Below are 91,727 nucleotides of genomic sequence, written 5' to 3'. Positions count from 1 at the left end.
TATGTGAGTCAGCCGATAACACAGTAGAAAACCCAATCAAGCGCTGCCGAACGGTTCTTTTGAGCGCACTTTTCTCATTGTTGCCTACACGGATATAGGTAACGGGCGTGAGCAGGACGCGGAAGCTTTGCTCGATATTCGCTTAGATTGCTAGGCCACACATCGAGCGCCGCGATAAAAGCACGCTAAAAGAGAACAAAAATAGAGCAGCAAAGGTGGGCAGACCCTAGTCAAACGGCACTACAAGGGTAAAGCTTCAAGCGCGCTTTCATCTTTTTGAAGGTGCTAAATACGTTAGATTTTGCGACAGAATTCCCTAACCAATGTGGAATTTTTCCTGCGGGATCTGCAATCGCTTGATACTCAACAGAGATCGTATCAGCGCCTCGCTGATTAATTACCCAACTGGCAGCGACATGCTCAATGCGAATAACCCCTTCACGCTTTGCGTATTCGTTGTTAGCTGCTTGAATGCCTATTTGCATTTGTGTATTTGACGTTCTAAAAATACGTGAGTAAGTCACCATATCACGATTTTTAATCGGCCATGGCGCATTAAATTGAGTATAAACGATATGCTCGTTTTGTGATGGTGACTTTAGCACTTCGACACTATCTACATTGCTTAACCACTTGTCAGCATTGTCTGTATCAAGTAAAAGTGCTTCAAACGCTGCTAAGCACCCACTAGTCACGGTGTAGGCTTTTAACTTTAAAAGTCCATCGGGCAATTTTTGCTGGTAAACTTCAATTCCTTGTTTAATTTTTACTTGCTGCCACTCCAATGCACTCAGCGGAGTACAAAAAAGTAGCAGCAACAGCATAGTGCGCATATTATTGCCAGTAAGGCTCCAATTTTTGACTTGCAAGACGGCTATGTTCCATTGCTGCGAGCAAACCATCATTTTTTTGTTTTAACCAACCCAAAATACTGGTGAATTGCTCGGGTTCTTGCTGCGTTTCACACAACTGTTTTAAATAGTCGTATGTTGCCAATTCATCCATACCATGAATAATATCAAGCCAAGGGCCTCTAAATTCATCACGTAGCGGTCCTTCAAAAAGCTGCCCAAGGCAACAACCGCTGAGTAAATTACGATGTAATTTTTGACGTTTTGCAATGTAGCTTTCAGCGCTCACCACATCATGTGGTAATAAATGCTGCATTTCTTGCCAATCGTTTTCAAAAAGACGTGCTGCAATATCTTTTACAGGCGTGCCAGCAGCAACAATGTGTTCTTGTCCCCAGTCATCACGCCAACGCTTTTCAATTAAAAAGCGCGTTAAATCTAGAATAAGCTGATTGTAGCGTGGGCTGTGGAAAATTGCCTTTAACGCCTTACGCGACGGTTGCTCCGCCTTTAAGTTATCAATCACTTGCTCAAGCTCAGGCGCAGCCGAAATGCGTTTATAAAACGCATGTTTCTTTGACGTAAACGTTCGTAATTGAATCGCAGTTTCAACCCAAGAAAAGGTTTCTAATAGCCATTTAAGCTCTTTACGCAACGATTTAGTAATTTGTTTGTCAGCAACTTGTTCAAACAACCAAAAGCTATGACGAATAAGGCTAACCCCATCAACAATGCGTTTTAGTGTTTTTAATTTTGGCGAATCGATATAGCATTGCTCGTGTTTTTGCACAAACTCAATGCCGTATTGAAGGCACTTTTCAAGCGCGTCTTCTTGTGTCGCGTTTTCATCTAACTGTACATAGCCTAAGAATGTATCAGCCATTAATGGCGCATCGTCCGCTAAACGGTAGCCTCGTGCGGCTTTACTGTATAGCCCTAAACGTACTTCACTACAGTTAATTAACTTATTTGCTAATTCAAATAACTCTTTGCGATCACCACTTACCAATTCCATTTCCACTTCGCAAATCGGCACACTCTGGCCTGAAGCAGAAATATCACCTTTATCCAATACCAATTCAATTTCAGTACCTGAGTCGGTTTCTAATAACCAAGTACGACGAATAAAGTTAGTGTTAAAAATAGAGAAAAGGTTTTCACTAATAGTGCCTGGCTCCATGCCAGCAGGCCAAATTGAGGTATCAAATAACTCAATGTTTGGGCGCGAATTATTAATTGGCACATTGTATTCTGGACGTTGATGAAAGCCACCAACCACTTTACCTGCCAACTTAATTGTTTGCTCACATTCGCCGTCAACACAACGCGTGCGTAAGCCGATATCTAGCGCTCTTAATTCTCTGCTTGGAGTATCAAAGTATGCGTTTTGTAAGTTGCGAGAAGCTTTATTACTGACTTTTTTTGAAAACTGGGTAATCAGTGCTGGCAGTTGAGAAATAACTTGTTCTGAAACTAAAAATTTCAGCTCAATTTCAGTATCCATTAGCTGGAGGGTTGACCTATTTTATTAGCAAAGCCTAAGTAAAACCAAATATCGGGCTAAATGCAACCTTTTGTGCATCGACTTACAAACAACTACTAAATTATGAACTATTGCGTGATTGCGCTGCGCGACTTGCTATTGCGCGGTGAAATCCATACTATGAAGCCTCAAATACCAATTCACTTAAATAGCTAGTCATTTTAGCGGGCTAAATATCATGCTAACTGCGTTGGAATTGATCGATGTAAAATAACTACATCAGACAAATCCCGCCTTGTTAGTACCTCATTTATCCAGCGCTATAAGTTAGTTACATATTTAAACGACTTGGTAAATTTATCGGACAACAACAATAAAACAGGATCCTCTCAATGTTTAAACCGATTGCTGCATTTCTTTTATTAGCGAGTTTAAGCACAGCTATCCACGCAGAAACGCAAACTAACGACGAATCAGCAACTGAAGTACTGGAAGTACAAACAACTGGAAGCGCATCTTCTTCAACTGCTTATATTACCGACAACCTATTTGTTTATATGCACTCAGGTCCAGGTAAAAATTATCGCATTCTTGGTTCTGTGCAAGCTGGTACCGAATTGCAGTTGCTCGATGAAAATAAAGAAACGGGCTATAGCCAAGTAAAAGATAGCCGCGGTCGTACAGGTTGGATTGATAAACGTAATATCAGCAAGCGTCCAGGTTTAGCACAACAAAACCTTAAGCTAAAAAATCAATTAGCTGATTTACAAGCAGAGCTAAATTCAAGCCAGCGTGATATGCCGGTACTACGTCAAACTGCCAATGACTTAGAAGTTAAAAACCGTGAACTCAATGCTGAAATTGAAAAGCTAAATGCCCAAATTTCAAGCTCACGTAATCAAAAGCAACAAGCCAGTGAAAAACAGCAAAAGCAGCTATTGATTTATGGCGGCGGTATTGCATTTATTGGTATTTTACTGGGGATTATCATCACAATCGTGTTATCGCGACGCAAACGTTACGACGGTTGGGCGTAATAACTAGGCAATACAAAAAAAGCGCTTAACTAGCGCTTTTTTTGTATCTGGTATCCCGCACTCAATAAGCGTGTGAGTAAACCTTATACCTATTGCATAAATTTGTGAGTCATTTGCTACGAAAGCAAAACCACTCAGAAATAAAACAGGTAATTTTTAATAAATCCGGGATTACTCTTCCACCTGCACGGTTAACCCTACATCTTGCTTAACATGCTCAATCACCATGTAAGTACGGTTGGTGCCAACACCTGGCGTATCTACAATTTTACCAAGCACTTCACGGTATTCAATCATATCGCCTACGCGTATTTTTAGTAGGTAATCGTATCCACCCGCAACCATATCACACGACACCACTTGACCAATGCGCATAATATGCTGTTTGAAAATATCAAATGCGGCTTCGGTTGATTCTTTTAAAGTGACTTCAACGTGGGCAACCACATTTTGTTTCAGCTTGGTAGCATTTAAACGTGCACCATAACCTTCAATATAACCGTCGTCTTCAAGCTTTTTAACCCTTTCAAGGCACGGGCTTGGGCTTAAGTTAACTTGTTTCGCTAAATTTACGTTAGAAATTCGGCCATTTTTTTGTAAAACATCTAAAATTGCTAAATCGATTCGATCGAGCACACGTGTTCTGATAGAGGTAGTCATACAGAATATTATTTGGCATCTTTTGAACAATTCCCTGTAAATTACCGGATATAGCCAAAATACGCCAGCACATTCTGCTGAAAAGAAATTACACTACGCCCCTATTTTATAAATTTAACCTATTTTATTTTGAGGGTTTCTTTATGCTTTACAATGGTGATTTAACTACCAAATGTCCGATCCGCCAGCAGATCCGTGACTTTTACCGTATTGATGAAGACCAAGTTATTGACCATATTCTGCCACTTGCAGAAGTTGGTGTTAGCGCGCGCAGCCGTGCATGGGAACGTGCACGCCAAATGGTATTAAATATTCGTAACGATCAGGAAGGTCAAGGTGGTGTTGATGCACTACTTAACGAATACTCACTGTCTTCTGAAGAAGGCGTGGTATTAATGTGCCTTGCTGAAGCATTGCTACGTGTACCAGATAAAGAAACTCAAGATAGCCTTATTCGCGATAAGCTAGCAAACGGCGACTGGAGCTCTCACTTAGGTAACAGCGACTCTCTGTTTGTAAATGCATCAAGCTGGGGCCTGTTATTAACAGGTAAAATGGTTAACTATGCAGACAAAAACAAAGAAGAGCAGTTCGGCTTATTAAAGCGCACTATGGGTCGTATTGGTGAGCCTGCTATTCGTAAATCAGTGCAATATGCCATGAAGATCATGGGTAAGCAGTTTGTTATGGGTACTACCATTGAAGAAGCTGTAGAGCGCGCTAAAGATAAAGAAGCAAAAGGATACGCATACTCTTACGATATGCTCGGTGAAGGCGCCCGCACTATGGCGGATGCTGAGCGTTATTTTAATAGCTATAAAATGGCAATTCACGCTATCGGTAAAGCAGCTAATGGTCGCGGCCCTATAAAAAGCCCAGGTATTTCTGTAAAACTATCAGCTATTCACCCTCGTTATGAGTTCACACACCGTGAACGCGTAATGGAAGAACTTGTGCCTAAGCTTAAAGAGCTAGCACTAACAGCAAAACAGTATGACATTAACTTTACAGTTGATGCCGAAGAAGCTGACCGTTTAGATATCTCTTTAGATGTTATTGAAGCGGTATTCTCTGACGATGCTCTTGGCAATTGGGCTGGTTTTGGTTTAGCGGTTCAGGCTTACCAAAAGCGTGCTATTTTTGTAATCGACTGGTTAGAAGCACTTTGTCGCCGTGTAAATCGTAAAATGATGGTTCGCCTTGTAAAAGGTGCTTACTGGGATACTGAAGTAAAGCTTACACAAGCAGATGGCCTTGAAGATTACCCAGTATTTACACGTAAAGCGACAACTGACGTGTCTTACAAAGCGTGTGCAATTAAGCTAATGAAAGCACGTGATATGATTTTCCCGCAGTTTGCAACGCACAATGCGTACTCAGCAGCCACTATTTTAGAACTTGCTGATGGCAACTATTCAAACTTTGAATTCCAGCGTTTGCACGGTATGGGCGAATCATTATTCGACCAAGTTGTAACGCAAGATCGTGTTCAATGTCGTGTATACGCACCAGTAGGTCAACACGAAGACTTACTTGCATACTTAGTACGTCGTCTATTGGAAAACGGCGCTAACTCATCATTTGTAAATGCCATTGTTGATGAATCTCAGCCAGTAGAATCACTGCTTGAAGATCCTGTTGAAAAAATTCAACGTGTTCGCAATAAGCGCAACCCGCAAATCGTTTTACCAAAAGACTTATTTGGTGAAGAGCGTCAAAACTCTAAAGGTTTAGATTTAACCAACATTAACCATATTACGCCATTCAAAGCGAGTATTGACAAATGGGTTGCTGAAAATCTGATGACTCATGCCGATGTGCCTGAAGGTCACGAAGCGGTAATTAACCCAGCAAACCACGCTGAGGTGCTTGGTTCTATTCGTCACCAAGACGAAGCTGAAATGAAAGCCCTTGTTGATACAGCTGAATCAGCTTTCCAATCTTGGTCTCAAACGCCAGTTGCTGATCGCGCTGAAATCTTACGTCGCACAGGTGACATTTTAGAGCGTCACCGCGATGAACTGATTGCACTGTGTATCAAAGAAGCAGGTAAAGTGGCACAAGATGGCATTGACGAGGTACGTGAAGCTGTTGATTTTTGTCGTTACTATGCAGCAAAGGCTGAAGAGCTTGCGGCTGACCCACGCTTTTCACCACGTGGTGTAATTTTATGTATCAGCCCATGGAACTTCCCACTTGCGATTTTCTTAGGCCAAGTAGCAGCTGCAATCGCAACAGGTAACTCTGTAATTGCAAAACCAGCAGAGCAAACATCACTTGTTGCACTTCGTGCAATTGAGTTAATGCGTGACGTTGGCTTACCAAAAGACGTAGTACAGCCTGTTATTGCTCGTGGTAGCAAAGTAGGTCAGGTAATTATTCCTGACGAGCGCGTACAAGCAGTCATGTTTACAGGTTCAACTGAAACAGGTACACGCATTGCGCAAACCTTAGCAGAACGCGGTGGCGACCAAGTACCTCTGATTGCTGAAACGGGTGGTCAAAACTGTATGATCGTTGATTCTACCGCGCTACCAGAGCAAGTAGTTGACGATATTATATCTTCTGGCTTCCAGTCAGCAGGTCAGCGCTGTTCTGCACTACGCGTATTATTCGTACAAGATGAAATCGCAGACAAAGTAATCAACATGATTAAAGGCGCGATGAAAGAGCTACACGTTGGCGACCCTGCTTACCTATCAACAGATGTGGGCCCGGTTATCGACCAAAAAGCACTAGATGCACTAAATGAACACGTTGAATACTTAAAAGATAAAGCGACACTGCATTTTGAATGCCCTATTCCGGCTGAAGATGAAAATGGTCACTTCTTCTTTGCACCACGTTTATACGAAATCAGTGATTTATCGGTATTAACCAAAGAAGTATTTGGTCCATGTGTACACGTAATTCGTTTCAAAGGCACTGAAATTGATAACGTAATCAACCAAGTAAACAGCACTGGTTTTGGCTTAACTATGGGTATTCACACCCGTATCGAAGAGCGTGCTGAATACTTAGCTAAACAATCACGTGCAGGTAACATTTACGTAAACCGCAATATGATTGGTGCCGTTGTTGGTGTGCAACCATTTGGTGGTCGCGGCCTATCAGGTACTGGCCCTAAAGCAGGTGGTCCAACTTATCTAACACGTTTAGTAAAAGAAAATGCTGCACCTGAAAACGTTCAAGCTACTAATATCAACCTTGATGGCGAAGCAATTGTCGATGACAGTCACGCAGTTGAACGCGTTAATCAAATGATGGTTAACTCAATTCGCGATGAAAAAACTTGGCGCGCAACCAGCTTAAACGACCGTATTTCTGTATGTCGTCAGATGCTGGCTAAAATCGCACAAGTTGAAATCATGGATAAGCTTGCTGACGATTTAACGCAAACAATTGCCGATGCACGTAGTCAGCTTGACCGTATTGAAAAACGTTTAGCCAAAGGCACGGTATTACCAGGTCCAACAGGTGAATCAAACACAATTTACCTAGAGCCGCGCGGCTGTGTTGTTTGCTACGCAGATAAAGATACCTCATTTAACTTCTGGGTATTATCAATCGTAACGGCGATTGCAGCGGGTAATACTGTAATTACCGTGGTGTCTGACCTATTCCACGAAGAAGCATTAGCTTTCCGTGCTAAGTTATTAGCATGCGGTGTTGCTGAGGGCGTTTTACAAGTGGCTAAACTGTCTGAGTTTAATGCAACACTTGCTCATCCGCACGTTGCAGGTGCTGTAATCGGCAGTGGTTGTGAGCGTAAAGCACATGTAAACGAAAAACTGGCTGCACGCTCTGGCGCTATTTTACCAGTGATCAGTGCACAGTATTACGACACACTAATCAATCGCTTAGTTACTGAGAAAACCATCAGTATTGATACCACAGCATCCGGTGGTAACACATCACTAATGACGCTAACTGACGAAGATTAATCTAAAGCTCGGGAAACCGGCTTGTTAAGCAAAATAAAAGGGCTAAGTGTAAACTTCAGCCCTTTTCTTTTATCTTCCGCTTAATTTTCAGCATAATGTTTGCTAATTTTAAAGGTAATCTAAATTCAAAGATGTACTGCCAATGTTAAAAACCATTTTAATATCTGAACTTAAACCCGGTATGTATGTGCAAGGGGTTGTAAAGCAACAAGGTAGTGTAAAAGTTAAGTCAGAAGGCTGGGTAAGGACACAAGCCGCCATCTATAAATTAGCGAAATCAGGTATTTTAGAAGTGTCTGTCGATCCGGATAAATTTATTGATTTAAATGCAGAAAAAAACAACAATTCCAGCGAGAACGTAATCGAAACGCCTAAATTTGACCCAACCAAAGCAACGGCGAGTTTCTCAAGCGAAGCAAATAAAGCAAAAAAACTTTATACCGAAGCGAAACAACTACAGTCAAAAGCATTTGACGATATTCGCGCAGGACGCAAAATTGACGTTGCACCATTTAAACAAGTTGCTAACGGCTTTATTGATTCGGTTTTTCGCAATCAAGATGCCCTCGCCTGTATGACCCGCATTCGTGAAAAAGATGCTTATTTGCTAGAGCACTCAATTAATGTATCGGTATTAATGAGTATTTTTGCCAAGCACATGGGGTTTGAGCGTGAGGTTATTCATGAACTAGCAACGGGTGCACTGTTACATGACATTGGCAAAATTAAAGTTCCTGACGCGATTTTAAATAAACCAGGCAAACTAACCAATGCTGAATTTGATGAGATTAAACGTCACGCGCTTTACAGCAAAGAGATTTTAGAAGAGTCAGAACTCAGTGATATCGCCATTCAAGTTGCAGGTTTTCACCATGAGCGCTTAGATGGTAAAGGCTACCCATTTGGCTTAAAAGGTGATGAGATAAATCAGTATGTGCGTATGATATCAATCGTCGACGTATATGACGCACTAACTGCAAAACGAGTATATAAAGACGGGATGAACCCGATCCAAGCGTTTAAAATTATACGAAGTGACTGCCCAAATAGTTTTGATAGCGAATTAGTCGCACGCTTTATTCAATGCATTGGCATTCACCCTGTGGGCACGTTAGTAAAATTAAAAAGCCAAAAACTAGGCATTGTATCGCAAAGTAACTTTGAACAGCCGTTAAAACCTACAGTAAAAGTATTCTACAGTGCAAAACATCAACATTACACTGAAGTACAAGACCTCAATTTAGCCAGCAACCGCATTGACGACGAGCTTGAGTCATCTATCAAATCAGAAGACTTTGGCATTGATTTAATTAAATTCTTCCGCAATGCTTTTTTTGATTAAGATACATGAGCATCACACCAGACGGTAAAGTAAAATTGCCCATTACTAAATTAGAGGTGGGCGATTTTGTTGAAGAAGTAACTAAACAATTAGGCGCTGTCAAAGTAGTGCAAACAGGCTTAGTAAGAAATTACTTTGCACTGCAAGCGCTAAAGAAAAAAGGCGTAATAGAAGTACTTGTCGACCCAAGTCGTTCTAAAAAAAGCATACAACAACAAACAACAACGTTTACTAAAAAAAACAAAATTGAGAGTCAAATAGAAGCGGCACTTGATTGGCAAGATCGAGCGCATGCGATCATTGATGATACATTAGAGCGCGCAAAATCCCATACTCCAATTGATATTTCGGGGTTACAAAGTTTAGCGCAGCAAGTATTAACACTGACACGACAACATAAAGAAGCAGTGGCCTTAGTGGTACGCTGTAAAATGTCTAACGCTTTGCTCAACAGTCATTTACTACGGGTGGCGGTAAGCTTGGCACAGTTTTGTATTCATCAAAACTACCAGCCGTTAGCAAGCGAGCACATGGTGCTTGCAGGGCTGCTTTCACGCGTTGGATACCAAATGCTGCCTGACAATTTACGCCTTCCTGACGACAAACTTGCACCAATGTTGAGAGTTAAAAAGCAACAACATATTGCACAATTACAAAAACTATTGCGCGTCAGTGGTCAGCCCGATGAACATGTTTTACGCTTAATTTCAGAGCAAAATGAGCTACTTGATGGCAGTGGTTATCCGAACCAATTAGATTTTGATAAACTCAATTCAGCGCAGCGCATTTTTAGCATCGCCATTATGTACGACAGTTTAGTTTATGGCTTTGACCATGCTAAAGCCGTTGGCAGCGCTGCTGCATATCGTGAATTAATGGAGCATTCACCGAACCACTACGACCCAGATTTACTGCAAACCTTTATTCAAGCTATTGGGGTTTATCCAGCGGGGACATTAGTTAAATTATGCTCAGGTCGCATTGCGCTCGTTGTTGAAAATCAACAGCAACTAACAAAACCTCGGGTGAAAGTATTTTACAACGCCGAATTTAATCATCACTTGGCAGTGCGCATAATTGATTTAGCGGAATCTGATGACAGCATTGAAGGCACGGCAAGTGCCCAGCGTTATGATTTAGATATAGCTGATTTGATCTCAGAAGACGGGATTTAATGGCCGTTTTAAAACTGCCAATCTTCCATCGCAGCCAAACTAAACTCCACACCGTCGTACTGCATTAAGGTTTGTTCTGCGGCAATATCAATAATGTAAACGCCATTAATATTGTCGCCCACTTTGAGTTCTCGGTCGTTAACCTTTATCCAACTGCGACTAGGTTCTGAAGCAAATACATGCGCTTGATAACGCATTTCGGGAATACGCGATCTAAATGCCTCAGGTAATAATTGAATAGGCGACACTTGTGCCGAAGCCGATGAACCTGAAATCACTTGTTGTTCTAATGGTTCATTTTGCGCCTGCTCAAATGCTTCGCTAAACGCATCAATTAAGGCGTTGGTTTGCTCTCTTTGTTCTTTTGCTTGCTGATAGCCAACCACTTTATATTCAGATAAATCGGCTTCATCTTGCGTATTTTCATCTGCTTTACGTTGTGATTTTTCACCTGGTGTCGGTTCGACAACAGGTTGCGCATTTGCAGCCACTGGCTGAGTGTAAACTGGCACAGGAACCAGTTGGTATTGAATTTGTTGCTGGGTGCCTGACGTTGCTGGCACTTGCGGCTGAAGAGGCATTATAACTTGGTTACTTGGCGTTGCCTTGTTTTGTACAACTTCCGTTTCAATCGCAGGTTTCGTTTGCTGAGTCTGTAATCCTTTACCGATAAAAAAACCCAATGTAAGAGTCAGTAAAAAACCTAAAAATAACGCCAAATTACGGTAAAAACGTAATTTTTTACTTAACAGGTATTCCTGTTGATAATCACCTTGCATTGGCGCAGCACCTCGGCTCGAAGTTTCATTTTGCTTTAACGCATCAAGAATATAAGACATACATACTTCTTTTAAAAAATAAACGACAAACCAATGCCCGTTAATACAGCGACTATAGCAAAGCAGGCATACATCCACACCTGATAATTTGCACCTGATGAGGCCGCTACTGACGCCTCAAGCGGTAATATTTCAGTTGCCGCTGTTGCTATCATGGTTTTGTTAACCTGTTTACGACTATTAGCAAACGCCCCCATTAAGGCTCGTTCGCACAATAAATTGATAAGCCGCGGGATCCCACCAGTTAATTGGTGAATACGTTTAATTGCTGAGTTTTCAAATAACATGGTATCGCAGCCTGCGATATGTAAACGATGTTTGATATATGCAAATACTTCAGACTCATTAAGTGGCATTAAATGGTAGCGAGCGGTAATACGCTGAGCTAATTGCCTTAACTCGTTACGTTTTAACAAAGTTTGCAGCTCTGGCTGACCAACTAAAATAATTTGCAGTAATTTACGCTGATTAGTTTCTAAATTAGTAAGTAAGCGCAACTGTTCAAGCACTGCACCACTTAAATGCTGAGCTTCATCAATGATGAGCATCGTGCGTTTGTCTTGGCTATGGTTTTTTAACAGTCGATTTTTGATTTTATCGGTCAAATTTTTAAGCGTCGCCTCTGACTTTTTATAACGAATACGCAATTCATCACAAATGCTCGCAAGTAACTCTAACTCAGACAACGATGGATTTAACACAAACGCCACCTGAGTTTCATCACCTATGCTTTCGAGCATGCAGCGCGTTACCGTTGTTTTGCCAGTTCCGACCTCGCCCGTAAGCAGCACAAAACCGCCGGCATCACCTAAACCATAAGTTAAATGAGACAACGCTTCTTTATGACGTTCACTTAAAAAGAGGTAGTCAGGATTCGGTGCGATGGAAAATGGCTGATCCGTTAAGCCAAAATAATCTAAATACACTTACTTCAATACGCTTAATAAAAACTCAGCCTATCATACCAATTCACCAACGAATTCCAAATTATGATAGGATTTCAATCATTATCGTTATTTATTATGTGTGAACCTAACACAATGAAAATATACCTAGTTGGCGGCGCAGTAAGAGACAAACTATTAAATCGCCCAATTAAAGAGTCAGATTATGTGGTAGTTGGTAGTACACCAGATGAATTATTAGCGCTTAGCTACCAGCAAGTTGGCAGTGACTTTCCTGTATTTTTACACCCAGAAACAAAAGACGAATACGCACTGGCAAGAACCGAACGAAAATCAGGGCAAGGCTACACTGGTTTTATTTGCGACTTTACGCCAGATGTCACACTGGAAGAAGATTTAATTCGCCGCGACCTAACCGTAAATGCTATGGCTGAAGATGAAAACGGCAATATTATCGACCCTTTCAATGGACAAGCCGATTTAGAACAAAAGCGTCTTCGTCATGTAAGCGATGCATTTTGTGAAGATCCTCTGCGCATTTTGCGTGTTGCACGCTTTGCGGCTCGCTATCATTATTTAGGCTTTACTATCGCGCCAGAGACAGTATTACTAATGCAAGAAATGGTCGCCAAAGGTGAAATTAACACCCTAACCAAAGAGCGAATTTGGCTGGAAATTGAAAAATCCCTTGATGATGGTGCGATTAATGTGTTCACCGATGTGCTTGCAGAGATTAACGCGCTACCAATTATTTTGCCGCCACTGGCAAACCACTGGTCATCTGATTACAGCCAAAAACTTGCAACTTTGTTAACGAAAGTAGCTAGCGAAAACCAACTTGTTATCGCCTTTTGTTTATGGCTCAAAGAGATTCAGCCAACTGAGGTAAAAATACTTTCAGATAGTTTACGTTTACCCAATGCCTATGTTGATGCACTGAGCTTATTTACCACCTTTGCGCCTATTTTTAAGCACACCCAAGCATCTGTAGAACAAGTACTGGCACTCTTTAATCAGGCAGATGTTTGGCGACGCCCTGAGCGTTTAAACTTATTTATTGAAACCTTTGCCTTGCTAGGAGAAGAACACGCAGTTTTAGCTCGTAAACTACAAAGTGCAGCAATAAAAGCCACCGCTATCGATGTACAAGCTATTATTAAACAAGGTTTTAAAGGCGCCGAAATAAAACAACAGCTAGCGCGTGCAAGAGAACAGGCTATAGCTGGTATATTTGAATAAAGCTTATATTAAGCGGTACTTATTCTGAATAGGTCAAACTATCTAAAAATAAAAAGGCTAAGCATCTCGCTTAGCCTTTTTATTTTTTTAATCCTACAAACTTACATTAAGCGCTAATATAACCAAGCCCTATTAGTGCGAACAAAGCGAACCCTAAAATTAATCGGTAAATAACAAATGGCAACATGCCCATGCGCTCAATGAACTTTAAGAATAGAAAAATACAGGTATAAGCTGAAACAAACGACAGCGCCGTACCTAAAATCAGTGCATACCAATCAACAGCTGTATTGTCTAAAATCAGCTTGATAATCATCACTAGCCCTAAACCACCAATAACGGGAATAGACATTAAGAACGCAAAACGCGCTGCGCTTTTTTTATCAAGCCCTAACAATAAACCCGCGGTAATAGTAATACCTGAACGTGAAGTACCCGGAATTAAGGCAACCGCCTGCGCAAGGCCAATCAGTAAGGCTGCTTTCCATTTAATATCGAAAATGTTCTTGTGTTCTTTTGCTTTAATATCGGCATACCAAAGCGCTAAACCAAAAACGATGGTTGTCGTTGCAATCACCGCAGCACCACGCGTGTTAGCTTCTATAAAGTCTTTTGCGAGACCTGCAACTAAACCGGCTGGAATAGTTGCCAGAATAATATACCAGCCAAGTTTACTTTCTGCTGTGTGGCCCTTTCCGGCACAAGACTTAAACCATGCAGAGAGTATTTGAACTACGTCTTTACGAAAATAAATAAGTACTGCGAATAATGTTCCAACGTGTACTGCGATATCGAACGCCTGACCTTGATCTTGCCAGCCAAGTAATTGACTCGGTAAAATAAGGTGGCCTGAACTTGAAATAGGCAAAAATTCAGTAAATCCTTGAATAAGTGCCAGCACGACAATTTCAATCAGTCCCATTTATTTTAAATCTCCACTTTCCACAATTTTTGCTTATTTTTATTATAATTTTGCCACAATTCACCAATGCTCAGGTTCACCGTAGGGTGGATAAAGTCACTGGCTATTTCGGCAAGAGGCCAGAGTACAAACGCATTTTTGGTAATTTCATCACGCGGCAATTGCGCTGGCGCGTCACAAATCACATCGTCAAAAAACAATAAATCCAGATCGAGTGTACGCGGGCTAAATTTTTTATCGGCGGGGGTGCGACCATTGTCTCGTTCAATTTGTTTCAGGCGAGCACATACTTCTTCAAGCGGTAAATTGGTTGTCGCAGCTGCCACAAGGTTATAAAAATTATTCCCTTCAAAGCCAACCGATTCACTTTCAAAAACACTTGAGTAAATAACATTATCAAAATGCTGAGGTAAAATAGCTAAAGCAGCTTTGATGTAATGCTCTTTATTGATATTAGAGCCAATACTGATAAAAATCTGTGCCATTAGCTTTGCTTTTTACGCGTGATTTCAATACCCACAGTTTGCGCTTCAAGTACTGCTTGGGGTTTTGAGATTCGCAATGTCACTTGCGACACAGCAAACTCATTTAAGATGATAGTAGTTAGTTGCTCGGCTAACGTCTCTAGTAATTCAACTTGCGTCGATTCACAGTGAGCAATAATGCGTGCTGACACTTTGGCATAATCAACTACATCATCAACATTGTCAGACTTCGCAGCTTGGGCAAAATTTGTCAGCATTTCAACATCAAAAAACAAAGGTTGTTTCGCTTGTTTTTCAAAATCAAACACGCCAATAATGGTATTAACCTGTAATTGACTAATAAAAACCTTATCTTGCACCCGTATTCACCCCGATTATACTGTGGTCGGATACCAATTAGAGAAAAAAATAGGTACTCTTATGGGTAAATCCGCTAAAAAGAATCAGCGGCAGATAATAGCCTATATTTGCTAAAGAAAAAATAAGGAACGCTGTGTTAGCAAGCTTAATGATTGTCTTTGCCTATCTGTTTGGCTCAATTTCTTCAGCAGTGCTCATCTGTAAGCTGTTTCGCTTACCTGATCCCAGAACAACCGGTTCTAATAACCCAGGCGCAACCAATGTTTATCGTATTGGCGGCAAACTACCTGCAAGCTTAGTACTGATATTTGATGTGCTGAAAGGCACAATCCCAGTATATGGTGCTTACTTTCTTAAGATAGAGCCTCTTTATTTAGGTTTTATTGCAATTGCTGCATGTCTTGGTCACATTTACCCGATTTTCTTTGGCTTTAAAGGCGGTAAGGCTGTGGCAACCGCGTTTGGTAGCTTGCTACCCATAGGTTTTACTTTGGCCGGCTTATTAATTTTAACCTGGCTTGGTTTAATTTGGTTAACCGGATACTCTTCTCTAGCCGCCATTATTACCGTAAGTTTAGCGCCTTTATTTACTTGGTTTATAAAACCGCTTTATGTTTTGCCTGTAACCATGCTGGCAGCGCTGATTGTATTTCGCCATCGTGCTAACGTTATACGCTTGCTTAAAGGCACTGAGCCAAAAGTAAAATCAAAAAAAGCCGAGTAATCTCGGCTTTTTATTTGATAAACGTTAACTTCAACAGCGGCTAATTCGAAAAATTAAACTGATTCCAATTCATCAAGCGGCCAGCGAGGCTTTGCGCGCATATCAAGTGGCGCATACTGCTTTGCTTTCAAGCGTTGCATGCCTGCGTAAGCAATCATTGCACCATTGTCTGTACAAAACTCAGTGCGCGGGTAATAAACACGGCCTTGCATACCTGTCATCACTTTCTCTAACGTTTCACGTAAATAAACGTTTGCACTTACGCCGCCAGCAATCACTAGACGCTTAATACCGTATTCTTTCAGAGCACGTTTACATTTAATTACTAAGGTATCAATTACTGCCGTTTGAAACGCATGGGCGATATTGGCCTTCACTTGCTCAGAAATATTGCCATCTTCGTCTTTTTCTTTATTAATGGTATTTGCAGCGAAGGTTTTTAACCCGCTAAAACTCATATCAAGGCCAGGTCTATCGGTCATTGGACGCGGGAAACGATAAACTTCAGGTTCGCCTTGTTCTGCAAGCTTGGCAAGCAATGGGCCGCCAGGATAATCTAACCCTAATAATTTAGCTGTTTTATCAAACGCTTCACCCGCAGCATCATCAATTGACTCACCAAGAATCGTGTATTGACCGATACCGTCAACTTTTACAATCATGCTGTGGCCACCGGATACAAGTAGCGCAATAAATGGAAACTCTGGTACATCTTCATCAAGCATAGGCGCCAATAAATGGCCCTCCATATGATGCACTGCTACAGCGGGCACATCCCAACCATAAGCAAGCGAACGACCAATAGATGAACCTACTAATAACGCACCTACCAAACCTGGTCCTGCAGTATACGCAACACCATCTAAATCTTCTGGTCCACAACCAGCTTGTTTAAATGCAGCCTCAATTAAAGGAATAGTCTTACGTACGTGATCACGCGATGCCAGTTCTGGTACAACACCACCATAATCTGCATGCACTTTCACTTGAGAATACAACTGATGAGCCAGCAAACCTTTTTCATCGTCATAAATCGCGATTCCCGTCTCATCACAAGACGACTCAATACCCAAAATACGCAAGTTTCTCTCCTAAAATAACAATTAAATACCCAATCAAAGCACGCTCAATTAAGTTAAGGCGGCGATTTTACAAGCTTTAAGATTTTTTGTCAGCTTTTTACCATCTTTGGTATAATTATTCTTTACATTGCGTGGTGCTTCAGATTACAATGCCGCACCATTTTTGAACTAGTCGGTTAAATCTTAACCGAGATGAGTGGCACTAGCTAAAGTTTTAGCTAATAAAACTCATTTAAGTAGAAACATATTACTAAGTAGGTGATTTTTTAATGCCAGTTATTAAAGTTAGAGAAAACGAGCCGTTTGACGTTGCTCTTCGCCGTTTTAAGCGTTCATGTGAAAAAGCAGGTATCCTTTCAGAAGTTCGTCGTCGCGAGCACTATGAAAAGCCAACAGCTGAGCGTAAGCGCAAAAAAGCAGCTGCGGTAAAGCGTCACATGAAGAAGCTTTCTCGCGAAAACGCTCGTCGCGTAAAACTTTACTAATCTAGATTAGGTCTTGTAAATGAGCCTTTTAGCACAACTTAAAGATGCACAAAAAGATGCAATGCGCGCTAAAGACAAAATTCGTCTTGGTGCAATTCGCATGGTTTTAGCAGCTATTAAGCAAAAAGAAATCGATGAGCAAGTTACGCTAGGTGACGCTGAAATCACGTCTATTCTAGTGAAGCTTGTAAAGCAGCGTAAAGATTCTGAATCTCAGTATCGCGACGCCGGCCGCGAGGACTTAGCTGAAGTTGAAGCTAATGAGATTAAAGTACTTGAAGCGTTTTTACCAAAACCGCTTACTGATGAAGAAATTCTTACTTTAATTGATGAATGTATCGCGTCAAGCGGTGCTTCTGGCATGCAAGATATGGGTAAAGTAATGGGCTTGCTTAAAGCCAAAGCTGAAGGTCGCGCAGATATGGGCAAACTTTCAGGTTTAATTAAGCAAAAGCTTAGCGCTTAATCCAGAGTTTTAAAGGCTGACTTTCTCAAGTCAATAACTGCTGGCCTTAACAGCTTTAGAAACCGAGCTTTTGCTCGGTTTCTTCATTTCTGAAAGATGATAACGTCTAGCGTCATTTTTCATTTTTGGGTATGCTAGCCCCCTACACTCAATCAACATACGCGAATAACGATATACCATGGCCGGAAAAATTCCTCGTAGCTTTATTGATGACCTATTAGCCAGAACCGACATTGTCGATCTTATTGATGGCAAAGTAGGCCTTAAAAAAGCAGGTAAGGATTATCAGGCATGTTGTCCGTTTCATAATGAAAAATCGCCGTCGTTTACGGTATCTCAAGATAAGCAGTTTTATCACTGCTTTGGTTGTGGCGCCCACGGCAATGCCATTTCATTTATGATGGAATATGAAAAACTCGAGTTTGTTGATGCCATAGAAGAGCTCGCGGGTTTACTCAATTTAGATGTGCCTCGTGAGAATGCCACAAATCAAGGGCCGCAAGTCAGTACTGAGCAAAAACGCTCTGATTACGAATTAATGATGCATGTTGCAAAGTTTTATCAACACCAATTAAAGCATCATGACAACTCCACTCAAGTAATCGAATATCTTAAAGGACGTGGGCTCAGTGGTGAAACTGCCAAACAATTTATGATTGGTTACGCCCCCAGTGAATGGGATAGCGTGTGTAAAACATTTGCAAAGAATCAAGATAGTAAAAAACAGTTACTCGAACTAAAACTTGCCAGTGAAAAAACGGCAGGTCGCCAATTTGATTTCTTCCGTGACCGCTTGATGTTTCCAATTCGCGATAAACGTGGACGCGTTATCGCCTTTGGTGGACGCATCATGAATAGCGACGACAATGGTCCGAAATATTTAAATTCACCAGAAACCCGAATTTTTCATAAAGGCTTTGAGCTTTACGGCTTGTATGAAGCCAAGCACGCTAACAAAAAGCTCGAACAAATACTGGTAGTTGAAGGGTATATGGACGTGGTTGCACTTGCTGAAAAAGGCATTAACTATGCTGTAGCGGCACTTGGTACAGCAACCACACCTGAACATATTCACACCCTATTTAGAACCACCGACCGCATAATTTGTTGTTACGATGGTGACCGTGCAGGACGCGATGCTGCGTGGCGAGCACTGGAAAATGCTCTGCCATATTTAAATCATGGTAAATCACTCGAGTTTGTATTTTTACCTGATGGTGAAGACCCAGACTCTTTAGTACAAAAAGAAGGTCGTGAAGCATTTGAGTTACGTTACGACGATGCCACTGATTTCTCGGTATACTTGTTTGATAGACTTGCACAGGAAATTAATCTGACTACAGACGCAGGCAAATCAAAACTTTTACAACAGGCGTTGCCACTGATTGAAAAGGTCCCAAGCGACTACTATCAGGATAATTTACTCGATAAATTAGCGCGTCTGATTGGCCGCACCCGCGCTCAGCTACAAAAGAAAATAAACACACCAAAGCAGCAACAGGGACTTGCTAAGAAATTTAAAATAACACCAATGCGACGCGCAATTGGTTTGCTATTACAGCATCCAGAACTTGCCAGTGAAGTACCATTCCAGCCAGAATTAGCGCAGATGGATGTACCGGGTATCAAGCTCTTTATTCAATTGCAAAAATTCGCCCTAGATAAAACCAATACCACAGCGCAACTGCTTGAGCAATATAGAGAAAGCCCCGAGTATGCGCCATTGGCGAAACTCGCCGCGTGGCAGCATCAAGTAAATCAAGATTCGTTAACCAGTGAATTTCAAAGTACTTTCAATTTTATTGAAGATCAGTGTTTAAATTTGCGCCTAGAGTCCCTATTAATAAAAGAGAAAACGCAAGGTTTGAGTAAAGCTGAAAAGCAAGAATATTCAATGCTCACACTTGCATTAAAAGGCAGATAACAGCTAGCCAAATTCAACCTTTCGTGTTATACTGCCCTATTCACTGCGTCTTGTATCAAGTTGTTTGAGACGCCCGTTGTATCAACTTATCAGAGTGGAAGAGAATACCTCTATGGAGCAAACTCCTCAGTCACAGCTAAAACTCCTCATTCAAAAAGGTAAAGAGCAAGGTTACCTTACATTTGCCGAAGTTAACGACCACCTTCCACAAGACATCATAGATTCGGAACAAGTTGAAGACATCATCGGCATGATCAACGACATGGGTATCCAGGTAGTAGAAAATGCACCTGATGCCGATGAACTTATGATGCAAGAAACAACTACCGATGAAGATGCTGCAGAAGCGGCAGCGGCTGCCCTAGCTACGGTAGAAAAAGAAATCGGTCGTACAACAGATCCGGTACGCATGTATATGCGTGAAATGGGTACTGTAGAACTTCTAACACGTGAAGGCGAAATCGACATCGCTAAACGTATCGAAGACGGTATCAACCAAGTACAGGTTTCTGTTGCAGAATACCCAGAAGCAATTAATTACTTACTTGAGCAATGGGATAACTACCTTGCTGAAGACGTGCGCTTAAGCGACATTATCAGCGGTTTCTACGATCCTGATGCAGACGAAACAATGATCTCTGCAACTCACATTGGTTCAGAACTTTCAGAAGAAGAATTGGATGATGAAGATTCAGATCTGAAAAATGACGACGATGATGAGGATGAAGAAGAAGCAGATACAGGCCCATGCCCTGAAGAAGCTGCAGAAAACTTTGAAAAACTACGTAACCTTTATAATCAAGCGCGTGGTATTTTTGAAGAAAAAGGCCGCTCTCACCCAGATGCAGTAGCTATTATCGCTGAAATCGGTGAGCACTTCCGTACCTTTAAGCTAATGCCTAAGCAGTTTGATCGCATGGTTAAAAACATGCGTGACATGATGGACCGTATTCGCGTTCAAGAACGCATCATCATGAAACAAGTTGTTCAAATTGCTAAAATGCCAAAGAAAACCTTCGTTAAAAACTTCGCAAATAACGAAACGGATTCGGCATGGTTAGACCGTGAAATTGCATCAGGCGAACTATACTCAAACAAACTTGCAGAAGTGAAGTTTGAGGTTGAGCGTTGTATTAACAAACTACGCCAAATGGAAGAAAGCACAGGTCTAAACCTAGAGCGTATCAAAGACATCAACCGTCGTATGTCAATCGGTGAAGCAAAAGCACGCCGCGCGAAGAAAGAGATGGTTGAAGCGAACTTACGTCTTGTAATTTCAATTGCGAAAAAATACACCAACCGTGGCTTACAATTCCTTGATTTAATCCAGGAAGGTAACATCGGTCTAATGAAAGCAGTTGATAAGTTTGAATACCGCCGTGGTTATAAGTTCTCAACTTATGCAACATGGTGGATCCGTCAGGCAATTACACGTTCAATTGCTGACCAAGCGCGTACTATCCGTATTCCAGTACATATGATTGAAACGATTAACAAACTAAATCGTATTTCACGTCAAATGTTACAGGAAATGGGTCGCGAGCCGTCGCCAGAAGAGCTTGCTGAACGCATGATCATGCCGGAAGACAAGATCCGTAAAGTACTGAAAATTGCAAAAGAGCCAATCTCAATGGAAACACCAATTGGTGATGATGAAGATTCGCACTTAGGTGATTTTATTGAGGATAGCACCATTGAATCACCGGTTGATTCAGCAACAATGGAAAGCCTCAAAAATGCAACACATGATGTATTAGCTGGCTTAACAGCGCGTGAAGCAAAAGTACTACGTATGCGTTTCGGTATCGATATGAATACTGACCATACATTAGAAGAAGTGGGTAAGCAGTTTGACGTAACCCGTGAGCGTATTCGTCAAATCGAAGCGAAAGCACTGCGTAAGCTTCGCCACCCTTCTCGTTCAGACTTACTGAAAAGCTTCTTAGACTTTAAAGGCTAAGTAACCAGTTAAACTAAAAGGCCGCACATTGCGGCCTTTTTTCTTACAGGATAAAAATTATGGCGTGGGTACAAATCCGCATTAATAGCACCAAAGAAAATGCCGAAATCATCAGTGATGAGCTAATGGAACTAGGCTGTCCTTCGGTGACCTTTGTCGACGCAAAAGACACTCCTATTTATGAGCCAAAACTTGGCGAAGTTACGCTTTGGGCTGACACAACAGTAATTGGCTTATTCGATGCCAGTGTTGATATGCAAGCAATCACCGAACACCTTGCGCAAATGCCAATATTACAAGAAAACTTTGTTTGTAAAGTAGAGCAACTTGAAGACAAAGACTGGGAACGTGAATGGATGGATAATTTCCACCCAATTCAATTTGGCGAACGCCTTTGGATCTGTCCAAGCTGGCGCGATATTCCTGATCCAAGTGCAGTGAATGTGTTACTTGACCCTGGCCTTGCTTTTGGTACCGGCACACATAACACTACAGCACTGTGTTTACGCTGGCTAGACAGTTTAGATTTAAGCGGTAAAACGGTTGTCGACTTTGGCTGTGGTTCAGGTATTTTAGGTATTGCAGCACTTAAGCTTGGTGCAAAACGCGTTATTGGTATTGATATTGATCCGCAAGCATTAGAAGCCAGTCGTGATAACGCCGAGCGTAATGGCGTGGCCGACCAACTAGAAGTTTACCTTCCTGAAGATCAGCCTGAGTTTGAAGCCGATATTTTAGTTGCCAATATTCTTGCGCAACCTCTACGTGAATTACATCAAGTGATCTTAGGCTTACTTAAATCAGGAGGCCAGTTTGCGCTATCAGGTATTCTTGAAGAACAAGTTACGTCTGTTGAAGATATTTATCGTCAATATGCCGAACTTGAAACAAGCCAGCAAGATGGCGAGTGGATGCGTGTAGCAGGTAAAAAGCGCTAACCACTGTCACGCTACGCCCCTTTAAAATCCTTAGCTCAACACAGTTTGAGTTAAGGATTTGTTACTTTTGCTAACAAAAATCTTCCTTTTTTTTCGCTCGATAGCCAGTTACAAAAAGTCAATATCAAAAGTTTAAAAAAAAACACTTTTGTATAAATAATAGGCTTTGATTTTTGCAAAAAAAACCGTAAACTTAGCGCCCCTTGATTGGAGACCCAGATTTATTGTGCAGATAGGCCCTTATCAGTTAGAAAATAACCTAATGGTTGCTCCTATGGCAGGAGTAACAGATAGACCGTTTAGACAGCTTTGTCGTCGACTCGGAGCTGGCCTTGCTGTATCTGAAATGTTGTCATCCAATCCTAAGGTTTGGAAAACCGAAAAATCAATGTCTCGCATGGATCATTCCGGTGAGTCTGGTATTCGCAGTGTGCAAATTGCCGGCGCTGACCCACAACTGATGGCAGAAGCTGCTCAGTTTAATGTCAAAAACGGCGCACAGATTGTGGATATCAATATGGGTTGTCCAGCAAAAAAAGTGAATAAAAAGCTCGCAGGCTCTGCCCTTTTGCAGTACCCCGAACTGGTCACAGATATCGTTAAAGCTGTAGTTAATGCAGTAGATGTACCTGTTACCTTAAAAATCCGAACAGGATGGGATACTGACAATCGAAATGGTGTAGAGATTGCGCGCATAGCTGAACAAAATGGTATTCAGTCATTGGCGGTTCATGGCCGCACACGCTCTTGTATGTACAAAGGTGAAGCTGAATATCAAACAATTAAGGACATTAAAAGTTCAGTCTCCATTCCGGTGGTTGCTAACGGTGATATTACATCGCCACAAAAAGCGAAACAGGTTTTGGAATATACGGGCGCAGATGCTTTGATGATAGGCCGTGCAGCACAAGGTCGCCCTTGGATTTTTAGGGAGATAAACCATTATCTCACCACTGGAGAATTACTACCGGAGCCAGCAATGGACGAGGTACAAAGTATTCTTATGGAACACTTAGTAAATCTTCACGCATTTTATGGTGATGTAATGGGTGTGCGAATTGCGCGTAAGCATGTCTCATGGTATTTGCAGGCTCATGACCGTGAAGGTCAATTTAGGCGAGTATTTAATGCTATCGACTCTCAACAAGAGCAAATCGATACGTTAGAAAAGTACTTTGAAACACTAGCAGATAATTAACAAAGAGTAAGAAAGACGATGTTCGAACAAAACGTGACTTCTCCATTTATTACTAACGCACATGTTCAGTCTCAAGAGAAACCACAACCATTACGCGACGCTTGTAAAAAAGCAGTGCACAACTACTTAAAGCAACTTAATGGTCAAGATGTACAAGATGTTTACGAGCTAGTTCTTTCAGAACTTGAAGCGCCGTTACTTGAAGAAGTAATGACATATACTCGCGGTAACCAAACTCGCGCAGCAATCTTACTAGGTATCAACCGTGGTACTCTTCGTAAGAAGCTTAAAAAGTACGGTATGAACTAATTAGCACCTAACGGTGCAATAAAAAGCACCCTTGGGAATCCTCGGGTGCTTTTTTGTTTTTCTAACCCCGAAAAACACACTAAATTAAATTCACGTTCAAATTTAATTTAGGTAAAGACCAGCGCTACAGGTCTTGTTTATAAAAGCGACAAATGGTCGTCGAGTTATAAGCAAAAGTAAGTTAAAATATTCGTTTAAATTAAGTGTTTTCTCGCACTATCAATCAAATTTTGAGGTAATCAAAACTACCATGGATACATTACGTCCAATTCGTCGCGCTTTATTAAGCGTTTCAGACAAAACCGGTATTGTAGAATTTGCTCGCGCGCTTTCTGAGAAAGGCGTTGAACTTCTTTCAACTGGCGGCACATGTAAGCTACTTGCAGACAACGGCATCGCAGTAACAGAAGTTTCAGACCACACAGGTCACCCTGAGATCATGGATGGTCGTGTTAAAACATTACACCCAAAAATTCACGGCGGCATTTTAGCGCGTCGCGGTACTGACGAAGGTGTAATGGAAGCAAATAATATTTCTGCAATCGACATGGTAGTTGTTAACCTTTACCCATTCGCACAAACCGTTGCAAAAGAAGGCTGTTCACTTGAAGACGCTATCGAAAACATCGATATCGGCGGCCCAACAATGGTACGCGCTGCGGCTAAAAACAATAAAGACGTAACCATTATTGTAAATGCCGGCGATTACGACCGCGTTATCGCTGAAATGAATGCAAACAACGGTGCAACAACGTATGAAACACGTTTTCACCTAGCGATTGCTGCATTTGAGCATACTGCACAGTACGATGGCATGATCGCGAACTACTTTGGTACGCAAGTACCAGATTACAGCGAAAATGCTGCGGAAACTGAAGAGTCTAAGTTCCCACGCACGATCAACTTCCAATTCACTAAAAAGCAAGATATGCGTTACGGTGAAAACTCGCACCAAGATGCTGCATTTTATGTTGAAAACGACATTGAAGAAGCATCAGTTGCCACAGCAAAACAGTTACAAGGCAAAGCCCTTTCGTACAATAACATTGCAGACACAGACGCAGCACTTGAATGTGTTAAAGAATTTGACGCGCCAGCATGTGTAATCGTTAAACACGCTAACCCGTGTGGTGTGTCAATTGGCGACAACCTACTTGACGCATACGACCGCGCTTTCAAAACTGATCCAACCTCAGCGTTTGGTGGCATCATTGCATTTAACCGTGAACTTGATGCAGACACGGCAGAAGCAATCGTGTCACGCCAGTTTGTTGAAGTTATTATCGCACCAAGCGTATCAGATGCTGCGGCACAAATTGTGTCAGCAAAGCAAAACGTTCGTTTACTTGAGTGTGGCCAGTGGTCGAACAAAACAACGGGCGTTGATATCAAACGTGTTAACGGCGGTATCTTAGTACAAGACCGTGACCAAGGCATGGTTGATATGGGAGACCTCCGTGTAGTATCTAAAAAACAGCCTACTGAGCAAGAATTGAAAGACTTAATGTTCTGCTGGAAAGTAGCTAAGTTTGTTAAATCAAATGCGATTGTATATGCAAAAGACGGCATGACAATTGGTGTAGGCGCTGGCCAAATGAGCCGCGTTTACTCAGCCAAAATTGCAGGTATTAAAGCTGCCGATGAAAACCTAGAAGTAGCAGGTTCTGTAATGGCATCTGATGCTTTCTTCCCATTCCGTGACGGTATCGACGCGGCTGCTGAAGCGGGCATTACTGCGGTAATTCAGCCTGGTGGTTCAATGCGCGATGAAGAAGTTATCGCTGCTGCAGATGAGCACGGCATGGCAATGGTATTTACTGGCATGCGTCATTTCCGTCATTAATATTTACTTGCAAACTTATTAGTGCAAGCGCTTTGCTCGCTTGCACTAAGCTGTTAATTTTACTTAATGTTGCTTAATAAAAATAAAAACTAGGAAGAAAATGAAATTCACAGTAAAAGCCTTAGTAACTGCCCTGTCGCTTACTTTAGCTGGATGTGCATCGACCGATATCGATACATTGCTTACCAAAACTGCGACTGCTGAAAATCGTTCAAACGATAATAAAGCGCGCGATCAATACCGTCACCCAAAAGAAACATTGGAATTTTTTGGCCTACAGCCAGAGATGACCGTTGTTGAAGTATGGCCTGGCGGCGGTTGGTATACTGAAATACTGGCACCAGTATTACAGCAAAATGGTCAGTATTTCGCAGCTCATTTTCCTTCCGATTCAGAAGTAAAATACTATCAACGCTCACTTAATCAATTCCAAGATAAATTAGCAAGCGATGATGTATACGAAAACGTTACACTTTCTGAGTTTTATCCTGGCACCCACCATAACATTGCGCCTGCAGAAAGCGCTGATATGGTATTAACCTTTCGCAATTTACATAACTGGTATATGCAAAAAGACATTGAAGGCATTAACGAAGCCTTTAAGGCATTTTACAGCGCATTAAAGCCAGGCGGAATTCTTGGCGTTGTTGATCATCGCCTACCAGAAAACCGCGATAGCGCAAAAGCGAAACGTTCTGGTTATGTAAAACAAAGCTGGGTTATTGAGTATGCCGAAAAAGCAGGGTTTGTTTTAGAAGCCGTAAGCGAAGTTAACGCCAATCCATTAGATACAGCCGATCACGAAAAAGGTGTTTGGACCTTACCACCACGCTTAGCCTTGGGCGAAAAAGATATCGCCAAGTACCAAGCTATTGGTGAAAGTGATCGTATGACATTAAAGTTTAGAAAACCTCAATAGGTAGGATAGTCCAATGAACGTATTAGTAATTGGTAGTGGTGGTCGCGAACACGCTCTTGCGTTTAAAGCGGCTCAGTCAGCGAAAGTAAACACGGTATTTGTAGCACCAGGTAACGCAGGTACTGCGCTTGAGCCTAAGCTTGAGAACATCGCTATTGGCGTAGAAGACATTGATGCACTTGTGGCATTTGCTAAAGAGAACAATGTTGAACTGACCATTGTTGGTCCGGAAGCACCGCTTGTAATTGGTGTAGTTGATAAGTTCCGTGAAGAAGGTCTTGCGATCTTCGGCCCAACAGCCGCAGCTGCGCAGCTTGAAGGTTCTAAATCTTTCACTAAAGATTTCTTAGCACGCCATAAAATCCCAACAGCGGATTATCAAACGTTTGAACAAATCGAGCCAGCACTTGTTTACCTAAAAGAAAAAGGCGCGCCAATTGTTGTTAAAGCGGACGGCTTAGCAGCTGGTAAAGGTGTAATCGTTGCCATGACTGAGCAAGAAGCAGAAGATGCAATTCGCGATATGCTTGCAGGCAATGCGTTTGGCGATGCAGGTAGCCGCGTAGTAATTGAAGAATTCTTAGAAGGTGAAGAAGCATCATTTATCGTAATGGTAGATGGCGAAAACGTACTTCCGTTTGCTACCTCTCAAGATCATAAACGCGCATATAACGAAGATAAAGGCCCAAATACTGGCGGCATGGGTGCATATTCACCAGCACCAGTTGTTACCGCTGACATCCACCAGCGTATTATGGACGAAGTAATCTACCCTACTGTTAAAGGTATGAGTGATGAAGGCCACCCTTACACAGGTTTCTTATACGCAGGTTTAATGATTACTGCGGATGGCACGCCTAAAGTAATTGAATATAACTGTCGTTTTGGCGATCCTGAAACACAGCCTATTATGCTTCGTTTACAATCAGACCTAGTTGAATTAATTGAAGCGGCTAACCGTGTTGAACTTGATAAAACTGACATTCAGTTTGATTCTCGTGCAGCTGTGGGTGTCGTACTTGCAGCAGCAGGTTACCCAGGTTCTTACCCGAAAGGTGACGCTATCTCTGGTTTACGTGTTGATTATGCAGAAGGCACAAAAGTATTCCACGCAGGCACTAAGCAAGATGGCGACAATGTCGTTACAGCAGGTGGTCGCGTATTATGTGCAACAGCACTTGGCAACACAGTAACTGAAGCGCAGCAAAACGCTTATAAACTGGTTGATGAAATTAACTGGCAAGGTGTTGAGTTCCGTACCGATATCGCTTACCGCGCTATTGCTCGCGAAAATAACAGCTAATAGCCGCTATTAACCAGTTTAAAAAATCAACCTACACTGAGTAGGTTGATTTTTTTTGTCTTAAAAGCACACAACAGTCACGCTAAATTGGTATTATTCGCTACCTATTTAATTAAAATTCATCTAACCTTTAAAAAGCCTTAAATATCAAGGAAGCCCATGAATCAGTTAAAGCCTATTTTTTTGTTTATAGCATGTCTGCTATTTATGGCTTTATCCTTAGTAATAGGCTCATTGCTTTTTAATATTGGCGATCCAACAACCAACTCAATTGAACGCACCCATGCGATTTATTTAAACTCATCGTATTGGATTGATGAGCAAAGCAACGCCACATTTGATGATGCCTTAAAACAAAAATTTCAAAATTCAGAAATTGCCGATATTCCGTGGCAATTTGGCACGCAGAGTTACTGGGTAAAAGTAGCAGTAACCAATCGTACCGATGCAACAGAGATCCTCACAGCACATTTTGACAACCCAATGCTTGACCAACTTGAGGTTTGGCAACTTGATGAAAAAAACCGGGTCATAAATCATAAGCAACTAGGTGATACAGTTGCCAATTTAAATATTCACCAGCAAGCATTCCCACACCTTGAATTTTCCCTTGCTGCGAAAGGCAATACCAGCGTTTTGGCGCGTATTAAAACCAGCGGAATTAGCAAAACCCCCATTTACATCTATCAAGTAGATAATTTTCAAAGCGTACGAAAGTTTAGCTATTTGATCTGGGGGCTATTTATCGGCGTAGCCGTAATGATTGCGCTGTATAACCTAATTTTGTTTATCAGTATTCGCGATAGTGTTTATCTCGCGTATATTGGCTATATCATTTCTACCTTGATGATGATGGGCTCGGTGTTAGGCTTTGGCTATTATATTTGGCCGACTTCTATGCAATACCTATTGCAAAAATACGTGGTAACCAGCAACTTTAGTGTGGCTATCTGCGCGTTGATTTTCGGCTCGTTGTTTTTACGCTATGCCACCATTAAAACAAAACTCAATACACTGATCCGTGGCACCTTAGTTATTTTATGTCTTGGCGCACTTGCCAGTTTAGTATTACCTGAATACCAAGCCGCACCGGTATTTTTTGTATGCATGGTACCGCTTTATATCACTATTGTGCTTATCGTATTTAACCGCTTGCTTACCGACTTTGTGTGGGCGAAGTACTACTTCTTTTCTTGGTTACCACTCATTATTAGCGGTGCAATGCAACCTCTTGTTTTAGTAGGCGTGCTCGAACACACCTTCTTAACACGTCATGCATTCTTAATTGGCGTGCTACTTGAAGTACTGTTAATGGCAATGGCGTTAGCTGATAAGTTTTCACACCAACAGCGTGAAAGTTACTTTAAAGCCACTCACGATTCGAGCTCGCAGCTACCAAATGAAACCCTATACAAATACAAAATCACCCAACTGATTGAACAACAACACAACTTTATTACCTGCTTTATTGAGTTGAAAAACTTTGGCCAGTTTATTCCTTATATGGCCCCGAAAGCGAAGAAAGATTTAGTTAATCAGGTGTGTTCTTCGCTGCAACCTATTTTAAAAAATCATTCCAGTGTTTTAACCATTGAAGAGCAAGGCCTAAACACCGTGAAGCTCGCTTACTTACGTGACGGTGTATTCGCGCTACTGCTCAACCATGGCACTAATCGAGAAGCGCTAAATAAACACTTACAGACTATTCAAGCTCATATCCCGTCATCGCTTATGATTGATGGTATTTTGCTTAATTTATCGAGCCATATTGCGACGTGTTCGAGTATTTATAGCAACCAACGTAGCGGTTTATTGCTACGTAAAACATGGCAAACGCTGTTTCAGGCGAAGCAGCAAGGCGTTGCACTATTACACTATAAAAAAGAAAGCGGCACGGATATTGGGCAACAATTCAATCTTGCCTCAGAGTTACACAGCGCCATCGAACAAAAACAGCTAACATTAAGTTTCACCCCGGTCTATCACGTAAAAAATAAAAAACTAGTGTCAGTCAGTTGCCAGTTTGCTTGGCCGCATGAAGAATTTGGCGAAATTAGCCAACAAGAAATTATAAAACTCGCGATTGATACAGGTTTAAATGTACACCTTAATCGCTGGTTATTTTCAGAACTGTTTGATGCAATATCAACATTAAAAGACAGCCATCTAAACTGTCAGTTGTCGCTTACCTTGTCACTCAGTCAACTAAACCATAGCGGCTTTGTGGGTTGGTTATCTGAAAAGGTAACGCATATTGATACTGAAAATATCATGATCTACACCCAACAACCGATCAATAGTGAAATGAGCCAGTTAAAAGAGACACTGCAAAAGCTCACTGATTTAGGCTTCAAATTCGGTTTAGACAATTTCCACGGTGACCTTGATCGCTTATTCGAAGCACCAGAATCAGGCTTTAGTGACGTCAGAATTGGCCACTTATTTACCAAAGGTAATATGCAAGGCCATAAGCTTACCTTATTACTTAGCGCAATGGTTGAAGTTGCCAAAGGGCTAGATTTAACCGTAACCGCCATCGATGTTGATAACCAAGAATTTGCCGATATTGTCAATCAGTGTCAATGTGACTTTATGCAAGGTGAGTTGCTTGCACCAACCATGAACTTTAGAGTTTTAAACTCATTTCTGCTGACGCAACAATCTCGCATTGGTAATCTCAGCGAGCTTTGATACGATAGCCTTTTTTGCTTGATTAGGGGCTATAAATGCAAGCAACACCAATAACCGGCACTTTGCGTAAAATGCAAAGCAGTCTTACTTCGCCAATCAGCTACCAATTACCGGTGGGCGATCAAACCGTTGACTTAAACGCCTTAATTGGCAAATCCATCACCCTGACCTACAGCGGTAATATCTTTTGTAGCAACTGCGGCAAAAAAACTAAAAAGAGTTATTCACAAGGCCATTGCTTTGTTTGTATGCGCAAACTCGCTAGTTGCGATATGTGTATTATGAAGCCAGAAACCTGCCACTTCGACCAAGGCACCTGTCGCGAACCAGAGTGGGGCGAAGAAAACTGCATGATCCCTCACTACGTGTATCTTGCAAATACGACCGCGATTAAAGTAGGTATTACGCGCCATACGCAAATCCCAACGCGTTGGATTGATCAAGGTGCAACTCAAGCTTTGCCTATTTTTAAAGTGGCAACACGTCATCAATCAGGTTTATTAGAAGTTGCTTTAGCAGAGTTTATCGCCGACAAAACCAATTGGCGCAATATGCTAAAAGGCAATGGCGAAGTAATCGACTTAAAAAGTCAGGGCGCTGCGCTTATCGAGCAAATTAGGCCAAAGCTAACAGAACTAAGTGAACTCTTTGGTGCTACGGCCATCACTGAACTAGACGAAGAGGTAGTTGAACTGGATTTCCCTATCTCAGAGTTCCCAAGCAAAATCAGCTCGTTTAATTTCGACAAGAACCCTGAAGTAACAGGTGTATTAAAAGGCATTAAAGGCCAATACCTGATTTTCGATACTGGCGTAATTAATATTCGAAAGTTTACCTCGTACGAAGTTACTGTGAGTTATTAGAACTCAAATCCATTTGCTGTTTTGCTGGGCGATGCGCCTCGCAAAACAGCTCAAATTGCTGTGCCGTAAGCGGTTTACTAAAGAAATACCCCTGAATTGCATGGCAATCTAGTTCTTGTAAAAAAGCGAGCTGATGGGCTTGTTCCACACCTTCTGCGACAAGGTTTAATTCTAAACTATGCGCCATTGCCACAATCGCTTTCACTATTTGGCTATTACCGTATTCGTCTGGTACTTTGGCAATGAAGCTGGCATCTATTTTTAACGTATCAATCGGTAAACGAGCTAAATAGCTTAGCGCCGAGTAACCTGTACCAAAGTCATCCAGCGATAAGCTCACACCAAGTTTTTTAAGTGCTTTAAGCACTTTTTTCGCGTCTTCTAACGAACGAATAAAGCTGCTTTCGGTTATTTCAATTTCAAGAAAACGCCCGTCTACTTGCCAGATACTAAGTGCATTTTTCACTGTTTGTGCCAAATCACCTTGCGTAAAGTGAAGCGCCGATACGTTGACGGAAATACGTTTATCAAAAAAGCCATTTTTTTGCCAAATTTGAATTTGTTTACACGCAGCATTAATTACCCAAATATCAATATCCACAATTAAACCTAGCTCTTCCGCTAAAGGGATAAAGTTTGCAGGCGAGATAAACCCTAACTCGTTATCATGCCAACGCAGTAAGGCTTCTGCGCCTACCACGTGATGAGTAAAACTGTCTATTTTAGGTTGGTAATACAAACTGAATTCATTATTGATTAGAGCATGCTTTAGTTTGCTCTCAATTGCCATGCGCTCTAATGAGCGCGCATTCATTGCAGGTTTATACAGTTGAAATGAGTTGCGACCAATTTCTTTTGAACGATACATGGCAATATCAGCGTGCTTTAATAGCGTTTCTGCGTCTTCACCATCGTCGGGATACACCGCCCCACCAATAGAGGTAGTGATGACAATTTCCGTATTACCCACTTGAATTGGCGCTTTTAATGCTTCTATTAAGTTGGCGGCACAGCGATGGATGTTTTTCACCTCATCAATTTCAGTAAGTAATAAAGTGAACTCATCACCACCTAAGCGAGCCAGCGTATCGCCTTCATGCATGCAACTTTGTAAACGTTTTGCCACTTGTTTAAGTAATAAGTCACCAGCGCTGTGGCCTAATGTGTCATTAACTTGCTTAAAATGATCAAGGTCGAGAAACATCACCGCTATTTTTGTGTCATCGCGATGTGCCGTTGCCAACGCCATCTCTAAGCGGTCATTAAACAAGCGGCGGTTGGGTAAGTGAGTTAACTCATCAAAATAAGCGAGCGTTTTAATGCGTTTTTCATTGCGCTTTCGCTCGGTAATATCACTAAAAATTGCCGCGTATAGCGCCTCTTCTTCATCGCTTTCGCGAATGCAGATAATTGTTAGCCATTCTAAATAAGTTTCGCCATTGCGCTTGCGATTGTAAATTTCACCTTGCCACACCCCTTTTTGTCTTAACTGCGCCCACATTTTGTCGTAAAAGTTTTTGTCATGACGGCCTGAGCTCAACATTGACGGTTTTTGGCCAAGCACTTCCTGCTCGCTGTAACCTGTAAGTTGGGTGAAAGCTGGATTGACTTGCAAAATGGTGTTGCGCGAATCCGTAATCATAATGCCATCAGGCGATGCATTGATGATTTGCTCTGCTAAATACAAGTTCTTTTGTGACTTTTGTAATGCTCTGTCGCGTTGATGCAATACCGTTTCTAGCTCCTGCATATACGCTGATTCAATTTCGCTGAGAATATTACGAAGCGCTAAAACGCCCAGTATTTTGCCATTATCATCTTCTACAATTAGATGACGTATTTGCTTTAACTTAAGAATTTGATAAGCCTTATAAAGACTTGTTTGATAATGCACCGTTAAAAGAGGCCAGCTCGCGTAATGCCAAGCTTGCTGGTCAACTTGTTGACGGCTCAGCATAGTAAGTAAATCACGCTCAGTAATAATGCCGGTTTGGCCTACCGCAGGGTTATCCAGTAAAACAAAGTTAGAATGGCGCTGACGCATAATTTCGCTAATTTGAGCAATTGGTAAATCACTTTTCGCAATAGGTACTTCCGATACGTAGCTGCTTTCTATGGTTTTAAAGTGAAGATAATGCTCAAGACCCTGACTACGCACAACATCACTTAAACTAATAACACCTACAGGCTCGCCTCCCCCGTCTTTCATCACTAATAAATGACGAAAGCCATAACTATGGAACAGAACTGTTACTTCAGATAACTGAGTTAGATGATCAACCGTTTTAACTGGCGATGTCATATGCGCTCTAACTGGCTGATGAAAAATACTTGAGTCCGAGAAATCGACTTTAGCGCAATCCCCTTCGGTCCACACCCCAATAATTTTGCCATCTTGTTTAACAAAAATAGAGCTTACATTATCGTTTCGCATGCGGCATGCACAATCGGCGAGGCTTTGATCGGGGTCGCATACCAAGAGCTCAGTTGACATAACATCTTCAACACGCAGCTTTTTGCTTGATTGGGGCATAGTAGAAACCAATTAAACTTTGTCAGGTAATGGGATTCTACGTGGATTTACTGAGATTAATTTTGATACAGAACAAGTAACGCCAATTTTATAAATTATACAGCGATTGAGTAATAGAAGTGTGTACCTAACTAGGGTCTACACATTGAGAGATTAGAGTTCAGCCAACGCTTTAATATGCGTGGCAACAGAACGTCCAAGTGCTGAATTATTGTAGCCGCCTTCCAACATCGAAATAATCCCTTTGCAGTTTACTTGCTTACATAAGGATACCACTTGTTCGGTAAACCAAGCGTAGTCACTTTCAACAAGCTGCAAACCACCCATATCATCTTCGTAATGGGCATCAAACCCTGCGCTGATAAAAATAAGCTCAGGTTCAAACTGTTTTAACTTTGGAAACCACGTATCCAAAAGTGCACGTTCAAAATCGTCTCCCGCCATACCGGCAGTCATGGGTGTATTAATCACATGCTCATTACTGTCAATTGCGGTATTAGGGTAAAATGGATGCTGGAAAATAGAACAAAACAACACATCCATATCGTCGATAAAAATATCTTGTGTGCCGTTGCCGTGGTGTACATCAATATCTAGTATCGCAATACGTTTGATGCCCTGTTGTTGAGCATAACGTACCGCAACCGCAACATTATTAAAGATACAGAAGCCAGACGAAGTTGTTTTTGTCGCATGATGGCCTGGCGGTCTTACTGCACAAAATGCCGCATCTAACTCACCTGCTAAAATCTTATCAACTGCTAACAGACCAGATCCCGCTGCTCGTTTTGCCGCAAGTAAACTGTCAGGGCAGAGCCAAGTATCACCATCAAGGTCAACTAACCCTTGCTCTGGAATTTTATCTTCTACAGATTTAATCAGACTTTCGCTGTGTGCCATCAATAATTGTTGGCGCTCAACCTGCGGTGCATCTAAGTGCGTTAAAGCGATATCTATACCAGCAGCTAAAATACGATCATTGATTGCATCAAGCCGTGAAGCACACTCTGGGTGGTCTTCAATCATCTTATGCTTTCGACAGTCTGTATGTGAAATTATCGCGGTGCGCATGCTGGTCTCCAAACCTTATGTCGCGGCTCAGTTTAGCAAAGTCAGGTTATCCCGACTTTGCTACTTTGGTCGGTTAAAACTTATCGCTTTTGACTGGCGTAAGGTACAGATTATGAAAATCAAAACTGAAGTCAGTTACGCTTGGTGCTACAGCGCGCATTTTTGCGCTACGCACTTGATTTGTTGGGCTCATTTCAAACTCAATAAATGCATCAGCTTCAAGTAGTTTTTCCTGCCAACGTACAATAAAGGTATTACCGTTAAAGTGTTCTAGCGTACCTTTTAAACGTGCTGAATGGGTAAAGTCGATTGTCAGCTTGCCATTTTGCTCTGCAATCACAATATCGCCATACCAATTATCGTTGTACCTCGTGGCATACGCTGACAATGGTAATGCTTTTTGAATTTGCTTTGGCTGTTCTACTTCGGCTTTTTCATAGGCTTTCTTTTTACGTTCAAAATGCTTTTTAGCGAGATCTTCAACCCAGTCTTTATTTGGTAAATCAAGCGCATCTTCTAGTACTTCGTGAGTAATTGCACTTAAGGCACTAAACGCTTGTTGGTTCGACAACACAACGATACCTAATTGCTCCTCTGGTACTAACGTAACTTGTGACACCATACCTAAAATACCGCCGCCATGGCCGACTTTTTTATAGCCTTGATAATCTTCAATTGACCAACCCAAGCCGTAACCGCGAAATTGTTGACGATAGTCATTAAACGCATTTTTTGATGCCATGCTTGTAATATGCGGATGCCACATTTGTGCTTGCTGTTTTTCAGTAAACAGCACCTTACCAGATGGCATTTCACCACCCGCTAATTGTGTTTTTAGCCAATTAGCCATTTCATCAACATTTGATGCAATCGCCCCAGCCCCTCTAAAATCTTCAAGGTAATTAACAAAAAATGGGTGTAGTTTTCCGTCCATCGGAATATGACCGGTTGCCCAATTTCTATTAGATTTTGGAATACGTGAAAAGCCCGCTTTTGAAAGCGGCATACCAAGCGGGGTTAGCATTTCTTGCTCAATAAATTCTTGCCACGATTTTCCTGATACACGTGCAACAACTTCACCCGCAGTTACAAACATTAAGTTGTTATAGGTATACTTACTGCGAAAGCTTGAAACTGGCTTTAAATAGCGAATGCCATGAATTACGTCTTCAACAGGTTTGTCGGTATCTGGCCAAATGGTTAAATCACCCGCTCCTAAGCCTAGTCCGGCACGGTGACTTAATAAATCGCGAATGGTCGCTTCACGTGTTGCATATGGGTCGTACATGCGAAATTCAGGTAGGTGGTCAATTACTTTGTCATCCCAGTTTAATTTGCCTTGGTCAACAAGCATTGCAAGTGCTGCAGCGGTAAATGCTTTGGTATTTGACGCTATACCAAACAACGTATGCTTATTTACTTTTTCACCTGACGCTAGGTGTCTAACACCAAACCCTTTAGAAAATACCACTTCACCATTTTCTACAACAGCAACTGCCATGCCTGGTACATCAAAGCGCGTCATTGACTGTGTAATGGTCTGTTCTAGTTGCTTACTATCAATTGCTGCATACACCTGACTCGACGCGATCACGCTAAGAGCTAGGGTTAATTTACTCACTAATTTTTTCATAATGTTCTTATTTATATATTGAAAATTCACGTTCTGCGCGCGCTGAATCGGTATCTGTTTGTGTTGCTTGCGCGCGAATATTGTCGATGTATTGCTGCGGTAGTTTTGCTTCTAAGGCTCCGGTTAATACATGTTTTAAATACCAGTCATACGGTAAATGTTGCTGGCACAGCGTATTGGCAACATAGCAGTATGCATTAAATTGCTTACCACATTCATTGGTTACAACGATTTGCTGGTTGTCGTAACGCGGCCCTTCTATTTCATCAAGAATCGCTTTTTCATGATTGTTAATTTGATACAGCACACCGTATAACACATCATCGTGATTATCGGTTTTCAGCGCATTACATTTACCTGAGCCGTCAAACCCTTGCTTATCAAATGTTAAGGTAAACCCTGTTACAGTAGATACACCAATACGGGTAGCATTAGGCAGCCTTGCTAATAGTCGATTCAGCGACATATTTGAACCATACGCTAGGTTGTAATAAATCATACCCACACCACTCTAATTGCCAAACCAATTAACACCACACCGATGCCGCGATCAAACCAATGTCCGGCACGCAAGAAAAACGCACGTACCTTTGAACGACTCAAAACAACAGATAAAAAGCTAAACCACACTAAAGTTGCAACAGCCATATATAATCCATAGCCCACTTGTACTGTAATCGGTGTTTCTACACTAATAACCAAGGTAAATAAGCTTAAGAAAAACAAGGTTGCTTTAGGGTTGAGCGCATTAACTAAAAAGCCACGACTAAACGCTTTAACCATGGATTCAGACTTTGTATTGGTTTGCACTTGCTGCGCTTGCTGGTCCGTAGGTTTAGCTCGCAGCGCCATGACACCAATATACGCTAAATATGCCGCCGCCAAATATTTAAGTGCTGCAAACACGGTAGGTGATTGCGAGATCACAATCGCCACACCGAGCACACAATAACTTACATGCACTAAAATTCCTGTTGCGATACCCGCACTTGTTACAAGCGCATTGTTTCGTCCCTTTTGAATGCTCTGCTTGAGCACTAACGCAAAATCAGGGCCTGGACTTGCGACTGCAAAAAAGTGGCTAATTGCAATTAATAAAAATTCGTCGAGATAGTTCACTTAACCTCCGTTAATGCGATCAGCATTGGGTTTGCTGATTGCTTTATAGTGTTCTCTAATTGTTTATTTGCACGCTTTAACATGGCACGTAGATGCGGCTTCAAGTGCGCTGAAATATGCGATAACGGTAGATTTTTGGCCTTTAACAATAAAGCCAAAATGTAAATTAGCTCAGATTCATTCAACGTCGCACTGCGATTTGCGTACGGGTTGTAACACGAACCACAGCCACCACGAAATTGATACGCCGTATTTGCCATCATCACGCCAAAGCCCATAAAGCACGACAACAAATCAACTGCTTGTGGCACAAACTCCTGACCGCCTGGTGGCAAGCTTCGATTTTGCAACACATTGATATGCGCTAACGATTGTGAAAAAGACGCAATTAAATCTTGCGGTTGATTTATTTGATTGGGATTAAAAGATATATTCAAAGAACCGCTCGCAGCGATCAACTCTGCGCTTTCACCGCGTTTAACATTGGCAAATTCTAAACGTGGAAAACTCTGTTCTGATATTTGATGTGGCGCCACCAGCTGAATGGGCCAAGTCTGCATACCGGCATACTGTTTTACCTGAGTAAAAACATAGCTGGCCATTTGCTCAATACTACTGACCTGCTCGGGGAAAAACTCAGCATTTGGTAAAACAAAACGCATATCGTTTAACAGCACATCACCATCAAATTCTTGATATACCCATAAAAATGTATCCAAGATCCATGCTTCGCTGTGCTGATCCACCACAGGTTGGGTTTTAATAATATTGAGTAGTGTATTTTTGAATCCTGAAATCATAGCGTACAACGTTTAAAAACCTAGTTATTCATATTAATCCAGCCTCACCGCGAAAATAAACCTTTTACGACAAACAGGCTGAAATTTTATTCAAAAGCGTATACTCTTCATTACGTTGAGTATTTTTAGGAATAGGAAATCAGATGCGCGCTAAGCTTTCACTCGCAACTATTTTGCTCGCTTTGAGTTTTTCGAGCACCGCCGACATTGCCATAGCGGGTTACTATGGACAATCATTAAACCAAGAATTAGAAACCGAAAACGGCACAAAAATAGACATTAAAGACGATGATAACTTTGGCTTTAGCCTTGATAAACATGATGGTATTTCTAAATACGGTTTGTATTACTCGCGCATGTCGAGTAGTCAGCGAAATGCAGCTAACTATGAGCTAGACCTAAATTATTTATTATTTCAAAGCGCAGTTGTTTTACCTGTTAATAAACAGCTTTCAAGCTATCTTGGTGCGCAAGTAGGTGTTAATCATATTTCATCCAACTTTTCCGATTCAGATAGTTTTTTTGCCACCGGTTTATACGGTGGCTTAGAGTATAAAATTACCGACAACATCATCGCATTAGGGGAAGCCCGTTGGTTAGCCACTATTTTAAAAAATGATTCAACCACCGTATGTCAAATCGACCCTAACGGCACGCAATGTGATTGGTATTTTGATGGTGAGGTACTAAACCAATTCCAGTTTAATTTAGGCGTGATGTATCGCTTCTAAAAACATATAGAAAAAGGGGCTTAAGCCCCTTTTCTTTTACTCATAGTCTTTGCGCATTCGTTTAATATCGACTTGCGGCGATTCATAGCCCGTAAACAACAACCACTGTTTGCTTGGCACAAAACTCATACCGCGCGAGCGCGAGAACGCACGTTCAGGCACACGCAATACGTCTTTATCTTGATTATTAGCAAAATCATAATAACTTAAACGATAGTCATGGCCACGTACTTTAAAGTAATAAATTCCTTGTTCAGTAACATGCCAACCTGTGCTATTTGCCAACTTTAAATTCTTAATCAATGGCTGTTCGTCAATTAACTCGCCATCAATTGATACCTGCCATAGCCCTTTACCTTCTTTATAAACAATCAATTGATTTTCTTTTACTTCTATTGCATGCGCCCCGCGAGTAATTCGTGTCGCAATACCAGACTCGATTTCAATGCGATAGATGTCTCCAACCGATGCCGAATACAGCGCACTACCATCTTGCGACCAACGTGCTTTACCATAGTAATTAAGCTCTGTTTTGATTTGCTTTAGCTGACTGGTTAGCGCATCAAGTACATACAACCGGCTTTCTTGACCATTGTTTGCGGTAAATGCGATTTTCTTACCATCAGGTGACCAAATAGGGTTACGAGCATGAAATTTTAACTGAGTTAACTGCTTGCGCTGGGTACCATCAAGACTTGATGTCCACACTTCATCAAAACCCGACTCATTAGAAATAAATGTTAACTTGTCTGCAGCCTGAGAGTAATCGGGATAACGAAAATTAAAGTCAGATTGAATTAGCGGAAATGGAGAGGCTGCCACATCACTATCAAGCTCCAAGCGCATAATTGAGGTGTCTATTTTCCAATCGTGATAATAAAGGTTACCTGCTCTATCAAATGCAGGATAGCTAAACCCTTCAACATTTAAATTGGTTTTGTGGTTGCTAGTTAAGTCCAACTCAAAGCCATGGCGGTTGCCATGCTTTATGGCTGAAAATACAATTTTTTCAGCATCAGGTTGCCATGCTAAACCACGAATATCAGGTAGCCCAGTTACTACTCGCTGCTCTGTTTTGCTCTGTATATCGTAGATAAAAATATCTTCGTTACCATTTGCCAAATTACGTGAAATAGCTAATCGCGTGCTATCGGGACTAAAATCAATTGCTTCACTTTCCCCTGGTTCACAGTTGTTACATCGAATACGTCTTGCTGGCTCATTTAAATCAAGCTGTTTAATATACACGCCACGCGTGGTGTTTTCAGGGTCAACACCCACATAAGCGAGCAATTTACCATCTGGTGATACCGCCACATCATTCGATGAATTTGAACATTCACCATGTTTTTCAATGGCAAAGTCATTCATATTGACACTTAGCACTTCGCAACGTGAGCTAAGTCTCCGGTAATAATAGAGTTTTGAATCATCATGAGCCCATACGGAGCGAGATTCACTGCCGGGAGAGTGTGTTATTTTTGTGTGCTTAAGATCTGGCTGTTGCAGGTCTTTACGATAAAGATCTATTTTTCGGTCCATTTGTCGCCAAGAATAAACCAAGTAACGGCCATCATTTGATACGCTAGGAAATAACTCTCGCCCGGGATACTGAGTTATCAACTCAGGTTGTTGATACACTTTTTGTTGTGGTTCAGGCCAAAGAAGCCACGCAAAAACGATACTCAGTACAAAACCAATAAATAAGCCTAGCTGCTTAATATTGCGAGAAGATATTTGCAGAAAAACAGTATCTTGCTGCTCAGCAAATACCGGCGCTACTAGCAATCGATAACCTGACTTTCGCACTGTTTCAATAAACTCTTGATCGCTATCGAGTTCTTTCAAAGCTTTTCGCAGGTGCCAAATCGCATTGGTAAGCGCTTTTTCACCAACGTAATTATTACCATCCCACACATGATCAATGATTTGCTGACGCGTTAAAAGCTCAGGCTGTTGCTCTGCCAAGTAGCAAAGTAACTCTATAAACTTTGGTTGCAATGAAATGGTATGTTCATCGCGCACTAAAGTGTGCTCTAATGGGTTAACTTCTACCCGACCTACAAAATATGACGCAGCGCTATTCATTATCGATTTAATCTTCGTTTTTATGCGTTCAAGCTTACCTAAAAACATGCTTTAGTTGCAAAATTATTGCGTCTAACTGCATATTTTATGTCTGTTTCCAAATCAATTACATATCATCAAAAAAAACCTAAACAGCTGTTATTAAATGAAAATATACAAATAGATATTAAATAGACATTAAAAAGTGGAAGAATAGAGAGCTCAAGTATTGAGCTCAGATAACCACTGCTTTAAAACCATGATAGGCCTCCTTGGCCCACTCAAATCATTTATGTAGCGCAAATGTTTTGAGCTGACAAGTAACAGCAGCATCACAGTTAACAGCAACGATGTGCTGTTACTAGTCAAATTCACAATAACTAAAATGATTGCTCTGGCAAAACAGAGTGGACAAATCCTCAAGGGGAAATCAACGTGGGAATTAATACTAAAAAATGCTCAATTGCAGCAGCAATTGCATTTGCTATTTCGGGCAATGCATGGGCTGATGCAGAGGTAGAGCGTCAAGCTGTTGCACAATCAAATAATGTGTCTCAGCAAGCAGCAAAAAAAGAGGCGCCAGAAAAAATTACCGTTACCGGTTCACGTATTAAACGTGACAGTTTTTCAGTTGCAACACCTATTGCAACTATGGATCGTAATGCCATCGATGACACAGGCCTTGGCTCATTATCAGAGATTTTAGTTAACGAATTACCTCAGGTATCTGAAGGTTCAAGCAACTCAAACTCTCAATCAAGTGTTCAAAACACAGGTCTATCTACTATTGATCTGCGCGAGCTTGGTACTAATCGTACACTTACGCTAATTGATGGCCGCCGTGTCGTTTCAAACTCATACTCAGGCAACTACGTCAGCCTAAGCACCATTCCAACCAGTATGGTAGATAAAGTTGAAATTATTACAGGTGGTGCATCTGCGGCTTATGGCTCTGATGCGATTGCAGGTGTAGTAAACATTATTACTCAACAAGATAAAGAAGGATTTAGTATTAAAGCCCGCGGTGGTGAAAGCACTGAAGGCGGCGCAAAAGAATTCACTATCGATTCAGACTTCGGTACAACCTATGGCAATGAGCGAGGCTATGCTTTCTTAAGCTTAACTTATGACGAACAGAAAGGCCTAAGTTACTGGGATCGCGATCGCGCTCAACAGATGGATTCATGGACGTATGACGACGATGAAATGTGTAACCAGATGCTTACTGAATCAGGTTATCAGTGTATGCGAGATATTTCGCGCGCAGATTGGCGTAGCCTGAGTGACTCAATTCCAGGTGGTGTATTCGACGAAAAAAGCTCTACTCGCCCTGATGCAGGCTTTTGGTACGATGGTCAAACACTTCGTGATGATTGGCACGAAGAGCGCTACGGTATTGACTACAATCAATACACTATGTTGAAAGTACCTGACAAAGCGCTTGCTATTGCCGGTAAAACAGAGTTTGAAGTAAATGACGATGTCGAAGTATATTTCCAAGCTCAATATAGCCGTAATACTTCTGAAAATTTAAAGTCACCTGAAAGCGAAGATGAGTGCGATTCAATTATTACTCATGACACGGCAACTGGTATATTCGGTTCTGACTGTATTGGTCGCATCCCATATGACAACCCATATATGCCAGAAGAAATTCGCGAACAAGCGAGCTCTCGTGGCGTGAAGTGGGACCGTAACTTTATTGAAGTAGGCCAAATTTTAAATAAAAACACTCGTGATACCTTGCGTACTTGGGCTGGCGCACGTGGTACCATTTGGAATGATTGGGATTGGGATTTATCTGTAAGCTACGGTAAATTTAAACAAGAACAAGAGCGTTCAAATGAGTTATTTGTTGCTAATGTCCGCAATGCATTAAATGCAGAAGTACTCGCTGATGGCACGATTCAATGTAAAGATGCTGATGCACGTGCTGAAGGTTGTGTACCATTAAACCTGTTTGGCGAAGGCTCAATTACCCCAGAAGCTGCAAACTATATTCGTGCTAACACTGAAATCACTTCTAATATCGAACAAACAACAGTTATGGGATATGTTGCAGGTGATTTATTTGATATGCCGGCTGGCGCAGTATCATCTGCATTTGGTTTTGAATACCGTAAAGATGAACAAAGTGTTGAAACAAATGTACCTGAAGGTGGCGTTACATTTAACTATGTTCCCGACTTCAAAGGCGACGTAAGTGTATATGAAGCATTCGGTGAAGCTGCTATTCCACTTCTAAAAGACGTTACAGGTGCACAAAGCCTTGATCTAGAAGTTTCTGCACGTTTTGCTGATTATTCTTGGTCTTCAACAGGTTTAATCCAAAGTTACAAAACGGGCCTAATCTATGTGCCTGTTGATGGCTACATGGTACGTGCAAACTGGGCTCGCGCACAGCGTGCTCCAACTATCACTGACCTAATGTCACCTCCACGCGGTGATTATGATTCATTTAACGATATCTGTGACGGTGTAACAGCTACATCAACTGACGCTGGACACGATAACTGCCGCCAAGATCCAGGTATCGCGGCAACAATCGCAGCAGATGGTGAGTTTGAAGATGACAACAACGGTTACTCTCCAAATGTTGGTAACTCGAATCTAAAAGAAGAAACAGCCGATACCTTTACGCTAGGCGTATCTATTGCTCCATCATTTATCGAAGATTTCCGTTTAGCGATTGATTACTACGATATCCAAATTGATGATGCGATCACTTCATTATCAAACGAAGATATCATCGGCTTCTGTTATGATTCAGCATTACCTTTTGGTGACAGCAATGAATTCTGTAACGACATTACTCGTAACACCGAAGGTCAAATTGAAGAAGTGCAACAACGCTTAATCAATACAGATGAAATCCGTACTAAAGGTTACGATATCGCAGCTGAATATCTTTATGACCTAGATGAGTATGGCAGTCTGCGCTTCAAGGCTGATTGGACTCATGTAATTGAATACTCGGTTACAAGTACAGGTCCTGATGGTCAGTTTAGTGATACTTATGAAGGTGTATTAGTAAACGATTTATTTGAAGATAAAGCTTCTGCATCAGTTACTTGGTACAAAAACGATGTGCGCGTACGTTGGAGTACACGCTATAAAGGTGCTATTCGCCGCAGCCAGTCAACCTATGAATCATGGTTAGAGGATATGGCCGCTAACGATGAACGTTGTGCACAAGGTTCTGATGCATGTGTTGCAGCTCCAGAAGCTTTATGGGGTAGCGAATTACCATCAGTAACAACTCACAATATTTCGGCATCTTACACAATGGATATCGGTAATAATAGTGAGCTTCGTGTATTCGGTGGTATCAACAACCTATTTGATGAAAATGGCCCATACATTCTTGGTGGTCGTGGCAATTACGACAGCGCATACGGCGGTGGTCGCGGTCGCTTCGTTTACTTAGGTGCACAATACAGCTTCTAATTTAACATTTCCCAATGTTTGTTGCTTAAAAGCCAGTAAAGCTAAGCTTTACTGGCTTTTTTTATATCTCTGCGTATACTCCCGCTATTATTTTTGGTTCCGTAATAAGCACTGCCATGACGATTAAATTTCCTTGCCGCCTTGATAAATTTTTAAGCCATTTTGCTGAAGTGCCGCGCTCAAAGGCAAAGATTGGTATTAAAAGAAAACACGCAACAATTAATGGCGAGGTGATAATCAAAGCCGATACACAAGTAACCCCTGATGACGCTGTTACTTGGTATGGAGAAGAAATCACAGCTGTGGGTGAGCGCTATTACATGCTAAATAAACCCGAAGACTTTATTTGCGCCAATAGCGATGAAATGCATCAAACCGTCTTTGATCTACTCGATGAACCTATGATGGATAAACTCCATGTTGCAGGACGACTCGATATCGACACGACAGGGCTTGTGTTAATTACGTCAGACGGCGATTGGAGCCACAAAATCACTTCACCGCGCCATCAAAAATACAAAGTGTATTTAATTGAAACAGAACAACCAATTACAGATGAAATGTGCGAACAGCTAACTAATGGCGTGATGTTACATGGTGAAAAAAGTGCAACTAAGCCAGCTGTTGTTGAAAGACTTGCTGATTACTCTATGCGCCTTTCTATTTACGAGGGTAAATACCATCAAGTTAAACGCATGTTAGCTGCTGTTGATAACCGCGTAGTGGCACTTCATCGTGAAAAAATTGGTACTGTGGCACTTGATCCAAACTTAGCACCTGGTGAATACCGCCCACTAACCCAACACGAGATTGAAACAATTTCCAGTTAGTAACACTACTTTGGGAACATGAAATTTAACCATCGATTAACGCTTGATTAAACATTAATGAGCGGTTAGTGTTTAATCAAACGGTATCTAAGAATTGATTAAATAAAAATTAAATCTCAACAAAATTAATCAATTCCTCTCTCACTTTGCATACCACAACAGGATGGCGCTAACAGCAGCTTAGTAACGGCGCTATGATGTACCACTTATAAAGGTAGATGTGAGGGAAGCCTATGAATTCACTAACCTTAAAGAATAAAATAGTCATTTTTACGGTTGTTTTATTTCTCTCGCTAATTTCACTTGCTGGGCTTGGTTTAAAAGCCTTACGACAAGCCAGTGAAATGGACAATATTGCCCGTATTAACCAACTAATGAAAAGCACGGTTAATATCGTCAACCAATTTGAACTCGCCAGCAAAAATGGCACGTTAAATGAAGAACAAGCAAAACAACTCGCCACACAAATGCTCAGAGAAAACAAATACCACGACTCTGAATACGTTTATGTAGTAGACAAGCAACTCAACTTTGTAGCCACGCCACACGACCCTCAACTGCATGGCACAAGTTTCAACGACTTCAAAGATGCCAGTGGTGGCAGTATTGGCGCTATGGTTGAACGTTTAGTTGGCAATAAAACCGGACAAATCATTACCTATCACTGGGATTCTGAGCGCGAAGGCGAAGTGGTCGACCTTACGTCTGTCGTGCAAAAAACAAAAGATTGGGGCTGGTACATAGGCACTGGCATTAGCTACAAAGAGGTAGACGAGCGATACTGGCAAACCGCAAGTTGGCTACTTACCTTATCTATTTTAATCGCAGTTGTGTTATCAGTCTTACTTGCCAAATTTGGTTTAGATTTAAGTAAATCTTTGGGTGGTGAAATTAACCATGTGCAATCAGCCGTAATGAGCGCCTCACGCGGTAACCTGAAAACCACTCATGCATTTCAAAGCGCAGATGAAAACAGTGTTGCCGGAGCAATTAACTATATGCAACTTGGTTTGCAAGAAGTGGTTGGCGGCATCAAAAATGTATCTGATGCACTACAAGATGAAGTACACGCTTCTGAAACGCGCTCGAAAGAACTCGATCACCTCACTAATTCAATGAGTAAAGAAACCCATGTGGTTGCCTCTGCGATTACCGAACTAACCGCATCCGCCGCAACGGTCGCCGACCACGCTGAGCAAGCGGCGTATTCAGTAAAAGAAGCTGAAGAACAAGGCAAAAGCGCGAATATTCTTACTCAAGAAGCAGCTAAAACAATTGAGCTGCTGGAAAAGCAAATTGAAAATGCAGGCGATAATATTCAAACTTTAGATGACGAGGTTAATAACATCGAAAGCGTGTTAAGCGTAATCCAAGGCATTGCTGAGCAAACCAACTTACTTGCCCTTAATGCGGCAATTGAGGCAGCCCGTGCAGGCGACCAAGGACGCGGTTTTGCGGTTGTTGCCGACGAAGTACGTCAGCTAGCGCAACGCACCCAAGCCAGCACTGAAGAAATTCAACAAATGATTGCTAAATTACAATCGGCAACCAAAGATGCCAAATCATCGGTAACGCAAAGTATTAGCACCAGTGAAGAAACAGTTACCAAATCACAAAAAGCTGCCGAAGAACTTACGCGTATTGCCGAGTCGCTCTCGGCGATTACGGAAATGAGCCATCAGATCTCAGTTGCAGCAAAGGAGCAGCTGCAAGCTGGTGAAGATACAGCGCAGCGAGTGGTGCATATATCTGATACCGCTGAAAATACCGCGCGTGTTTCACTCGATGCGCATAAAGCGACAGATCAAATTAAATCATTTACTAAAAATCTGGAAAAAGAAATCGCCAAATTTGAAGTATAACGTTAATTCAAAGCCGAAAGCACTAATTGCTTTCGGCTTGTAATGAGGTAATCAGGTTATACAAACCTGTTAAGCAGTTCACTTGATAGGTCGCACCTACCGTATCTAATTCTTTATCACCAGCATGATTAATCCAGCAAGTATCAAGCCCCGCATTTTTACCACCTAGAATATCTGAACTCAACGTATCACCTACCATCAATACGTTTGATTTATCTGGATTGCCGAACAGCTGAAGCGCATGTTCGAAAATCGCGATATTCGGTTTTGCCACACCCACTTGCTCAGAGATAATGACATGCTCAAAAAAGTGAGTTAAATCAGTGCGAGCTAGGCGCACCTGCTGCAGTGCGGTAAAGCCGTTAGTGATAATCGCAAGCTTTGCTTTACCATGCAGTAACTCAAGTAATTTACGTGCCCCCGGCAAACACTGACAAATATCAGCCATGGCTTCAATAAATTGTTGATTGAGTAATTCTGGTGCCACATTTAACGTTTCACCCCAACGTGTGAAACGCGTTATTTGTAATTCTTTTGCGGTAATTGTGCCGTTTTGATAATCCACCCAAAGTGGCTTATTAACGACTTGAAACGCATCAAAATCAGATTTTTCAAATACGATATCGTAGTTTGAAAATAGCTGTTTTAAACCTGCAAATGCATCAAAATGAAACAAGGTTTCATCGGCATCAAAAACAATCCATTGGTACTTCATTAATTATCCAAGTTACAAATTAAACAGTTGTTGATTAACAAATGGTGCAAGCGCAGTAGTAATAGCCACAGTGTAAACGCTCTCTCGAGTGACTAAGTTATTAGTTAACAACGCCATTGCCCCGCCCTTTTGTTTAATATTCTCAGTGTCAAATAACCTATCCATTACATGACCCAGCTCTTCACCTTCGCAAAGCGCACGATAAACCACGTTTGGCATAGGTAAATTGCTACTGCGGCCGACCTGTACCTGCTGTTTGTTATCAATCACAATGTAAGCAAAGGTCGCAGGACCATAACTAAAGTTATCAACACCGCCTTCTATCGCAACATACCAATCAGCCTGAAAATGCGCTTTTGTGTAAGCAACTCGATTTTTTGCACCTAGTAAGGTTTCTTCTGCGGTCATTGGTTGGTCCGCCACCTCGGATGGCGCAAATACACCTTCACAGATAAATTCAATGTTTGGAAACATGGCAGAAAATGCATTGCTTACTGCGTTTATTTTTACGGGATTAGTCGACCCAACAATAATTTTTTGGCTTTCTTTACTCATTTCTTACAATTCTTTGTCAATTAAAAGTCGCCTATCGCTTTCTAAATGCGCTGCGAGTTTTTATAATATCGCCATTGTGCTGACTGCCTACTGAATTAGCAAGTCGGTGGTTTAGCGAAACTTATGTTTTAGGAAAGATTATGAGCCAAGCTCGTGGTAATTTGTTTATTTTGTCAGCACCTTCTGGTGCAGGTAAATCAAGCCTTATCAACGCACTATTAGAACGCCATAGCGATATGAAAGTATCGGTATCACACACCACACGCTCACCTCGTCCGGGTGAAGAAAACGGTGTGCACTATCATTTTGTAACGCAAGATGAGTTTAAACAAGTCATTGCTGACGATGGCTTTTTTGAGTGGGCACAAGTGTTTGATAACTACTATGGCACGTCAAAACAAAGTATTGAAACGCAATTAGCGAATGGTATTGATGTATTTTTAGATATTGATTGGCAAGGCGCGCGCCAAGTAAGAGAGCTTGTTTCAGATGTACGCACTATTTTTATTTTGCCACCATCAAAGCAAGAACTTGAAGCGCGTTTAAATAGCCGAGGCCAAGACAGCGCCGAAGTCATCGCGAGCCGAATGGCAAAAGCACAATCAGAAACCTCTCATTACAATGAATACGACTATCTCATCGTGAATGATGATTTTGATACTGCACTTTACCAGTTAGAAACTATTGTCTTTGCCTCACGCTTGGCACAAACTAACCAAACACATAAGCACCAGCAACTGCTGAACGACTTATTAGCGGATTAAATTAATCCAAGTATTGGCTATTTTCTTCGCATCAAGTAAACTACGCTTTTGCGAATAATAAATTTTTGGAGTGCCTGATGGCTCGAGTAACTGTTGAAGATGCAGTAGATAAGATTGGTAACCGTTTTGACCTTATTTTAGTTGCGGCTCGCCGTGCGCGCCAAATCGCAACTGGTGGCAAAGATCCTATGGTTGATGCTGAAAACGACAAACCAACTGTAATCGCACTACGTGAAATTGAAAAAGGTTTCATCACCAATGATTCTTTAGATTCACTAGAGCGTGAAGATCAGCAAAACCAAGAAGCGGCTGAGCTAGCTGCGGTTGCTGCTATCGTTGGTGGTGGTCACCAATAAGCAATAATTATTGCTCCCTACTCACGCTTTCCTTGGCGGAGTAGCTTTTCCAGCGACTGTTCGACTTTTTAATAAGAAACAGTCGTTGGCAATCCCTTCCAATTCATCGTATATTGTTATCAATTCCCCTCTATAGCTAGTATTGGAGCATCAATGTATCTTTTTGAAGGTCTTAAAAAGAACATCTCAGAATATTTAACGCCAGAGCAAGTTGAACTTGTGCAAAAGGCCTATGTGGTTGCGCGTGACGCACACGAAGGTCAAACACGTTCAAGTGGTGAACCCTACATCACTCACCCTGTAGAGGTGACACAAATACTTGCCAATATGCGCTTAGATCACGAAACCTTAATGGCTGCATTAATGCATGACGTGATTGAAGATACCGATTTCAGCCAACAAGACCTTGCTGAAATTTTTGGCGATACCGTTGCCGAACTGGTTGAGGGCGTTTCAAAGCTCGACAAACTTAGCTTTAAAGACCAAAAAGAATTCCAAGCAGAAAACTATCGCAAAATGATTATGGCAATGACGCAAGATATTCGCGTTATTCTTATCAAACTTGCAGACCGCACGCACAATATGCGAACACTTGGCGCACTGCGTCCTGAGAAACGTCGCCGCATTGCCCGTGAAACACTCGAGATTTTTGCCCCAATTGCCAATCGCCTTGGTATTCATGACATTAAAAATGAATTAGAAGATTTAGGTTTTCAAGCGCTTTACCCTATGCGTCACCGCGCACTAAAAAATGAAGTCACAAAAGCACGTGGCAACCGTAAAGAGATTATTCATAATATTCAAAATGAAATTATCTCGCGCATTGAAGAATCGGGCATTGAAGTTGAAGTATCAGGCCGCGAAAAACACCTTTATAGCATTTACCGTAAAATGCTAAATAAAGAGCTGATGTTTAACGAAGTAATGGATATTTACGCGTTTCGCATTGTCGCCAATTCAATGGACACCTGCTACCGCGTACTTGGGGTTGTGCACAACCTATACAAACCAATCGAAACGCGCTTTAAAGACTATATCGCCGTACCAAAGACCAATGGCTATCAATCTTTGCATACCTCGCTTGTAGGTCCTCATGGTATTCCCGTTGAAATTCAAATTCGCACCCATGAAATGGATCAAATGGCTGATAAAGGGGTTGCCGCACACTGGCTTTACAAAAAAGCGGGTGATAGTGCGGGTAATACGGCGCAGCAACGCGCTCGTCAGTGGATGCAAAGCTTACTTGAATTACAACAAAGTGCAGGCTCATCATTCGAATTTGTTGAAAACGTTAAAACAGAACTTTTCCCTGAAGAGATTTACGTATTCACGCCAGATGGTCGCATAATTGAATTACCAATGGGCGCCACAGCGGTCGATTTTGCCTACGCAGTTCACACCGACGTTGGTAACACCTGTGTTGGCGTGCGGGTGAATAGAAAGCCTTACCCACTAAGCGCCGCGCTTGATACCGGCCAAACGGTTGAAGTTATTACTAGCTCAGGTGCTCACCCTAATGCGACTTGGCTTAACTTTATTGTTACCGCAAAAGCGCGTATGGGCGTGCAAAAATACCTTAAGAAGCAAGAGCACGAAGAAGCACTGCAATTAGGCCGTCGCCTTTTAGATTCAGCACTTGGCGAGCACCATTTAAGCGATGTAAGTGAAGAAGCGCTGGCACGCACAGTGGAAGAACATAATGTTGATTCACTGGATAAACTATTAATAGAAATTGGTTCAGGTAACATTTTAAGCCTACTTGTCGCAAAGCGTCTGCTACAAGAACAAGGCGAAGATGTTGGCGAACTAAATCACAACAAAAAAGCAGCCATTATTGGTACTGAAGGGATGTTAATTAACTACTCTAAGTGCTGTCGCCCTGTTCCTGGTGATGAGATTGTTGCGCATATTAGCCAAGGTAAAGGCCTTACTGTTCATCGCCAAGAATGTAAGAACATTCGCGGTTGGCAACAAGAGCGCTCTAAATATTTTGTTGTGAAATGGGAAGACAACCCAGAAAAAGAATATATTGCAGCACTACGTGTTGAAATTATAAACCACCAAGGCGCACTCGCTAAATTAACGAATTTAGTATCAACGACCGCGGCAAATATTGTTGAAATTAGTACCGAAGAAAAAGAGAGTAACTTATACCTAATCGATCTAGGTATCACAGTGAAAGACCGCATCCATGTCGCTAACATAATGCGCCGAATTCGAGTAATGCCAGATGTACAAAAAGTATATCGCCGAAAATAATTAAGAAGATAAATTATGACAAAATCAATTATTAGCACTGATACAGCACCTGCAGCAATTGGCACATATAGCCAAGCAGTAAAAGTAGGTACTACGGTTTACCTTTCAGGCCAAATTCCACTGGTTCCTGAAACAATGGAAATGGTATCAGACGATTTCACTGAGCAAACACATCAAGTATTTAAAAACCTAGTATCTGTATGTCAGGCTGCTGGCGGCGAAATTCAAAACATGGTTAAAGTAAATATTTTCCTAACTGACCTGTCTAACTTCGCAACCGTAAATGAAGTGATGAGCCAGTATTTTAACGAACCGTATCCAGCGCGCGCTGCGATTGGTGTTGCTGAACTACCAAAAGGTTCACAAATCGAAATTGATGGCATTTTAGAGTTACCATCAACTAATTAATTTAATTCATTAATAAAATAATGAAAAAATTAAATATAAAGGGCTGTTATGCCCTTTTTTTTATGCTAAAAAAACATGTATAGTTTGTTAATCATAATGGCCTAGGAGCTTAAGTGTTTACTCTTAATAACGAAAATCAAGTTGTACTGACAGTTTCTGAGCAAACGCCCATGCCGCCGAGTTCTGACTTTGTCTTCCAAGCACTCGCTAACTCTGAATTCGCCGATTGTTATGTTTTAACAAAAGAAGTGAAAGAAGCTTTTCGCGATCCCGATTTTGACGAACTGATTGTTGCGGAAAAACACGATGCAACACTGACTGTATCGGTCAGTGAAGACAAAATGGCTGCAACCGCCGTGTTAACCACTGCCTATGGCGGTGAATTGATGAGCATGGAACAGGCCGTTGAAATCATTAAACAAGCCAACATCACCCGCGGTTACAAACAAGTTTGGTTAGAGTCGTTACTAGGTAAGCAATTTGAGGCAATGCCTGGCAAAGAGCTCTCGATCGTAATTGCCAAAGGGCAAATTCCTGTTGCCGGTAAAAACGGTTCACTTGAAAAGAATGTACAAACTCTTGCCGACCGCGTTCGTCAACCGAAGCGCCGAGAAGATGGTTCTGTAGATATGCGTGATTTTGGCGCACTCGCCAGTGTAAAACCCGGTGATACCCTGATGACGCACCACTTTGCTACCTTAGGCAAAGACGGATTTAACGTACTTGGTGAAACACTAAAGGCCAAACCGGGCGATGAAGTAAAATTAATTGCAGGTGACGGCACTGAACTAAGTGGCACCGACGATAAGTACCTAGTTGCTACTATTGCCGGCGTTCCTGTTGATGACAAATACGGTATGCGTGTTGACGATGTATTTACCATTCCTAATGTAGACGTAAAATCAGGCCATATTGATTTTGACGGTTCAGTGATCATTACCGAGAATATTGAACCGGGTATGAAAGTAACCGCAAAAGGCGACATTACCGTATTTGGTAGCGTTGAATCTGCGGAGCTAAACGCCACAGGTAGCATAGAAGTTAAAGAAGGCTGTTTAGGTCACCACAAAGAGAACGATGAGCTTTCGAATAAAATTAGCTGTGAAGGCAACTTAACCATCAGCTACGCACAATATACGTATTTATCTGGCAATCAGGTTAAAATTAAAAGCCAGGCAAGCCACTGCCACATTAAAGCAAAAAATGAGCTAATGATCGGCAACCCTGAAAAAGGGGATGGCAAACTCATTGGCGGTAAAGTGCTTGATGCTAAAACCATGATTTGTGGTGAAGTGGGCACCGATAAAGGAGCACATACAGAAATTCACTTAGGTCATGCAGCTGTATTATTGAAAAACCGCACCGATGAAATTTTTGAACAAGTGCGGTTATGTAATCAGCAGCTAGAAGCGCTCGAGTCTGAGTTTGATAAAGCACTGTCTATCGAAGATGCCGATAAACAACAAAACCTGTTAATTGAAATCTCTGATAAGCAAAACCTTAACGAACAGTTAATTGAGTTACTGCCAAATAAAGCCGCCAAGCTAGAACGTGCCATTCATATGCTCCGTGATTACTGCTATCTCGAAGTACAAAAAGCACTACACTCAAACGTAGAGCTGCGTATTTTTAACAAAGTACTCAAAACGGCGCGCATTTATCCCCCCCTTACTGCACGTATCGATAAAAACAAAATCGAATTAGAGTTTAAAACAACCTAGCCAAAATTATGACCCAATACAAAATGGATAATCTCGACAAATCGATTCTGCACGCGTTGATGGACAACGCGCGCGTGCCTTATGCTGAGCTAGCAAAAAAGTTTGAAGTCAGTGCCGGCACAATTCACGTACGTGTTGAGAAAATGAAACAAGCCAATATTATTACGGGCACAAAAGTTTCTATTAACGAAAAAAATCTAGGTTACGACGTATGTTGTTTTATTGGTATTAACTTAAAAAATGCCAAAGATTATCCCGACACTATCAAGCGCTTAGAAGCGTTAGAAGAAGTGGTAGAAGCCTATTACACCACAGGTAATTACAGTATTTTTATTAAGGTTGTGACACGTTCAATTGATCACCTGCAAGACGTGCTAATCAATAAAATTCAGGCCATTGACGTAATCCAATCAACCGAGACCTTAATCTCCTTACAAAACCCAATTAACCGAGATGTAACGCCATAACATTTCACTGTGGTGCAGAATAATTGCGAGAGACACACCAGCTAGGTATAATCGCCGCGAATTTTCCGGAGAATAATCATGGCCGATAACCGTTACAAACGCGTAAAATCTGTACTCGACAAACGTCAACTTGATTTAACTGTGTGCTTAGACGAAGTGCACAAACATCATAACTTATCAGCAATTGTTAGAACCGCTGACGCCGTTGGTTGTCACCATGTTCATGCGGTTTGGCCAAGAGAACAGCGTCGTTTAACGAATAATACATCGGGTGGTAGTAAAAACTGGGTGGAAACCCATATGCACGATGATATTGATGATGCGGTAAAAGTACTTCGTGAACAAATTCCAGGCGTGCAAATTTTAGCGACAAACCTATCAGATAGCGCCGTTGATTTTCGTGAAATTGATTACACTAAGCCAACTGCCGTTATTGTTGGCCAAGAACGCGATGGTATTTCCGACAAAGCTCTCGCTCATGCGGACCAGCATATTATCATTCCAATGGAAGGCATGGTGCAGTCATTGAATGTATCCGTTGCTGCAGCGTTAATTCTTTACGAAGCCCAGCGTCAGCGCGAAAATGCAGACATGTATCAGCCTAATGACCACTTAGATAAAAACACTAAGCACACCCTGCTATTTGAAGGCTGTCACCCAATTATCGCGCAGCAGTGCCGCTTAAAAGGCCTGCCATATCCAGAACTTGATGACGAGGGTGAAATTGTGGCTGATGAAGCATTTTGGAATACCCTACGTTTCGTTAAAAAAGCCTAAGCCAAACACTGGTTATTTTTACAGTTATCTATTGCAACTTTAAACTTAACCTGTTAAAAACCAAGGACGGTAAAAACGAAAGGACAGCTATGGCAATTGATCTTGCCTCATACCCCATCACTGAACTGAAAGGTGCTGGGCCTAAAATTGCAGAGCGTTTAGCAAAGCTGCATATTTTTACCGTACAAGACTTACTCTTTCATTTACCGCTGCGCTATGAAGATCGCACTCGCATTTATCCTATTTGCGAGCTGCAAGCGCACTACCATGTCAGCATCGAAGCGACTATTGAAAATACCAATATCAGCTTTGGTAAACGCCGCATGCTTAATTGCCAAGTTAACGATGGCACAGGCAGACTAACCTTACGCTTTTTCACTTTTACCGCTGCGCAAAAAAATAATTTAACTGCAGGCAGCAGAATACGCTGTTTTGGAGAAATTCGCCGCGGTAGGAACGGCTATGAAATGGCTCATCCCGAATATAAAATCATCGATGAGAATGTCACAAGCCAAGTTGAAGAATCACTTACACCCGTTTACCCAACAACGGAAGGTTTAAAGCAGCTTTCACTACGCAAACTGAGTAATCAGGCTGTAGCTTTACTAGAGCGCTATGATATTCAGGAGTTATTGCCGGCTCAGTACCAACCACAAGGGTACAGCTTAAAAAAAGCCTTGCTAACGCTTCACAAACCGAGTCCTGAAGAAAGTACACTCTTGCTTGAGCAAGGGCTTCACCCTGCTCAGCAACGACTCGCATTTGAAGAAATACTGGCGCAAAATTTAAGCCTCTTAAAACTGCGTGCCAAAGGACAAGTGCATCAGGCGGTAACCTTGCCACCAACCAATTCTCTTGAGCCACAACTACTTACCCAGCTACCTTTCCAACCTACTAATGCGCAACAGCGTGTAGTGGCAGAAATTAAACACGATCTGACTCAGCCCTACCCTATGATGCGATTAGTACAAGGCGATGTTGGTTCGGGAAAAACGTTGGTAGCGGCAATGTCAGCACTTACGGCAATTAGCCAAGGTTATCAAGTTGCCTTAATGGCACCTACCGAGATTTTAGCCGAGCAGCACGCTAACGCTTTTCGAGCTTGGTTTGAACCATTAGGCGTTAAAATTGCGTGGTTAGCGGGGAAAACTAAAGGTAAAGAACGCACTGTAACACTTGAGCAAATAACCTCCGGTGAAGCGCAAATGATTGTCGGCACGCATGCGTTATTCCAAGAACAAGTGAGCTTTAATAATCTCGCACTGATTATTATTGATGAGCAACACCGTTTTGGCGTGCACCAACGTTTAGAGTTACGTGAAAAAGGCCGTAATGGCAATTGCTACCCACACCAGTTGGTTATGACCGCAACCCCTATTCCACGCACCTTAGCAATGACCGCCTATGCCGATTTAGAAACATCGATTATTGATGAATTGCCACCGGGCAGAACACCTATTACAACAGTGGCTATTCCTGATACCCGCCGCCAAGACATTATTAACCGTGTACAGCAGTCGGTGCTGCAAGACAAGCGTCAGGTTTATTGGGTTTGCACGCTAATAGAAGAATCTGAAGCATTGCAATGTCAAGCTGCAGAGGATAGCGCAAAAGAATTAGCGAAAGCGCTACCCGATGTTGCTATCGAATTAGTTCACGGCCGTATGAAACCAAGTGAAAAACAATTCATCATGTCGGAGTTTAAAGCGGGAAAAATAGACGTACTAGTTGCTACAACCGTGATAGAGGTTGGTGTTGATGTACCTAATGCCAGCTTGATCATTATTGAAAATCCAGAACGCTTAGGCCTTGCTCAACTACACCAATTACGCGGCCGTGTTGGCCGTGGCTCAGTCGCATCGCATTGCGTACTACTATATCACCCTCCGCTATCTAACACAGGTCAAAAACGCTTAGGAGTACTGCGCGATAGCAATGACGGCTTTGTCATTGCAGAGCGAGATTTAGAGATCCGTGGACCCGGCGAAGTGCTTGGTACAAAACAGACGGGACTTGCCGAATTTAGAATTGCTGATCTTGTGCGAGACAAAGCACTAGTAGAACAAGTTAGGCCCGTCGCTAAACGCTTTTTAACTGAACATAACGACCTTGCTGAGCAAATTATTGCCCGTTGGCTGCCCGATAAAGAACATTTCGCACAGGCATAATCTTTAGGCAAATGGCATTCTATTTTTTGGCACGGGCTAACGCACTCGGTGGCATTTTTTCAGCGAGTAATGCGAGCTTTTTCGCGACTTCTTGATGGCGCTTTTTGTCGTAAATTAAAGCGCCATTGAGCCAGCGGTATGCATCTTCAAAATCGCGAGGGCTACCAAGCCCCGCGTTAAACAAATCAACAAGCCTAATTTGCGCATTTAAATTACCAAGCGATGCGGCCTCGCGTAGATAAATAATGGCTTTATTGATATCGCGCTGCACTAATTGGCCAACATGGTAATAGCGACCAAGTTGCTCTAGCGCCGCCGCTAAGCCCTGATCTGCCGCTTCGCGCATGTAATACACGCCAAGATCAACATCGCGCTCTACACACACTGCATACGCCAACATATCGCCATATAAAAACTGATATGCGGGGACTTTCATTTTACTTGCACGCGCTTCGATATCTTGCACAAGTTGACAATCATCGAGCTTTACTCGTGTTAAATGTTCATTTTTATTTATGAGTTTAATGAGTTCATCTTGGCTGTAGATTTGCACTGCTTGAAGTTCAGGGTTTTCGGCAAGCACATTTGCAGAGCTAAAAAGTAGCCCTGTTACAGCAAAGGTTTGACACAATGTTCGCATAAATAAACGCATAATAATTCTCAGATATTCGAGGCCAATTAAGTCAATTCACTTAACTAGTTAATCATTCAGTGAGCTAACTACTGCACTACACTTATAGTTAGCACAATAAACGTGTTCAACTATTTAACACAACTAGAGCTCATACCAATTTAAAATAATTGATACAAAATATATACCAACCTTTGAATTTTAGGCATAAAAAAAGCTGCAAACTGCAGCTTTTTTCTAGAAACTAAATTTACTCACCAAATGGGTTACGTACAATCATTGTTTCTACACGATCTGGGCCAGTCGAGATGATATCGATTGGTACACCAGTGATTTCTTCTAAACGCTTGATGTAGTTACGTGCAGCTTGTGGTAAGCCCTCGTAAGTTGTTACACCGAACGTATTTTCGCTCCAACCTGGCATCTCTTCGTATACTGGTGTTACTTTCTCGTAACCTTCAGCAGCAAGTGGTGTTACGTTTGTAACTGTACCATCTTCAAGCTGGTAACCAGTACAGATTTTGATTGTTTCTAAACCGTCTAATACATCTAGTTTAGTTAAACAGAAGCCTGTAATAGAGTTAATTTGTACCGCACGACGCATTGCAACAGCATCAAACCAACCTGTACGACGTAAACGACCCGTTGTTGCGCCAAACTCGTGACCTTTGTCACCTAAGTGTTTGCCAACAGGGTCTTGCTTATCTAAACCGTCATAAAGTTCAGTTGGGAAAGGACCTGAACCTACACGTGTTGTGTATGCTTTCACGATACCTAATACGTAATCTAGGTTTAATGGACCAAAACCAGCACCCGTAGCTACACCGCCAGCCGTTGTATTTGAAGACGTAACGTATGGGTATGTACCGTGGTCGATATCAAGTAGTGTGCCTTGTGCACCTTCAAATAAGATGTGCTCACCATTAGTGCGTGCTTGGTCAAGTAACTCAGTAACGTCAACAACCATAGACTTAAGAATGTCAGCAACTGCCATTGCTGCGTCTAATGTTTCTTGGTAATCAACTGGATCAACTTTGTAGTAATTAACTAGTGTAAAGTTATGATACTCAACTACTTCTTTTAGTTTTTCAGCGAATAACTCTGGGTTAAATAAATCGCCAACACGTAAGCCACGACGCGCCACTTTATCTTCGTAAGCTGGACCAATACCACGACCTGTAGTACCGATAGCTTTAGCGCCACGTGCTTCTTCACGAGCCATGTCTAATGCTACGTGATACGGTAGAATTAGTGGACATGCTTCAGAAATTAATAAACGCTCTCTAACCGGAACACCACGCTCTTCAAGCATGCCGATTTCGCGCATAAGTGCATCTGGTGCAAGTACCACACCGTTACCGATTACACATTTAACATTGTCACGTAGAACACCTGATGGGATAAGGTGAAGAACTGTTTTCTCACCGTTAATAACGAGTGTGTGACCTGCGTTGTGACCACCTTGATAACGTACAACTAAAGACGCTTTATCTGTTAGTAGGTCAACAACCTTACCTTTACCTTCGTCACCCCATTGGGTGCCTAATACAACGACGTTTTTACCCATTGTAACTTCACTTAAAGAAAATTAGGCGCAGATTCTATCAAAAAATGGGGGCAAAGATCACCCCGTTTAGCAGCTTTTTTCATCATTTTATCTAAATAACTTCAATTAAATTGGTATATACAAGCTCATTAGGCACTGTTGTTTTTAGATAATTTACTAATAAATTTAATTTTTATTTTATCTCTTGGTTGTTTTTTATTTTATGGTTTTAACCACATAAAAAGCAGCCAACCAATCAAGATTAAAACAACGCCTATCATCCGCAATTGCGGATCAGCTAATTGCACTATTTCGCGTAAATACTCGCGCCATTTCGCTGGAAATAAAGCAGGCCCAAGCCCTTCAAAAATTAACAACAAAGCAAACGCCAATAGCAATACATCAAAGCTCATTATTTTCTCCATAAAAAAGCCCTGCAAGTGCAGGGCTTTTAATATTATATTGCAACTGGGTAATTTACTTACCGGTTTGCTTCATATACTTAAAGAAGTCACTATCAGGGCTCAGCACCATAACGTCTTCTTTGTTTTTAAAGGTTGCTTTATAAGCATCTAGGCTGCGTAAGAAGCTATAGAATTCTGCGTCTTTGTTGTACGCATCAGCATAAATTTTTGCTGCTAACGCATCACCTTCACCGCGTACACTTCGTGCATTACGCTCCGCATCAGCAAGCATAACCGTTACACGACGGTCTACGTCAGCGCGAATTTCCTCAGCCTTCTCCATACCTTCAGAACGGTGTTCTTTCGCTACAGCAGAACGCTCAGCGCGCATACGTTGGAAAATTGAGTTACTTACTTCTGTCGGTAAATTAATTTTCTTAACACGTACATCAAGTACTTCAATACCTAACTCCGCAGCACTTTCAGAAGCTTGCGATAATGCCTCTTCCATTAGGGCGCTACGCTCACCTGACACAATCTCGCGAATTGTGCGCGAACCAAAGTTAGTTCTTAAACCATTGTTTACCTTTTGCTTAAGTAGTGTTTCAGCATATTGCTTATCACCACGTGCGCGCAGGTAAAACTTACTGAAGTCTTTAACACGCCATTTAACATACGAATCAACAATTAAGTCTTTCTTTTCGCTTGTTACAAAACGATCTGGTGAACCGTCCAGTGTTTGAATACGCGAATCTAGCTTACGTACTTGAGAGATAAACGGCATTTTAAATTGCAGACCTGGTTCATACACAACCGGGTTACCTTCGCTATCTTTCTTAACTTTACTAAACTCTAATACAATTGCCTTTTGACCTTCTGGCACCACAAACAGACCAGAAAAACTAAGCATCGCTAGAATAACAACAATAACTAAACCAAAGTTTTTCATTGATTGTATCTCCCAGAGTTATAACGGTCGCTAGAGTAGCGGTCATTCGCTGAATTTAGCTGACTGTTTTTCGTTGTACCTAGTTGCTGTCTTAAATTATCAACGTCATTGCGTTGACGAGCAGGCGTTGCGTTTTCTTTCGATTGCTGAATAATTTTATCGAGCGGTAAATACATCATATTATTACCACCTTCTACATCAACAATTACCTTTGACGTATTACCTAATACTTCTTCCATCGCATCGATATAAAGACGCTGACGCGTTACTTCTTTAGCAGCTTGGTATTCTGGTAATAGGCGTTCAAAACGTGCAATTTCACCCTGCGCTTCAAGCGTTACACGCTCTTTATACGCTTCTGCTTCTTGCGTCATACGTGTTACACGACCACGCGCAGTTGGTTCAATCTCACGTTGATATGCTTCAGCTTCACGAATAAAACGCTCTTCATCTTCTTGTGCTGCAATTGCATCATCAAACGCATCTTTCACTTCTGCCGGTGGACGCGCATCTTTAAAGTTAACGTCTGTCAGTACGATACCTAAGTTGTATGGCGTGATAATTTTCTCAAGTTCCTGCCAAGTGTCTTGACGCACCTGCTCACGGCCTTTCGTTAATACATCATCCATTTTTGCATGACCAACAACATAACGCAGTGCACTATCAAGCGCTTGCTGTAAGCTGTGATCTGCATCCGTTACGCTGAAGCGGTATAAATATGCATCGGTAACGCGGTACTGAACCACAAACTCAACACTTACCACGTTCTCATCTTCAGTAAGCATAAAGCCTGATGCAGAAAGCGAACGCACTGCTTCAATATCTACAGGGATGACACGATCAACAAACGTCATTTTCCAACGAAGACCTGGCATAGCAACTTCATGGAACTGACCGAAGCGTAATACAACACCACGCTCTGCTTCTTTCACCGTGTAAAAACCACTAATAGCCCAAACAGTAATAGCGATAATTAAAACAAATACCAGTGCAGGGCCACTTAAACCGCCGTTGCTTGATCCTTTTTTGCCGCCAAATAAGCCACCAAAGCGGTCGCCGTATTTGCGGAACACTTCATCTAAATCAGGTGGACCCTGATCTCGACCGCCCTTGTTATTCCATGGGTCTTTGTCGTTGCCATTGTTACCCGGCTCGTTCCAGGCCATAGCGTCACTCCAATATTAAAAATTAAAATTAAACTTTGGTAAATTTACCAAAACCTTAGGGGATTTTCTAATTTTTACGGTAAACAAATATTTTTGAAAAGTTAAACCACTAATTCTTGTATTTGCCCACCGAACTCTTTTTTCAAGCGCTGCCAGTCTGACATAGGTAATCTAACATCTAATAGCCAATTACCCAGCTCATCAAAGTTTTCAGCTTGCACCGCATTTAATCGATAAAGCGCACCTTGTAAGCGACCTAATTGCGGCGGAATGCGCATATTTTCATGGAACATTTGTTCCGCTAAGCATTCGCCAATCGCTTCAAGCAATAGCTCACAACCTATCCCAGTTTGCGCTGATAACCAAACGCGAATAGGTCTACCTTCATCATTACGATCAATACGTGGAGACACCTCTTCCACTAAATCGATTTTGTTGTAAACCAATAACTGCGGTACTTCATCAGCATCGATTTCTCTCAGTACATCTTGTACTTGTTCGATATTTTCTTGACGCCTTGCATCTGCGACATCAATCACGTGAAGTTGTAAATCCGCTTCACGGGTCTCAGCTAACGTTGATTTAAACGCAGCGACTAAGTCATGCGGTAAATGCCTAATAAAACCAACAGTATCGGCAAGAATTGTTGGTCCCAAATCTGGCACCTCAATTTTACGAAGTGTTGGGTCAAGCGTCGCAAACAACTGATCCGCCGCATATACATCACTGTCAGTGATGCGATTAAACAAGGTTGATTTACCCGCATTGGTATAGCCAACTAATGATACGGTTGGAATTTCATTTCGGTTTCGTGCGCGGCGTCCTTGTTCACGTTGTTTAGCTACTTTTTCTAAGCGCTTTAAAATATTTTTAATTTTGCCACGAATTAAACGGCGGTCGGTTTCAAGCTGGGTTTCACCCGGACCTCGTAAACCTATCCCCCCTTTTTGCCTCTCAAGGTGCGTCCAACCTCGAATCAATCGGGTAGAAATATGGCGTAATTGCGCAAGTTCTACTTGTAGCTTACCTTCATGAGTACGCGCTCTTTGCGCAAAGATATCAAGAATCAAACTCGTTCTATCAAGCACGCGACATTTACATATCGCCTCTAAGTTACGTTCTTGTGAGGGGGATAATTCGTGATTAAAGATGATTACATCTGCATCATGGATTTTGACAATCTCAGCAATTTCCTCAGCTTTACCGCTTCCGACGAAGTATTTGGCATGCGGTGATTGACGACTGCCTTGCACAATCGTCAATGCATTTACACCAGCTGAAGAAACGAGCATTTCCAATTCTTGCAAATCTTCACGATCGCCTTCATTTGGAAATTCGATATGAACTAAGACTGCCTGTTCACCGGCTTCATAACGGTCAAACAAGCATTAAACTCCTATTAATTAGTAGTTACCGCTCTCGTCTTCTGCACCGCCCTGAGTTGCTTGGAAATTAACAGCTCGCGCAGGTACAACAGTTGAAATAGCGTGTTTGTAAACCATTTGGTTTACAGTGTTTTCTAGTAAAATTACAAATTGGTCAAATGACTGAATTTTGCCTTGTAGCTTGATGCCGTTAACTAAATAAATTGCTACAGGAATACGTTCACGGCGTAACGCGTTCAAAAATGGGTCTTGTAATGATTGGCCTTTTGCCATTGTTATTTTCCTTAGTTCTAGGTGTTCTTATAAAATTCGATAACTCTAACGAATTCAATTATTTTTACTGCACCACTTTACTAGCTTAGCGAACTTAACACGCGTTGCAAGTTTTCTTCATCGCCTGATTCTAGCCAAGTAATATTTTGCCAGCCACGTAACCAAGTCAACTGACGTTTAGCAAGCTGACGCGTAGCAGCTATGCCCTTAAAAACCATTTCATCATAATCATCCTCGCCCGCGAGATAATCCCACATTTGGCGATAACCTACACAGCGAATAGAGGGTAGGTCTGGATGTAAGTCCTTTCTTGTATATAAGGCCAGAACTTCTTTTTCAAACCCCATATCGAGCATTATTTTAAATCTTTTTTCAATACGTTGGTGTAACACAGCGCGATCGCTCGGTGCAATCGCAAACTGTAAAACATCAAAAGGTAAGGGTTCTGACTTAACCTTTTGTAGTTCACTCATTGGTTTACCCGTTAAACGGTATACCTCTAAAGCGCGATTAATACGCTGTGAGTCATTTTCATTAATTTTTGCAGCTGCAACTGGGTCGACGTGTGTCAGTTCTTGATGCAGTAGAGGCCAGCCTTTCATCTGCGCTTCTTGTTCAAGTTCAGCACGAATTGCTTGGTCTGCATTTGGTAATGGTGACAAGCCTTCAAGTAACGCTTTGAAATACATCATGGTGCCCCCCACCAAGAGCGGAATTTTACCTTGGCTATGTAACTGGGCAATATTATCTAGCGCATCACGGCGAAAGTCAGCTGCAGAATAACTATCAGCAGGATCGATTAAATCGATGAGTCGGTGCGGTGCTAATGCCAACTCTTCAGCATTCGGCTTCGCGGAACCAATATCCATGCCTTTGTATACCAACGCAGAGTCGACACTTATTACTTCGGTATTTAAATGCTGACATAGCTGAATCGCTAAATCGGTTTTACCGGAAGCAGTCGGTCCCATTAAGCAAATAATTGGCAATTGTTGCAACGTATTTCCTTGCTAAACTAAAAATTAATCGGTTAGTCAAAAAGACTGTTTTCTATGTCAATTTTAACAGTTTTCGTTTTAAAACTGGCAATTAATTCAGGCTTTTTTACCACTAACTCGACTAATTGCTTAGTAATTGTGTAGCCCAGCGGCTGAACTAAGGCAATATTTTTCAGCCAAGTCAGCCAAAACGTCAGATCGGTTTTTTCATTTTTTACCAATGCATGGTCAAACAAGTTATCTAAGATTTGATTAACATCCACTGAATATAAAACCTCAGGTAATTTTTTCACTAACAAAAACTGAGAGTTGACGGCAATATCAAAACCAAGAATTCCTAACCATGAAAGGTTGTCTTGCACTTTATCAAGCAAGTCTGACGATAAATTGATACGTACAGGTAATAGCAGACTTTTACTTTCAAGTTGCCCTTGTTGTTCAACATGCGTTTGCCAAAGGGTAAGGATTGCTGGCGTAAGATCGATCAACTGCGGTTCACCATTTACACTGCGCAGTGCTTTTCCCTGGCGTAGCGGCAACAATTCAATGCACTCAGCGCTATTAGTTGATTGCGGCATATCATTAAGCGTGTGATGAACCGCTGATTCAATGACCTGATCAGCAACTCCCTGATAAAATGCATTTACCGAATGCTGTTTTGCGCTATCGGGGACTTTATGATGCTGCATTAGCGGCTTTTTGTAACCTGAACCACCACTAGACGCGGAAAAAGAAGCGCTTTGTTCACGCACTTGCGGCGTAGTCACCGCGCTAGATTCATGTCCAGTATCAAATTGATGCATTTGCTGCAGTGCATAATCACTAGTCTCATTGCTTGGCGCGTGATCGAGCGGCTGTTTAAAGCTAATCGCTTGCCTCACTGCTTGTACAATAAAGTCATGAACTAAACGCCCCTGATGAAAGCGTACTTCGTGTTTCGCTGGGTGTACGTTCACATCGACTTGGCGCGGCTCTATTTCAAGGTAAATAACAAAACCCGGAATATCATAGCCTGAAGCATATTCTTCAAATGTTTGACGAATCGCGTGAAAAATTAACTTATCACGCATCATTCGACAATTAACATAAGTGTACTGCGGCTCTGTTTTATCACCAACGGGTAATACCCAACCATACAGGCGTAAGCGCTCATCACCAGAATCGACATACACAGCCTGCTGTTCAAAGACTTTTCCCGCAACTTGGGCAACACGCTTGACGTAATTTTCTTGCTGCATTTGCGCACGATATTGACGTACTGTTTTGCCGTTATGCTTAAGCGTAATTGCCACATCAAAACGCGACAATGCAATGCGCTTCAGCAGTTCATCAATATGGTGAAATTCAGTTTTTTCGGTGCGCAAAAACTTGCGGCGCGCTGGTGTGTTAAAAAATAAATCAACCACTTCAATGGTTGTGCCATTGGGATGCGAGGCAGGCGTAATTTGTACCGCCATATCTCGCCCTTCGGCATAAGCTTGCCACGCTTCGCTTTGTGCCTCAGTTTTAGAGGTCAATGTTAAACGCGACACTGAGCTAATTGATGCCAAGGCTTCACCACGAAAGCCTAAAGATGCGATTTGCTCTAAGTCATCAAGTGATTTTATTTTGCTGGTTGCATGGCGCGACAACGCTAAAGTTAGTTGGTCTTTGTCGATACCAAAGCCATTATCGCGAATACGTATTAGTTTGTGACCACCGCGTTCAATATCAATTTGAATGCGCGTTGCACCCGCATCAAGGCTGTTTTCCACCAGCTCTTTAACCACTGATGCGGGGCGTTCTACTACTTCACCTGCCGCTATTTGGTTGGCAAGACGAGCGGGTAATATTTGTATAGACATAATTACAAGTTCTAAAATCGAGGCACTATTAGCTACGTGGAATAGCTAAGTTTTGCCCGATATATAACGTATTCGACGATAACTTATTAGCTTTTTTCAAAGAGCTAACCGTTACCCCATAACGACTCGCAAGTACACTGAGGGACTCGCCTGAACGTACCTTATGAAAACGCGGTTGATCTTTTTTCAACTTGGCAAAATATGAATCTTCAGGAGGGTTATTTCTAAAATACGCCTTTACCGATTTAAAAATTGCCGTCGCGAGCTTTTCTTGGTGGTCTCTGGTTTTTAGCAAACGCTCTTCTGTTGGATTAGATATAAAGCCTGTTTCAACCAAAATAGAGGGAATATCAGGTGATTTTAATACAGCCAAACTCGCCGCCTGCGGCACTTTTTTATGCATGCGTGTGACTTTTCGCATTTCACTAATTACATCTTCAGCCACTTCAAAGCCGGTTTTCATTGAATGATCCATCGACATATCGAGTAATGCTTGCGCCAAGTAGCGCTCTTGCTGAGTATCTTTTAACACATCTGCCGCACCACCTAATAGCTCAGAGTGTTGCTCACGGTTTTCTATCCATTTACCAATTTCTGAATTAGCACGTCTTAGCGAAAGTACCCAAACAGAGCCACCGCGAGGTTGCGGCGACGTAAATGCATCAGCATGAATGGAAATAAAGAAATCCGCTTTTTTGGTTCGAGCGCGCTGAGTACGTGTATTATATTTTACGTAGTAATCACCAGTACGCGGCATAATTGCCGACATACCTTTTTCAGCATTGATCTTAGCTGCTAATCGCCTTGCTATTTGCAATGTAATTGTTTTTTCATAGGTACCAGATGGACCAATAGAGCCTGGGTCCTCACCACCGTGCCCTGCATCAATTGCAACAACAATGTCTCTATCACTGCTAATATCGCGATTTTTTACAACGGTTTGTGCTTTCGGTTTTTCTTTACTGTACAAATCGAATACAAGTCGGTCGCTATACGGACCTGTTGGTGCGAGTGAAAAGATAACTGGTTTAACCGGTGCTAGCAGTTCAAATACTAAGCGCGTATCAGATTTTCGCTTTGGTGTGCTGTAGCGAATTTTTTTAATTAATTGATGTTTTTTATCAATTTTTGGAAATGTTGCTGCGCGCCCTGGTGTTGATTTTATATCAACCACCAAGCGCAATGGATTTTTCAAAAAGAAGTAGCTGTATTCAGGCTTCTCTTTCATATCGAGTACCACGCGGGTGCTCTCAGGAGACGGCCAAACACGCACACTGTCAATTTTGTTTGCAGCGCATAAGTTAACACTTACAAACATCATGACAATTGTAATTACTCGAAAAAGAGATTTAATATTGTACCAATCGCTAGTCATTCTTCAGCTTATTTATTATTGTTTTGCCACTTTGACTGTTCGCCATTATGGTTATTCTACGCGCATTATCGACATATTCCATTGTAATCTCTAGATCTGCCTGTGCAAGCATTCCAGCGCCTTTTTCTGGCCATTCAATTAAACACACTGAATTATTTTCAAAGTAGTCTCGAATGCCCATAAACTCCAATTCTTCGGGATCTGCAAGGCGATATAAATCGAAGTGATAAACATTTTGTGAAGCTAATTCGTAGGGCTCAACCAAGGTATAGGTTGGACTTTTTACTTTACCGGTATGACCAAAGCCTTGCACAACGCCGCGTGTAAGCGTCGTTTTGCCCGCACCTAAGTCGCCATGTAAAAAGATTACAGCGCCTTCATGTATACATGAAGACAATTTACTGCCCATGGCAACTGTTTCAGTTTCATCGGCCAAAAAGCAATTAAAAACCCCATCTTGCTGATCCATTTACTTCTCCACTAATCAACCAGTTTTCTAATTAAAGGGTACAGGTCTGAGACTAACATGCCACGCTTACCCTGTTGCTCTGCAATTTCCGCTGCGCGGCCGTGAATATTAACAGCCAATTGAACAGCTTCAAAATTCGGCATGCCCTGCGCAATTAAGCCAGCAATTATACCAGATAAACAATCGCCCATCCCAGCACTTGCCATACTGGCCCTGCCCGACGTATTAATTACCGTATGATGACTATTAGCAACTAAGCTGCCCACCCCTTTTAATAGAGCTATTGCGTTATATTGCTTTGCTAATTTAGAGACTGAATCAAAACGATTAAGTTCAATTTCAGAGCTTGGGATACCCAGTAATCTTGAAGCCTCTCCGCTGTGAGGGGTAATAATCATGTGCGCTAGGTTAATTGGCTTTTGAGCTAACAAGTTAAGCCCATCCGCATCAATAATAATTGGTTTATTGACCTTCTCGATTGCCTGCCATACGGTCTTGCTCCAATTTGACAAGCCAAGGCCTGGGCCAATCACACACACATCGGCTTTTTCAATTAGTGGTTCCAACTCTGTTGCGTGATCGACGGCGTGTACCATAAGTTCATAACGCCCTTGCACCACAATGGCACGATTTTCTGGATGCGTCGCTACACTGACAAGCCCAGCTCCGGCACGTAGACAGGACTCAGCCGCAATGCGAATAGCCCCCGGCATAGGTTTATCGCCACCAATTAATAAAACATGACCAAGTTGTTGTTTATAACTATTGATGTGACGAACCGGCAGTGATGCTTTTAACGCATCATAATTTACTAACTTAGAGAGTGGTTTGACATATTCTATAAAAGCATCGGCTAATCCGAGTCCTGCAAAATATAAATTGCCTACATGCTGCTTAGCATTACCGCTTAATAATCCTTGCTTAAGAGAAATAAAGCTCACGGTATAATTAGCATTGATACAGGCCTTTGCCACTTCGCCTGTTGTCGCATTCAGACCTGAAGGTAAATCTACCGCAATAATAGGTTTATGCTGTTGGTTAATGTGATTGATAACATCTGAATATTCACTACTTAACTCACCGCAAAAACCGATGCCCAACAGTGCATCAATATAAACGTCGGCACTGGTATCTAAGCTATCAACTACTTTGCCGCCTTGCTTTATGTAATCTAAGTAAGCGCGCTTAGCATCACCAGCTAACTGATTTACATCCTTAACGCTGAATACCGTAACATCAAGCTCATGCTGCAAGGCATAATTAGCCACCCAGTAACCATCACCTCCATTGTTACCGCCACCAGCAATCACTTGAACTTTATCGCAATTACCATATTTCAACATCAGTAACTGAAAAACCGATGCGGCAGCTTGTTGCATCAGCGCATACATCTCAACGTTGTGCTGCGATGCAACTATCGCTTCATTGTCTTTTACTTGTTGGGCGCTATATGCAAACTGTGGTAAATTAGTGGTTAATTCTGGCGTCATTTATTTCACCTACTGGTATGTCTACTCTTAACTATCCGAATTTGGTAGAAAAAATCAAGCTTTGGGCAACAGAGCTTGGTTTTGATCAAGTGAGTATCACCGATATTGACCTATCTCAGCACGAAGCACAATTACAACGATGGTTAGATGCGGGCTACCATGGCGAAATGGAGTATATGGCTGCACACGGCATGAAGCGTGCACGCCCTGCTGAACTTGTGCCAGGCACACAAAGAGTTATTTCTGTGCGCATGAATTACCTACCACCAGATGCGAGTTTTGCTAAAGATTTACAAAACAAACAAACCGCATATATAAGTCGTTATGCCCTAGGCCGCGATTATCATAAATTAATGCGTAATCGTTTAAAGCAACTCGGTAAAAAGTTAGAACAAGAACTAGAACAGCATCAAATTACCCTAGGATTTAGACCCTTTGTTGATTCAGCCCCGGTATTAGAGCGTCAACTAGCCGAAAAAGCAGGACTCGGCTGGACCGGCAAACATACTCTAATACTGAATCAAGAAGCGGGTTCTTGGTTTTTCTTAGGTGAATTATTTGTAGATTTACCGCTACCGGTAAACGAAGAGACGGTAGAGAACAAATGCGGAAGTTGCGTGGCATGCATTACCTCGTGCCCTACTGGCGCAATCGTCGAACCTTATGTGGTCGATGCAAGGCGCTGTATTTCATACTTAACAATTGAAAAACAAGGCGCTATTCCTGAAGAATTTCGTTCATTATTAGGCAATCGCATTTACGGTTGTGATGACTGTCAGTTAGTGTGCCCGTGGAACCGCTACGGACAGCTTACAGCCGAAGATGACTTCCATATTCGTAAGCAGTTAAAAAGTCAGGGCTTACTTACGCTTTTTGCATGGGACGAAGCGACCTTTCTAAAAAATACCGAAGGCAGCGCTATTCGCCGTATTGGTATTGAGCGCTGGCGACGCAATATTGCAGTTGCGCTAGGAAATGCAGATGCAAACAGCGATATTATAAACGCATTAGAGAACGCACAAAGCGATGCTTCTGAAATGCTGCTTGAACACATTCATTGGGCACTCGCACAACAACACAATAAAACAACGCAAAAAGACAACAAAACAAAACGCCTAATTCGTATTATTGAGAAAGGCTTACCAAGAGACGCTTAACCCTTGGTAAGTAACCTCAGATGTAAATCGCAAATATGCCCCTAACAGTTATGTTTTCTTAAACTTAAGTAATTTCACTCTCATCTTGTTCAAAACTAAAGTTAAGTAATTGAAGTTGAAATACAGAGCGTTTACTTCAGCATAACACTTAGATCATTTTCAAGCTCAGTAAAAGCGCGTGTTATATCTTGCAATAAGTCCTCGCGAGCAACCGACTTTTGAATAGTGTCATCCACTTTTTTATAAATATATTGCTCCTGATCTTCATCTAAGCCCATCAGTGGTATCCGATCTTCAAACTCTTCCTGTAATTCTCTAAAAATTGCCTCATTCATTTCATGACTGAGATTAAGTACACCCACTAAATCTTCAAATTTATCGCGAACCATTGAAAACGCTTGTCGTAACTTAAGCTTTTGGTTGCCTAGTTGCTTGCGGGTTAAAATGGCATCAAGTTGGTGCTCTGTTACGCCCACCACAAAACAAATATTATCGCGAATACGTCCTAGTTTTTCGGGGTCATCACTTGGTAAGTTCATAATGAGCAGGCTAACCCTAGGGTAATTCACTAAGATTCTCGGCATAAACTCATATAAACGCCCTTTATTTTGCAACAACTCAAATAGCTCGACCACCATAGGTGAGCAAATCCCCTCCGAACTGTATTGAGAGCGATTGTTTTTAGTACGAAACTCAATACTCGTTTTAAGGCCAAAACCACGCATGCAATTAATGAGCGCTTGCGCGAGCTCTTCTTTTTCATCAATTTTGCCTATTTGCTCAACATACTGCACTATGCTGCCCATTTCGCTACTATTGGCCATTGCATTAAATGCAGTGTCAGTAGCATCTTGCAGCTGTTGCTCTAGCATACGTTTGTTTTCGACTACCTTAAATAAGGTGTCTAATTTGCCTTGTAACTCTTGCTGGCCAAACGGTTTAACTATGTAGTCTTCGGCGCCAACGTTATAACCCTCGATGCGCTCTTCAACAGAACCTCTGGCAGAGACAAACATCACAGTGATGTTAGACGTTTCAGGATCTTCTTTTAAGCGTCGACACACCTCGTAACCATCCATATCGGGCATACTGACATCTAACAAAATCACGCTTGGATTAATTCTACGAACCGCCTCTAGGCATTCTGGCCCGCTTGCAACACAATGCAGATCGTAATGTTCTTCCAGTATTTCCTCTATTATTTCCAAGTTAAACGGTTCGTCATCAACAGCAAGTACTGTGTTTGAATTCATGACTTACTCCTTGTTTTCCATTAATTTATACTGAACTAAATTTAGCTTAGTCAAAAGTATTAGAAACTGGCAAACTAACAAATACACTCGCGCCCTTTTCAAGGTTGTTTTCAGCCCAAATACGGCCGTGGTGCAAATCAACAAACTCTTTACAAATCGCCAGACCAAGCCCAGTTCCGCCGGCGCCACGGTTAGTTTTACTACTTTGTTCAAACTTGTTAAAGATTGTGTCTAATTCTTCATCTGGAATGCCTAATCCACTGTCGCGCACAGCTAATTGCACCATGTCATTGTGATGGTCTATTACGACTTCAATTTCACTGTGTTCATCGCTAAATTTAATGGCATTACCGAGTAAATTTCGGATCACTTGCGCGATTTGATCACAATCACAATCAACAAAGAACGGGTCTTTTTCTGGTACAAAATGCACATTAATTGTTTTTGCCAATAATGCGCCCGACATATCGTCGATACTGGTTCGCACTAATTGATTCAAATTGTGCTTACTAGGATTAAACGGAAACTTACCCGCATCTAATTTAGATAGATCGAGTAAATTGTTAAGTAAAGACAGAAGTCGCTGCCCTGAGCTTTCGATACGAGAAAGGTATTTTTGCAGTTTATCTTTGGGAATTGGCTCGCTATTGAGTTTATCCAAGCCAAACTGAGAAAAACTTAAAATTGAATGCATTGGCGTACGCAACTCATGAGACATGTTTGCCAAAAATTCTGACTTACTTTTGTTAGCAAACTCCGCTTGGTTTTTCGCAGCCTCGAGTTCTTGGGTGCGAATATTTACTTTTTCTTCAAGTAATTGCTTTGCTTCTTCTAGTAGCTGTTGTTTACGCTTAAGATGCGCAATATTTTTTAGAATAACTGCAGTGGATGGCTCGCCATGCACGTCAATCTCACTAAACGAGCCTGAAAACGGCACTATGTCATCTTTTGCTGTTGTAACCACAAACTCAAAATTAAACTGAGATTGAAAGCTGGCAATATTGTTTTTAATTTCATTTGAAATAGCGCCGTCTAGCAATTCAAAAAATGATAAGTCATGAACTTCATCTTGCTCTCTGGCAAATAAACTTAAAAATGCGTCATTGGCTTCTAAAATTGTGCCGTCGTTGCTAAAGATAGCAATCGCATCAGGCGTATTTTTATAGATAACACGCAGTAAGCTGTCTTTTTCGATAAGCGCATCAACGGTGTCTTGTAACCGAGATACCAACTCTTGGTTACTTTGTTCAAGCTGTTCACTATGCCAAAGCTTATAGATTGCTTGTAACAACACACTTTCATCAAGCGGTTTTTCAAGTACATCGTCAACGCCTAACCGCACCGCTTCAATGAGCGCACTTTGGTGGGGTTTAGAGGTAACAAGAATGCAGCGACAATCTGAATTGACCGATTTAATTTGGCGAAATATATCAATACCGGTGATTTCCCCCATATTAAAGTCACTTACCAGTAAATCAATTTGGTGCAGTGCTGCACGTCCAATCGCTGAGAATTCAGTATCTGCGGTAATAACATCAAAGTGTGCCCCTTTTAAGCTCGATTCTAAGCGACTTAAACGTGTGGGGTTGTCATCCACCAATAATATTTTAGGTAGCTTTATATCAAGGCTTGCAGCGCCTATCGCCAACCCTTCTTCAAGCAAACCGATTACTTCTTTATTGTTATAGAATGGATGAATGACTAACGCGCGAGGCAATGCATTTACCAGTTTTGTAAAGCTGTCACTGAGTTTGCTGCCCTCGACATTTGGGGCCAATAAAAATACATGCACATCACCGTATAACTGCTGGGTTTGCAGTACTAACTTCTCGGGAACGCCTGAAGCAAATACAATTGCTTCATAAAATGTGGGTTCGCTACTTGGTTCAAAGTCGCTGTAATGATGTAGATCTACTTGGCACGTCAATAACTCCAGTAAAACTTTTAAGCGCATTGCCAAAACACTTGAGTTATCTAGAATTAAAATCCTTTTTTGCATGTTGTTTTTGCTGTTTTCGCTGTTGACATAAATTAAGCGTAGTTCGCTTTTGCGATAAACTCATACTCGACCAAGATAAAATCTCTTCTAAGGTACGAAAACAGCCCAAACAAACATCATCTTCATTTAAGCAACAGTTTTCAACACACGGACTTTTAACTGTTTGTTGCGACATAAAATTTAGTTTATTTTCATATTTTTACTTACTTATAGTTTAGAACATTGCGATATACTCGCGGTAAATAACGCGAATAATTGTGGAGACATCATGAAAAAAGCACTGTTACTAGCGACCACTTTCGCCACTACTTTAACAGCCTGTGATCTTGCAGAAGACCCTAAGAAGGCATTGGAACGTCAATATTTTGCAGAGCATCAAGAGTTACAAGAAGTAATTGAAGCAATCCGTGCTCAAGGCCTTGAAGCCGTTAAACAAGGCTCTGAAGCTGGCTCAGTTGCAGCATGTGTTGCAGGTAAGCTAGATGCGGACCCGATGGGCGCATTAGTTGAGGTAGAAGGTGCGTTGCAGGATTCAATGGATTTATCTCAATTCATTGAAACGCTGTCAAACCTATCTGAACAAGAGCTTTCTCTCGAAAGCCTGCCAGATCTTATCCGCCAAGGTGGCGATGTATTAACTTACGTAAAGCATATGCTATCGCAGTACGATGTTGCTGAAATTCAACAGCAAGCCTCTGAGTTAGTTGCAAATGGCAAAACAAAAACACAAGATTTAGGGCAGCACCTACGTTCGCTTGTGGAACAATGTGAATAGGGATTGTTGTATCTTGCTTTAAGATCACTAAATATTAGTGACGCTAATTCAAGTAAAATAAAAAAATGGTCAGCAATTGCTGACCATTTTTTTATTGATTAGTTATTATCTGGGTCGTCTTCAGGTTTTGTTTTAAACACCTTTTCCGGAGGTGGCTTAGGCGCCCAATCAGGATCGAGCTGTAAGTTAGAAAATGGTGACGATTTTTCGCTGTCATTTTTATCAGCGTCACTTGCTTGATCAGTCTTGTTAAATTCATCGTCAATTTCATCATTTACTTGTTCTTTTAACGCACGCCAGCTTGATTTAGGTTGTTCATCTTGCGATTCACTTTCTACTGAAGGCGGCAAAATTTCATCGTCAGATTGCTCATCCATTTGCGCCTTAATTGCACGCCAACCGCCTTGATTCAAATCGCTGCTATCATTCTCTGTACTTTCAACGCTATCACTGATAGTCGACTGATTATCAACTACGTCTTGCTCTAGTGAATTGATATCAAAATCATTAAGATCTTGTTGTAAGCTTGTGTCAGGCTGCTCAAGAAGATCATTATCAGCTGATAAATTAGCCATCTCTTGATCTAATTTGGTTTCAACTTGAACTAACATATCCGCATCATCGCGCGCTGGTAATTTTGGCTCTTCATCAAGAGCATCATCTTTTTGCTCTAACCCCGACAAAAACCCCTTACCTGCAGCAAGGCTTTGCGCCAACTCTTCTTCAAGCGAATATTCACCATCTGCTTGCTCGTCGTTTTCCGCTGATTTGTCGTAGTGATTTAAATAATCAAACATTCCGTCATCAACTGCACGTTTTGCCGCGCGGCGTTTAAACTCAGAGTGAGGAACCATATTTTCAGGCGCATCGTCATCAGCTGACTTGAAATAATCAGGGTCAGTATATGCCGTAGCAGGTTCACTGCTATCTGGTGGCAATAAGCTATCATCATCCGGAGATTGAACCTCAGGTTGACCTAATTCATCCTGTAATGCGTTGGATTGTGTAAGCGTTGCACTGTCATCCATTGCTTCATTATCGAGCGTATTTCTCGTTGAGTCACCATTATCCAAACCTGATGCACTGGCATGCTGTGTAGAGGCTTCGTTAAATGGCATATCGAATGATTCATCAGATGAAAGTGATTGCGTTGTTTTTTCGATTTCTGCATTGGTATCAGGCGTAAAGTCATTAGATAAATCGCTCTTCCCTGACTCTAAAATACTTTCGTCCGATATTGACGGCGCGCTTGGCAGCTCAACTTCATTATGTAATGACTCTTCGCTCTGTGCGCTTAGCGTCGGAGGTTGCGTTTCATCATCGCTAGTTTTAGGAGTTGCACTGCTAATATCGTCTAACTTTTCAGTAAACTGTTTTGCTTTATTGAGAATTGCATCAAGCTCTGCAATATGATCAACCGCAGGCTTATCAGCATCTTCTACACGATGAACATCTTGATTATCAGGCGCAATCTCAGACACTGATGTTTCATATGAGCCTGGTTCTGGGTAAACCGTTTCTTGCTGCTTTTCTTGCATTTCTTGTTCGGCAACTTCCGCTGGCGATGGCGCTGTAGTATCAAATTTAGGCTCATTGTGACGATTCATATTCTCTTCACGTTGACGCTCTTCAGCACGTTTTTTCTCTTCTCGCTTCGCTTCGTTGTGGCTATCAATCAACGCCATCCATTCATCAACTTGCTGGTCGCTAAATCTCAGCTCTTTAAAGCCTAGAATGTATGGATTCACTTGTTTTTTATGCATCACTACAATTGGAAATTGTGATTTAAATACCGCCATATCGTTAAACGCGACAATCGGCTCTATTTCATCATTTAATCCTAAAATCTGCGAAACGGCGTGGCAGCATTGATTCACGACTTGTAATGGACTTTCAAAACCAATAAGTTCTTCCCCAACTTGTTCTTTCCACTCAGGTAAGGTTGCGCTTCCTATAATTGCGCCACGCTGCTTTTGCGGCAGTACAACGAAAATACCGTATTGCGATGCAATAACACTGTCTAATACTACTTCCTGACCATTTGCGAGCGTAACTTCAACACGTTGACGACGGAAGTATAAATCTGGGTCGAGTGCGCCTTTTGGTAACTTGTTCTTTTTCTTTTCAGCAACTTTTGAGCCCATTGCGGCAATATCTTTTGACATTTCTTGGGCTTTTTCTTTGGCTTTTTCTTTAATTTCATCCATGCGTGAACGCACAAATTTCACGTAAACAAATATGGCGACCAACACAACAAGCAATAAAATAATCGGCAGCATCATCGCTTCTAATAAGCTCGATTCTTCTACTGGAATATCATTTTGCCATGTCACAGGTGCTCTTTTAACTGGCGCAGCAGGTTGCGCTTTAGGCGTTTCTTTTACTTCGCTTTGCGTTTTTGAGTCAAGTTCAACAGCCTGCTGTTCGTTACTATTGGTTGCTTCTCCATTGTTAGTTAAGTCACCACTAGCATCTTCTTGGGTTTCAACAGTTTGTTGTTCTTGCTGCTTAGCTTCAATAGCTTCAAATCGCTCTTGTGCTAAACGCTTTTCTTCTTCGCTTAAACTCGTTTGTTGCGTTTTTGCGCTTTCTGTTGGTTTATCTTCAACTACTTCAGGTTGATTACACAGGCGTTCATAGTCACGCTGAGCTCGGCGATAGGTTGGGTGGGTTTTGCTATGCTGATAATTGCTCATTTGTTGTTTCAGCAATATACAAGCAGCTGAATTAGCATTACTTTCTGACGAAAAAAATGCACAAAATATCACAATAGAAAGTAATAAAACTCTAACTTTACCCATCGACTATGTAACCAAACTTTAACCAAATTAACGACTTGTTATAAGCTTACGCATTTCACGCATTATTGCCAATATATCCGTTCGCAAATTTATCTAATTAAAGCAATATTTTTGATTTAAGTTCAGATATATAAACCGTGAATAGTTCAAATTAAACAATAAAAGCTTTTTAGAACGCTTGGTTATATAAAAATAAAGGAGGGTTTACGAATTAACAGCTATCGTTGATTTAACTATAAACAAAATCAAAGGTAGCCAATGGTTTTTCACATTTACACTACTTAAGGCCAAACTTTTTATTGTACTGTTCAAGTGCAATTTGAACACGATTTACAATTTGCTTGTCAGTTGTTTTGCTGAACGCCATACATGCTGTGCGGTCGCTTACATTAGCTACTTCAAGACTGCGCACGACATCAGAGTAATCTCGTTTTACTCGCTTAAGCGATTCAGACATTTCCCATTCAGATTGCACCAGAAAATCCACCCGCCCTGCTAGAAACTTCCTTAATTCGGCGTTAGGGTCTGCAGATACGTCTAAATGTTGCCCTTCAACAAAGCCTTTTTCGACTAAGGTTTCATGACTTTGCGCGTTTCTTCCTACAGAAATAGTATAGTTCTTAGCATCTTCAAGTGATGTAACATTAATATCATCACGTTCGGAAAGATAAAACAAATACACTTTTACAGGTGCCATAAGCGGACATACCCATTGGTATTTGTGCTCTCGTTCTGGCGTTCTAAAAATTGAATATATAAGTGTATTTGCGTCGTTTTCAGCCATACTCATGGCACGCGTCCAAGGGTAGCTTCGAATATCATAGTTGTATCCTAAGCTATCGAGTATTGTTTTTACTTTTGTTGTAGAGCGCCCGACGATAACACCGCTATCGTCGGTATAGTTAAACGGTCGCCACTCTTCGGTCACAACTGCTAATGTAACCTCATTAGAGGCTTTCAGCCCATAACAAAATAGTAAAAGTAATACTGCCAAAATTGAACGCACTGGCGAGTAGCTCCTTGCTTTATGTTGCCGCTTGATTAACTTGCGACTCTTTTAAAATAGACATTTTCGGCGGTTGTAGCGCAATAACAGAATCGCCCTCTTCCGGTTTTTGTTCACCGCCAATTTGCACTGGTTCGATAAATTTTTGCTGACGCCAAATAAACAGCGGAATCGCATCTTTATTTACTTCCAAATAATCTTCCCAAGTAAATGCATCAGCAATGCGTGTTGCACTGACTTTACCGCCTTTCGCTATCATGCCGGAAAGACGCGCAAACGTAGCATCTTGTGCGAATAAATTTTGGCGCGATAAGAAAGTCGCACTGTCTTTATTTGCTTTCGCGTGCACATCAGACGATTTCAATGAAAACACCTTATCCTCACCGATCAAATGCGCGAAGTGTTGAATACCTAATGCGTTGTAAAGACGATTTGGTGATAAGCCTAGCACTTTACTAATGTCAGTTAGCGGCAGATAACGTTCGGCATGCTCTGATTGCGGATTACCGTAGTAGCAAGGAAAGCCATCCATACGTGCCATTTTGCAGTTTTCCCATGCAGGATCTGAAAGGTAAACACTCACACCGATATCTTTAAGGCCCTTTGCCACTTCACGTGCCACATGGTTTGCACCAATAATAAGTACTGTTGCTGGTTCAGGCTGGCGCAGCTTTAACAACTTGGTAAGTGGTACGGCGGTTAAACTTTGCAAAACAACCGTCACAATAATAACGGTAAAGATAAGCGGCACTAACTTTTCAGAAGTGGGCACACCAGCTTTAACCATACTAAGCGCAAATACCGAGCCTACCGCGGCAGCAACAATGCCACGGGGAGCAATCCAGCTAAGTAATGCACGGGCGCGATAATTGAGGTCTGAGCCAAATGTTGACAACAAAATCGATAGCGGACGTGCCGCAAACAACACAAATGCCATAAAAATAAGTACATTGGCGCCAAGTTGTTTAATATCGTCAACATGTAATCGCGCTGCGAGTAAAATAAACAAGCTTGAAATTAAGATCATTGATAAATCTTCTTTAAATTCAAGCACAGCATCAATTTCTAAGTCATCTTGGTTCGCCAGCCAAATACCAAAAACGGTAACGGCAAGTAATCCCGATTCGTGGCTAAGGTAATTTGAGACACTGAACGTAGCGAGTACCAACGCTAAAATACCAAATTTATGCAATTCATACGGTAGCCACTGACGGCGAATTAATAAACTCGTAAACCAACCCGCAAAGAGACCCAGCGATAACCCCACCACTAATGTCATAAACAATGCGCCAAGTGTATGGTTAAAAATACTTTCTTGGCCTGTCAGCATTACCGCTTCAAATACCAATACAGCAAATAAAGCACCAATAGGATCAATTACGATACCTTCCCAACGCAACACTTTATCAATGTCTTTATGCGGCCTCATTGCATTCAATAAAGGCGCGATAACCGTTGGGCCAGTTACAACTAACACTGCACCAAGTACAGCAGCGACACGCCAATCGAGGTCTAACACAAAATACGCAGCGCAGCCGATCACCACAAACGATGCCAACATGCCGATGGAGCACAGGTTGCGCACAACTTTTTCGAGCCCTTTTAATTCTCTAAAGTGGAGGGTAAGTGCACCTTCAAATAAGATAACGGCAACTGCTAAGGAGATTATCGGAAACAGTAAGTCACCAAATAACGCATCTGGGTCAATTACATTAAAACCAGGCCCTAATAAAAGACCGGTAACAAGTAGGAATAAAATAGCTGGTACTTTAAAAATCCATGCTAACCACTGCGCTGCTACTGAAAACAAAGCAACCAGTGCAATATATACCGCTGACATTGAGAATTCACAAATTTATAAATTGAATATTACAATAGTATATCTTGGATAATTAATTCTATAGCTTTTTCACAATAAAATTTTATTTCAAATCAAGTGTATTAACGTTTGTTTCACACGCTAACACTTGCATTCTAAAACACTCTCACGCTACAGTAATCGCAACGATTTAAGCCGTATTTTCAGTCAAATATTTCATGTTAAGCGCCAGCGAAAAAGAAAAAGTTGAACTAGAACATCAAGCAGCCAAGCTCTTTTTACGCCTGTATGAAAAACAATTTAACTTACCCATGCGCCATATTTGGCATAACCAACCGAGCAAACCCGATGTAAGCTGTTACCAAGGCGAAGATAAGCTTGATATTGAAATTGCCCACCTTTATGGCAGCGAAAAAGAAGCAATGGTAATTCTGCATCGAGAACTCAGCAGTGAAACCAAAGAAAACCTAAAAGCGCTTTTGCTCGAGCCAATAGAAACTCGTTTAACCAAAGCTCTGCAGCGTATTTTAGCTAACAAAGCATTAAAACATTATGATTCTAAACGCGTGTGGCTGGTGATCCGCAACGCAAATCCATTTTGGCGCAATGACGATATTCAAACCCTGCAACATCATTTTGCTATGCCAACCCCGCACCCATTCGAGCAAGTTTGGATTATTGGCGATATGCAAGGCCATTCTGGGTTAACCCAACTTTATCCCTAGGGGCTGTTGATCTTTACAATTATATTTTTGCTCTCTTTGAGCGTTTTTGTTGCGGCATTCAATATGTGGCTAAGCAATCTAGGCTAGTATCACGCAACCCAATGCACCTTTCTCACGCCCATAATTGACATTCTCCTAGCTAACAATGAGAAAAGTGTACGCAAGAGCACCTTTGGAAAACACTTGATTGACCAATGTAAATTAATTTGGTGTAATCGTTTAAAATTAAAATTGAATACAATATACCGATGAAAAAATTAGCGCTGTTATCCAGCTTTTTATTTACACCTTATGCCAGTGCAGCTACACCCAGTGTGGACGACGTTTTGGTTAATATGAAAAATTGCAGTAAAACCATCGTACTGCGTCATCAAGCGCTTAGTAAAGAACAAGAAAACGCTGCATGCAAAATGCTATCAGCGCAAGAAACACGTTTTCATAATGTTTTTAGTACTCAAAATAAACCTGTAGCAAATGATAATAATCACCGCTTACGAGCCAATATTTATCAAGATCGCGATGCCTATGTGCAGTATGTAACCGAACACTTTGATGTTCCAAGTGATAATGGCGGCATGTATTTGGAAGGTTTACCGCATTTACCCAATAACTCAGCTGAATTCGTCGCATACCAAAAGAAAGGGCAAATTTGGAATTTAAGCCATGAGTATGTGCATTACCTGGATGGCCGCTTTAATATGTATGGTGATTTTTGCGCTAACTTACACGATTCTCATTCGGGCCCAGAGTACTGCCCAAAACCAGCACCGTTATTGCCTCATTTAGTGTGGTGGAGTGAAGGAATTGCTGAGTACATCGCAAAAGGCAAAGATAACGAACGCGCAGTAAAAGCAGCAAAAAAACAAATCATTCATTTAAGCGAACTATTTAACACCAGTTATGAGCAAAATGGCGGTTCTGAACGCGTTTATGTTTGGGGTTATTTAGCATCGCGCTATATGATGGAAAAACAGCGCGACAAAGTTGAACAAATGCTGGCGCTAACGCGTAAAGGTCAATACACCCGCTACCAAGCGCTGGTAAAACAATGGGGTAAATCAATGGATAATGATTTTAGCCAATGGCTAGCAGAGCTTAAATAACAACTTATCTAAGCTATCCCTAGTAAAGGCTTTAATGTTAAATATTAAAGCCTTTTTTAAACTTTATTTTCACCTATTCGCTTACCTAAAATCGTTAAGCTGTATTCTTTATCATCCATTTTTGCCACATTTGGTAGCTCACCCCAAACGGCAAAATCATTTTTAATAAAAAGTCGCATGCTGGGTGTATTGTGGCTAAAAATAAATGCCAACAAGCTTTTAATATGAAGCTTAGGTGCAAGAGACTCTGCAAATTGTAACAGCGTTTGCCCAATCTGCTTACCACGCTGATTGCTGTCAACATAAATGGCAATTTCAACAGTACCAGTATATGCAGGGCGACCGTAAAACGACTTAAAGCTTAACCAAGCCACCACCTGTTCATTATCTTCAACAACATAAATTGGCCGAGTGTCTGTATGGCTATCAAACCATGCTTGTTTACTTTCCACTGAATGCGGTTCGGTATCCGCTGTTACCATTCGACTCTCTATCGTTTGGTTATAAATGTTGACTATTGCGGGTAAATCGATTTGTTTTGCTATACGCGTTTTCATTTTTAGTTCTAAATAAAATTGTCACTGCCAAGCCATAGTATCACTCGCCAAGACCTGATATAAATAACTAAATTTCATATTAAGCGAGAGCTACTTATGCAACTTTATGGTTCGCTAACCTCCCCTTATGTACGCCGCCTTCGCGCACTGGCTATCGAAAAAGATATCGAATTCGACTTTTTAAACCTTAATATTTTTGCCGAGAAAGACCGAGAAACCTTAGTTAAACTCAACCCAACGCGAAAAATTCCTATGTTGGTCGACGGTGAACAGGTGATTTTTGATTCAAACGTTATTTACCGTTACTTGGCCCAAAAATTGGATTTCACCCCGTTAAGCTGGAACCAAGAAAATACTCTGACTCTAATTAACTCTGCGAACGATTCTTTGGTTGAGCTTTTAATTTGTCAGCGCTCAGAATTCGACACCAATGACGACAAACTGTTTTTCAATTTACAACGTGAGCGCATAAACGGCGTTTTATCAGTATTAAATGATGCTGCAGAACAAGGCGCATTTAGCGATTATAACTACGTCGCTTTATCACTATTTTGCTTACTGGATTGGATTATCTTCAGAAACTTAACCGATTTGACTCGCTTTAGTGCGCTTCAAGTATTCCATTCAGAACATAAAAATCGCGCTTCGAGTATCGAAACAGCACCAAGAGATTAGACACTATGAGCGAACATTTAGAACGCATTAATGACTTTGTAAACCAGTTAAAACACTCACAACAAGCATTTGTGCTATCAAGTGAAAGTGGTTTACTAATCGCACAGTCAGAATTTAATGATGAGCGCGATGCACTGTTAATTTGGTCATCATCAGAAATGGCGCAACAACAGTGCAAAGGCGAATGGCAACACTTTAACGTTATCGAAATCAACTTTGATGACGTAGTGGATTTATTACCGCATCTTAGAGAAGATGAGCTACTTATTGGTTTAGACTTAAGTGACGAACAAATCGCAATTGAGCTAGAAGCCGATTCATTGCTTGAAGCACTTTCAAATGATTAAAATTATCCCTCTTACTGAACAGTATTATCAGCAAGCGATTGCGCTTGCTAACTTAGTTCACGGCGACAACTACCTTGATTTGGCAAACTTAATTGAAATGCAAAGTAAGGCAACCAAAAATGGTATCAATGCCAACTTTATTGCATTAGAAGATAATAACGTCGTCGGCCTACGCTTGAGTTATGCAGCCAATCAATGGCCACTTGATGAATGGTGTAGCCCGTCTTTATGGCCTTGCCAACAAGATAAAATGGCATACTTTAAATGTATTGCCGTTGATCCTAATCAACAGGGTAAAGGCATTGGCCCTAAGCTATTAAATGCATCAATCGAAATACTTAAGCAACAAGGTGCCAAAGCGGGTATTGGCCACTTATGGCAACAAAGCCCTGGCAATGGTGCGGTAAAATATTTTACTAATGCAGGCGGTAAATTGATTAAAGAACACAAAAACCGCTGGTATAACTACAGCATTGAAGAGAATTATCACTGCACTATTTGCGGCGTACCTTGCTACTGCAGTGCGGCAGAAATGGTGATTGAATTTTCATGAGCCAATTATACGATCCGCTGCAACATCCTCACTGCCAAGGACAAGCCTTTGCCCCTAGTTATTGGGCCAGCACTATTGATTTTCCAACGGCTAGATCAAGCGTTACCAGTCAACAGCAGTTTGATGTTGCAATAATTGGCGGCGGTTATTCGGGGCTTTTAACTGCATATCATTTAGCAACTGAACATCACTTAGATGTATGCGTACTTGAAGCCAATCAAGTAGGTTTTGGTGCCAGTGCGCGAAATGCAGGCTTTGTACTGAAAGGCTCTGGTCGCTTGAGTTACCCTCAAATGAGCGAGAAGTGGGGAGTCGATGTTAGCAAAGGGATTTATGCCGAATACAGTGATGCTGTAAATCGCGTCGAGCAACTTATTGCAAAACATAATATTACATGTGATAAACAAGAAAGTGGATATTTAAAAATTGCACACAATCAAAATGCACTGCAAACCTTAAATGCCCAAGCTGAATACATTCAAACACACTTGCAAAGTTCAAGCACACCGCCTTGCCAATGGCTGAGCCAAGACGAGCTCAGTACGCACTACATGAAAAATCAACAAGCCTATGGCGCACTGCGCTACAGCGATAGTTTTGGTGTGAATCCATTAAAGTTATTACTTGGCTATCGTACTGCTATGCTTGAGAGCGGTGTCACCCTGTTTGAAAACGCGTTAGTTGACAATATAACGGAAACAGTAAGTGGCTTTCAGTTATCCGTTAATGGCTGCCAACTAAGCTGCAATAAATTAGTTATCGCGGGCAATGCATACAATAGCAAACTAACACATAAGGCTATTAACAACCGATATCTGCCTATTTTAAGCAGCATATTTGTCTCTAAGCCACTTACAGCACAACAATTAGCAGAATCAGGCCTGCAAACCAACCAAGTATGTATGGACACGCGAACACTAAAATACTATTACCGATTATTACCAGACAATCGGCTTTTATTCGGTGGTCGCGGGGCTGTTTATGCCAAACATCAAAATAAATCGGTGTATTTAGCCAACTTAAAAAAGGGCCTAAGCGATTGTTTTCCAAGCCTTAGTAATATCGAGCATGATTATTACTGGAATGGTTTTATTGCCGCCGCTCTCGATGATATGCCGCACATTAATTTTGACGGTAAGCTTGGCTTTATATTGGGTTATTGTGGTGCAGGTGTGTCGTTTAGTGCACAGGCAGGCTATCGCATGGCACAAATGGTAGCAGGCAAAACAGTACCAAACTTACCTCTTTACAACACACCTCTACCCTACTTACCTTTTCCGCATTTTAGACGATTAGGACAGTTTGCTTATTATCAATATGCACAAGTGAAAGACCGCTTTTATTAAATGGTGCGCTTATGCGCATTGTTTAACGATTTCACTTAGTAACAACCTAAACCCTAGTTATTCCACCAATATTTGCTAAAATAGTCGCTAACTCATTCATTTATTGGATATTCAGTGAAAACCCATTTAGGCCGCCGCCCTTTTACTAATATGGAAATTCATACCTTATTCAAAGGGTATATTTATGGCGACCACAAAATGCCGCGAGAACAAGCTAAGCATTGGCACTTTTGGCTGCCATTAATAAGCTATTACACTGGCACATTTAGTGACGAAATTGGTCAACTCACACTGGATAATGTAACGAAGCAAGATGGCCATTACTTTTTCGACTTTCATACCAATAACAAAATAAAACCACGTCGTATTCCTGTACACCCCATGCTTATTGAGCATGGTTTTTTAGACTATCTTCACTTTTTAAAGCAACAAGGGCAGCAACGCTTAATGTTCGACTTGCCTGCAAAGTCTGGCCGTTACAGTGAAAAAGTGCGCATTTGGTTTTCCGGCGAAGGTGAACGTGCGGGTTACTTGCAAAAATGCCATATCCCTAATATTGATTTAGATGGCAGAAAAGCGGCCATTAGCTCGTTTCGATTGAACTTTGAAGCGCAAATTCGCATTTCATCCATTCAAGCGGGTAGCAAAGATGCATTTAATTATTTAATGGGGTTTAAGGACTACGCACAGACCGAGTTCGAAAACAGCAAATTATTGTGGCAGATTATCCGTGGTGTGAGAGCGCTGCCAGGCAGTATTTCATGGCAACGCTTTTGTGATAGGCACTAGGCTTTGATTTTTAACCCCAAAAACTAACTTCTATCACAAACAAAAGCCAATAATTCAGTCTCTTTTTGATATTTTAATCGTGTAATTTTATGTTCACAGTGTGCACTTAAATCAAGCCATTTAGTTGGTTTTTTAGCACTGTTTAATGACCAACGATAAATTACATTTCCTTTACCATAAATCAGTGCATCATCACCTTGCCATGCATAATAATCAACACCTTCGGGCAGCTGTAATACAGGTTTAAATGAATGACCTTTGCTATTAAATAACGTAACCCACTGCTGATTATTTTTATATTGGCTAAATGAGTACACATTTAGCGTTTGATTAAACGCTAAAGTACGACCAATATTGCCAGCAACAGGTTTACCAGTTTGTTTTTGTGTATTACCAAAATAAAGGGAATGTGGCTCTCCAAGCACAAAGGTAATTAAGTCGTAATTTCTTCCCCAAGCGTGATAGCCAATTTTGCCTACTTCCTTGCGTAGTAATTTGGCAGGCTTTGGCTTATTTAAACCGTATTGCCACAACTCCTGACTACCATCATGCCCTTCTAAAATAACTGAAAAGCTGTCTTCATTTGGTATTTTTGTTGGCGAATACTCACTAACATTGGTGTTGCTTAAATTCGTTGTTTGCTTGGTTTTGAAATCGTAAAGCATTACGTCTGTTTGCCACGATTCACCCATCTGCAGCCCTGCGGTATAAAGCAACCCACCATCAATAAAGTTAGGTTGATTATCGTATCCAAGGCGGTTAGAGATATTTTTAGCGCTAACGAGTTTATTGTTGTTGAGTTTAACTAAAAACACATCGGTATTTGGTAAACTCGACGCTGTATTACTAGCAAAAACAGTGCTACATACAGATGCCAAGAAAGCAAAGATCACGGTTTTTTTCATTATTATTTTCAAACTATTATGCGTATTTTTTCCATTAATATCACAGCTATTATAATAAAGACAAACTTGACCAATCACTGCCGCCCAGATATAAACACATAAACAACTAAAAATAGTGTGCTCTATGTCAGCCAAACACCCCATTATTGCAATCACGGGTTCATCCGGTGCAGGAACAACCACATCAACCAATGCAATTAAACACATTTTCCGCAGCTTAAATATTAATGCGGCATTTGTTGAGGGAGATAGCTTTCACCGCTATACACGCCCTGAAATGGATAAGCGTATTCGCGAAGCGCATCAAGAAGGCAAGCATATTAGCTATTTTGGTACAGAGGCCAACGATCTTGCATCGTTAGAACAGTTATTTACTGACTACGGCAATACTGGTTCGGGTAAAAGCCGTCGCTATTTGCATACCTTTGACGAAGCTGTTCCTTACAACCAGTTACCCGGCACTTTTACGCCGTGGCAAGACCTTGAAAATGACACTGATATTTTATTCTATGAAGGATTACATGGCGGCGCAGTAGACAACGATGTGGATGTTGCACGCCATGTTGATTTGCTAATCGGCATGGTTCCTATCATTAACCTTGAATGGATCCAAAAACTTATTCGCGATACACAAGACCGAGGCCATTCACATGAGGCTGTAATGGGCTCTATCGTGCGTTCTATGGATGATTATATTAACCATATTACACCACAGTTTTCTCGCACCCATATTAACTTTCAACGTGTGCCAACGGTTGATACATCAAACCCATTTAGCGCAAAAGATATCCCATCACTTGATGAAAGCTTTGTGGTTATTCGTTTTCGCGGTATTGGTGATGTAGATTTTCCGTACTATTTGCAGATGATCAATGGCGCGTTTATGTCACGGATGAATACCATGGTGGTACCTGGCGGAAAAATGGGCTTAGCAATGGAACTGATCCTGCGACCGCTTATTGAAGATATCATTAATAAAAAACGTGCTTTGCAAGATTTAAGGCAAAATTCTTTGCCAATTTAAAGCGAGATTTGAGGTTTCAGGTTTCAGGTTTCAGGTTTCAGGTTTCAGGTTTCAGGTTTCAAAAAAATTTTCAGATTACGATTCTGAATCCTGAAATCTTTGTATCTAATTTCTACACAAAAAAAAATAAAGTTAGAACTCTGGGTGCTGAAATTTAAACCTTGGCAATTATTTTTCTGAATTTACTTGAAGAAGAATTGGAGCGAGTAACGAGGTTCGAACTCGTGACCTCGACCTTGGCAAGGTCGCGCTCTACCAGCTGAGCTATACTCGCGTCACGATATGCATTTAAGTATTTTTGGAATGAGTAACACCATCCAAAGTTTTGGAGCGAGTAACGAGGTTCGAACTCGTGACCTCGACCTTGGCAAGGTCGCGCTCTACCAGCTGAGCTATACTCGCATTCCATGTAAACCGTTTTTTAACTTGGCTACATCGCGACATGTCGCACCTATCACCTCGAGCAGCTAAACTATACTCGCATTACATAATGCATTTTTGAATGATTGGAGCGAGTAACGAGGTTCGAACTCGTGACCTCGACCTTGGCAAGGTCGCGCTCTACCAGCTGAGCTATACTCGCATCATCATGCAGATATAAGATTAAAACGTTCTGGTTGTCTTAATCCATTGTATTTGGAAGGAGTAACTAGGATTGAACTCTTGATATTAAAAGTTCGACCTTGGCATAACCAAGTACCTATTAACACTTTCCAAAAAATTGGAGCGAGTAACGAGGTTCGAACTCGTGACCTCGACCTTGGCAAGGTCGCGCTCTACCAGCTGAGCTATACTCGCATTCCATACCAACCGTTTTTTAACTTAGCGTTTGCGCAACCTTAGTCGCACCTATCACCTCGAGCAGCTGAACTGTACTCGCATACCAATGCTTAAAGTCTTTTATCGTCTAAGCGGGGCGTGATTTTACATAAAGAATTTAGCTTTGCAAGCAGCAAAGCTAAAATTTTTTAAATTTTGAAGATATTTTGGCGATAAACACGTAATTCGGCGATTGATTCACGAATATCATCAAGCGCTAAGTGTGTGCCTTGCTTTTTAACAAGGTTAAGCATGTCTGGCGACCAACGTCTTACTAGCTCTTTAATTGAGCTAACGTCAATGTTGCGATAGTGAAAGTAATCTTCCAATTCACGCATATACACGTTTAAAAAGCGTCGATCTTGTCCAATAGAGTTACCACACATTGGCGAAACACCTTTTGGCACCCACTTTTCGAGAAATGCGATGGTTTCGCGAATTGCCATTTCTTCGCTGTGCTTACTTTTGCGAACACGCTCAGTTAAACCCGAGTTACCGTGTTGATTGGTGCACCACTCGTCCATGCCCGCCAGTACTTCGTCTGACTGATGGACTGCAATTACAGGGCCTTCAGCTAAAACATTAAGCTCAGAGTCTGTTACTACTGTAGCAATTTCTAAGATGCGATCTTGGCTTGGCTCTAATCCAGTCATTTCCAAATCAAGCCAAATTAAATTAGATTCATGAAAAGCCATAACTACCTAGCGGTGCTTTCCTTTCGATTTAATGAATTTGGATATATCATATTATGCTTCTTCAATAGATAAAACGCTTTTTTTAAGTGTTATTTAAGTTATAGGCTAAAAGTGGCAAAACGGAAAAAACTCAGCAAAGGTCAATCTCGCAGAATTAGCGCAAACCATCAAAAGCGTTTAAAGCAGGCTAAAGGTAATCAGCAGACTGAAGAGCAATCTTGGCAAAGCGATAATCTTGGCCCGCAACAAAACGCCAGAGTGATCAGCCGCTTTGGTCAACATGCTGATATTGAAACAGCTGAAGGCGAGATCTTGCGCTGCAATATTCGCCGAACAATTAAAAGCCTTGTTTGTGGCGACAACGTTATTTTTCGTCCTGCAAAAGTAAGCGAAGGTGATTTAGCAGGAGTAATTGAACTTGTTGAAGAACGCACCAGCCAGCTTACGCGCCCTGACTTTTACGACGGTGTAAAAGTGGTTGCTGCCAATATTGACCAAATTTTAATGGTATCGGCCGTATTACCCGAATTTACTCCCAATATCATCGACCGCTACTTAGTAGCCTGTGAAGATATGGGAATAGAGCCAATTTTAGTGCTTAATAAAGTTGATTTACTCG

The 91,727-nt window shown here is 41.5% G+C and carries 80 protein-coding genes and 4 tRNA genes (1 of these 84 only partly in view); 41 read left to right on the top strand and 43 right to left on the bottom strand.

Annotated elements, in window-relative coordinates; genetic code table 11:
* Positions 1-230: 230 nt before the first annotated feature.
* Positions 231-833: an START domain-containing protein gene (locus tag AN214_RS07405; protein ID WP_054979125.1), complete on the bottom strand. Its 603-nt coding sequence runs from the start codon at positions 831-833 to the stop codon at positions 231-233.
* A gap of 1 nt (position 834) precedes the next feature.
* Positions 835-2,355, bottom strand: a complete 1,521-nt coding sequence (locus tag AN214_RS07400; RefSeq protein WP_054979124.1) for a CYTH and CHAD domain-containing protein — start codon at positions 2,353-2,355, stop codon at positions 835-837.
* 371 nt (positions 2,356-2,726) lie between these two features.
* On the opposite strand from AN214_RS07400, the gene AN214_RS07395 reads away from it, so the two are divergent.
* On the top strand, positions 2,727-3,371 hold the full coding sequence (locus tag AN214_RS07395; protein ID WP_054979123.1) for a TIGR04211 family SH3 domain-containing protein: 645 nt from the start codon (positions 2,727-2,729) through the stop codon (positions 3,369-3,371).
* Positions 3,372-3,542: 171 nt separating this feature from the next.
* On the opposite strand, the gene AN214_RS07390 is transcribed toward AN214_RS07395, so the two are convergent.
* Complete coding sequence (locus AN214_RS07390) at positions 3,543-4,031, bottom strand: winged helix-turn-helix transcriptional regulator (RefSeq protein ID WP_054979122.1); 489 nt, start codon at positions 4,029-4,031, stop codon at positions 3,543-3,545.
* A 143-nt stretch (positions 4,032-4,174) separates the two neighbouring features.
* Between AN214_RS07390 and putA the strand changes: the two genes are divergently transcribed.
* The 3 genes from putA to AN214_RS07375 all read left to right on the top strand — a co-directional run bounded on the left by putA (position 4,175) and on the right by AN214_RS07375 (position 10,492).
* Positions 4,175-7,975 (top strand): bifunctional proline dehydrogenase/L-glutamate gamma-semialdehyde dehydrogenase PutA, encoded by a 3,801-nt coding sequence (gene putA / locus AN214_RS07385; RefSeq protein ID WP_054979121.1) that lies wholly within the window; start codon positions 4,175-4,177, stop codon positions 7,973-7,975.
* 142 nt (positions 7,976-8,117) lie between these two features.
* Complete coding sequence (locus tag AN214_RS07380; RefSeq protein WP_054979120.1) at positions 8,118-9,317, top strand: HD-GYP domain-containing protein; 1,200 nt, start codon at positions 8,118-8,120, stop codon at positions 9,315-9,317.
* Between the two features lie 5 nt (positions 9,318-9,322).
* Positions 9,323-10,492 carry an HD-GYP domain-containing protein gene (locus AN214_RS07375; protein ID WP_054979119.1) on the top strand — a complete coding sequence of 390 codons (1,170 nt, stop codon included), beginning with the start codon at positions 9,323-9,325 and terminating at the stop codon, positions 10,490-10,492.
* Positions 10,493-10,500: 8 nt separating this feature from the next.
* On the opposite strand, the gene AN214_RS07370 is transcribed toward AN214_RS07375, so the two are convergent.
* Both AN214_RS07370 and AN214_RS07365 read right to left on the bottom strand, forming a co-directional pair.
* Positions 10,501-11,331, bottom strand: a complete 831-nt coding sequence (locus AN214_RS07370) for a general secretion pathway protein GspB (protein ID WP_054979118.1) — start codon at positions 11,329-11,331, stop codon at positions 10,501-10,503.
* Between the two features lie 11 nt (positions 11,332-11,342).
* A complete protein-coding gene (locus AN214_RS07365; protein ID WP_054979117.1) occupies positions 11,343-12,257 on the bottom strand; it encodes an ExeA family protein in 915 nt (304 codons plus the stop codon).
* Positions 12,258-12,371: 114 nt separating this feature from the next.
* Between AN214_RS07365 and AN214_RS07360 the strand changes: the two genes are divergently transcribed.
* On the top strand, positions 12,372-13,475 hold the full coding sequence (locus AN214_RS07360; RefSeq protein WP_054979131.1) for a tRNA nucleotidyltransferase: 1,104 nt from the start codon (positions 12,372-12,374) through the stop codon (positions 13,473-13,475).
* Positions 13,476-13,581: 106 nt separating this feature from the next.
* Here the strand turns inward: AN214_RS07360 and AN214_RS07355 are convergent, their stop codons facing one another.
* The 3 genes from AN214_RS07355 to folB are packed head-to-tail and all read right to left on the bottom strand — an operon-like array spanning position 13,582 to position 15,241.
* Entirely contained in the window at positions 13,582-14,397 is an 816-nt protein-coding gene (locus AN214_RS07355) for an undecaprenyl-diphosphate phosphatase (protein ID WP_054979116.1), read from the bottom strand.
* 5 nt (positions 14,398-14,402) lie between these two features.
* Positions 14,403-14,882 carry a 2-amino-4-hydroxy-6-hydroxymethyldihydropteridine diphosphokinase gene (folK, locus tag AN214_RS07350; RefSeq protein ID WP_054979115.1) on the bottom strand — a complete coding sequence of 160 codons (480 nt, stop codon included), beginning with the start codon at positions 14,880-14,882 and terminating at the stop codon, positions 14,403-14,405.
* On the bottom strand, positions 14,882-15,241 hold the full coding sequence (folB, locus tag AN214_RS07345) for a dihydroneopterin aldolase (protein ID WP_054979114.1): 360 nt from the start codon (positions 15,239-15,241) through the stop codon (positions 14,882-14,884). The genes folK and folB overlap by 1 nt, the downstream gene beginning before the upstream one ends.
* Positions 15,242-15,375: 134 nt before the next feature.
* Between folB and plsY the strand changes: the two genes are divergently transcribed.
* On the top strand, positions 15,376-15,966 hold the full coding sequence (gene plsY, locus AN214_RS07340) for a glycerol-3-phosphate 1-O-acyltransferase PlsY (RefSeq protein WP_082428515.1): 591 nt from the start codon (positions 15,376-15,378) through the stop codon (positions 15,964-15,966).
* Between the two features lie 53 nt (positions 15,967-16,019).
* Here the strand turns inward: plsY and tsaD are convergent, their stop codons facing one another.
* A complete protein-coding gene (gene tsaD / locus AN214_RS07335) occupies positions 16,020-17,048 on the bottom strand; it encodes a tRNA (adenosine(37)-N6)-threonylcarbamoyltransferase complex transferase subunit TsaD (protein WP_054979113.1) in 1,029 nt (342 codons plus the stop codon).
* Positions 17,049-17,317: 269 nt separating this feature from the next.
* Here tsaD and rpsU point away from each other — a divergent pair, with 269 nt between their 5' ends.
* The 12 genes from rpsU to AN214_RS07275 all read left to right on the top strand — a co-directional run bounded on the left by rpsU (position 17,318) and on the right by AN214_RS07275 (position 31,947).
* Positions 17,318-17,533, top strand: a complete 216-nt coding sequence (gene rpsU, locus AN214_RS07330) for a 30S ribosomal protein S21 (protein WP_010362466.1) — start codon at positions 17,318-17,320, stop codon at positions 17,531-17,533.
* A 19-nt stretch (positions 17,534-17,552) separates the two neighbouring features.
* On the top strand, positions 17,553-17,999 hold the full coding sequence (locus AN214_RS07325) for a GatB/YqeY domain-containing protein (protein WP_054979112.1): 447 nt from the start codon (positions 17,553-17,555) through the stop codon (positions 17,997-17,999).
* A gap of 178 nt (positions 18,000-18,177) precedes the next feature.
* Positions 18,178-19,923, top strand: coding sequence for a DNA primase (dnaG, locus tag AN214_RS07320; RefSeq protein ID WP_054979111.1), 1,746 nt, complete (start codon positions 18,178-18,180; stop codon positions 19,921-19,923).
* 112 nt (positions 19,924-20,035) lie between these two features.
* On the top strand, positions 20,036-21,883 hold the full coding sequence (gene rpoD, locus AN214_RS07315) for an RNA polymerase sigma factor RpoD (protein ID WP_054979110.1): 1,848 nt from the start codon (positions 20,036-20,038) through the stop codon (positions 21,881-21,883).
* Between the two features lie 59 nt (positions 21,884-21,942).
* The gene (gene prmA, locus AN214_RS07310; protein ID WP_054979109.1) at positions 21,943-22,821 is read left to right on the top strand and encodes a 50S ribosomal protein L11 methyltransferase; all 879 of its coding nucleotides are present in this window, start codon (positions 21,943-21,945) and stop codon (positions 22,819-22,821) included.
* 226 nt (positions 22,822-23,047) lie between these two features.
* Positions 23,048-24,019: a tRNA dihydrouridine synthase DusB gene (gene dusB, locus AN214_RS07305; protein WP_021033041.1), complete on the top strand. Its 972-nt coding sequence runs from the start codon at positions 23,048-23,050 to the stop codon at positions 24,017-24,019.
* Between the two features lie 18 nt (positions 24,020-24,037).
* A complete protein-coding gene (fis, locus tag AN214_RS07300) occupies positions 24,038-24,328 on the top strand; it encodes a DNA-binding transcriptional regulator Fis (protein WP_010561030.1) in 291 nt (96 codons plus the stop codon).
* Between the two features lie 250 nt (positions 24,329-24,578).
* Positions 24,579-26,171 carry a bifunctional phosphoribosylaminoimidazolecarboxamide formyltransferase/IMP cyclohydrolase gene (purH, locus tag AN214_RS07295; protein WP_054979129.1) on the top strand — a complete coding sequence of 531 codons (1,593 nt, stop codon included), beginning with the start codon at positions 24,579-24,581 and terminating at the stop codon, positions 26,169-26,171.
* Positions 26,172-26,271: 100 nt separating this feature from the next.
* A complete protein-coding gene (locus AN214_RS07290) occupies positions 26,272-27,090 on the top strand; it encodes a class I SAM-dependent methyltransferase (protein ID WP_054979108.1) in 819 nt (272 codons plus the stop codon).
* Between the two features lie 13 nt (positions 27,091-27,103).
* Entirely contained in the window at positions 27,104-28,393 is a 1,290-nt protein-coding gene (gene purD, locus AN214_RS07285; RefSeq protein ID WP_054979107.1) for a phosphoribosylamine--glycine ligase, read from the top strand.
* A 159-nt stretch (positions 28,394-28,552) separates the two neighbouring features.
* The gene (locus AN214_RS07280; protein WP_054979106.1) at positions 28,553-31,084 is read left to right on the top strand and encodes an EAL domain-containing protein; all 2,532 of its coding nucleotides are present in this window, start codon (positions 28,553-28,555) and stop codon (positions 31,082-31,084) included.
* A 50-nt stretch (positions 31,085-31,134) separates the two neighbouring features.
* The gene (locus AN214_RS07275) at positions 31,135-31,947 is read left to right on the top strand and encodes a DUF2797 domain-containing protein (RefSeq protein WP_040642051.1); all 813 of its coding nucleotides are present in this window, start codon (positions 31,135-31,137) and stop codon (positions 31,945-31,947) included.
* On the opposite strand, the gene AN214_RS07270 is transcribed toward AN214_RS07275, so the two are convergent.
* From AN214_RS07270 to AN214_RS07245, 6 genes are all read right to left on the bottom strand, one after another.
* Positions 31,931-34,480, bottom strand: coding sequence for an EAL domain-containing protein (locus AN214_RS07270; RefSeq protein ID WP_054979105.1), 2,550 nt, complete (start codon positions 34,478-34,480; stop codon positions 31,931-31,933). The genes AN214_RS07275 and AN214_RS07270 overlap by 17 nt on opposite strands.
* A gap of 153 nt (positions 34,481-34,633) precedes the next feature.
* Complete coding sequence (locus AN214_RS07265; protein WP_054979104.1) at positions 34,634-35,551, bottom strand: histone deacetylase family protein; 918 nt, start codon at positions 35,549-35,551, stop codon at positions 34,634-34,636.
* Positions 35,552-35,624: 73 nt separating this feature from the next.
* Positions 35,625-37,184 carry a serine hydrolase gene (locus AN214_RS07260; RefSeq protein WP_054979103.1) on the bottom strand — a complete coding sequence of 520 codons (1,560 nt, stop codon included), beginning with the start codon at positions 37,182-37,184 and terminating at the stop codon, positions 35,625-35,627.
* A gap of 7 nt (positions 37,185-37,191) precedes the next feature.
* On the bottom strand, positions 37,192-37,683 hold the full coding sequence (locus tag AN214_RS07255; protein WP_054979102.1) for a gamma-glutamylcyclotransferase family protein: 492 nt from the start codon (positions 37,681-37,683) through the stop codon (positions 37,192-37,194).
* Complete coding sequence (locus AN214_RS07250) at positions 37,680-38,303, bottom strand: LysE family transporter (RefSeq protein WP_054979101.1); 624 nt, start codon at positions 38,301-38,303, stop codon at positions 37,680-37,682. The genes AN214_RS07255 and AN214_RS07250 overlap by 4 nt, the downstream gene beginning before the upstream one ends.
* A complete protein-coding gene (locus AN214_RS07245; protein ID WP_054979100.1) occupies positions 38,300-39,103 on the bottom strand; it encodes a hypothetical protein in 804 nt (267 codons plus the stop codon). Before AN214_RS07245 ends, AN214_RS07250 begins: the two co-directional genes overlap by 4 nt.
* Positions 39,104-39,246: 143 nt before the next feature.
* On the opposite strand from AN214_RS07245, the gene AN214_RS07240 reads away from it, so the two are divergent.
* Positions 39,247-39,834, top strand: a complete 588-nt coding sequence (locus AN214_RS07240) for an outer membrane beta-barrel protein (protein WP_054979099.1) — start codon at positions 39,247-39,249, stop codon at positions 39,832-39,834.
* Between the two features lie 36 nt (positions 39,835-39,870).
* Here AN214_RS07240 and AN214_RS07235 read toward each other — a convergent pair whose 3' ends face one another.
* Positions 39,871-41,970, bottom strand: coding sequence for a winged helix-turn-helix domain-containing protein (locus AN214_RS07235; protein ID WP_054979098.1), 2,100 nt, complete (start codon positions 41,968-41,970; stop codon positions 39,871-39,873).
* A 366-nt stretch (positions 41,971-42,336) separates the two neighbouring features.
* Between AN214_RS07235 and AN214_RS07230 the strand changes: the two genes are divergently transcribed.
* From AN214_RS07230 to AN214_RS07220, 3 genes are all read left to right on the top strand, one after another.
* Complete coding sequence (locus AN214_RS07230; protein ID WP_054979097.1) at positions 42,337-45,348, top strand: TonB-dependent receptor domain-containing protein; 3,012 nt, start codon at positions 42,337-42,339, stop codon at positions 45,346-45,348.
* 122 nt (positions 45,349-45,470) lie between these two features.
* Positions 45,471-46,178 (top strand): 16S rRNA pseudouridine(516) synthase RsuA, encoded by a 708-nt coding sequence (gene rsuA, locus AN214_RS07225; protein WP_054979128.1) that lies wholly within the window; start codon positions 45,471-45,473, stop codon positions 46,176-46,178.
* A gap of 233 nt (positions 46,179-46,411) precedes the next feature.
* Positions 46,412-48,040, top strand: coding sequence for a methyl-accepting chemotaxis protein (locus tag AN214_RS07220; protein ID WP_054979096.1), 1,629 nt, complete (start codon positions 46,412-46,414; stop codon positions 48,038-48,040).
* Positions 48,041-48,062: 22 nt separating this feature from the next.
* On the opposite strand, the gene yjjG is transcribed toward AN214_RS07220, so the two are convergent.
* Both yjjG and yjjX read right to left on the bottom strand, forming a co-directional pair.
* On the bottom strand, positions 48,063-48,755 hold the full coding sequence (gene yjjG, locus AN214_RS07215; protein WP_054979095.1) for a pyrimidine 5'-nucleotidase: 693 nt from the start codon (positions 48,753-48,755) through the stop codon (positions 48,063-48,065).
* 12 nt (positions 48,756-48,767) lie between these two features.
* Entirely contained in the window at positions 48,768-49,310 is a 543-nt protein-coding gene (yjjX, locus tag AN214_RS07210) for an inosine/xanthosine triphosphatase (RefSeq protein WP_054979094.1), read from the bottom strand.
* Between the two features lie 140 nt (positions 49,311-49,450).
* Between yjjX and gmk the strand changes: the two genes are divergently transcribed.
* The 8 genes from gmk (at position 49,451) to recG (ending at position 58,230) form a co-directional block, all read left to right on the top strand.
* Positions 49,451-50,074, top strand: coding sequence for a guanylate kinase (gene gmk, locus AN214_RS07205; RefSeq protein WP_010561049.1), 624 nt, complete (start codon positions 49,451-49,453; stop codon positions 50,072-50,074).
* Between the two features lie 77 nt (positions 50,075-50,151).
* Complete coding sequence (gene rpoZ, locus AN214_RS07200) at positions 50,152-50,430, top strand: DNA-directed RNA polymerase subunit omega (protein ID WP_010561050.1); 279 nt, start codon at positions 50,152-50,154, stop codon at positions 50,428-50,430.
* Between the two features lie 153 nt (positions 50,431-50,583).
* Complete coding sequence (spoT, locus tag AN214_RS07195) at positions 50,584-52,689, top strand: bifunctional GTP diphosphokinase/guanosine-3',5'-bis pyrophosphate 3'-pyrophosphohydrolase (RefSeq protein WP_054979093.1); 2,106 nt, start codon at positions 50,584-50,586, stop codon at positions 52,687-52,689.
* 15 nt (positions 52,690-52,704) lie between these two features.
* Positions 52,705-53,097: a RidA family protein gene (locus AN214_RS07190; protein WP_010561052.1), complete on the top strand. Its 393-nt coding sequence runs from the start codon at positions 52,705-52,707 to the stop codon at positions 53,095-53,097.
* Between the two features lie 113 nt (positions 53,098-53,210).
* The gene (locus tag AN214_RS07185; protein ID WP_054979092.1) at positions 53,211-54,818 is read left to right on the top strand and encodes a DUF342 domain-containing protein; all 1,608 of its coding nucleotides are present in this window, start codon (positions 53,211-53,213) and stop codon (positions 54,816-54,818) included.
* 8 nt (positions 54,819-54,826) lie between these two features.
* A complete protein-coding gene (gene asnC, locus AN214_RS07180; protein WP_010561054.1) occupies positions 54,827-55,285 on the top strand; it encodes a transcriptional regulator AsnC in 459 nt (152 codons plus the stop codon).
* A 78-nt stretch (positions 55,286-55,363) separates the two neighbouring features.
* The gene (trmH, locus tag AN214_RS07175) at positions 55,364-56,062 is read left to right on the top strand and encodes a tRNA (guanosine(18)-2'-O)-methyltransferase TrmH (protein WP_054979091.1); all 699 of its coding nucleotides are present in this window, start codon (positions 55,364-55,366) and stop codon (positions 56,060-56,062) included.
* Between the two features lie 50 nt (positions 56,063-56,112).
* Entirely contained in the window at positions 56,113-58,230 is a 2,118-nt protein-coding gene (gene recG / locus AN214_RS07170) for an ATP-dependent DNA helicase RecG (RefSeq protein WP_268795488.1), read from the top strand.
* A 19-nt stretch (positions 58,231-58,249) separates the two neighbouring features.
* Here recG and AN214_RS07165 read toward each other — a convergent pair whose 3' ends face one another.
* From AN214_RS07165 to AN214_RS07110, 12 genes are all read right to left on the bottom strand, one after another.
* On the bottom strand, positions 58,250-58,882 hold the full coding sequence (locus AN214_RS07165; RefSeq protein ID WP_054979089.1) for a tetratricopeptide repeat protein: 633 nt from the start codon (positions 58,880-58,882) through the stop codon (positions 58,250-58,252).
* Positions 58,883-59,111: 229 nt separating this feature from the next.
* Complete coding sequence (locus AN214_RS07160) at positions 59,112-60,428, bottom strand: adenylosuccinate synthase (RefSeq protein ID WP_054979088.1); 1,317 nt, start codon at positions 60,426-60,428, stop codon at positions 59,112-59,114.
* 200 nt (positions 60,429-60,628) lie between these two features.
* Positions 60,629-60,820, bottom strand: coding sequence for a DUF2065 domain-containing protein (locus tag AN214_RS07155; RefSeq protein WP_054979087.1), 192 nt, complete (start codon positions 60,818-60,820; stop codon positions 60,629-60,631).
* Positions 60,821-60,884: 64 nt separating this feature from the next.
* Positions 60,885-61,760, bottom strand: coding sequence for a protease modulator HflC (gene hflC / locus AN214_RS07150; RefSeq protein WP_054979086.1), 876 nt, complete (start codon positions 61,758-61,760; stop codon positions 60,885-60,887).
* Positions 61,757-62,926 (bottom strand): FtsH protease activity modulator HflK, encoded by a 1,170-nt coding sequence (hflK, locus tag AN214_RS07145; RefSeq protein ID WP_054979085.1) that lies wholly within the window; start codon positions 62,924-62,926, stop codon positions 61,757-61,759. The genes hflC and hflK overlap by 4 nt, the downstream gene beginning before the upstream one ends.
* 101 nt (positions 62,927-63,027) lie before the next feature.
* Complete coding sequence (gene hflX / locus AN214_RS07140; RefSeq protein WP_054979084.1) at positions 63,028-64,311, bottom strand: ribosome rescue GTPase HflX; 1,284 nt, start codon at positions 64,309-64,311, stop codon at positions 63,028-63,030.
* Positions 64,312-64,329: 18 nt separating this feature from the next.
* Positions 64,330-64,584, bottom strand: coding sequence for an RNA chaperone Hfq (gene hfq, locus AN214_RS07135; RefSeq protein WP_010561063.1), 255 nt, complete (start codon positions 64,582-64,584; stop codon positions 64,330-64,332).
* 80 nt (positions 64,585-64,664) lie between these two features.
* On the bottom strand, positions 64,665-65,582 hold the full coding sequence (miaA, locus tag AN214_RS07130; RefSeq protein ID WP_082428514.1) for a tRNA (adenosine(37)-N6)-dimethylallyltransferase MiaA: 918 nt from the start codon (positions 65,580-65,582) through the stop codon (positions 64,665-64,667).
* Positions 65,583-65,614: 32 nt separating this feature from the next.
* Positions 65,615-67,426 carry a DNA mismatch repair endonuclease MutL gene (mutL, locus tag AN214_RS07125; protein WP_054979083.1) on the bottom strand — a complete coding sequence of 604 codons (1,812 nt, stop codon included), beginning with the start codon at positions 67,424-67,426 and terminating at the stop codon, positions 65,615-65,617.
* 28 nt (positions 67,427-67,454) lie between these two features.
* Positions 67,455-68,747 (bottom strand): N-acetylmuramoyl-L-alanine amidase, encoded by a 1,293-nt coding sequence (locus AN214_RS07120; RefSeq protein WP_200911120.1) that lies wholly within the window; start codon positions 68,745-68,747, stop codon positions 67,455-67,457.
* Positions 68,748-68,793: 46 nt separating this feature from the next.
* Positions 68,794-69,270, bottom strand: coding sequence for a tRNA (adenosine(37)-N6)-threonylcarbamoyltransferase complex ATPase subunit type 1 TsaE (tsaE, locus tag AN214_RS07115; RefSeq protein WP_054979081.1), 477 nt, complete (start codon positions 69,268-69,270; stop codon positions 68,794-68,796).
* 11 nt (positions 69,271-69,281) lie between these two features.
* Positions 69,282-70,760 (bottom strand): bifunctional ADP-dependent NAD(P)H-hydrate dehydratase/NAD(P)H-hydrate epimerase, encoded by a 1,479-nt coding sequence (locus tag AN214_RS07110; RefSeq protein WP_054979080.1) that lies wholly within the window; start codon positions 70,758-70,760, stop codon positions 69,282-69,284.
* A gap of 17 nt (positions 70,761-70,777) precedes the next feature.
* Here AN214_RS07110 and queG point away from each other — a divergent pair, with 17 nt between their 5' ends.
* Positions 70,778-71,917 (top strand): tRNA epoxyqueuosine(34) reductase QueG, encoded by a 1,140-nt coding sequence (gene queG / locus AN214_RS07105; protein ID WP_054979079.1) that lies wholly within the window; start codon positions 70,778-70,780, stop codon positions 71,915-71,917.
* 131 nt (positions 71,918-72,048) lie between these two features.
* On the opposite strand, the gene AN214_RS07100 is transcribed toward queG, so the two are convergent.
* Genes AN214_RS07100 through AN214_RS07090 form a run of 3 tightly spaced genes read right to left on the bottom strand, consistent with a single transcriptional unit; the run spans position 72,049 to position 75,344 of the window.
* The gene (locus tag AN214_RS07100; RefSeq protein ID WP_054979078.1) at positions 72,049-73,170 is read right to left on the bottom strand and encodes a PleD family two-component system response regulator; all 1,122 of its coding nucleotides are present in this window, start codon (positions 73,168-73,170) and stop codon (positions 72,049-72,051) included.
* A gap of 46 nt (positions 73,171-73,216) precedes the next feature.
* The gene (locus AN214_RS07095; protein WP_054979077.1) at positions 73,217-75,169 is read right to left on the bottom strand and encodes an ATP-binding protein; all 1,953 of its coding nucleotides are present in this window, start codon (positions 75,167-75,169) and stop codon (positions 73,217-73,219) included.
* Entirely contained in the window at positions 75,141-75,344 is a 204-nt protein-coding gene (locus tag AN214_RS07090; RefSeq protein ID WP_054979076.1) for a DUF1289 domain-containing protein, read from the bottom strand. Before AN214_RS07090 ends, AN214_RS07095 begins: the two co-directional genes overlap by 29 nt.
* 93 nt (positions 75,345-75,437) lie before the next feature.
* On the opposite strand from AN214_RS07090, the gene AN214_RS07085 reads away from it, so the two are divergent.
* A complete protein-coding gene (locus tag AN214_RS07085) occupies positions 75,438-75,944 on the top strand; it encodes a hypothetical protein (RefSeq protein ID WP_054979075.1) in 507 nt (168 codons plus the stop codon).
* A 98-nt stretch (positions 75,945-76,042) separates the two neighbouring features.
* Here AN214_RS07085 and AN214_RS07080 read toward each other — a convergent pair whose 3' ends face one another.
* From AN214_RS07080 to AN214_RS07070, 3 genes are all read right to left on the bottom strand, one after another.
* Positions 76,043-78,640: a hypothetical protein gene (locus AN214_RS07080; protein ID WP_152960735.1), complete on the bottom strand. Its 2,598-nt coding sequence runs from the start codon at positions 78,638-78,640 to the stop codon at positions 76,043-76,045.
* Between the two features lie 382 nt (positions 78,641-79,022).
* Complete coding sequence (locus tag AN214_RS07075) at positions 79,023-79,751, bottom strand: ABC transporter substrate-binding protein (RefSeq protein ID WP_054979073.1); 729 nt, start codon at positions 79,749-79,751, stop codon at positions 79,023-79,025.
* A 19-nt stretch (positions 79,752-79,770) separates the two neighbouring features.
* Positions 79,771-81,591, bottom strand: a complete 1,821-nt coding sequence (locus tag AN214_RS07070; RefSeq protein ID WP_054979072.1) for a sodium:proton antiporter — start codon at positions 81,589-81,591, stop codon at positions 79,771-79,773.
* A gap of 197 nt (positions 81,592-81,788) precedes the next feature.
* Between AN214_RS07070 and AN214_RS07065 the strand changes: the two genes are divergently transcribed.
* Both AN214_RS07065 and AN214_RS07060 read left to right on the top strand, forming a co-directional pair.
* A complete protein-coding gene (locus tag AN214_RS07065; protein WP_054979071.1) occupies positions 81,789-82,295 on the top strand; it encodes a hypothetical protein in 507 nt (168 codons plus the stop codon).
* A 248-nt stretch (positions 82,296-82,543) separates the two neighbouring features.
* Positions 82,544-83,398, top strand: coding sequence for a collagenase (locus AN214_RS07060; RefSeq protein WP_054979070.1), 855 nt, complete (start codon positions 82,544-82,546; stop codon positions 83,396-83,398).
* Between the two features lie 56 nt (positions 83,399-83,454).
* Here AN214_RS07060 and AN214_RS07055 read toward each other — a convergent pair whose 3' ends face one another.
* A complete protein-coding gene (locus AN214_RS07055; protein ID WP_054979069.1) occupies positions 83,455-83,955 on the bottom strand; it encodes a GNAT family N-acetyltransferase in 501 nt (166 codons plus the stop codon).
* Positions 83,956-84,051: 96 nt separating this feature from the next.
* Between AN214_RS07055 and AN214_RS07050 the strand changes: the two genes are divergently transcribed.
* From AN214_RS07050 to AN214_RS07030, 5 genes are all read left to right on the top strand, one after another.
* On the top strand, positions 84,052-84,630 hold the full coding sequence (locus tag AN214_RS07050) for a glutathione S-transferase family protein (RefSeq protein WP_054979068.1): 579 nt from the start codon (positions 84,052-84,054) through the stop codon (positions 84,628-84,630).
* A 5-nt stretch (positions 84,631-84,635) separates the two neighbouring features.
* A complete protein-coding gene (locus tag AN214_RS07045) occupies positions 84,636-84,977 on the top strand; it encodes a DUF2750 domain-containing protein (protein ID WP_054979067.1) in 342 nt (113 codons plus the stop codon).
* Positions 84,970-85,530 (top strand): GNAT family N-acetyltransferase, encoded by a 561-nt coding sequence (locus AN214_RS07040; protein WP_200911117.1) that lies wholly within the window; start codon positions 84,970-84,972, stop codon positions 85,528-85,530. The genes AN214_RS07045 and AN214_RS07040 overlap by 8 nt, the downstream gene beginning before the upstream one ends.
* Positions 85,527-86,876 carry an FAD-binding oxidoreductase gene (locus AN214_RS07035; RefSeq protein WP_054979066.1) on the top strand — a complete coding sequence of 450 codons (1,350 nt, stop codon included), beginning with the start codon at positions 85,527-85,529 and terminating at the stop codon, positions 86,874-86,876. The genes AN214_RS07040 and AN214_RS07035 overlap by 4 nt, the downstream gene beginning before the upstream one ends.
* A 114-nt stretch (positions 86,877-86,990) precedes the next feature.
* On the top strand, positions 86,991-87,665 hold the full coding sequence (locus AN214_RS07030) for a hypothetical protein (protein ID WP_054979065.1): 675 nt from the start codon (positions 86,991-86,993) through the stop codon (positions 87,663-87,665).
* A 23-nt stretch (positions 87,666-87,688) separates the two neighbouring features.
* On the opposite strand, the gene AN214_RS07025 is transcribed toward AN214_RS07030, so the two are convergent.
* A complete protein-coding gene (locus tag AN214_RS07025; protein WP_054979064.1) occupies positions 87,689-88,570 on the bottom strand; it encodes a hypothetical protein in 882 nt (293 codons plus the stop codon).
* A 124-nt stretch (positions 88,571-88,694) separates the two neighbouring features.
* Here AN214_RS07025 and AN214_RS07020 point away from each other — a divergent pair, with 124 nt between their 5' ends.
* Complete coding sequence (locus AN214_RS07020) at positions 88,695-89,594, top strand: phosphoribulokinase (protein ID WP_010561086.1); 900 nt, start codon at positions 88,695-88,697, stop codon at positions 89,592-89,594.
* A 198-nt stretch (positions 89,595-89,792) separates the two neighbouring features.
* Here the strand turns inward: AN214_RS07020 and AN214_RS07015 are convergent.
* The 5 genes from AN214_RS07015 to orn form a co-directional block, all read right to left on the bottom strand.
* Positions 89,793-89,868: transfer RNA gene (locus AN214_RS07015), tRNA-Gly, on the bottom strand.
* 52 nt (positions 89,869-89,920) lie between these two features.
* Positions 89,921-89,996, bottom strand: a tRNA-Gly gene (locus AN214_RS07010).
* Between the two features lie 105 nt (positions 89,997-90,101).
* A tRNA-Gly gene (locus tag AN214_RS07005) sits at positions 90,102-90,177 on the bottom strand.
* A gap of 139 nt (positions 90,178-90,316) precedes the next feature.
* A tRNA-Gly gene (locus tag AN214_RS07000) sits at positions 90,317-90,392 on the bottom strand.
* 170 nt (positions 90,393-90,562) lie between these two features.
* The gene (gene orn / locus AN214_RS06995; RefSeq protein ID WP_010561087.1) at positions 90,563-91,108 is read right to left on the bottom strand and encodes an oligoribonuclease; all 546 of its coding nucleotides are present in this window, start codon (positions 91,106-91,108) and stop codon (positions 90,563-90,565) included.
* Between the two features lie 111 nt (positions 91,109-91,219).
* Here orn and rsgA point away from each other — a divergent pair, with 111 nt between their 5' ends.
* Positions 91,220-91,727, top strand: partial view of a small ribosomal subunit biogenesis GTPase RsgA gene (rsgA, locus tag AN214_RS06990; RefSeq protein WP_054979063.1) — the 5' end (the start) only. 548 nt of this gene lie beyond the right edge of the window; only the first 508 of its 1,056 coding nucleotides appear in the window; the start codon lies at positions 91,220-91,222; its stop codon lies beyond the right edge, outside the window.

The sequence above is a fragment of the Pseudoalteromonas sp. P1-9 genome (assembly GCF_001399975.1).
GTDB lineage: Bacteria > Pseudomonadota > Gammaproteobacteria > Enterobacterales > Alteromonadaceae > Pseudoalteromonas.
The sequence above is the reverse complement of the archived record's forward strand: the minus strand, read 5'-3'. Positions and strand labels throughout refer to the sequence as shown.

What these genes read in the sequence shown, in the direction of transcription:
- AN214_RS07380 (WP_054979120.1), top strand. Translation starts at nt 8,118, where the DNA reads ATGTTAAAAACCATTTTAATATCTGAACTTAAACCCGGTATGTATGTG.
- AN214_RS07240 (WP_054979099.1), top strand. Translation starts at nt 39,247, where the DNA reads ATGCGCGCTAAGCTTTCACTCGCAACTATTTTGCTCGCTTTGAGTTTT.
- AN214_RS07025 (WP_054979064.1), bottom strand. Translation starts at nt 88,570, where the DNA reads ATGAAAAAAACCGTGATCTTTGCTTTCTTGGCATCTGTATGTAGCACT.
- AN214_RS07280 (WP_054979106.1), top strand. Translation starts at nt 28,553, where the DNA reads ATGAATCAGTTAAAGCCTATTTTTTTGTTTATAGCATGTCTGCTATTT.
- AN214_RS07160 (WP_054979088.1), bottom strand. Translation starts at nt 60,428, where the DNA reads ATGGGTAAAAACGTCGTTGTATTAGGCACCCAATGGGGTGACGAAGGT.
- AN214_RS07325 (WP_054979112.1), top strand. Translation starts at nt 17,553, where the DNA reads ATGAGCCTTTTAGCACAACTTAAAGATGCACAAAAAGATGCAATGCGC.
- AN214_RS07100 (WP_054979078.1), bottom strand. Translation starts at nt 73,170, where the DNA reads ATGAATTCAAACACAGTACTTGCTGTTGATGACGAACCGTTTAACTTG.
- AN214_RS07405 (WP_054979125.1), bottom strand. Translation starts at nt 833, where the DNA reads ATGCGCACTATGCTGTTGCTGCTACTTTTTTGTACTCCGCTGAGTGCA.
- AN214_RS07355 (WP_054979116.1), bottom strand. Translation starts at nt 14,397, where the DNA reads ATGGGACTGATTGAAATTGTCGTGCTGGCACTTATTCAAGGATTTACT.
- yjjX (WP_054979094.1), bottom strand. Translation starts at nt 49,310, where the DNA reads ATGAGTAAAGAAAGCCAAAAAATTATTGTTGGGTCGACTAATCCCGTA.
- AN214_RS07255 (WP_054979102.1), bottom strand. Translation starts at nt 37,683, where the DNA reads ATGATTTATTACAACCTAGCGTATGGTTCAAATATGTCGCTGAATCGA.
- hfq (WP_010561063.1), bottom strand. Translation starts at nt 64,584, where the DNA reads ATGGCAAAAGGCCAATCATTACAAGACCCATTTTTGAACGCGTTACGC.
- AN214_RS07400 (WP_054979124.1), bottom strand. Translation starts at nt 2,355, where the DNA reads ATGGATACTGAAATTGAGCTGAAATTTTTAGTTTCAGAACAAGTTATT.
- rpoZ (WP_010561050.1), top strand. Translation starts at nt 50,152, where the DNA reads ATGGCTCGAGTAACTGTTGAAGATGCAGTAGATAAGATTGGTAACCGT.
- hflC (WP_054979086.1), bottom strand. Translation starts at nt 61,760, where the DNA reads ATGAAAAACTTTGGTTTAGTTATTGTTGTTATTCTAGCGATGCTTAGT.
- orn (WP_010561087.1), bottom strand. Translation starts at nt 91,108, where the DNA reads ATGGCTTTTCATGAATCTAATTTAATTTGGCTTGATTTGGAAATGACT.
- AN214_RS07095 (WP_054979077.1), bottom strand. Translation starts at nt 75,169, where the DNA reads ATGCAAAAAAGGATTTTAATTCTAGATAACTCAAGTGTTTTGGCAATG.
- AN214_RS07070 (WP_054979072.1), bottom strand. Translation starts at nt 81,591, where the DNA reads ATGTCAGCGGTATATATTGCACTGGTTGCTTTGTTTTCAGTAGCAGCG.
- AN214_RS07375 (WP_054979119.1), top strand. Translation starts at nt 9,323, where the DNA reads ATGAGCATCACACCAGACGGTAAAGTAAAATTGCCCATTACTAAATTA.
- AN214_RS07155 (WP_054979087.1), bottom strand. Translation starts at nt 60,820, where the DNA reads ATGAGCTTTGATGTATTGCTATTGGCGTTTGCTTTGTTGTTAATTTTT.
- prmA (WP_054979109.1), top strand. Translation starts at nt 21,943, where the DNA reads ATGGCGTGGGTACAAATCCGCATTAATAGCACCAAAGAAAATGCCGAA.
- queG (WP_054979079.1), top strand. Translation starts at nt 70,778, where the DNA reads ATGTCTACTCTTAACTATCCGAATTTGGTAGAAAAAATCAAGCTTTGG.
- AN214_RS07045 (WP_054979067.1), top strand. Translation starts at nt 84,636, where the DNA reads ATGAGCGAACATTTAGAACGCATTAATGACTTTGTAAACCAGTTAAAA.
- AN214_RS07050 (WP_054979068.1), top strand. Translation starts at nt 84,052, where the DNA reads ATGCAACTTTATGGTTCGCTAACCTCCCCTTATGTACGCCGCCTTCGC.
- AN214_RS07235 (WP_054979098.1), bottom strand. Translation starts at nt 41,970, where the DNA reads ATGTTTTTAGGTAAGCTTGAACGCATAAAAACGAAGATTAAATCGATA.
- mutL (WP_054979083.1), bottom strand. Translation starts at nt 67,426, where the DNA reads ATGTCTATACAAATATTACCCGCTCGTCTTGCCAACCAAATAGCGGCA.
- AN214_RS07110 (WP_054979080.1), bottom strand. Translation starts at nt 70,760, where the DNA reads ATGACGCCAGAATTAACCACTAATTTACCACAGTTTGCATATAGCGCC.
- asnC (WP_010561054.1), top strand. Translation starts at nt 54,827, where the DNA reads ATGACCCAATACAAAATGGATAATCTCGACAAATCGATTCTGCACGCG.
- AN214_RS07120 (WP_200911120.1), bottom strand. Translation starts at nt 68,747, where the DNA reads ATGATGTTTGTAAGTGTTAACTTATGCGCTGCAAACAAAATTGACAGT.
- AN214_RS07360 (WP_054979131.1), top strand. Translation starts at nt 12,372, where the DNA reads ATGAAAATATACCTAGTTGGCGGCGCAGTAAGAGACAAACTATTAAAT.
- AN214_RS07085 (WP_054979075.1), top strand. Translation starts at nt 75,438, where the DNA reads ATGAAAAAAGCACTGTTACTAGCGACCACTTTCGCCACTACTTTAACA.
- AN214_RS07020 (WP_010561086.1), top strand. Translation starts at nt 88,695, where the DNA reads ATGTCAGCCAAACACCCCATTATTGCAATCACGGGTTCATCCGGTGCA.
- AN214_RS07065 (WP_054979071.1), top strand. Translation starts at nt 81,789, where the DNA reads ATGTTAAGCGCCAGCGAAAAAGAAAAAGTTGAACTAGAACATCAAGCA.
- AN214_RS07245 (WP_054979100.1), bottom strand. Translation starts at nt 39,103, where the DNA reads ATGATTTCAGGATTCAAAAATACACTACTCAATATTATTAAAACCCAA.
- gmk (WP_010561049.1), top strand. Translation starts at nt 49,451, where the DNA reads ATGAGCCAAGCTCGTGGTAATTTGTTTATTTTGTCAGCACCTTCTGGT.
- AN214_RS07060 (WP_054979070.1), top strand. Translation starts at nt 82,544, where the DNA reads ATGAAAAAATTAGCGCTGTTATCCAGCTTTTTATTTACACCTTATGCC.
- folK (WP_054979115.1), bottom strand. Translation starts at nt 14,882, where the DNA reads ATGGCACAGATTTTTATCAGTATTGGCTCTAATATCAATAAAGAGCAT.
- AN214_RS07080 (WP_152960735.1), bottom strand. Translation starts at nt 78,640, where the DNA reads ATGAGCAATTATCAGCATAGCAAAACCCACCCAACCTATCGCCGAGCT.
- tsaE (WP_054979081.1), bottom strand. Translation starts at nt 69,270, where the DNA reads ATGGATCAGCAAGATGGGGTTTTTAATTGCTTTTTGGCCGATGAAACT.
- spoT (WP_054979093.1), top strand. Translation starts at nt 50,584, where the DNA reads ATGTATCTTTTTGAAGGTCTTAAAAAGAACATCTCAGAATATTTAACG.
- purH (WP_054979129.1), top strand. Translation starts at nt 24,579, where the DNA reads ATGGATACATTACGTCCAATTCGTCGCGCTTTATTAAGCGTTTCAGAC.
- AN214_RS07370 (WP_054979118.1), bottom strand. Translation starts at nt 11,331, where the DNA reads ATGTCTTATATTCTTGATGCGTTAAAGCAAAATGAAACTTCGAGCCGA.
- AN214_RS07055 (WP_054979069.1), bottom strand. Translation starts at nt 83,955, where the DNA reads ATGAAAACGCGTATAGCAAAACAAATCGATTTACCCGCAATAGTCAAC.
- AN214_RS07270 (WP_054979105.1), bottom strand. Translation starts at nt 34,480, where the DNA reads ATGCCCCAATCAAGCAAAAAGCTGCGTGTTGAAGATGTTATGTCAACT.
- AN214_RS07390 (WP_054979122.1), bottom strand. Translation starts at nt 4,031, where the DNA reads ATGACTACCTCTATCAGAACACGTGTGCTCGATCGAATCGATTTAGCA.
- AN214_RS07395 (WP_054979123.1), top strand. Translation starts at nt 2,727, where the DNA reads ATGTTTAAACCGATTGCTGCATTTCTTTTATTAGCGAGTTTAAGCACA.
- putA (WP_054979121.1), top strand. Translation starts at nt 4,175, where the DNA reads ATGCTTTACAATGGTGATTTAACTACCAAATGTCCGATCCGCCAGCAG.
- trmH (WP_054979091.1), top strand. Translation starts at nt 55,364, where the DNA reads ATGGCCGATAACCGTTACAAACGCGTAAAATCTGTACTCGACAAACGT.
- yjjG (WP_054979095.1), bottom strand. Translation starts at nt 48,755, where the DNA reads ATGAAGTACCAATGGATTGTTTTTGATGCCGATGAAACCTTGTTTCAT.
- AN214_RS07290 (WP_054979108.1), top strand. Translation starts at nt 26,272, where the DNA reads ATGAAATTCACAGTAAAAGCCTTAGTAACTGCCCTGTCGCTTACTTTA.
- rpoD (WP_054979110.1), top strand. Translation starts at nt 20,036, where the DNA reads ATGGAGCAAACTCCTCAGTCACAGCTAAAACTCCTCATTCAAAAAGGT.
- AN214_RS07260 (WP_054979103.1), bottom strand. Translation starts at nt 37,184, where the DNA reads ATGAAAAAATTAGTGAGTAAATTAACCCTAGCTCTTAGCGTGATCGCG.
- hflK (WP_054979085.1), bottom strand. Translation starts at nt 62,926, where the DNA reads ATGGCCTGGAACGAGCCGGGTAACAATGGCAACGACAAAGACCCATGG.
- AN214_RS07265 (WP_054979104.1), bottom strand. Translation starts at nt 35,551, where the DNA reads ATGCGCACCGCGATAATTTCACATACAGACTGTCGAAAGCATAAGATG.
- purD (WP_054979107.1), top strand. Translation starts at nt 27,104, where the DNA reads ATGAACGTATTAGTAATTGGTAGTGGTGGTCGCGAACACGCTCTTGCG.
- AN214_RS07190 (WP_010561052.1), top strand. Translation starts at nt 52,705, where the DNA reads ATGACAAAATCAATTATTAGCACTGATACAGCACCTGCAGCAATTGGC.
- AN214_RS07090 (WP_054979076.1), bottom strand. Translation starts at nt 75,344, where the DNA reads ATGTCGCAACAAACAGTTAAAAGTCCGTGTGTTGAAAACTGTTGCTTA.
- AN214_RS07035 (WP_054979066.1), top strand. Translation starts at nt 85,527, where the DNA reads ATGAGCCAATTATACGATCCGCTGCAACATCCTCACTGCCAAGGACAA.
- fis (WP_010561030.1), top strand. Translation starts at nt 24,038, where the DNA reads ATGTTCGAACAAAACGTGACTTCTCCATTTATTACTAACGCACATGTT.
- AN214_RS07220 (WP_054979096.1), top strand. Translation starts at nt 46,412, where the DNA reads ATGAATTCACTAACCTTAAAGAATAAAATAGTCATTTTTACGGTTGTT.
- AN214_RS07040 (WP_200911117.1), top strand. Translation starts at nt 84,970, where the DNA reads ATGATTAAAATTATCCCTCTTACTGAACAGTATTATCAGCAAGCGATT.
- dnaG (WP_054979111.1), top strand. Translation starts at nt 18,178, where the DNA reads ATGGCCGGAAAAATTCCTCGTAGCTTTATTGATGACCTATTAGCCAGA.
- AN214_RS07165 (WP_054979089.1), bottom strand. Translation starts at nt 58,882, where the DNA reads ATGCGTTTATTTATGCGAACATTGTGTCAAACCTTTGCTGTAACAGGG.
- rpsU (WP_010362466.1), top strand. Translation starts at nt 17,318, where the DNA reads ATGCCAGTTATTAAAGTTAGAGAAAACGAGCCGTTTGACGTTGCTCTT.